Genomic DNA, 115,343 nt, shown 5'->3' with positions numbered 1-115,343 from the left:
ACGCGACCTCCACGAGCGAGCCGATCTTGAGATCATCGGAGACGTATGCGCCGATCGCCCCCTCGTTCGTGTCGCGGCCGGCCTTCTTGGCGGCTGCCGCCAGACCGTTTCTGCGCAGGATATCGATGGCGGAATCCAGATCTCCCTCAGCCTCGACGAGTGCTTTCTTGCACTCCATCATGGGGGAGTCGGTCATTTCACGAAGCTGCTTGACCAAGGCGGCACTGATGTTTGCCATGGTGGCTCCTTTCGATTGGGGTGACAGAGTCGATCCGAAAAGACTCGGCGGGATCAGGCATCCGGGGAAGCCGCATCCGCCGCCTCGGGAGCCGCAGCGGATGCGGCGGCCGCAGGCTCGGGTGCAGACGCCGGCGTTGAGGGCTCAGAGGCCGAGGGAGCCGGCTCGCCCATCATCTCGGACTCGCTGATCTCCTCTTTGCCCGAGCCCGCTTGGCAGGCATCGGCGATGAGCTCGCACATGAGCGTGATCGAGGAGATGGCGTCATCGTTGCAGGGGATTCCGTAGGTGACCTCATCTGGATCCGAATTGGTATCGATGAGGGCGACGACCGGGATGTTCAGGCGGCGCGCCTCCCTGATGGCGTTCTCCTCGCGCTTCGTGTCGATGACGAACAGAGCCTGCGGCAGACCCTTCAGATCGCGTGCGCCTCCGAGGTTCGTCTGGAGCTTGGAGAGCTGCTTGCCGAGAACCGCCTGCTCCTTTTTCGGGAGCACGGCCATCCGACCGTCCTCCACCATCGTCTCGAGCTCCTCCATGCGATCGATCCTGGAGCGGATGGTCATGAAGTTCGTGAGCATGCCGCCGAGCCAGCGCTGATTGATGTAGGGCATGCCGGCGCGCTCGGCCGCGGTCCTGACGGCCTCCTGCGCCTGCTTCTTCGTACCGACGATGAGCAGCTTGCCGCTCTTCGCGACTCGCTTGACAAACGAATAGGCCTGGTCGGCGTTGATGATGGTCTGCTTGAGATCGAGGATGTAGATGCCGTTGCGCTCGCCGAAGATATAGGGTTTCATCTTCGGGTCCCAGCGCCGGGTCTGATGACCGAAATGGCAGCCGGCCTCGAGCAGGGTATGGACGTTGATCTTGGTAGCCATGATTCCTCCAGTGGTTCGCCTCCGCACGAAGTCAGCCTCTCCGATCACCCGAACCTGTGCTACCTAAGTTCGGGCACCACGATCGTAGAGTATCCGCACGTGTGTGATAGTGACAGCTGCCACATGACAGCCCGAAACATGATAACAGGTTGCAATCGTGGTTCCAAGCCTCTGATCAAGAGCATGTGTGCGAGCTGTGAGCCAGATCGCACGACCTCGCGCAGGGCGCAGGGTCGCGCAGATCCGCGGTACGCGACAGCCGACCCGGTGCCGCTCGCTGATATCGCGCGCAGCGTCGAGAGCCACCAGCTGGCCGGCTCACATCCCGCTTCGCGGATGCGCCCGTCGCAGCGCGTCTTTCATTCTCTCCGGCGTCAGATGGGTGTAGAGCTGCGTCGTCGCGAGGCTCGCGTGACCCAGCAGCTCCTGTACCGAGCGCATGTCGGCCCCGCCGGCGAGCAAGTCGGTCGCGAACGTGTGGCGCATCGCGTGCGGCGTGATGTCTGCTGGCAGACCCGCGATGCGCGCATAGGCTCTGAACCGACATCTGAGTGAGTCCGCGCTCATGCGCCGCCCCCGCCTCGAGAGGAACAGCGCCGTCCGGTCCGAATCGCTTGCGAGCGTCCGCGAACGGATGAGCAGCGGCCTGCCCTCATCGAGGTAGGAGACGAGTCGCCTCAGAGCTCGTCGGTACAGCGGGACGATCCGCTCTTTGGAACCCTTGCCGAGCAGACGAACGCATCGCTGCTCGGCATCGAGCGAGGCGATGTCGAGCGCTGCGATCTCAGAGATGCGCGCACCGCTCGCGTAGAGGAGTTCGAGTATGGCGGCATCGCGCGAACCGGTCGGCGATGCGGTGTCGGGGAGGGCGAGGAGCTGCTCCATCTGCTGTTGCGTGAGGGTCCTCGGCAGACCTGTGGGGATTCTCGGCGTCTGCATCGTGGCAACCGCATCGGTCTTTGTGATCCCCTCGAGCAGCAGCCAGCGCGACAGGGAGCGGATCGCGGAGAGGTGCGCGGCGATCGTACGAGGTGAGCGGCGCGCATCATAGAGGTCGGCCAGATAACTTCTCACCACGGGAACTTCGAGGACGAGTCCGTCCAGGTGCGCTCGCCGCTGCCAGCTCAGATAAGCGCGAAGATGTCCCTCGTAGGCGCGTGCCGTCTCAGGCGAGCAGCCGTCCACCTGCAGGAGAAAGTCTATGAAGCCCTCGATGACGCTCTCAGGGGACATTCGGTCATGCTCCGCGCGTCCCATGATCCGGCTACCGGGGACCCGCGAACACATCGATGCGCTCTGCGATGAACGCATCGAGGCTCTCGAGCGCCCGTCGCGCATATGCCCGGTAGCGATCTCGCTTGCCGAGCCGGACGCCGGCGGGCAGCGGGGGAACCAGACCAAAGTTCACATGCATGGGCTGATAGCGCACCGTGGCCGGATCGGTGGCGTAGCCGACGAGCGATGCGAGCGCGCCTGATACGGGCAGATGCACGCGCTGCGCGCCCGCAAGGTCGCAAAACGTGTTCAAACCCGCGAGCAGGCCGCTCGCGATCGCCTCCGTATAGCCCTCCGTACCGGTGATCTGGCCGGCGAGCCTGACTTGGGTTTCGGGCACAGCGAACGAAGAGTCGAGCACGTGCGGCGCGTCCACGAATGTGTTGCGATGCATGACGCCCATGCGAAAGAACTCGGCATGGCCGAGGCCGGGCACCATGCGAAAAACCCGTTTCTGCTCGGGAAACGTCAGATTGGTCTGAAAGCCCACGAGATTGTAAGCCGAGCGGGCCGCGTTCTCGGCGCGCAGCTGGAGCACCGCCCATGGGCGAGCACCCGTGCGCGGGTCGATCAGGCCGACCGGTTTCATCGCCCCGAAGCGGATCGCGTCGCGGCCACTGCGAGCTACCTCCTCTGCGGGCTGGCATGCCTGAAACAGTTCCTTTCTCTCGAAGTCCCGGAGATTGACCCGATCCGCTCCGATCAATTCGGTGATAAACGCCTCATAGCTCCGCCTGTCGAGGGGCGCGTTCAGGTAATCGCCACCCGCCCGCTCATAGCGGGACTGCTCGAACAGGACGTCCATGTCGAGCGTGGAGGCGTCGACGATCGGTGCGGCCGCATCGAAAAACGAGAGCGACTCCGCGCCCACCAGGTCTCGCACCGCCTCGGCGAGCGCAGGCGAGCAGAGAGGTCCGGCTGCTATGACGACAGGGCCGGCGGGAATCGAGCAGACCTCCCGACGAACGACCTCGATTGCCCGATGAGAGGCGATCTCGGCCTCCACGAGTTCGGAGAAGCGCTGACGGTCGACGGCCAGAGCGCCGCCGGCCGGGATCGACGCCTGCTCCGCGCATTTCAAAAGATGGGATCCCAGACGTCGAATCTCCTCTTTGAGCAGACCGGCGGCCGAATCGCGGCGTGTCGCCTTGAACGAGTTCGAGCAGACGAGCTCGGCGAGTCGATCGGTGTGGTGCGCCGGAGACGAGCGCCGGGGCCGCATCTCGTACAGCTGCACCGCCACGCCTCTGTCTGCCAGGGTGAGCGCGCACTCGCAGCCCGCGAGCCCGGCGCCGATGACGCTCACCTTCTCATGAATCATGCTGAGCTGCCCCCTTGTCGCTGCTGTCACCCCCATTGTGCCCGAAGCGCGTCCGCGCGCCAAGATAGTTTTTCGTCGGCGCGTAACGTCCATCAAACAGCTGCTCGACGAGGCCATCGATCTGCAGGGTGCTCACGAAGCGCGTGCAGGAGAGGACATCCAGCTCGAGGAGAGCCGCCAGCTCCTCCAGGCGCAGCGGGGAGGCGACGAGAGCCCTCATGGCTCTGTCTTGAACCGCATCGTCGCATGGGCGCTCCGGGGCGCGCTGCTCGCCGCGCCGCAGGACGCCGAAGATTCTCGACAGAGCCATTTCGAGAGCCTCCTCGTCGGCGATGCAGCACGCGCCGCAGCAGATCAGGTAGTTCGCGCCCCGTGACGGCGGCGAGAAGATGGATCCGGGGGCAGCGAGCAGCTCGCGCCCCAGCTCCGAAGCTGCTTCCGCCGTCGAGAAGGTGCCCGAGGGCATGCCGGCCTCTGAGACGAACACCGCGCGGCTCAGCGCGGCTATGACGCGATTGCGTCTCGGAAACGCATATCTGCGCGGCGGCGTCCCCCACGGGTCGAGCGATACGACGGCGCCCGCGCCCTCGATCGTGTCGCGCAGCAGCCGCGCGCTTGATTTGGGGTAGACGACATCGGCTCCGCATCCGAGTACGGCGATATGACGGCCACCGGCCTCAAGGGCGGCCGCCCCCGCCGCCCTGTCGCAACCTCGGGCGGCACCGGATACGACGGTGACACCCGATTCGGCGGCGACGCGGGCGGCAAGCTCGGCGCAGGCGATTCCATAGGGGGTGGCGCGTCTGGCGCCGATGATCGCCAAGCAGGGACCGGCCAGCTCCTGTGGGTCACCGAGCACCCAGAGGCGTTTCGGCGCAGCGGGAAGCGCTGCGACGCCCTTTGGGTAGCGGGGATCATCCAAAGCGATCACATGGCGATCGTCCGTGAGGGGCGGCTCGCTCATTGCTGCCTCCTGCCTTGGTACATCGCGGCTTCCAGAACGTGTTCGGTCTGTATGCGCATCGATTCCTCCATATCGGCGATCGTGCGCGCGATGCGGCACAGTCTCGAGATGCCCCTTCCGGTGAGGTGCGTGCGGCGCGCGAGATCGAGCACCGCGCGCTCGGCGCGATCGTCGAGATCGAACGCGCGGCCGATGCTGTCTCGCGTCTGCTCTCCGCTGTTGTGCGGCCGCATCCGAGCCGGATCGCCGTGAACCCGCCACGCCCGAAACGAGCGACCTTTACTCACCCAGCGCCGCATCTCCGCTGAATCGAGTCCCTGGGCGCCCTCGATGATGAGCCTTGGATCCGGACGGGCGACATCGATCATGAGGTCGATGCGATCAGCGAGCGGTCCGCCCAGCTTCGCCCGGTAGCGCTGCACGCCATCCGGCCGACACGTGCAGGGCACGTCCCGATCGCCCAAATAGCCGCATGGGCACGGATTGCTCGCCGCGAGCAGCTGGAACGAGGCGGGAAAGGCATAGAGTCCATCCACTCTGACGATGCGCACCTGTCCCTCTTCCAAGGGCTGTCTGAGCCCTTGGAGAACGTGCGCCGGGAACTCGGCCAGCTCATCGAGGAAGAGGACGCCTCCGTGCGCGAGGCTGATCTCCCCCGGCCGAACAGGGCGGCCTCCGCCGATGAGTCCTGCAAGGGAGATGCTGTGATGAGGGCACCTGAAGGGCCTCCGACCTCGCATCAAATCCTCGATCGGCTCGCCTGCCACCGAGTGGATGCGAAGCGCATCCTGCTGATCGGATGCAGCGAGCTCGGGCAAGATAGTGGTCATGCGTCTTGCCAGCATGGACTTACCCGATCCGGGTGCACCGATCATCAGCAGCCCGAGATCGCCTGCGGCGGCGACCGCGATGCCGCGCTTGACCATCTCCTGCCCGAGCACATCGGCGTAGTCGCAGCACTCGGTCGAGACGCGCGCGAGGTCCGCATCGACGCGCCGCGCGCGATGAGCCGCCTCGACTCCGGATCGCATCTCATCGAGGCTTCTCAGGTACCCCTGCCGAATCCCATCGATGGCCACATGCTCCTCGGATCGGGCGCCGAGAAGCTCGAGATCGGCATCGCGGGCGAGAATCTGGTAGGCGACCTCGCCTTTGACCGGACAGACCGCGCCGTCCAGCGCGAGCTCGCCGACGAGGAGGCATCCATCGAGACCCGCTACGGGAATCTGCGACGAGGCGGCCAGGATCGCCACGGCTATGGGAAGATCGAAGCCCGATCCGGTCTTGCGCATGTCGCCGGGGGCAAGGTTCACGGTGATGCTTTTTCTAGGGACCTCGAATCCCGCTGCGCGCATGGCGCAGCGTATGCGCGAGCGCGCCTCGAGTACCGCGGCGTCGGCCATGCCGACGATGGATATGCCGGGCAGGCCCCCCGCCATCGCGACCTCTACCGTCACCGGGCACGCATCGACCCCGCGGATGCACGCCGCATGCAGCGCGAACGCCTGTGGGCTCACCGCCTGTCCCCTCCATCGAACGCATCGAAGATGTGCATGATATCAGCTACGTTCCCCGGTGACACCGTCACGCTCACCACGTCGAAGCGGATCGCGCGCTCCTCGGTTCGCTGTTGGACGTAGCACGCAGCGATGCGTCGATAGCGTCGCCGTTTGCGCGCATCCACGGCGTCCTCGGGACAGATGGTCGCGTCCGCGCGTCCGCGCCGTCTGGTCTTGACCTCGACGAGCACGATCTCGTCCTCGACCGCATCGCGCGCGATGAGATCCGCCTCGCCCTCCCGACATCGGTATCCCCTCTCGAGAATCTCGTAGCCGCGCTCCTCCAGATAGCTCGCGACGATCAGCTCGCCGACGCGGCCCAGCTCATGGGGAGTGAGTCCATCGAGCAGACTCGAATCGGTCTCTGCCGGGGCATGACATCGTTTTCGCGTGATCTCATCGCCCTCAGCGGACGCGGTGACGCCATTGCGATCGGTTGCATGCATGATCTGCCCCTCTCCTCGACTTCGAGGGACAGTGTGCACAGCGGATCTGACAGGGGTCTTGAAAGATGTAACGCGAAGATGCGGGTTTCTCGCCGAAAGCTGACACGAACTGGATCAGGGCCGCTCCCCGCCGCGCCGAAACGGCGCACAGCGATATGCTGTCATCAAAACAGCGGCAGGGTCTGCACGAAGTTTCCACAGAAGCTCGCGCGGTGTTCAGGCGTGAGGCCGCGCTCGCGGATGGCCTCGATGTGCTCAGGGGACGCGTAGCCCTTCGATGCTGCGAGGTGGTAGCCCGGGTAGGTGCTATCGAGCTCAATCATGAGGTCGTCACGGGTGACCTTCGCCACGATGGAGGCCGCCGCGATGGAGGCGACCAATGCGTCACCGTGCACCACGCAGCGCTCGCGCTCGACGGCGCCGAGAGGGTTGCCGTCCATGAGAACGCAGTCGGGCTCGAGACCGCAGTCCGCCACGGCGAGACGGACCGCGTGACGCAGGGCCGCGCCCATGCCGCATCGATCGATATCGCACGCCGGGATATGACATATGCCGATCGCTCGAGCGATGCGCTCTATGCGGGCGGCGAGTTTCTGGCGCTTCGCCGCAGACAGCCGTTTTGAATCGTTTACACCCCAGATGATCGGCGTCGGCGGCAGGCAGACGGCGCACACGGTGAGCGGGCCGGCCACCGAGCCGCGCCCCACCTCGTCCACCCCGATCACAACTCCTCGCCCGCCGAGACGCGTCTGCATCTCATACATCGCGCGGACGCGCTCGCGCTCGAGGCGCTCGCGCTCGAGGCGCCTGAGGGCGACAGCGCGAGCCTTCTGCACCTGAATGCGCGGGTCATCTCGGTAACGATCGGCTATCGTCTGGATATCGTCGATGTCCGCACTCGAAAGCAGAGCGGCGACATGCGCCGCAGAGGCCGAACTCGTGAGATTTGCCATGAAGATCACCTTAAAAAAAACGGGCCGCCCCTGAAGGCGACCCGAAGCGACGGCTGATCGCGGCGCGATCAGCCGTGCCGCGATGCCGATCCCTAGCGCCTCTCTGGGATGCGCGCCGCCTTGCCGATTTTGTCACGCAGGTAGTAAAGCTTGGCGCGACGCACGCGACCGTGGCGAACGACCTCGAGCTTCGCGATCTTGGGACTATGAAGCGGAAACGTGCGCTCCACACCCACGCTGAACGAGATCTTGCGTACGGTGAACGTTTCGCGAGACGAACCCCCGCTCATGCGGATGACATCGCCCTGAAATATCTGGATGCGCTCGCGGTCTCCCTCCTTGATGCGATAGTGGACCTTGACGTTGTCTCCAACGCGGACCTGGGGGAGATCCTCACGGATCTGCTGCCGCTCGATTGCGCGAATGAAATCCATCTGCATTCCCTACTCCTCTAGAGGTGCCGGCACGCGGGCACGGCACATAGTTGAACAAACGAGATCATTATACGCGGACGCGCTCCGCCCGCAAGAAGAATCTCGCATGATTCGAGCATCCGAGCACAAAGGATGAGCGATCGGCGCATCAAATGATCGTGAAGCCGACGCGAGCCGAGCGCGCAGATAGAAAGCGGAGGCGTGCGAGACGCGTCGGGGCGCCCAAGCGGCGCCCCGACGATCAGATCTCCGATTCAACCGAAACGAACCGGTCGCGAGCTCACTTGTCCTGCGTGGAGAAACCCTGCTCGGCTTCCAGCTTCGCCTGGGCGGCCGCCAGACGCGCCACCGGGACGCGATACGGAGAGCAGGACACGTAGTCGACGCCGGCGACGTTGAACAGCTTCATGATGGAAGCCGGATCCCCGCCGTGCTCGCCGCAGACACCGCACATGAGGCCGTCTTTCGTCGCGCGGCTCTTGTCAACCGCCATCTTGACGAGCTCGACGACGACATCGTCGATCGTCTCGAAGGGATTGGACTCGAGAATCTTCTTATGCAGGTAGATAGGAATGAATTTCGCTTCGGCGTCATCACGTGAGAAGCCGAACGTCGTCTGAGTGAGGTCGTTCGTACCGAAGCTGAAGAAATCGGAGTGCTCCGCGATCGCATCCGCCACCATGCAGGCGCGCGGCAGCTCGAACATCGTGCCGACCGGTATGTCGAGCCGGATGCCGAACTCCTCGGCAACCTCGGCGACGACCCGCTCGATGACGGCTCGGGTCTGGACATGCTCCTGCGCGATGGCGACCAGCGGCACGAGCACCTCCGGATGAGGATTGAGCCCCTCGTCGCGCTTGAGACGCGCCGCTGCCGTCGCGATAGCGCGAACCTGCATGAGAGGCAGATCGGGGTAGACGATCGAGAGACGGACGCCGCGCAGGCCGAGCATGGGGTTGGATTCGACCATGCCGTCGATATCGCGAAGACGCTTCCTCAGCGCCTCGAGTTCGTCGGCGGGCGCGCCCTCGACCTCTCGCTTGGCGATTGCGACCTCGAGTTCACGCGGATCGTCCAAGAACTCGTGAAGAGGCGGATCGATGAGGCGAACCACGACGTCGCGTCCGTCCATCGTGCGAAACATCTGCAGGAAGTCATCGGTCTGGACTCGAAGCAGATCTTCGAGTGCCTTCGCCTTCACCTGTTCGTCATCGGTAAGGATGAAACTCTGGATGATGTTTTTCCGGTCACCCAAAAACATGTGCTCCGTGCGGCACAGTCCTATCGCCTCCGCACCGAACTCGAGCGCGAGCTTCGCGTCCGCGGGATTATCAGCGTTGACGCGCACGCGGTTCGGAGTGCCCTTCGAGCTGTCCATGCGGATCGTGTCGGCCCAACCGAGGATCGTCTCGAGATCCCCGGTCAGCTCCGGCGAGACGAGATCGACGGCTCCGAGCACGACGATGCCCGAGGTCCCGTCGATCGAGATGATATCGCCCTCATGCAAGACGATGTCCGCTCCGTCGACGCGCACCTCCTTGTTTGCGGCATCGATCGAGAACGATTCGACACCGCAGACGCACGGCGCGCCCATGCCGCGAGCGATGACCGCTGCGTGGCTCGTCTTGCCGCCGTGGCTCGTGAGTATGCCCTCGGCGGCGACCATGCCCTTGAGATCATCCGGATTGGTCTCCCACCGCACGAGGATGACCGGGCGACCCTCGTCGGCGGCTGCCACCGCGTCCTCGGAGGAGAACACGATCGCGCCCACGGCGGCCCCGGGGCTCGCGTTCAGACCGCGCGCGAGAACCTCGATGTCGCTGCCGGTGTCGAACTGCGGATGGAGCAGCTGGTCCAACTGGGCGGGGTCGATGCGGCTCACGGCCTCCTCGCGGGAGATCAGGCCCTCCCCGACCATGTCTATGGCGATTTTGAGCGCCGCGGACGCGGTGCGCTTTCCGACGCGCGTCTGGAGCATGTAGAGCTTGCCCTGCTCGATCGTGAACTCGATGTCGCACATGTCGCGATAATGGTTCTCGAGGATACCGAAGATGCTCTCGAGCTGCTCGCCAGCCTGTGCGAACACCGGTTTGATCTTGAGATCGGAGATGGGCTCGGTGTTGCGGATGCCCGCCACGACATCCTCGCCCTGAGCGTCGATGAGGAAATCGCCGTAGAACTCGCGTGTGCCATCGGCGGGGTTGCGCGTGAACGCGACGCCGGTCGCGGACGTCTCCCCCTTGTTGCCGTAGACCATGACCTGCACGTTCACCGCAGTGCCCAGATCGTCTGAAATGCCGTTCGCCTTGCGGTAGATGCAGGCGCGCTCGTTCATCCAGCTGCCGAACACCGCTTCGATCGCGAGTTTCAGCTGCAGTTCGGGATCGGTCGGAAACACGGCTTTGCCCTCGATCACGAGCTCTGGGTGCTCATCGGCGGAGATGTGCTCCGCGGCGATCTCCCTGAACTCGCAAACGAGTTCCTTCAGCTGCTCAGCTGTAAGCTCTGAGTCGCTCTTGACACCGGCGACCATGCGCTTCTCGGTGAGAGCGTTCTCAAAGTAGTCCGAATCGATGCCGAGAACGACATTCGAGAACATCTGAATGAAGCGGCGATATGAGTCCCAAGCGAAGTGCGGGTTTTTCGTCTGCTCGATAAGGCCCTGGACGGAATCGTCGTTGAGACCGAGATTCAAAACGGTATCCATCATGCCCGGCATCGAGAACGGAGCCCCGGAACGCACGGAGACCAGAAGCGGATCATGAGGATCGCCCAGGCTCTTGCCCTGCCGGTGCTCGAGATCGCGCGTCGCCGCATCGATCTCATCGAGCGTGCCCTCGGGCCACACGTTGCCGGCACCGGAATACTCGACGCAGGTCTGACAGGTGATGGTGAAGCCCCCCGGAACGGGAAGACCGATGCGGCACATCTCAGCGAGGTTGGCACCCTTGCCTCCGAGTGCGAACTTCATGCTGGCGCCGCCCTCGGTCACATCGTTTCCCTGCGCATCGGTGCCAAACCGATAGACTCTCTTCTGTTCGCTCACAGATACTCCCCCTTTCGGTGACGGCAGATGCCGCACCATCGTGATCTGACTCGACTCCTCAGAGGAGAGAGAGGAACCGGTCCTTCTACAACCATTTAATGATACGGCTTCTACCTCTCGGTACTGCGAAAAGCTCCGCCGCCGAGACTGATTTTGCGGCGAGCGGGTCATTTCGTGTGCACACTATGGAGCCCGCCTCGATCCTGCGGCCGCGCGGATCAATCGCGAGAAGTGTTTGCGGATCGCGATGCGCGGGCCGCCTTCACGGTCTCGAGATGACGCTCTATCTCGGATGCGGATTCCTCGATGGCCTTTCCGTCGGTGCGCACGATCATGCAGCCGAGCCGGCGCATGAGAGCGCGGGCCTCGTCCATCTCACGAGTGATCTCACTTGGATCCGCATAGCTGCCAGCCACCGCGCGCGCGAAGTCGTCACCCAGACGCCGGTCTCGGATGCCTGCGATGACATCGGTGGTCGAGAGCAAGCCGAACAGGTGAATCGGGTCGAGTTCGAACAGTGAAGCGGGCGGCTCCACGCCGAGTGCGAGCGGAATGTTGGCGACCTTGTAGCCCCTGTAGGCCAGATACATCGACAGCGGTGTCTTCGAGGTGCGCGAGATGCCCAGCAAGACGATGTCAGCTTCGGCGATGTCATCGGCGTTTCGGCCGTCGTCGTGCTCGACGAAGTACTCCATGCAGGCGATGCGCTTGAAATACTGATCATCGGTCCGATGTATGGACCCGGGGACTCCGTTGGGAATGGCCTGGGCGAGAATGGAGATCGTGTCTATGGCTGGCGCCATCAGATCGACCGAGGGAATCCGAAGCGCGCTCAGCAGGTTCACGACCTCGGCATGAAGCACCGGCTCGACGATCGTGTGAAATGCCGCCATGTGCTGCCCCGCCTCGATCCTGGGGACGAGATAGGCCTGAACCTGCTCGGCTGAGCGCACCTTCGGAAGCCGGTCGATCGCGATGATCCCCTCATCGAACTGACCGGCGGCGGCGCGCACCACCTCAAAGGCCGTGTCGCCCAGAGAATCGGAGATGACATGGACGTGGGGGACGTCCGCGGTGGGGCATGCTTCCATGATTGTACCTCCCTAGGGCCTGGCTGCCTGTCGCTTTCGCGCGAGCTCGCCGATATCGGCCACATCGGAGAACACGGCAACGAACCGGTTGAGCAGTTTGAGACGGTTCTCGCGCAGCGAGCGGTCCTCGTCCATGACGAGGACCTCCTCGAAGAATCGATCGACCGGAACCCGCAGCGCAGCCAAGGCGGAAAACGACCGGGCGTAGTCACGATCCCGCAGGGCCCGTGAGACCACGGCGCGCTCATCGTCGACCGCGAGCAGAAGCTCGATCTCGGCGGTACCCATGAGCGCGCGGTCGCACTCGATGCCGAGCGAGGGATCGGCGATGTGGCTCGCGCGCGCGTAGGCGACCGCCAGATCTTCGAAGGTGTCGCGATCGTGCTCGCGCGCCTCATCGAGAGCCAGGCAGCGGTCGATGAAATCGGCGGGTGAGATCACCCCGACCGAGGCGACGGCGCGGGCGGTATCCGGTGCCGCACCCTCCTCGCGGACGACGCCGACGAGCCTGTTGGCTATAAATGATCGAATCGCGGCCTCGACCGCATCGAAATCGAATTCAACCCCCTGCTCCGCATAGCCGCGCAGCGCTTCTTCTATGAGCGGAGCCAGATCGATCGGAAGCGTGTCGCGAGCGATGGCGATGATGCCGATGGCGGCCCGTCGCAAGGCATAGGGATCCGAGGAGCCCGTCGGCGCCTCGTCGGCGGCGAAGATGCCCGCGATCGTATCGAGCTTGTCTGCGATCGCGACGGCTGCCCCGATGACGGTCTCGGGCAGCGCGTCACCGGCGAAACGAGGCCGGTAGTGATCTCGAATCGCGACGGCCACCTCCTCGGGCTCACCGGCCGCACGCGCGTAATAGCCGCCCATGACCCCCTGCTGGCTCGTGAACTCCACGACCGCTGCGGAAACGAGATCCGCCTTGGCGAAGCGCGCCGCCCGGCAGGTGTCCGCGGTGCGCTGCGCATCGAATCCGGCGCGCTGGGCGATACGAGCGGCCAGCCGTTCGATGCGATCGGACTTCTGCAGCAGACTGCCGAGCCTCTTCTGGAAGCCGACGCGCTCGAGACGCGCGCGAAGCGTCTCGAGGGGCACATCGAGATCCTCATCGTAGAAGAACTTCGCATCGAAGAGTCGGGCGCGCACGACGCGCTCGTTGCCGGCGATGATCTCGCGCTCAGCGCTCAGCGGAGTGTTCGCGACGAGGACGAAGTTCCGCGTCAGACGGCCGTGTTCATCATAGAGCGGAAAGTAGCGCTGGTTGGAGAGCATGGAATCGCAGATGATCTCATGGGGCACATCCAAGAACGCCTCATCGAAGGAGCCGCGCAGCACGCGCGGGTACTCGACCAGGTTCACGACCTCCTCGAAGACCTTTCGCGGCATGTCCGCGCGCGCGCCGAGATCGCGCTCGATCTCGTGCACTCCCCGCTCGATGATATCGCGGCGGCGGCGAGCGTCCACGATGACGCCGGCATCCTCGAGCGTCCGCTCATAGGCATCCGCGCAGGACAGCTCCGGCTCGACGCCGAGCACGCGCAGCCCGCGGGTGCGCCGTCCCGCCTCCACGCCGGCGAACGAAAACGGAACCACCGTATCGCCAAGAAGCGAAACAAGCCACCGGATCGGTCGCGCGAAGCGTTCGGGACGCCTTCCCCATCGCTGGGAGCGCGGCCAGGACACGCGCGCGATCGCGGAGGGAACCGCATCCGCAAGGATGTCGCGAGCAGATCGAGGCGGGCACCAAACATCCAGAAACACGTAATCGCGACCCCCGTCATCGCGCACGACGAGATCGGCGGTCCGCGCATTGCGACCTCGCGCAAAACCCTCTGCGGCCTTTGTGGGCGCACCGGTGGAATCAAAGGCGATGGCGGCCGCCGGACCGCGAAGGCTCTGACACACCTCCTCTGTGGCCGCAGCGACATCGGCCACGATAACAGCCATGCGCCGAGGGGCGCAAAGCGTCCGGACGGGGCCATGGGCAAGTCCGGCGTCGGCGAGCCCGCGCTCGATGAGATCACCGAACTGCGCGCATGCTCGGTACAGAGGGTGAGCGGGAAGCTCCTCGCATCCGAGCTCGATTAGATAGTCGCGACCAGTCATGGCTAATCCTCGTCTCCCGGCTCACTCGAGCCGTGCCCGTTCTTTTTGATCCATGCCTCGCAGCACGCCTTGGCGAGCGTCCGAACCCGTAAGATCGAGGCCGTGCGCTCTGTAGCGGACAGCGCGGCGCGCGCGTCCAGAATGTTGAATGCATGCGAGCACTTGAGCACGCAGTCATATCCGGGCAACGGCAGGCCCGCGGACAGACATGAGAGGCATTCGGCCTCGTAATCGTCGAACTTCGATCTCATGAGAGCGACGTCGGCTACCTCGAAGTTGTAAGCGGAGAACTCTCGCTCGTTTTCCAGAAACACATCGCCGTAGGTCACGGTCAGGCCATCCGGCGAGCGACTCCAGATGAGATCGTAGACCGAATCGACCTTTTGGATGTACATCGCCAGACGCTCGAGGCCGTAGGTGATCTCCACGGGAACCGGGTCGCACTCGATACCTCCCACTTGCTGGAAGTAGGTGTACTGCGTGACCTCCATGCCGTCGAGCCACACCTCCCAGCCGAGGCCCCAAGCGCCGAGCGTCGGACTCTCCCAGTCGTCCTCCACGAAGCGGATATCGTGCTCGGCCGCATCGATGCCGATCGCGGCAAGCGAATCCAGATACAGCTCCTGGCTGCGTTCGGGAGCCGGCTTCATGATGACCTGGAACTGGTAGTAGTGCTGCATGCGGTTGGGATTCTCGCCGTAGCGTCCGTCAGCGGGTCTGCGGCATGGCTGCGCGTAGCAGGCACGCCAGTCATCCGGACCCAGGGAGCGCAGCAGCGTCGCGGTGTGAAACGTTCCCGCACCCACCTCGCTGTCATAGGGCAGAACGATGGTGCAGCCCTGATCGGCCCAGAACCTCTGAAGGTTCGAAATGATATCCTGAAAAGAAAGCGATGAGTCTATCATAGCTGGCGAACCCCTTGGCTGTTGCGTGCGATACGGTTGAATATGGTAGCCCATCGCGCGCTCTGCCGGCACAAGAAATCTGGACAAAGGCCCGCGAGCCGCATGTGCGCCCTCGACCTCCTAGGGCATTCCAAACCTCGACAGCGGCCAGTACCGGATGAAAACCGAGCCGACCAAGTCGTCTTCGGGCACCGGGCCGAAAAACCTCGAATCGGAGGAGTTCTCGCGGTTGTCGCCCATCAGCCATACCTGTCCATCTGGAACGGTGAGGGGGAAGGAGATGCTCGTCCCCGGAGCGTGGTTCGGGAGCGGTGCTGAGACGCCCTTCGCATACGGCTCCTCGAGCTCGATGCCGTCGACGCAGACATGCCCATCTTTGAAATCAACGGTCTGACCTGCAGTCGCAATGACCCGCTTCACAAGTATCTCATGGCTCGACGCGAGATCGAGATTGCGAAAGACCACGATGTCCCCGCGCTTGACATGGATCCCGAACTCCTTGGTGAGCTTCTGCACGAAGATCTGATCGCCAGTTTTGATCGTGGGCTCCATCGAGCCCGTGGGCACGCTGAACGGCTCCGTCACAAAGGTGCGCGTGAAGACGAACAGGCAGAATGCCGCAACCAATAACGTGATCCACTCTAGTGCGCTGCGCAGAACGGAATGCCGCTTAGATGCCAATGGATGCTCCTATCTACCGTTTTCGCAGGTCACATGATAGCACGCGAGGAGCTCGTTCGCGCGAGTGCGCTCCTGATCCGTGAGATCCGCTCCATCTACGAGGTCCGGTCGGCATCGACAGGTGCGCTCGAGGGCGCTCGCGCGTCGCCAGGCGGCCACGCGCGCGTGATCGCCTGAGAGCAAAACATCCGGAACGTCCATACCGCGAAACGAAGCGGGACGGGTGTACTGGGGATACTCGAGCAATCCCCCGAGCCGGCCAGCGGAGAACGACTCCTCGCGTGCGCTCTGCTCGTCGCCGAGCGCACCGGGAAGAAGGCGCACGATCGCGTCGGTCACGACCATGGCGGCGAGCTCGCCGCCTGTGAGGACGTAATCCCCGATTGAGATGCACTCGTCGCCCCAAGCGAGCGCGCGCTCGTCGATGCCCTCGTAGCGTCCGCAGACGAACAGGATGCGCTCGCGCGCGGCGAGGCGCTCGGCACCGTGCTGCGAGAACCGCTCGCCACAGGGCGTGAAGAACACGACGTGGGGTCTCGGCCCATGCGCTCCGATCGACTCGATCGCTTCGATGAGCGGTTCGGCCTTCATCAGCATGCCCTGCCCTCCGCCGTAGGGCTCATCGTCGACGCTGCGATGCCGGTCGTGGGTCCAGTCACGCAGATCATGCGCGCGAAAATCGAAGATCCCCGCACGTCGGGCGCGGCCGACGATCGAGGTGGAAATCACGGTCTCGAACATATCGGGAAATACGCTCAAGGCCTCGATCAGCACAACGAACCTCCTCTTTCGTTCGCAGACAGCAGCCCGTCCATGAGATGGACGCGGATGGGTCCCTCATCAGGTATCCCCAAGATGACCCGTTCGATGACAGGAACGAGAACATCACCATATCCCGTTCCCGAAACCGTCCAGACATCATGCGCGGGCGTGCTCAGGATCTCACGCACCTTCCCTATCTCCCCCGCCCGATCATCCAAGACGGTGCGCCCGAGCACGTGGGCAACCGAAACCTCCAGCGGGCCCGGATGAATGTCCCTGCGGCGAGCGAGCACATAGCAGCCGCGCAGAGATTGCGCATCGGCGATCGTATGAGCGCAGGAGAAGCGCACGAGCGCCCCAGCGGATGACTCGGTGAGCCGCTCGACTCGACAGAAGCGATCGCGGTCGAGGGCGGGCGGCGTCAACGCGACCTCGAGCCCCTCATAGAGCAGCATGGAGAGACCTTGCAGCGGAACTGCAACGACCTCTCCTTTGGAACCGTGCGCGCGCATGATTCGCGCGATATTTCTATATGCGACGCTCAATGCGGCTAACCGACGACCTCGACCTCGACGGACGTCTCCAAGCGGGCGGCCAGGGCCCGTGCGAGCGTGCGGATCGCCTTGATCGTGCGGCCGCGTCGACCGATGACCTTCGCGATGTCGCCGTCGGCGACGCTCACCTCGATCGTGGACGCATCCTCGCTGTCGATGACCTCGAGGCTCACCGAATCCGGCTCGTCAACGATGCTCACAACGAGGTACTCGACCAGATCGGCGACGCGATCGGAAAGGACCGCCTCCCCTGCCAGCGCTTCGTCCTGAGAGGGATCGGTGCGGGCAACGTCCTTCTCGGCGACGTCATCTGTCAAGATGTCGGAGACGGTCTCGTGATCTTCTGCCACGACGACTACTCCTCGGAGCCCGCGGCGACGGGAGCGGCGGCATCGGCAAGCTCCGCCTCGGCCTCCTTGGCGCGCTGCTTCTTTGACTTCTTTTGCACGGGCGCGGTCTTCTCGCCCTGCTGAGCAGCTCTCACCAGCGCCGCTACGGCATCGGTGAGCTGGGCGCCCTTGCTCTGCCAAGCTTGGATCTTATCAAGGTCGAGGCTGATCACCTTCGGGGTGGTGAGCGGGTTGTACCTGCCGACCTCCTCGATGAGGCGGCCGTCGCGCGGAGAACGCGAATCGGCGACGACGACGCGGTAATACGGGCGCTTCTTTGAACCGTGACGGGAAAGACGAATCTTGACTGCCAATGAAAACTCCTCCAACCATGCAGCATGCCAGCTGCGACAACAGAAAAACGAGCTGTAATGATACGCCAACGGCCGGAGCAGGTGAAGCCTCGTCGTGAAACTTCTTCGGTATAACCGCAGACGTGCCCTATACTACACGTTTTTCCCTCAGGTGCAACGCGCGATCGCTGAGCGTCGGCATCCCGGCGCGATATGTCACGATACCGGGGGAGCGACGCGATCACGTCGGTGCGGCCTCGGCCCTGCGCGCCCCGGGGATCGGTACCGTCGCGAAAGATTGCGACCGTCCTCACAGAGTTGAAATCGCCACAAGGCGGGATTGCTGTCATCGCCGCGGGCTTGATACGGTCGCAAAAGCGCGTATCTGGTAGAGAAATTCCTGAGTGACCCCCTGTTTTATGGTAAAAATACGCGCATCTGCGCACGGTGGGTCAGTCATCCTGCTGCGCCGACGGACTGAGCGGTCGGATACGAGCGGCGGACGGCGTCGGTCTCTCCGTCCCACGGCCAGCCGACCCGGTGCGCCCGTCGTCCCCGGCGCGCGATCGCGCGCTCGCGATCCCCTCTGATGCGCTACCGGCTTCGCTCGCACTGGAAGCTATACCCTATCGCACTGGAGATTTTACCCCAAAGCATAACCGAATCCGATTGAGCGACCACGGCCGCGATGGCCCATCTTGCGTTATACTGCAACAATGAGCGAGATCGAACATACATGCGCTTTTCCCCTTGATCGGGGAGCCGGCAACAACCTTTTCGGGTGCTGGCTGGGACCGGCGATCGGCCTTCTGGACCTCGATGCGTTCTTCGCGAGCGTCGAGCAACTGGATCATCCCGAATGGCGCGGCAGGCCCCTCATCGTCGGTGGAGACCCAGAAGAGCGCGGGGTGGTCTCCACCGCCTCATATGAGGCGCGAAGGTTCGGCGTTCATTCCGCCATGTCTTCCGCGCAGGCGCGCAGGCTGTGCCCCGATGCGGTCTGGACGCATAGCCATTTCGATCGCTATCGGGAGCTGAGTGGCAAGGTCATGGACATCCTCGCGGATGAGACGCCCTTTGTCGAACGCGTCTCCATCGACGAGGCTTTCTTCGACATCACACCGGGTCGCTACTCCTGCGAGAGTCCGCTTGAGATCGCCGAGCGCATACGATCACGCGTGAGCGAGCTGGGAATCACGTGCTCGATCGGACTGAGCACGAGCAAGACCGTCTCCAAGATCGCAAGCGAACGCGACAAGCCGCGCGGCCTCACCGTCATCCTTCCTGGAACCGAGAAGGCGTTTCTGCGGCCGCTGAGCGTGCGGGCGATGAGCGGGATCGGCGCCTCGGCCGAGGCGGCGCTCAAGCGGGCGGGCATCCACACGCTCGGGCAGATAGCCGACGCCTCACCAGCTGTGCTCACCTCGGTATTCGGCTGCCACGCCGAACGCATGCGCCTGAGAGCCAAGGGAGAGGAGCGAAGCCCTGTCTCCCCTGTCGATGCCTCCGATGAGATCAAATCAGTGAGTTGCGAGCGGACATTCGCCACAGATCTCACGGAGCGCTCCGATGTCGACGCGGCGCTCGCCCTGCTCGCCGAATCGGTGGGCAGGCGCCTGCGCCGACACGGGCTTGCGGGTCGCACCGTTACCGTCAAGGTCAAGTTCTCATTCGGCCAAGGCAGAACCGTCCAGCGCAAACTGCCTCATCGCACCGACGACGAGAACATCTTTATTCCAGTGGGTCGCGCGCTCATCGACACGTTCTGGGGTCCGGGAATCCATGTGCGGCTGCTCGGAGTCGGCATCAGCGATTTCGAGCGCGCTGAGGGTATTCAGACGGATCTGTTCACCGAGGTGGATGATCGCGGTGCGGTAGCGAGTCCGCGACGTGATCTGTCCGTCGCCATCGATCAGGTGCGGGAGAAGTACGGCTCCGACGTCGTCGGCTACGGGCGCGCCGCGCGCTTCGACAATGGAGGTCAGAGAAGACACTGACCTCTTCGATGCCGTCGAATCAGAACGTCTGCGCCCTACATGAGCTCGATATCGAGAGTTGGCGCATCACTCCAGAGCCTCTCCAAACCGTAGTGCTCGCGAGCCTCGGGCGTGAAGACGTGCACGATCACCGCGCCGTAGTCCATGAGTATCCACGTGCGCTCCGCGCGCCCCTCGATCGAGAGGGGACGCTCGCCGGTCGCTTGCGCGACCCGCAGCTCGACCTCGTCGACGACCGTGTCGGCCAGACGGTTGTTCGAAGCGGTGGCGATGACGAAATAATCGGTCACATCTGAGCGCTCGCTCAGATCGAGTGCGATGACGTCTTCGGCTTTCTTGTCGAAAGCCGCCTGAGCGGCGACGCGGGCGACTTGTTCGGCAGCCACACCACTGCTGGAGAGCGAGGCTGCGCGACGCTCGACAGCAGGCTGTCCGAGCTCATCGTCCTTTCGGGGCAGTTCCTCAAGTCCTTCAACTTGCTCTGATGAGTTCTCCTCAATCATGAATCGCCTTTCTGAAATATCGTGGCGTAGCGGTTGTAGCTCTCGATCGCCAAAGGATATACGTAGCGGCCGGACTTGATCACGAAGGCGAGAGCTTCGGTCAGGCATGCGAAGAACACCTCTCTGAGACTCGCCTGGCCCACCATGGCGCGAAGTCTGTCTGCATACTCGCCGCGCCGGCCGGGCTCTATGCCATCGGCGATGAAGACCACCATGTCGAGCGCGCTCATGTCCGGTGCCGCCGTCGTATGACGCGCCACAGCTTGGAAGACCTCGTCCGGAAGCTCGGGAAAGAGCTCTTGCAACTCGACCGCCGCGACCGGGCCGTGAAGCAGCGGGGCAACCAAGAGGGGCGGGCCTGAAAGCGGAACACCGTAGCGCGCGGCTCGAGCAACCAGCTCCTCGTAGCTCAGCAGTCTGTCCCAATCGTGGATGAGGCCGGCGGCGGTCGCCGCGAATACGTCTGCGCCGTATGTCCGCGCGAGAGCTTCGGCCGTATCGGCGACGCGCAGGGAATGCTCCTCGCGACGCCGATCACTGGCCAGACGTACAGCGAGAAGTTCGCGGATCCTGCGGATCACCGCTTCTTGTTCCATGCTCATCGGTGCTTCATCAGTCTGCGGCACATAGCCCCCTTTCATATACGAGTATCCCCCTCATCGGGGCAGCCGTCGAGGTACAGCCTGTTTTTTCGTATGAAACCGATAACCGACTCGGACGTGAGGTAGCGCACGCTCTTGTTCGCCCTCACACGCGCGCGAATGTTCGTCGAGCTGATCGCGAGCGCCGGGATCTCGATATAGCGAACATCGAACGGGAACCCGGATGCCTCGATGCGCTCCTGCGCCTGAGAGATATCATAACCCGGCCGAGTGGCCGCGATGAGCGTCGCCAGACCGGCGATCTGCTCCGCATCGCGCCACGAGACGATATCCAGAATCGCGTCGGCGCCGGTTATGAAAAAGAGCTCGACATCGGAAGCGTAATAGTCGCGCAGGGCGCGCAGCGTGTCAACCGTGTAGGTGATGCCCTTCCTGTCGATCTCGAACCGGCAGGCGTAGAATGCCGGGTTTGCCGCAGTGGCCAGCACCGTCATCGCATAGCGGTCCTCCGGGGTCGAAACCGACTTCCCGCGCTTGAACGCTGGGGAGCCCGCGGGCATGAACAGAACGAGATCCAGTTCGAGCGCTTCACGCGCCTGCTCTGCCGTGACGAGATGACCGTAGTGAATGGGGTCGAACGTGCCGCCCATGATGCCCAGACGGCGCTCGCGTCCGCAGGCCGAAGGGAGCGGACCCATGCTCGGAAGGCCCTGCGGCACACGAGCGCTCAAGGCCTGCTCCTCGACGCGTTCGCTCGATCGTCCTCGGCAGATCCCATGGATTCACCCTGATCATCGGCGAGGTCTGCTCCCCTCGCCGCGCAGTCCTTTGCCTGGTCGGCGTCCTCCCATCGATCCCGCGCGTCCTCGAAGGGCTCCTCGGAGCCTTCGAACTCGAACGCGCGCGCACCGATGCGCACCTCATCGCCCGCGCCGCAACCGGCTGCCTCGAGCGCGGCGTCAACTCCAAGCTGAGAGAATCTGTGCTGCAGATAAAGCAGGGCCTCCTCGTTGTCCCATTCGGTCTGGACGACCAGACGCTCGACTAGGGTGCCGCGCACGCGAAACGCGTTGTCGCTCTCCCTCTCGACGGTGAAGTGCCGCTCGCGAGCCCGACGACGCCGCTCCCAGATGTCGTCTTGAATCTCCATCGGCTCGTGCTGCTCGCTCACGAGTTCGCGACGGAGCTTTTGGATCTCCTCGCCGCAGGCGAGCATGAGCGTGCTCAGATTCGCGCCCGTGGCCGCGGAGACGGCGAAAAAGCGCCGACCGTCCGCCAGTGCAGCCATCTTGAGTCGTTCGATGCGCTCGCTCATGCCCGATGCGTCGCACTTGTTCGCAACGACGATCTGCGGACGCCGAGCGAGCTCGGAGGCGTAGCGAGCGAGCTCCTCGTTGATGATGCGGTAATCCTCCACCGGATCTCGTCCCTCGAGACCGCCGCTGATGTCAACGACGTGCATGATAAGCGCCGTGCGCTCGATATGTCGCAGAAACTGATCGCCGAGGCCGCGCCCCTCGCTCGCACCCTCGATCAGCCCGGGAACATCGGCCACGACATAGGAGTACTCACCAGCGCGAACCATGCCGAGATTGGGCACCAGGGTCGTAAAGGGGTAGTCGGCGATCTTGGGACGCGCCGCGCTCATGTGCGCGATCAGCGAGGACTTGCCGACGCTTGGCATGCCGACGAGAGCGGCATCGGCCATGAGCTTCATCTCCAGCTCGATCCAATGGTCGTCGACCGGTTCGCCCAGCTGCGCGAAGGCCGGCGCGCGTCTGACCGAGGTCACGAAGTGCGTGTTGCCCAGCCCTCCGGTGCCGCCCGGTGCCACGACGACGCGCTCGCCGTCGCGCGTGAGATCCGCGAGATCGAGCGCGGGCTCCATGGTCTGGGGATCCAGCTCGCGCACGATCGTGCCGACGGGTACCCTGAGCACGAGGTCCTCTCCGTTTCTGCCGTGTTTGCGCGCTCCTTGGCCATGTGTTCCGCGTTCTGCGCGGAAATGGTGCTTGAAGCGGTAATCGATGAGAGAGGAGAGCTGAGCGTCTGCCTGGATGATCACGCTGCCGCCGTTCCCGCCGTCTCCGCCATCGGGTCCGCCCTTCGGCACGAACGCCTCGCGCCGAAACGACATGCAGCCGGCGCCCCCATCGCCGCCGCGCACGTTGATGCGGCTCAAATCGGTAAACTGCGACATCTCAACTCTCTTCCGATACGACGGGAGACCCCGAGTCTTCGCCCCGGGGTCTCCTGCAGATGCTCTATGAGTAAATGGACGCTAGGCGTTCTCGAGAGGGCGCACGTTGACCCGGTGCTTGACCCCGCGCGTGAAGTCCACCACACCGTCGATGAGAGCGAACAGCGTGTCATCCTTGCCTCGTCCGACGTTCACGCCGGGATGGATATGCGTACCGCGCTGTCGAACGAGTATCGTGCCGCAGCGCACCGTCTGTCCGGCGAAGCGCTTCGTACCGAGGCGCTGAGCGTTCGAATCGCGTCCGTTGCGGGAGGAACCAAGTCCCTTTTTATGTGCCATGTGATCTACCTACCCTTTCGAATTCGAGCGCGTTACTCGGCGACGGCTGCCGCGGGCTCCTCTGCGGTCTTCTTTGCGGCACGAGATGTGGCCTGGATCTTCGTGATCCTGATGCGACTCAGTTGCTGCCGATGACCCTTGAGGCGATGGTAGCGCTTGCGCTTCTTGAACTTGAAGACAAGCTGCTTGTCGCCGAGGAAATGCTCCAGGATCTCTGCGGTGACCTTGGCGCGACCGAGCTTGGCGGGATCGGTGACGATCTTCTTGCCATCGTTCAGAAACGAGACGGGCAACTCGATCTTCTCGCCCGCGGCGCCCTCGATCCTCTCGACGGTGATGATGTCATCGGTGGCGACCTTGTACTGTTTGCCGCCGGTTGAAACGATTGCGTACATTCTTTTACCCTTCATGCATGAGGTAGTGCAACAGCGGACTATGGTAACAGCTACGCAAACCCTCGTCAACGAGAAACATCCACATTTCACCTGCCTACTCAGAAGCGGTGAGGGATCCGTTGGCACGGGTGCCCGCGCTCTGCGGATCCGGGAGCGCGGGCACCAAGATCCCGTGCTCGTCCTCCCCTGTCTGCAGCGTCCGCTCGATCTCGCAGCTCTCGATGATCATGTGCGCACGCGGTCCCGCCGTCAGATGGTCCACGGGCTCATCGAGGCCTTGAGCGCGCCCGATGCTCTGATCGATGGCGGCGAGAACGATGTCGGGACGCAGCGAACCAGCGCTCCCCGCGCGCGTCTCGAGCTCGATGCGCACCGCGCCCTCCGTCTCGGAGGCGCTGACGCGCCAGCAAGCAAGCGTCCGGTCCAGATCGAGCCGCTTGCGCTTCGCACCGCGCAGATAGCAGATCTGCCCGGCGGATGCGATCTCGGTGAGGGCGCGATTCCAAGCAGCGAGGTCAACCGAGAAGCCCTCACGCGGACGCACCTCGACGCTATAGCCGATACGCGTGAGAGACACCGTGAGAGCCGCGGCCCTCACATCGATGTAGCCGGCTCGAACCGGAGCGAGCCCCTCAGGTGTCGCGTGCCTGAGCGCATCCAGGGCCCGATCCGTCCTGACCCGCTCGGAGAGCCACAGATCGTACAACTCGCACCTCGATGATGCGCCAACCGGCAGCGCCGAGCAGAAGGCGATGCGCATGTGCGGGGAGAGCCCCTGCGTGACGGCATAGGGCAGGCCCGCGCGACGCACGCTGCGCTCGATCGTGCGCAGCACCTCGGGATGACCGAGATAGCGCAGACGTCCCTGCTTGACATATCGAACGCGCAGACGGAAGGGAAGTTGATCGCTCATGAGCGCTCGCCAGCCAGCGCATTCGCGACTCCAAGAGCCCCGCAGACGCCGCAGCCGCTACAGGAGCCCCGCGTGCAGTCCGGCGTCGTCATCTCCGCCTTGGCCCGGCGGTACTCCCGCTCAAGAAAGCTGCGCGACGCGCCGGTGCTCACATGCTCCCAAGCGAGTCTGTCGCTCAGCGCGAACGGAGTGCAGGCGATCTCGACGAGATCTGAACCGAGCTCGGTGGCCGCTGCGCGCCAGCGGCTGAGATCGAACTGCTCGGTCCAAGCGTCGAAGCGCGCGCCGCGGCGCCATGCCCCCTCGATGACATCGGCCATGTCGCGGCCGGCGCGCGAAAGAGCGGCCTCCACAAGCGATGCATCCGCATCATGGCAGCTCACGCGAACGGCGCGATCCCCGACGCTGTCGAGCAGAAGGCGCTGGCGGCGCCTCACCTCGGCGTCTTCGAGCCGCGCGCACCACTGAAATGGTGTGGAGGCCTTCGGTACGAACACCGAAACAAAGACAAAGACCTGAACGGCGGCGCGCTGCGCGGGACGCACGGCGGCTCGAGCGACGTCGGCGGCGCGCTGGGCCAACCCGGCGATCGCGACGATATCCTCATCCCGCTCACCGGGCAGCCCCATCATGAAATACAGCTTCACACGGCGCCAGCCGGCTTTGAAAACACGGGTGATCGCCTCATCGAGATCGCGCTCGGTGACGTTTTTGTTGATGATGTCGCGCAGGCGCTGGCTTCCGGCCTCCGGAGCGAACGCGAGGCCGCCGCGATTCTCACCACCAACTGCAGCGAGAGCCATGTCGGCACCGAAGGCGTCCAGACGCTGAGAGGGAATGGAGACAGATATGCCGGACCCCTCGTAGCGACGGTTGAGTCGCTCGAGCACGTGCGCGCACATCGAGTGATCTGTTGTTGACAGCGAGGCGAGCGACACCTCGCCATAGCCCGTCTCGGATAGGCCGCGCGCCACAGCCGAGACGATCTGATCGGCGCTGCGCTCGCGCACCGGACGGTATGCCATGCCGGCTTGGCAGAATCGGCAGCCCCGCGCGCAGCCGCGAAGCACTTCGATTGAAAGGCGATCGCACACGGTTTCGACGTAGGGCACGACTGACTGAGCGACGGGATCGGTGGCTCCGAAATCGGCGAGGACGCGACGGACCACGGTGGTCGGAGCCTGCTCTTCGGCACGCGGGACGGCGAAGCCGTGAGGGGTGCACGGACTCCGATGGCTGATCTCATAGAGCGCGGACACGTAGCACCCTGGTATCCGGGCGAGCGCGCGCAGCGTCTGCTGCCGCGTCGCCCCCTTATCGCGCAGCCGTTCATGCGCCCGGGCGACCTCGACGATGGACTCCTCGCCCTCGCCGATGAGGACCGCGTCGAAGAACGGCGCGATCGGCTCGGGGTTGAAGACGGCGGGACCGCCGGCGATGACAAGCGGATCGTCCTCGCCTCGATCGGCTGCGCGAAGGGCTATCCCTGCGAGATCGAGAACCTCGAGGCAGTTCGTCGCCGCCATCTCATGAGGCAGATGGATCCCCACGAGATCGAAGGACGACACCGGTGCCGACCCCTCCGACGACAGCAGCGGCACACCTGCGGCGCGCATCGCGTCGGCCATGTCGATCCAAGGCAGATAGCCGCGCTCACAGCTGATGTTCTCCTGTGAGTTCAGCACGGCGTACAGGATGGAGATCCCCTGATTCGAGAGACCGACCTCGTAGATGTCCGGATGGATGAGACAGACTCTATAGCGGGCCTCACGCTGCGAGAGCGACCCCCATTCGTGGTCTATGTAGCGGCTCGGCTTCTCAACGTGCTCGAGCAGGGGCTCGAGCTCAGAGAAACGGTCTTCGTAGACGACTCGCACCTTCGCCTACGCGCCCTCCGCGGCGGAGCGGCCGCGCTTCGCTGCGATCTTGGCGAGCGAGCCGGCCCCGGGCGCGATCAGATCGCGCGCGCGGCGATACGCCGAGCGGATCACGTGGTTGAGCGGGCCATAGTCCACATCGCGCTCGTAGAGCGCCGTCAGCGCCCGTCCCATGCCATAGGTGCCCGCACCAGCGACAAGGGCTCCGGTCAAGATGTTAGCGCGGGGCATCCGAGCGCCTATCGCACGCGCCGCACCGCGCAGCCCGAGCCCTGCGACGACCACCGCGGCTATCTCGTAGCCGCGCTCCAATCTCAGACCCTTGCCGTGCACCGCCGCCAGATTGAGCGCCATCTCGATCTGAGCGAGCGTCATGATCGGATAGTTCGCCCCGGGCATGAACACCATCGCGCCGGTCAACGCATTCGTGACCGCGGTCGCCCGGGTGATGCGCTCAGATGCAACGGGCCGCATGAACGAGAAGTTGGCGGCAAGCGCCGATGCCTTATCGGATCGCTCCAGAATCCAGTGCGCGAGACCCTCGAGCAGATGCTCGCGATCGTCCGAGGCCACCAGTCCGAGCGCGGGCGTGTCCTCGCGGATAAATGGAACCTCGGAGGCGGATCGCGCAGCGACGACGACGGGGGCGCCTGTGATCACCAAGCGTCTCACGGCGTCCTCGAGCCCCTCCGAGCCACCCGAGACGACGATGATCGCATCGGTGTCCGAGCGCGGGGCGGCGTTCCGGTCGCCCAGACGCGCGACGCGGACGATCCCACCTGTCGTCTCGGGCACAAGGGCGTCACGCAGCGCCTCAACCACAGCAGGCGAGGCGGTGTCGTCCACATACACGCCGATGCGCACGGACATGCCCGCCCCCTTCTTCGCCGCCGATCCGATTCTGAGACCCTTGATCAACTTGCTCGCTGAAATGCGCATGTCGGTGCTCCTTCGCTATCTTGACACGTGATGACGCCAGATCGATTGGACGAGCCCGACGGCCATGCACTGAATGATCATGGACGACGAGCCGAAGCTGATGAACGGGAGCGGTATTCCCGTGATCGGCATGAGACCGATGCACATCCCAACGTTCTCGAACACCTGAAACGTCCACATGCCTACGATACCCACGCAGACGAGCTTCATAAAAAGATTATCCGTCTTCACGGCCACTCGAATAGCCGACAGGATGAGCCATGCGAACAGCACAAGCAAGAGAAACGCTCCGATGAAGCCGAACTCCTCGGAGAGCAGCGCGAATACGAAATCGGTCTGCGCCTCCGGGAGAAACCCCGAAACGGCCTGCGAGGCACCCCCGATGCCCTTGCCGAAGAAACCCCCGGATCCGACCGCTATGAGCGCCTGTTGCAGGTTATAGCCCGCACCGGAGGTGTCCTTCGAGGGATCCATGAACACGAGGAGGCGATTCATCTGGTAATCCTTGATGAGGGCGAAGTGGTCCCCGAACATGCTGTGCATGATGGAGTTCGTCGCCAGCACAAGCGAGATGAGGCCGGCGAGCAGGGCGATCGTAGAGAGGACCCACTCCTTTTTAGCACCGCTCATCATGATGACGATGGCACCGGCGAACAGGACGATGATCGCCGATCCCAGATCGCGCAAGGCGATGATCGCAAGCACCGGCACAGCGAGCATGCCGCATAGCTTCAGATAGTCGCGCACCGTGTCGATCTTGCCGTTGTACTGCGCACCCAAGGCGGATATGAACATGATGGTGACGATCTTGACGAGCTCGACAGGCTGAAACGTCAGACCGATGAGAGGAATCTTGATCCAGCCCGTCATGCCCTTCGCGCTATAGGAGAGCCCGGGGACGTATGGTGAGAAGATCAATATGATATCGATGACGATGAGCACCGTGGAGAGATTCGCCAGGTTCCTGAAGTCGAACCGCCATACCCCCACCATCGCGATCAGACCGATTCCGATGCCGAGAAGCTGTCGGGGAAAGGACGCCTCGGGTATGGACAGCGACGCCGTCCATATGACAAGCGCGCCGTAGCTTATCAGCGCGAGAGAGGAAACCAAGACGCTTGGGCTCACCTGACGTCGCCAGCTGTTCTTCGAGGAGCTGATACGACGGTTGACGCGCTTGAGGCTCCCTTGGGATGAGACGGCATGCGAGGGCGCATAGGCCATGAGCAAACCTCCCTTCTATCTGGTGCTGTTATCGACGGCGCTCGAGCCATCGGGAGAATCGTAGATGACACCGAGCACGTCGCGTACGGCGCGAAGCGCCGTGGCCGAGCCCCCGCCGCCCTGTTCGAGCAGGGCGACGACGACGTATTTCGGATCGGGCGCCGGAGCATAGGCGCAAAACCAGGAGTAGTCATCCTCGTTGGACTTCTCGCCTGTGCCGGATTTTCCCGCGACCTCCACGGGAAGGGATTTGAAGTGCGATGCGACATCGGAGCTCGACCCGTAGATCATGTCATGAAGTCCCTGTTTGACAAGGGCCAGATTCGACTCCGCGTGGATCTTGGCGCGCAGGCGCTCCTTTTTACCGTCATCGTTATAGCGAAAGGCATCACCTTGGCCGTCACGAGCGACCGCTGAGAGGAGCACATGCGGGGTGTACTCGACTCCGCCCATCGCAACGCCCGCATAGACCACGGCCATCTGCAGCGGCGTCACGAGAATGTCACCTTGACCGATGGCGATGTTCGTCATGTCACCGGGGTTCCAAGCGCGATCCTGATCCGACCAGCTGGTGAAATAGCTCTCCTTCCAAGCGCTGTCGGGAATGCGTCCGACGCCCTCGCTTGGAAGATCGACGCCGGTTTTGGCACCCAGCCCCCAGCGGCGAAACACCTCCTGAAGCCCCTCGGGGTTGTCCTTGTTGTCATAGAACCCCTTGCCGATGTCATAGAAAACCGGATCGCACGAGTTCGCGAGACCGCTTTCCAGATTCATCGTGCCGTGTCCCGTGCGCAACCAGCAGTGCTTCGGGTTCGCCTCGCCGTTTCCGGTCCAGGTTCCCGTGCACACGGTCGTACGACCCTGGGGATACACGCCGTACTCGAGACCCGCGAGCGATGAGAGCACCTTTATGGTGGAAGCCGACATGTACTGGCCGCCCACGGCGCGATTGAGCAGCGGCGTGCCGCTCTCCTTGCTGGACAGCTCATCCCAGACATCTGGCGAGATGCCGCCGATGAAAACCGACGGGTCGAAGCGCGGCTCGCTGGCGAGGCCCAAGATCTCGCCATTGGTGCAGTCCAGACACAGGCACGCACCGTTTCCGGCGTGACGTTGGCCCGAGCGCTTCGCGAGCTCGATCGCGTTTGCGAGCGCCTTCTCGCAAGCCTGCTGGATCTTGAGATCAAGTGTCAGCTTGATATCGGAGCCGGGTTTCGCGGGAACCGATCCCGATTGACCCGTGATGTTGCCAGCGGCGTCAACGGTCACGGTCTGCTCACCGCGAACGCCCTGCAGAAGACCCTCATATTGAATCTCGACGCCCGCTTGGCCGACGATGTCACCGGACTGATAGCTGATCTTGTCCGAAGCCGAATCGTCCTTGCTGGCTTTGAGCTGCTCCTGTGAGATGGTGCCCGTATAGCCCAGCACGTGCGCAGCCGTCTGGCCCTGGGGGTAGATCCGCTCCGTGCGCTCATCGATGAGGACACCGGGGAACTCGCCCGCATGCTCCTGAATGTAGGCGATCGTCGAGCGGCGCACATCCACCGCGATGGTGTGACGGCTCTGGGCGCCCTCCGAGTTGTTCTGAATCTTGCGAAGCGCGGCGACATAGGGCATGCCCAGCACGTTGGCGAGATGGCGAACGACGACGGCGTCCTCGGCCAGATCGCGATACGCCGCGACGGTGAGCGAAGCGCGGTTGGAAACCAGCGGCACGCCGTTGCGATCGAGAATCCTGCCGCGCGGGGCCGGGGTGGTGACGGTGCGCGTCTGATTGCTCTTCGCCTTTCGCTCGTAGTAGTCCGAGCTCACCATCTGCATGCTCCACAGCTTGGCGGCCAGTGCGCAGAACATGGCCCCCAGCCCCGCGCTCAGCAGGGTGAAACGACCCTTGAAGGTGACAGCCGGAGTGCTCCCCTCCCCTTCGGCGGCGCGCGGACGCGTGCCGCCGTGCGTATCGAAGGTGAATCTGCCCGAGTACCCGCGCAGGAACAGAAGAGATCCCACGATGGCGGCGACGAGTATCGCTGCGGCGATGATGACAACAAGCTGAGCGTCCACGTCGCGCCCCCTATCGCCTTTCCTTGAGACGAACGCTGCGCAGACGCCGCGCGCCCGCGCGCTTGGCGTTGCCGGAGCCCTTGACGAACAGGAAGGGGACCGCGATGAGAGCGGTCAGGATCGCTGAGGTCAGACCGTGCTCGACTAAGGCTACGAAGGGATCGGACTCGCGACCCATGAGCATGAGCAGAAGCGCGTAGAGGATGCTCACCGCAAATGAGAACATGACGACGGAGCGTATGGAGGCCAGCGAGGGAACCGAGGAACCCGGAGGGGACACGCGAGCGAGTGCAAAGGATGCAAGTGTGAGCATCAAAGCCATGAGGCCGATCGGGACGGGGGCGCTCAGATCATAGAGCAGACCGCAGGCGAACCCCGTCAGGACCGCGCCGCGCTCGTTTCCGTCAAGAGCGGTCACTGCGGCCAAGATCAGCATGAAGTTTATCCGGCCCCCTGCGATCGAGATCTGCGGAGCAAGTGCGAGCTGGAGCACGACCGCGGCCGCGATGAGAGCGCCTTCCAACCGCCTCTCGGCACCTGTGACTGCATACGCCATGATCCGCCCCCTATTCTTTCTTGTTCTTGCCGCCAGAACCCCCATCGCCGCTCTTGGGGTCCGCGCCCTTTGAGGAGCCGCCCGAGCTGTCCTGGCCGCGCCCCTCGCCCTGTGGGGAGGTGTCAGCGAGGGCGACGTCGTCGTCAGATGCCGCCTGCCCCTCAGCAAGCGAGGTTATGACGAGGATCTCCTCGTTGCTCTGAGTGCTCGAGGCCGGTCGAACGACTATGTCGTAGAAGACGGCGTTCGGGGCTTTCTCAGCCGAGGTCACCGTCCCGAGCGGCAGCCCCTTGGGAAAGACGCCGCCGATACCCGAGGTGACGACGATATCGCCGGCCTTCACCTCCGAGTCGACGGAGATGTATTCAAGCCGAAGCGTTCCGTCGGCCTGCCCATGCAGCATGCCCTGTGCACGCGTTGCCTGCACCATCGCCGATGTGCCCGATTTCTCGTCTGCGAGCAGCCTCACCGTCGATGAATTCAACGACGTCTCGACGATCTGCCCGATGACGCCGGCGGCATTCACAACCGGCATGTTGATGGCGAGACCGTCGGATGTGCCCTTGTCGATCGTCACGACCTGAGACCAAGCGTCGCTTGAGCCGCCGATCACATGGGCGCCCGTGGATTGGAGATTGTAGGCGGACTTGAGATTGAGCAGCGCCTCAAGCCGTGATGAGGCCGATTTCGACTCAGAGAGCTCGGACACCTTGGCTCTCAGGTCCTCATTCTCCTGTTTGAGATCGGCCAACGTCTCCTGGGGGGCCGCAAGGTTCGAAAAAACATTGCCCACCGCGCGAAACGGTCCGGTCACGGCTGAGCCCACCATTCGCATCGGCGTGGCGACGACGGTGACAACCGATCGTATCGCATGAACGGGTCCGACCTCGCCCTCGCGGATGTAGAAGGTGAGCAGTAACACGGATATGATGCAGCAGATGACGAGGGGACGCGTAGCCGTCGCCTGCCTGCTGCTGCTCGGCTTTGTCGAATAACGCTGCGGGCGCGCCAAGGTGGATCGATTCCCCTCTAAGCGTTGCTCTGCACGAAGCCACCATCGAAGGCGTTCGCCTCGAGCACCCGCGCGCACCCGTTCACCACGTTATCGAGAGCCGTCGGGCTCACGTTGACCGACACGCCAGTCTCATCGCGCAAGCGAATATCCAGTCCGCGAAGCAGAGCCCCGCCCCCGGTGAGGAGAATCCCGTAGTACATGAGATCCGAAGCGAGGTCGGGCGGAGTCGCATCGAGCGAGTCCTTCACGACCTTCGCCATGTCGTCAAGCGGCTTGTTGAGAGCGCGCCGGATCTCCTCGCTCTCGATGCGGACGGTCTTGGGAAGACCCGTTATGACGTCGCGACCGTTGACCTCGACATCAAGCTCGTCTTTGAGCGGAACCGCGGAGCCGACCTTGATCTTGATGTCCTCGGCGGTGCGCTCCCCGATCGCCAGATTGTAGGCATCTCGCACGTGCGCGAGGATCGCCTGATCGAACTCATCTCCTGCGACGCGGATGGAGCGCGACACGACGATGCCTCCCATGGCGATGACGGCGACCTCGGTGGTTCCGCCGCCGATATCGATGACCATGGAACCGGTGGGCTCCTCAACCGGCAGATCCGCGCCGATCGCCGCAGCCATCGGCTCCTCGATGAGGTAGGCGTGGCGCGCACCGGCCTGAATGGTCGCCTCGAAGACCGCCCGCTTCTCCACCGAGGTGACCCCTGAGGGGACGCAGACCACGACGCGCGGTCTCGGTGTCCACAGATAGCGCTTCTCCGAAGCCTTGTCTATGAAATAGCGAAGCATGGCTTCGGTGACATCGAAATCGGCGATGACGCCGTCTTTGAGCGGTCGCACCGCGACGATGTTGCCGGGCGTTCTGCCCAGCATGCGCTTGGCCTCGATACCGACGGCGAGAATGCGCTCATCGGTCTTGTCGATCGCGACGACCGAGGGCTCGCGGATGACGATACCCTTGCCTCGCACCGAGACGAGCGTGTTGGCGGTACCCAAGTCGATCGCGAGATCGCCTCCGTACTGACCGAAGAACATGTCCATCAAAGAAAACAAAACGACTCCAAGATGCTCGGATACCATTCGATTTCGTTTGCCGACCCCGTAGAGTGTAGTGCATGGACGCGCTATGAACCCCTCTTGTCTCGAGGCGCCCCCAAATTACACACGTCGGGGGGTGCGGCGTCGTCTGGCGAAGTCGGCGAGATGCGGTCTAGGAATTTGCACCGTCTTGCGTGGCGGGCGAGTCGGACGATGGGGAGTCGCCCTTGCTCGTATTGAATTCCAGCTTGATCGAGGACACCGCCCAACCGAGATGGTTGGCGTTGCGGACGAAATCGACGCTGTAGGTCTGGACGCCGCTCTTGGAAAGTACGACGCGGACTTTCGCGGTGGATTTCGTCATCGATTGATCCATCGACTCGATCGTGGGCTTGGACCCGGCAGGAACCTTGGAGGCGATCTCCGCCTTCGCGGTGTCGGACAGCGCGGGGTCAAGAAAGGCGCTGACGTCCCGGCCGTCGCTGACCGCGCTGAAAAGGTCGGTGAGCACGGATCCCTGCGAAGGGACACCAAGACCTCGCGTGTAGCCGAAACCGAGCCCGACCGCCGCCACGATGATAACAAAGAGCAGGGTCACGACGATCTTGCGACCGATATGGCGCTTTCGACGTCGCACCTTCATCTCCTGTCGATCCTGCTGGATCAGCTCTGACTCCGACAGCGTGAAGAAGCCCGTGTTCGATGGATCGGGCATCATCGCACCGGACTGCCCGAGCGGGTCGAGCGGGTCGACGCCAGCTGAGACGGATCCGGCGGAGGAGGTTCGATCGGACAGCGGGCCGACGGTCTCGCGCGCGCGGCCGAGAGCCTGCTGCTGCTCGAAAGTGAGCTGGTAGATTCCATCAGCGGTGGCTTGGCCGAACGCCTCGAGAGCATCGTTGAAGCGGCCCGCGGCGACATAGGCCTCACCCAGTCCGGCATTTATGGATCGCGGATCGTCACGTGGTCCGATGAAATCGAGGGCGGTCCGATAGGACTCTATGGCGTCATCGGGTCGTCCGAGCTTGATAAAGCAAGAAGCCAGCTGAGAGAGCGCCGAGGCGGGAGCCGGATTCGTCCCGTCGATGGCCGCGCTTCTGAACGCCGTTCCGGCACCGGCGATATCGTTGTTCGAGAAGAGCACCTTCCCGAGACCGAGATACGCCTTGTAGGGCGTGGCATAGGAGGAATCCTGAGTCGCGGCCGTGAAACTCTCGACGGCGCCAGCGAAGTCGCCGGCCGCTGCGAGAGCCTTTCCGCGATTGGTGAGCAACGCGCCGCGCTTGCCATAGGACACGTCAGCGAGGGCGCGATCGTAGGACTCGGCGGCATCCCTCCACAGGCCGAGCCTCATAAGGGCGTTGCCGCGCAGATGATCCACGCCACCGGAGATCTCCGTGGGGTCCTTGACCGACGCGAACATCTGAGCGGCAGCGGAGAAGTCTCCGGCGCGATAGGCCGCACGCGCTCTATCGAGTAACTGAGCGTTCACATCTACTCCTTAGCAATGGGAAGCGAGCATCCCAGTGATTGGTTACCCGCACAATTCTAGCAAGAACCCGCATGAATCGCGAGTCGGGCCGGTTGCCGACATGGGTTTCCTGTGTTCGGAGTCTCGATGCAGCGTTCAATGAGCGGTGCGAGACCCGGCCCGCCAGCACGCGCGCGAAGCGATCCCGATCGATTCGGACGTCACGACGTGGGCTGATGCGGTTTCCAGGCCGCGTAGTTCGTCTCAAACATCACGAGGCTCTGATTCTTGCCCGATTTATCGAGGGCATCGCGCAGGGGCTGCAGTATCTCGTTTTTGTGATGCAAGGGGAGATCGCCGGCCGCTACAGACAATGAGATATCCCATGAGTGGCACAGCACATCGATCCGCTCGTACATCCAAGTCGCCAGACTGCGCATGTGCTCGACATCCGGAAGAAAGGCAGAGGTCTCAGAGAGCTTGAGTCCGTTGATCTCGTCGATAGTCTGCTTGACGGAGTCGCGCATGGCGTAGGCGGGCTTCGACGCGGCCTCCCGCTTTGCGCGGTCCTTTGCGATGAAACCGCCGTTGTACTCGTTGATCGCCTCAGCGAGCCTGTCTTGATAGGCACCGAGCCTCTGGTAGATGCCCGACAGCCGCGTATACGCCTCGTTGTCGTCGAGCAGCGCGGTCTCATGGCCCGCCTGAGAGCCGCTCTTCTCGCCTTTGCTCTCTTCAGATGAGCCCTGCTCATCTCCGTCGGCTTGTCGACTCGGGAACATGTCACGCGCCGCGCTGCGAACGCTGCCATATATGCCGGGCATCACACCGAGGGGGTCGCGTACGACGAAGACCGCGGCGAGAGCCAGAAGAGCCGTCACGACCGCAGCCGCGATGAGACGCCGGGGGATCCCGCGCCGTCTCGGGCGACGAACCGGAGGCTGCGCGGTCGCATCCGCGTCCGCGTCATCAAAAACCGGTGCGGCCTCCAAAGGGTCGCGCTGCGGCTCGGCGGTCTCGGTGTCAACGACGTTGAAACGGCCGTGCTCGGACTCCGCACCCAAGGGTGAGACCCTCGGAAAGCTCGCCGTCCTGCCGGCTGCGAGATCGCTTGCGGCCGCCTTGGCTGAAAGGATGCCGGGCGCGGGCCGACCGCACTTCGGACAGGTGCGGTCATGGGGAGACAGACGCGCTCCGCAACCTTCGCAGAACACGAATTCGATATGGGACGCTTGCTCATGGGCACTGATGTAGCTGCCGCAACCGGGGCAGACGGATGCGTTGTCGTCGATCGACTTGAGGCAATGCGGGCAAATCACGAGGACCTCTTCCTGGTCTGCAGACAAGCGAAGCAGCTGCTGGGTGTTACAAATGTTGAGCACACTCGAAAGGATACCACCTGAGTCGGCAAGACGACATCTGAGGAACGGTTTTGTGAAAACCCCTCTTATTCCTGCAGCCCATAGCCCTTCATTTGATCAATGAGGACGCCTTTTTCCATCTCGACCGCGATGACCCATCTTGACTTGGATGCCCTGGGGGGACTTTACGACGCGCTTGCAACCCCCTGCAGCCCTGCGGTCGGAGCCAACCGGCTCGCCTGCCCGCGCGCGCGAGAGCGCTTTTGCGGCGCTGGCGGCGGCGCTGCGCTTGGCCGCTTTGTCGCCTCTTGATCTCAGCTTGCTGCATGCGCGCCGCGCCAGTCTTCTCGCGAGCGAACCGGTCGAGGTCACCTTGGAAGGTGCACCCCGGGCTCCGAGTCGGACGCGAACACCCCGTCCGAACCCAGTCGCCGATCGCGTGAGACGCGCAGGGCGCATATCGAGCGCGCGCGCCAGCTTGAAGTAGAGCGCGCATCCCGCAACCGCGATCAGGGCGATGACGATCTCTTCGTCGACTGCGAGATGCGCGATGGAGAACAGATCGGGAAATCCGACGATGCCGGCAAGGAGACCGGCTACGACGCTCGCGAGAAGCACGCATCGCAGGGGCGTGAAGGGACGTGAGATCCGCCAGATGAGACAGGTGCCGATCGCACTGGTGGTGACAAGGCACATCGTCGAGAACACCACGTCGCTGAAGCTGAATAACACCGCTGCGACCATGCACAGACATGCGGAGATCACGACGGATGCCGATGCGGGCAGCGCTCGACGGAGCACGTTGGACAGAAATCCTCCCTCCACGCGAGCGCGATTCGACTCGAGGCCCAAGACGAAGCCGGGAAACCCGATGCAGAAAAAGTTAATGAGCGTCATCTGAACAATGGTGAAGGGATAGGGGGGAAACGCGATGCAGATCGCAGCGAGAGCCATGGAGAACAGCGTCTTGGTCAAAAACAGCGATGCGGAGCGCTGCAGATTGTTGATGGAGCGGCGGCCCTCTGCGACGACCGCGGGCATCGAGGAGAAATCGTTATCGACGAGCACGATCTCGGCGACGTTGCGCGCCGCGTCCGATCCGGCGGCCATAGCGATCGAGCAGTCCGCCTCTTTGAGCGCAAGCACATCGTTCACACCGTCCCCGGTCATCGCCACCGTGTGCCCGCGCCGCTGAAGCGCCTGCACGAGCGCCCGTTTCTGATAGGGCGTCACCCTTCCGAACACGTGATAGCGATCAGCAGCCGCATCGAGCTTCGCTTCGGTGTCGAGCGTCGTCGCATCGACCCACGCGGCTGCGTCGGGAATGCCGACGACTCTGGCGATCGATGAGGCTGTTCGCGGATCGTCGCCTGAAATCACATTGAGCGTGACCCCTTGTTCGTTGAAATAGCCGACCGTCTCTCTTGCAGAGCTGCGGATCTCGTCGCGGATGGCCACCAGACCGATCGGACGGGCCTCTCCGATGATCTCGCCGTCATCTGAGAAGCGCGCGACCTCGGCGGCCACGAGGACCCGACTGGTGTCCGCAAGGCGGGCGACCTCATGCTCGATCTCGGCGTAGGCTTCGGAGTCGAGAACGAACTGGGCCGCGCCTATGACGAAGGATCCCTGCGGCAGCGTGGCTCCGCTCCATTTTCTCGCCGATGAGAACGGAACGACGACGAGGGGTTCCTCTATAGGGATGTCATCGCGGGCCCCGTAGTGCTCAAGCAAAGCTCTCAGCGTCTCATTGGCGTCCTCAGAGGTCGCCCACGCGATGTTGGCAACTGCGAAGTCGAGAACGGATACATCGGCTGACACATCCGGCTCGGCCGATCCCTCCCCGCCTTGAACGGGCACGGGATAGGTCCCCTCGACCTCCATGCGGCCCGAGGTGATCGTGCCGGTCTTGTCCAGACACAAGACATCGACCCGAGCGAGCGTCTCGATGCAATAGAGCTGCTGTGCGAGCACATGGCGCCGCGCGAGTCGAAACGTCGCGAAAGCGAGAACCGTCGAGGTGAGAAGAACCAGACCCTGCGGTATCATGCCGAGAAGCGCACCGGCGGTGGAAAGCAGCTCGGCTGAGGGAACGCGACCGGCTGAGATCTCTTGCACCAGCCAGCCCCACATTGTTGTGCCGAGTGCGCGCGCGTCCGAGTGCACATAGGTCCCATGCAAGCTCGAGAACAGCAGCGCCACGCCGAGCGGAATCATGACCACGCTCGCGAAGCGCACAATGGATCCGAGAGCGGACATGATCTCGGAATTGACCGGTTTCACGTACTTCGCGTCGTTGTTGATCTTCGAAACGAAGTTGTCCGCGCCGACGTGCTCGACTCGGGCGTATATGAGACCGGAATCAATGAAGCTGCCGCTCATCAACTTGGACCCCGGCTTCTTGCGAATGAGATCGCTCTCCCCCGTCAGAAGGCTCTCGTTGACCTGTGCCTCGCCGGTCACCACGACGGAGTCCGCAGGTATCTGATCGCCGCGGCCGAGCCGGACGATGTCATCGATGACGATCTGCTCGAGATCGAGGTCGACCTCAGCGCCATCGCGGACAACGACGACGCGCTTCGTGGCGAGAAGCGTGAGCCGATCGACCATGCGCTTGGATCTGATCGATTGAATGACACCGATGCTCGTATTCAAGATCACGACCGCGAGAAACGACAGATTCTTGAGCGATCCGGTAAAGAGAACGAGCACCGCGAGAACGGCGTTCATGAGATTGAACAGAGTGAAAAGGTTCTCAAAGATGAGCTGTGCGACCGATTTGGTCTCTATTTCCATGCTGACATTGACGTCGCCGTGTTCGATGCGCTCCTCGACCTCGGCAGAAGTGAGTCCGCGGAGCGATCTCTCTCTGACGTGTCTCATAGGGTCCCTTCGGCTGTCCCCCGGTTTCGAAACTTGAGACGAGGAAGACGCCATGACCCATCCAATGTCGCGATGTGCTGAAAGAAAGTGACCCCGCATGTATCGCCGCGCGATGATGTGCCGAGACGAGTCTGGCGCCAACGCGGTGGTGCCCCATGTAGGATTCGAACCTACGACCTTCTGCTCCGGAGGCAGACGCTCTGATCCCCTGAGCTAATGGGGCGTGAACACGAGATAAGATTATACAGAAACGCACGACGCGCGCCACGACTTTGCTCGAGTCGTCTGAGAATCGACAACTCGCTCAAATATCGAATGCTTTCGCATGCATCGCAAGCGAGCGCGCCGCGTCCTCGGTGCGCCCGCCTCAGACTCGCGCCGCGCATCTCATGAACGCATCGAGGGCGCGGCGATCGGGCAGTCCCTCATTGTCGCCGAGGCAGCTCACCTGCATGGCGCCTATCGCGTTGCCGCGAGCCACGGCGTCCTCGAGTTCCAAGCCCTCCAGCAGAGCGCTGATGAGGCCGACGGCGAAACCGTCGCCCGCTCCCACCGTGTCCACGACCTGCGGTGCCCTGTATCCTCGGATCCTCGATCCACCCCTTTCGCTCGCCGCGTATGCGCCGCTGGGTCCTTCCTTGATCACCACCGCTTTGCAGCCCGAAGACAGATAGAAGTTCGCGATCCCTTCAGCAGATGCGCATTCGCTCAGCAGCTGGCCCTCGGCGAGCCCCGGCAGCACGACGTCGCAGCGGGTCGCTAAAAGATTGATGACTCGGATCATCTCCTGTCTGCTTGGCCACAGCGCCGGGCGCAGGTTCGGATCGAACGTGGTCGGAATCGACAGCTCGCGCGCCCGCTCGACAAGAGCGAAGATGGCCTGACGGCAGCCAGACGACAAGGCGGCGGGTATACCTGTCACGTGGATGCGGCCGATCTCGTCAAAATCTATCGCGTCTATCTGAGCTGGCGACATGTGAGAAGCGGCGGAGCCCTTCCGATAGTAGCTGATCTCCGGATCGCCCTTCTCCGTCTTGCCCTTCAGCTGGATACCGGTCGGGTACTCCTCATCGAAGGAGACAAACGACGTATCGATTCCCTCCTCGGCAAGACGATCACCGATCGCCTGGCCGAGCGGGTCTGCGCCCAAGCGGGTCACATATGCGCAGGCCGCGCCGAGCCTGCGCAGACCGATGGCGACGTTCACCTCGGCCCCGGACAAAAGCCTCCGATATCTCCGAGCGGCTTTCAGCGGCCCGGACTCCTCGGCGGCGAACAGCGCCATTGCCTCCCCTATCAACAGGACCTTTTTCATGAAACCAGCTCCTTTCGCGTGAACCGATCCATCCCATTGTATCTGATCGGTTCGAGGTCTTCTTGACCCTGAGCCGGACATACCCAACATAAGGATATGAGCGACGAGAACCGAATGATCAAGATGAAGGAGTATCCAAGTGAGTATCGCCGCAACGGATCGCTTGCGGCAAGCCGAGTCATAAAGACAGAGTCCGATTGCGGTCCGAGTCGCTTGCCGCGGCTGATCATGCTTGCTGAGATCAAATCCGAAAAGAAGTTTGAAGGGATTCGGGCTACGCTGTCACCAACCGTCAGCATCAGCTGGCCGCTCCACCCAACATGGCGGCTCGGACCCCTATCTGATCTCGCCGTGCAGCTCGTAGCGCATCGTTTCCGTGATGCGATTCCTATCGTCGACAAATACGACGCGCGGACGATGAGTGCGCGCCTCCCTCGCGTCAACGGAGCAGTAGCTCATGATGATCACCTTGTCGCCAGGAGAGACGAGCCTGGCTGCAGCCCCGTTCAGACAGACCACCCCGCTGCCTGGCGCGCCGGCGATGACATAGGTCTCCAGTCGGCTTCCGTTCATGAGATCGACGACTTGCACGGCCTCGTACTCCAAGATGCCGGCAGCCTCGAGCAGCACCGGATCAAGCGTGATGCTGCCCACGTAATCGAGCTCGGCCTGTGTGATCGTCGCTCGATGGATTTTGCCGTTGAGCATCGTGAGACGCATCTCAGCGCTCCGGATCGAACATGAAGTTGTCGATGAGGCGGGTTCCGCCGATGCGCACCGCGATGGCACAGAGCACCTCGGCATCGATGCGCTCGACCGGCTGCACGGAATCTGTGCTCACGACCTCGACGTACTCAACTTGCGCCAGCGGCTCCTCGGCGAGCGCATCCGAAACGGCCCGTCGAACCCGCGAGGCATCGCGGCATCCCTGCTCGCATAAGGTGAGCCCGCACGCGAGCGCTCGGTGCAGGATGGGCGCCGCCGAGCGCTCATCGTCACTCAGGTAGGCATTGCGCGAGCTCTTCGCGAGCCCATCGGGCTCGCGAACGGTCGGGCAGCCGATCAGCTCGATGTTGAAGTTGAGATCGCGTACCATGCGGCGGATGACAAGCAGCTGCTGAGCATCCTTTTGACCGAAATAAGCGCGATCGGGCTCCGCGATGTTGAACAGCTTGGACACGACGAGACAGACCCCATCGAAATGACCGGGACGGCTCCTTCCGCAGAGCTCATCGGTGATGCCGGCCATATGCACGGTCGTGCTGTGATCGGCAGCGTACATCTCGGCGGACTCCGGATTGAACAGAATGTCCGCCCCGGCTCGCTCGCATACCGCGAGATCGCGCTCGATGTCGCGCGGGTAGCGCTCCAGATCCTCTCCGGGACCGAACTGACGCTCGTTCACATAGACGCTCACGATCACACGGTCGTCGGTGGCGGCGGCGGTCTCGATCAGGCTGGCGTGTCCCTCGTGCAGATATCCCATCGTCGGCACGAGGCCGACGCTGAGACCCTGCCGCCTCCACGCGGCTCTTCGCGCTCTCATCTCTGCTACGGTACGTACGATCTCGATCACCGATCTCCCCTTTCCCGCTGCCCTCAACGCAGCCGCTCGATCACGCTGTCATCGATCTTGAACTCATGTTCGGCTGCGGGAAACGAGCTGTCGCGAACCGCGGCCTGATACGCTTTGAAACCCTCGGTCATGAGAGCTCCGACCTCGGCGAATCGCCTGACGAACTTCGGTGCGAGATCAGAATACATTCCCAGCATGTCCTGGTAGACGAGAATCTGCCCATCGCAGAGCGGTCCGGAGCCGATGCCGATCGTGGGGATACTCAGCGACTTGCTCACCACCTCGGCGAGGGCCGCGGGGATGCATTCGAGAACGATGGCGAACACGCCGGCGCGCTCAAGCTCGCGGGCATCATCCAGAATCTGCTGTGCGGCGGCCTCGCTTCTGCCTTGGACCTTGAATCCCCCGAATGCGTTGACGGACTGCGGGGTGAGCCCCAGATGACCCATGACCGGGATGGAAGCCCGCACGATCGCACGGATCTCGGCGGCGAAGCGCGCGCCGCCCTCCAGCTTGATCGCCTGGGCACCGCCCTCCTTGATGAGGCGACCGGCGTTTTCCACCGCCTGCTCGACTGACAGGTGGTATGACAGATAGGGCATATCGCCGACGACGAGCGCATCGGAAACCCCGCGCGAGACCGCACGGGTGTGATGGACCATATCCTCCATGGTGACCGACAGCGTGTCACCGTAGCCGAGCATCGTCATGCCGAGCGAGTCGCCGACCAGGATCGCATCGATACCCGACGCGTCCATGAGGCGCGCCGTCGAATAATCATAGGCGGTGAGCATCGCGAGCTTGCGACCCTCATCCTTTGCTTGCTGAAATGTGGTGACCGTGGTCTTCATGAAGTCTTCTCCTCTACGATGGCTGCCAATCGCGCGTAGTCGCGATCAGGGTGCTCAACACGGGCGAGATCGATGAGCATGCGGGTCAGATGACGATACAGCGCAGCGGTCGGAGCATCGAGTGCAGCCAGGTGCTCGGCCACCGTCGCGGTGTCGCCGCGTTCGGCGGGACCGGTGAGCGCGGCGGCACCCGAGGTGCAGAATGCGTGCGCGTTGCCCTCGATGAGCGGCCCGAGCGCCGAGAGCGCATCCGGCTCGCTGATGCCGACCTCGCCCAACAGACGTACCGCGACGCTGAGCGGAGCGATGACAAGGTTGCTCGCGAACACGGCCGCAGCGTGATAGCGCACCTTGCTCGCCGCATCGATACGATGGATAGGGTTGCCAGCGAGCTCGAAGAGCCCTCGAAGCGCATCGACTGCCACCTCGTCTCCCTCGAGCGCGATATGGGCGCGCGAGATGCTCGCGAGCGAGCACAGTGGATCGCTGAATGCAAGAAGGGGGTGCGCCGAACAGACGTGAGCGCCTTCCTGGGCGGCACCCTCGAAGACCTCCGAGGTCAAGCAGCCGCTGCAGTGACAGACGATCGCGCCGTCCAGATCGGTGGTTCGACGCATCTGAAGCCATACGCGCGCGGTGGCCTCATCGGGAACTGTCAGAAAGATGATATCGGCTGCCGAGCAGAGATCGCCGATGTCCCCAAAGGCGCGCGAGGAGGTGCACTCGGCCGCGAACTCGGCTGAGCAGCGATGCAGACTCGCGTAGCCGGACACCGCGACACCGCGTGCGACAAGATAGCGCCCGAGCGCCGTGCCGACCCTGCCAGCCCCTATGAACCCTGCACTCGTTTGCATCGCCTCTTGCAACCTCGTGGCTTTCACGCGGATCTCACCGCTCGCTGATTGCTCATTATGAACGAACTGCAGATGCCTGCCAAGAACAGCAGGAGAAACAAACAGATGATACGCGGCTTTTCTCGATCCCGTCTCGCTGAAAGCCCCGCAGCTGCGGAGCAACCCATAGACATACCTCGTAACGCACGAGAGCCAACGACTCTGCGAGACCAAGAAGCCGCGTTGCGCGATCGCTGCGGATCGGATCATAGAAAAGGCGATTCGCGGTGAAGCGAATCGCCTTTCCACGCGAGCGCGACTCAGATCGGGCTCACCCGGATCATCTCAGGGCCGCTCAGCGCTCATGATGACGGCGCGGCACACCGCAACCGCGATCTCCCGGAGAGCGGCGCGGTCGATCGCGATCGCCATCATGCTCAGAGGTGCTGCGGGGGCGGCCGTGACCGTGATCCTCATGGCTGCGGACGCGTTCGTGATCACTCGAGCTGCGACGGGCTCGGTCGTCGTGACCACCGGATGATGCAGGTGCCTCAGGCTTGCCGATGCGGTCGAGCGAGATCTTTCCGCGATCGTCGACCTCGAGCACGCGGACCCTCACCTCGTCACCTATGTTCAAAACGTCCTCGACCTTGTCCACGCGACCCTGCGCCACCCGTGAGATGTGCAGCAGACCGTCCTTGCCCGGCAGCAGCGACACGAACGCGCCGAACGGCTGAACCGAGACGACCCGGCCGGTGAACTCCTCGCCCGGCTCGGGCACGTGCACGATGAGCTTGATGCGCTCGACGGCGTCCTCGACAGAGGTGCCGGTGCCGCCGACGTAGACGGTGCCATCCTCCTGAATGTCGATCGAGGCGCCCGTCTCATCTTGGATACCGCGGATGACCTTGCCGCCTGATCCGATGACCTCGCGAATCTTGTCAACAGGCACACTCACCGACACGATGCGCGGGGCGGTGGAACGGGTCTGGGAACGGGGCTCGGGCAGGACGTCGACCATCTTGCCGCGAATGAATGCCCGGCCGGCTCTTGCCTGTTCGAGCGCCTGACGAAGAATATCGAACGTGAGGCCGGTCGCCTTGTTGTCCATCTGCAGGGCGGTGATGCCGCGCTCGGTTCCGGTCACCTTGAAATCCATGTCGCCGAGAAAATCCTCGATACCTTGGATGTCGGAGAGCACGACGGTCTTTCCGTTCTCCTGGATGAGCCCCATCGCGATGCCGGAGACCGGTCGCTTGATGGGCACGCCGCCATCCATGAGGGCCAGACAGCTCGCGCACGTCGATGCCATCGAACTCGATCCGTTGGATTCGAGCACCTCGGAGACGACGCGGATCGCATAGGGAAACTCGGACTCATCGGGAAGAACCGGCAGAAGCGCCCGTTCGGCGAGATGCCCATGGCCGATCTCGCGGCGCTTCGGCGCACCCATCCGGCCGGTCTCGCCTGTGGAGAACGGTGGGAAGTTGTATTGGTGCATATAGCGCTTGCCCTCGACCGGCTCGATGGTATCCAAGCGCTGCGACTCGTTCAGCATACCGAGCGCGAGCACGGAGAGCACCTGCGTCTGGCCGCGCTGGAACAGACCGGATCCGTGAACGAGCGGCAGATAGGCGTCCTTTACCATGATGGGACGAATCTCATCGGCGCGACGGCCGTCCACGCGCTCGCCGGTTTCAACGACCATCGTGCGCATAGCCTGTTTTTCGAGCTTCTTCAGGTTGACGGGGATCTCGCGCTCCCAGGCGATGCGCTCCTCTTCCGTGAATTCGGCGGTGATACGAGCCTTGAGGTCGGCGACCTTCTCGACGCGGCTCAGCTTGTCGGCATCGGCCAGTGCTGCGGCCATCTCATCGTAGTGCGTGAAGATGCGGTCGTGCACCTCGGGGACCGGCTCGTCAAGCGGATACTCCCGACGCTGGATCGGACCGTTCTCACGCTCCCACTGATCCACGAAGGCCAGCTGCTCATCGCAGAAAGCGCCGATGGCGCGCTGACCGAACTCCATCGCGGCGAGCATGTCCTGCTCGCTGATCTCGTCGGCTCCGGCCTCGACCATCGAGATGAAATCTCGCGTGCCCGCCAAGACGAGATCGAGATCGGATGCCTCGATCTCCTCGTACGTGGGATTGACGATGAACTCGCCGCTGTCGCCGGAGCGTCCGATGCGCACACAGGCCAATGGTCCCTCGAAGGGAACGCCACCGAGCGTGAGCGACAGCGAGGCTCCCATGGTCGAGATCACGTCGATCGGATTCGTCTGGTCGGCGACCAAGGTGGTCACCACGATCTGAACCTCGTTGCGAAAGCCGTCGGGAAAACTCGGACGGATGGGACGATCGATCATGCGAGCCGTGAGCGTGCCCTTGTCCGAAGCGCGGCCCTCGCGCTTCAAAAACCCGCCTGGGATGCGTCCGACGGCGTAGAGCTTCTCGTTGAAATCAACCGTGAGCGGGAAGAAGTCGTAGTTCTTCCGCTCCTTGGAAACCACCACGGTGGTAAGCGCGGTGGTATCACCCTGTTTGACCAGGGCCGCTCCGGTCGCCTGCTTGGCAAGCTCTCCGGACTCGAGCGTGTAGGTCTTTCCGTACAACTCAAATGTGCGTGTTACCAGTGCCATATCTCTTCCTCTTTCATCTCCGCGCGCCGCGTTGCGCGCGGGCTGCCTTGTGCTCGCAGCGGATCGGCCGCATGCGAGCTGTCATGGACCCGACCAATCGGCTCCATACGAAAGGAAGCGCGATGCCGCGCTCCCTCATGACCTACGAAATGTTATCGCGGATACCGAGTTTGGCGATAAGCTCGCGATACTCGAGCACATCATGCCGCTTGATGTAGGATAGCAGGCGGCGTCGGCGGCCGACCAGCATCAGCAGACCGCGCCGGGTGTGGAAGTCCTTCTGATGAGACTTCATGTGCTCGGTCAGCTCCCGGACCCGATCGGTCAGAATCGCAACCTGAACCTTGGAATTGCCTGAATCGTGCTCGTTCGCTCCATACTCGCGAATGAGCTCTGCCTTGCGTTCCTTTGAGATCGTCATGGATCACCTTTCGTCTCGGCCGCGACATGCGGCGCTCAATCCGCCTCGAACTGGGTGGCCGCCGGTGCAGCGGACGACCAAGTAGGAGGTAGCATACGTACAATATGGTAGCACATGCTGTTCGCGCGCGAACATGCACATGGACTCACCATCCGCTCGAAGCCCTTGCGCCCTGAGTTGCAGGAGGGTTCGAATATGATGTAGGCTACGGTGCAGTCCGAGATGACGCAGGGGACGCGTCGTCCCATGGAGAAGGAGAGCGGGGAACGCGATGGATGAGGCGACCGATGAAGCCGAGGAGCGGACACGCGGGAAGCTGGACGAGATCACGCGCCTGTGCCTGGATAGCCTCGGCGAGGGAACGTGGGCGATCGTGCTGTGGCTGCTCGTATGGCAGCTGGCAAGCTTTCTGATCGGCTCCTCGCTCATTTTGGCCGGACCGTTTCAGGTGCTCGTCGCGCTGTTGCGTCTGCTGCCGACCGCCGCGTTCTGGTCCATCATCGCCTCCTCCGGTGCGCGCATCCTAACGGGGTGCCTGATCGGCTACCTTGTCGCTTTGACGCTGGCCGCGCTCGCCTATCGCGCGCACACCGTGCGCGAGCTGCTGCAGCCTGCCATGTCGGTTGCCAAGGGGACGCCGATCGTATGCGTCATCGTCGTGCTGCTCATCTGGTTCGGATCGGAGAGCGTGAGTTCTATCTCCGTATTTCTTCTGGTCCTCCCCGCTATCTACTTCTCTGTGCTCGAAGGGCTCGACCGGCTCGATCCCGCTATGCGCGAGCTGTTCTTCGTCTTTCGCATCCGTGGTCTCCAGCGCCAGCTCGCCTATGTCTGGCCCGGTGTCCTGCCGTATCTCGTCGCGACGAGCGAGACTGCGATCAGCATGAGTTGGAAAGCGGGAATCGCTGCAGAGCTGATCGGCGTACCTGCGGGGACGATTGGCGAGCGGATATATCAAAGCAAGATCCTGCTGGAAACACCCGACCTTTTTGCTTGGACCGCCGCAGTCGTTTTAATGGCTTGGGCATGCGAGCGCGCGTTCATCACGCTGCTGCGGCACAGCGCGCCGGCATCGATTCGGCTCGCAGCAAGACTGCGGCCGAACAGGGTCGCCGAGCCTCCCGGCGAGATTCAAGCGAGGGATCTGCTGATCGGTTACGGGGAGACGGCGGTGGCCTGCGCGCCCTCCTTCGAACTACCGGCACCGGAGATCCTGTGTCTGAGCGCGCCGTCGGGTTCGGGCAAGACGACCTTGTTGAAGACGATCGCCGGCATCATCGAACCACTCGACGGCAACATCGAGGCGCCGGCGTCGATGAGCATGGAGTTCCAAGATGCGCGCCTCATCGATGAGCTGTCATGCGTGGATAACGTCCTGCTCGTCTCCGCTCGCGACCTCACCCGCGATGAAGTCTGCGGCCTGATCGAGGAGATCCTGCCCGAGCAGGTGGCCGATGCGGCCGCCGGCGAGCTCTCAGGCGGCCAGCAGCGCAGACTCGAGCTGGTGCGCGCTCTGGCCGCACCATCATCTGTCGTTCTGCTCGACGAACCGTTCGCCGGCCTCGATGATGCCGCGCGCACCGCAGCGCTCGACTACATCGACCGTCACCTGGAGGGACGGACGCTCATCATAGCGACCCACGATGTGCGCGATGCCGATGAGCTGGGCGCGCTCGTCTTGAGCATCGCCGGAGCATGAGGGCGACCGTCGGCATCGCGCTCCCACTGGCGTTGTCTCAGCTCCGCCGGCGCACAAGCGGCGCGGCGAGCGCTCCGGCAGCCAACGCTACGAGCACGGCGACGCTCTCTGGGTGCCCAGCGGAGTTCACACCGGTACCCGGCAAGACCGGTGCGGGCAAAAAGTCCATCGTAAGCGCGATCACGCCGGCGGCGGGCTTATAAGGGACTCCGTCCACGGACACCGAACCATCGTCGCCCACAGTGAAAACATGAGCATCTGGGCAGACTTGGTAGCCTGTAGGAGCCGAAAGGTTCAGTAGGTGGTAGGTTCCCGGCGAGACCCCATAGAGCCGCAGATTTCCATCGGAGGCCGACATCTGCGGCCACGACTCGACACGGTGATGCATCTCGGGATCGGTGTAGACATCGTAGATCTCGTCGGCGACATCCGAGGTTGCTGACAGCGCGTAACCCGCGCCGGCAAGCGGGGAGCCACCTCCTGTACCTGCCATACGACTCGAAATCATGAGCTCGAGCGAAACGGTTGATTTCCAGATCGCCCGCAGGGTGACCGTGGCTCCTTCGAGATCGCTCAGATTTGAAACTCTTTCCTTGTCGGCGTAGGACCTCCCGCCGGCACCTGCGTCCCAGCAGACGAAAGCGTAGTGGCCTCGGGTAAAGCCGCATTGCTCGAGTGGCGCTTCTACCCCGTAGGTCATAGGTTGATCGGGCATGGCACCTGTGCCTCCAGCCGGGTCGAACGCCACCTTGTAGGCGACAGCGGAAAGACCGCAGGATTTCCCGGAGGAGGAAACCGAGTTGTAGGGGCGTGCCCTGGAACCAGCTGGAAAAATGAAGGATCCCGGTGATACGTTGCGAACACTCAGTGTTTCGGAACCCGGCGCGAGACCCGTATTGCGATCGGTATTCAGTTTCACGACTTCAGTGGGATTCGAGGGATTCTTGTTCACAGAAAAACGCTTGATCATGTGTCCTGAGGCATCGTTGATCTGACCTGTAAAAGACTGAGCGATCTGGAGTTCGACTGACGCGGCATCCGAGGTACCCGGCACACGCTTCGCGTTCATAGACAAAATCGGGGGATTCATGATGACGAGCGAGCCTTCGGCGACGCTGTAGTTCCTCCAAGTGATGGACCCCAACCACGAGGATTGAACATAGACCTTTTTTATGGCCGAAGGAGAGATGCCGTCCGGTGCGACATCAGGCCCTGAAGCTTGGCCGTTGCAAAGCAGATAAAGCGAGTTGTAGCTCGTGCCTAGAAACGCCCGAGCTTCTATAGTCATCCTCGTTCCATCACTTGGCTGATTGATCACCAGGTCACCTGTATTCGTGGCCCCGGTGACGTCGCTTGCTCTGCCCAGATTGACGCAGTTCTCAAATGCGCTGGGGCCGATGTCTGTGATGCTGTGATTATCTTCGAGACCGGTCGCGGTCAGTCCGGAACAATCCTTGAATGCATTTTCCCATACTCTGCTGATTCGATCGCTGCCCAGATCAGCGGATTTGAGACTGGTGCAGTTTCGGAAAGCATTTCCGCCGACGTACGTTATTGTGCGGTTGTCTTTCAGACCTGTGCTGAGCAGTGAAGTGCAGCCCCAAAAGGTTCCGCCAATATGGGTGAGAGTATGATTGCCCTCGAGGCCGGTTCTCGTGAGCGATGTGCATCCCATGAATACGCCCGTGTACACGCCCCCGTGATCGCCCATCATCGTCTTGATCATGTCGTTGCCATCCAGCCCGGTCGATATCAAACCGATGCAGTTTTTGAAAGCACCGCTGCCGACATACGTAATGCTTTTATTGCCGGCGAGTCCAGTGGAGGTGATGTTTGGTGATCCCTCGAATGCAAAATCTCCCACAACCGTCACCTTGTAGCTGTTCGCGCCATCAGAGATCGTCTCAGGAAGTTTGGCGATGGCGCCGCTCGCGCTCTTGTCCAGCAGCGAAGACAGCATTGCGGTGTGAGCACCCACATCTCCGATGAAAGAGCAGGCTATCTGTTTGTCGCCGATTGTTATGGGTGCCCGAAAGCTGACTGTTTCTACACCAGTTTGCGAGACTGAGGAGCTCTGCGGCTCATCACTCGATTTCGTGGGAATCTGAGAGTTGTTTTCTTTCTCGTTGCAGTCGGGCAAACCCTCTGGTGCTTGATCATCCTGCCTCGGCGCGCCTTTTTTCTCGCAAGATTGATCTTCGCGTTCTTCTTGAACAAATCGAGTCGCAGGCTGGCTTTCCTGCGCCCAGAGATTCAAAGCGGTCGTCAACATGAGGAATAGAGCCGAGCAGATTATGAAAAGATTCCTCCGGAATCTTTTGACCGTTGCGCGCCCGCTCATAGACGCACTCCAGATGCGTTGTCGACCGGAGTGCGATTTTCATCGACAAGATTAAGCGATGCGAATTCAACGCGGCTCGCACAGACTCCCGTTTCGTGCTTCTGTATTGATTTGTCTTCTGTATCGCTTATACCATCTGCTGCTGCGCCCGTGCGGGTCGACGTGAAGGCAGAGCAACGAGGTGTTCTTTGGACGCAAGACTCGGTTGCGCCATCGGCAAAAGCCGGTTCGGAGACATCCGTAATGTGCAAAGGATCCGGATAACGAAGAGTCAGAGATGCTTTTCTAGGAGCCCCCCCCCCCCGCTGTGGTACTCGGCCTAGACAGCCTTATCCCACACAGGTGTGGTCCGCAGCATACGAACCAGCCCATATACTTGTGCATGCGTTACTCCTCCCCAGAGATGATCCAAGCCTATTTCCCGCATCACAGCGAAGTGCACGAGACGCAAACTCTCCTGTCTCTTTTGATCAACACTATACCACAGCCTCCGACATGAGACGGAACCTTGCTTGGATACCTGAAAACGGGACCGCCCCGCACCGGCCAGATAGGGGGCGGTCCGAAATCGCTTGAACTCAGGGGACGTAGTAGAAATCGTCGGCCGGCAGCTTGCCGCCGACCGATGTCGGATCCTGCTCGAAGAGCACGCTCAGATAACCGCTCAGGGCGGTCTTCATATCGTTTCCCGTCAGGCAGACGAGCTGACATCCCGGAATGGCCCGTCTGGCAACATCTTCGCTGTCGATGATGCCGTGTTTGACGACGAGCTTCGCCGCCGCCGACGGATCTGCGTTGATCGCCTTGACCGATGCCTGCTGCTCCTCCAGAAACTCCTTGACGGCCTCGGGGTGCTCCTTCAAAAACTTCGTGCGCACGATCGTCACGCCGGTGAGCATCCTGCTGCCCGTGCTCGCAGCGAGACCATCCCAGACATCGCTCAAGTTGAGCGGTGCGCGCAGCGCGGTGTTCTTCGCCAAGGCGGCCGTGGTGAACGGCTGCGGCAAGATACCGACGGCGGCGGGATCCTTCGCGAGCGCCGCGATGACCTCCTCCGGCTGGCTTTTGAACTCAAGTTTGACCGTGTCGGCAATGCCCGCCTGCTTGAGCAGGTAGTTCATGGTGTACTCGGGGACCATTCCCTTGCCGGTCATCAGAATCCTATGTTGAGCGAGGTCATTGAAGTTCGCGATCGACTCATCGGAGGTGACGACGGAAAGCACGCCGAGCGTGTTCACATCCAAGACGGTGACGCCGCCGGACGTCTTCGAATACAGCACCGAAGCCGCGTTGGCCGGGATGAGCGCGATGTCCGCCTTACCCTGAATGATCTTCGGAACGATCTCGTCGGGAGTGGCATCGATCGAGAAATCGAAGGAGGACTTCGTCTCGCCGGAAGATGAGCGCTCCATGAACGATAGCAGACCGATCGATGTGGGGCCCTTGAGGGAGGCGACGCGCACCTCCGTGCGAGCGGAGCCGCCCTTATCGGAGCCCGCGGGCGCTGTCGGCTTGCCCGAGCACCCTCCCAGACAGATCGTCAGCGCAAAGACGAGCGCGAGCGCGGCGAGACCGCCGCGGCGGATTCGGCCGCGCGCTGTGTCAGGCATCATAAGCACTCCTCTCGCTCGCCTGGCATCGTCCATGCGCGCTGGTCGGTGTGGAGCAGCTCCTCCGCGCGCTCGGACAGCGGAGCGCCCAGATAGTCCGCGTAGCACATCTGGATCGCGGGATTCTCGTAGGAGCGGCGAAGATTCGAGCTGCGATCCAAGCCCCATAGGACCTCACCACGCTCGCCCGCGAGCTCCATGCCGTCATGAATGGGCTGTCCGCCGCCGCCGACGCAGCCACCCGGACAGGCCATCACCTCGACGAAGTCGTAGCCGACCTCACCGCTTTTCAGGGCATCGAGCAGGTTGCGCGCGTTGGCCAGCCCGTGGACGACCGCGACCTTGAGCGCTTTGTCGCCCATGGTGAAGGTCGCTTCCTTCCAGCCGTCCATCCCGCGCACATCGCTGAACGCATCCGCATCGCATCGCTCGCCAGTCGCAAAATAATAGGCGCTCCGCAAAGCGGCATCCATGACGCCACCGGTCGATCCAAACGCCACGCCGGCCCCCGTGTGGGTGCCGAGCGGCTGATCCAGCGGCTCGTCGTCAAGCTTGGCGACATCGATGTGGCAGGCCTTGACCATGCGGCACACCTCTCGAACCGTAAGCGCAACATCGACATCCGGCGCGCCGTCGGCTCCGGTCATCGAGGGCAGCGCCGCCTCGGCCTTCTTTGCCACGCACGGCATGATGGAGACCGAGAAGATCTTGCTCGGATCGACCCCGAGCGCCTGAGCATAGTAGGTCTTCGCGATCGCGCCGAACATCTGCTGCGGCGATTTTGAGGTGGACAGCTGGTCGACGAGCTCGGGGTAGTGGTCCTTCACGTAGCGCACCCAGCCCGGACAGCATGACGTGAACATCGGGAACGTCGGATGCTCGCCGGACTCGCCGGCGCGCTTCAGCCGCTCGAGCAGCTCTGAAGCCTCCTCCATGATAGTGAGATCGGCGGAGAAGCTCGTGTCGAAGATATAATCGAAGCCGACCATGCGCAGTGCCGCGGCCAGCCGCTCGACGGTCGCCTGACCCGGTGCGAGACCGAACGTCTCTCCCCAGGCGGTGCGCACGGCCGGGGCGATCTGAACCAGACAGATGCGCTCCGGATCGCCAAGAGCGTCAAAGACCTGCTCGGTGTCATCGCGCTCGCGCAGCGCGCCCACCGGACAGTGCGTGATGCACTGTCCGCACAGCGAGCATCCCGTCTCCTCGATCGGCTTGCCGCCGACGGTGTTCACCATCGTATGGCCGGCACGGTTCGTGATGTCCCACACGCCGGTGGCTTGGACCTTGTCGCAGACCTGGATGCAGCGCATGCACTTGATGCACTTGTCATTGTTGCGGATGAGCGGGAACGAGAGGTTCCAGTGCTCGCCGGCGAGGTGCTTGTCAAAGGGCAGCTGGGCGATGCCCAGATCGTTGGAGAGCGTCTGCAGCGAGCAGTTGCCCGAGCGCACGCAGCTCGTGCACTCGGAGTCATGCTGCGAGAGCAGAAACTCGACATTCACCTTGCGCGCGATGCGCACGCTCGGACTGTTCGTGTGCACGACCATGCCGTCGAGCACATAGTTGTTGCAAGCCGCGACGAGCTGGTCGATTCCCTCGACCTCGACAACGCACACCCGGCACGATCCGATCTCGTTCAGATTTTTCAGATAGCACAGCGTGGGGATCCGGATGCCTGCGGCAAGCGCCGCCTCCAGAATCGTCGTGTGCTCGGCGACCTCCACGTCGCGGCCGTCGATCGTGAGCTTTACCATTGAGCGACCCTCCCTCCGCGAAACGCGCCAAGTCCGAAATGATCGCATCTGAGACAGCGCGCCGCCTCCTGATGCGCCTCCTGATCCGTGAGCCCCTGCTCGACGAGCGACCAATCCGAGATGCGCTCGCGCGCGTCGCGCTCGGTCAGCTCGCAGCGGCCGCAAAGCCGTTTGCCCTTGAACTGGACGGTCGGCAGCTCGACATCGAGCACGATCTTATGGTCGTATCCGAGGTAGTGATCGATATTGGCAGCTGCGACCTTGCCGGCGTTGATGGCGCGGATGACGGTGGCGGGGCCGGTCTGGCAATCGCCCCCGGAATAGAGTCCGGCGAATCCCTCGACGGCGCCCTCGGTGTCGGTGACGATCCGATCCCACTTGCAGGGGATCCCCATCTCCGCGAACGGCTTGGAATCGATCTCCTGACCGATGGCCACCACGACACGATCGCAGGGGAGCGTGCGCTCGGGCGCGTCGGCGGGACGCGGGGCCGGGCGGCCTCGGGACGGCGCGCCGATAATCTGCTGCTGAATGACCAAGCCGACGACGCGATCGCGCTCATCGGTCTCGACGCGGACAGGCGCGTGAAGTTCGAGGACCTCGCAGCCCTCGGCCTGAGCGCCGGCGATCTCGGCATCTTGCGCCGTCATGTCGCAGATGCGGCGCCGGTAGACGATCGTGACCTTCTCGGCGCCCAGACGCAGCGAGGAGCGCGCCACATCCATCGCCACGTTGCCGCCGCCGACGACTGCTATGCGCTGGCCGGTGAAATCAGGCAGCTCGCCATCGCCGACAGCACGCAACATCTGAACGGCGGACTCGACGCCTTGCGCGTCCTCGCCATCCAGCCCGAGCTTCTTGTCGTTATGCGCGCCGATGGCAAGATAGACCGCATCGTAATCGGCTCGAAGCGCTTTGAGTCCCTCGGCGTCGACGGCGGACTCGAGTTCGACATGGATGCCGCAAGCGAGAATCCAATCGATCTCCGCCTGAAGATCCTCGCGCGGAAGCCGGTAGCTGGGAATGCCGTAGCGCAGCATGCCGCCCAGATGCCTGCGCTGCTCGAGAATCGTCACGTCATGACCCATGAGCGACAGATAGTAGGCGCACGAGATGCCAGCCGGACCGCCGCCGACGACCGCGACGCGCTTGCCGGTCGCGGGAGCCATGGTGGGACGATAGTCGCTCTCCATGTGCTCTGCGGCATAGCGCTTGAGCGCCATGATGTTCAACGGATCGTCCACGATGCCGCGACGGCAGTGCATCTCGCAGGGATGCTCGCACACCAGACCGCAGACCGAGGGCATCGGATTGTCCTTGCGTATGAGGCGGATGGCCTCGGTGTAGCGGCCCGCCTCGATGAGCGAGACGTAACCGGGTATGTCCACACCCGCAGGGCAACCCATGACGCAGGGCACGAGCTCGTTTTGGCCGAAGCCGCACGCGCCGGTGCGCAGATGATGCTCGAAATCGTCGCGAAAGCCGCGGATGGCCGTGAGCGCCATGGATCCGGCCTCATACCCGATGGCGCAGTCACTCGACCGATAGATGGTCTCGGCGGTGCGCTCGATGACCTTGAGCGTCTGATCATCGGCTCGCCCAGCGAGAACCTTTTCAAGCTGGTCGGCGAGCACCCCCAGTCCGACGCGGCAGGGCGTGCATTTGCCGCAGCTCTGCGTCGCGCACAGATTGACGAGCGCCGCGGTGAACTCGACGGGGCACGGGGCTAAAGATCGCGTCTCGAGCCTCCTGCCCAGGGCATCATGAAGATCATCCATCACGGCCTGCGCGTGGCTTCTCTCCATGACATGCAAACGTGCCATACTGAATCTCCCCTCGATATGGACGGATAGCGAACGTGGCCTGCATACAGACGACGGTAGAATACGCGACGTCGTTTCACAGAAGATATTATATGCGCTATGCGAGGTTACAGGGTGCGCACGCGATTTTTATTCATCTCCCGAGCATGAACTCGAGCGAGCGCAGCCGACTGTCGAGATGCGTCACGGCCCAGGTATGAGCGAGTGAGAGCATGACAGCGGCTGCGGGCGCATCGATCGGCGAAGTGGCCAGCTCTGAGAAGCGCAAGGCGATGAGCGCGCGCAGCCACCCGATCCGATCGGCATCGATGGGCTCGGCCGAGGTGACGCTCGCCGCACATGATGAGCACAGCAGTCCTCCGGCGGCGGCGGAAAAATAGGTGAGGTCTGTGTCGCCGCACAGCACGCATGCCGTGCAATCCGGTCGATAGCCCATATGCGACATGAGCTTGAAAACGTAGGCCGCCACGATGAGATCCAGATGCGCTGCGACGAGAGGATCCGACGCGGGCGCAACGCCACCCGAGGCGGAGCGAGCGCGCCGCCCCGCAGCCGCCGCGACGTCGAGCGCGCAGCGCGTGATGGGAAAGATGAAGGGATCTTCGGCATCCTCGAAGCAATTGAGCTTCGCGACCTCTGTCAGGGCGCTCGCCGCGGCGAGCACCGGCAGGTCGGGAGCGGCCCCGAGCGGAGACGCGATCATGCGCGCCTCGGAAACGATATCGAGGCTGCGCCCGCAGGCAAGCAGAAGATCAACGTCGCACGCCAGCTCGCAGCGAGCCGCGAGACGACCACCTGGCCTGCGCGCCCCCTTGGCGATGGCGCGAATCTGCCGGCCGTCCTCGGCAAGCAGCGTGAGGATCAGATCGGTCTCGGCGAGACGCGTCTTGTCGAGGACGATCGCACGCGTGCGATATGTGCGTCGACGCGCCACCGATCACGCCTCGGCACCGTATCCGAGCCGTCTGATCACGCGACCGTCATCGCGCCAGTCAGGTTGCACCCGAACGTCGAGCGCGAGAAACACCTTGCGGTCGAACAGGCGCTCGAGATCGCGGCGAGCGTCGGTGCCGATGCGCTTGATCATCTCTCCGCCGCTGCCGATGAGAATGCCCTTCTGGCTGTCGCGCTCCACGAGGATCGTCGCATGAGCGCGCACGAGGCTCCCGTCAAGCGCAAGGGAGTCGCATGCGACGCCGACGGCATGCGGGATCTCCTCCCGCGTGCGCCTGAGGGCCTTCTCCCGCACGAACTCGGCGACGATCTGCTCGTCGGTCGCATCCGCGCCCGCGTCATCGGGAAACCAGTGCGGCCCGACCGGCAGATGGCTCGAAACGATCTCGATGAGGGCCTCGACGTTGAATCCCTCGGTCGCTGAGACCGCGATCGTCTCATCGAAGTCGCACAGCGCCGCGACCGCGGCGATCTGGCTGGCGACCATCTCCGGCGTCGCGAGATCGGCCTTCGTGATCACGAGCACGCGGACGGCGCTCGTGCGCGCGACGCGTTCGGCGACCCAGCGATCGCCGCTGCCGACGGGCTTGGTGGCATCGACGGTGAGCGCGACGACGTCCACGTCGACCAGCTCCGCGAGCGCCCCCTTGTTGAGCTCGCGCCCGAGAGAATCCTGGGGCTTGTGCAGACCGGGGGTGTCCACGAACACGATCTGGCACCCGGGACGGTTCACCACGGCGCGCAGACGGCGTCTCGTGGTCTGCACCACATTCGAGGTGATGGCGATCTTCTTGCCGAAGATCGCATTGAGCAGCGTGGACTTGCCGGCATTCGGCCTGCCCACGAGGGCGACGAACCCGCTGTGAAACTCCTCGACGCCATCATCTGCGGTTGCGATCTGCTCCGAGCGATTCCAATCATGGCGCCGCTCGACGGCGTCGCGGATATCTTCTCTCATTTCACTCCCATCATCGGGGTTCATCTACAGGACGCCGAAAGCGTGGGCGAACACGAGAACGCCCACGACACCGGCGGTGAGCGACAAGACGAGCACGCTCGCGGCGGCGATGTCCTTGGCTCGTTTCGCGAGGGGATCCATCTCCTGTGTCGCCAAATCGACGATCGTCTCCATCGCCGTATTCGCCAGCTCCGCGAAGATCACGACTCCGATCGAGACCGCGATGAGCGCCCAGCACACATAGTCGAGACGGACGATCAGACCGAGTGCGACGGCGAGCGCGGCGGCGGCGATCTGGATCTTGATGTTGCGCTCCGTGACAACTGCTGTCACGACACCCATGAGCGCATAGCGCAGAGATTTGGCAAATGAGAGATGATCCTTGTCAGAGCCCGGTATCACAGCTGCTCCCCTCCGTCTCGGTCCTTCGTGGATGTCGGGTTGTCGGTGCGATCGCGATCGGGCGCCGCGCATCGCGCTGCCGTCCCAGCCCGCGCAGCAGCTCGTCCTCGCGCGCTTCCATCGCCTCGGCATCCTCTTCGGCGATGTGGTCCCAGCCCAGCAGATGCAGCAGACCGTGTACGAGCATGAGCCGGCACTCGTCGGCCGCTGTGTTTTTGAATCCCGTCGCCTGAGCCGCGATGATCTCAGGAGCGAGTATGACATCACCCAGCTCGAGGGGCTGCTCGCAGCCCGGTCGGCCAGCGAGCGAGTCTTTTGAGTCAGGGCGATCGCACTCGAAAGAGAGCACATCGGTGGGCTCGTCGATCCCGCGCCATGAGCGGTTGAGGTCGCGCATCTCGGAGGCGCCCACGAATGAGACGGAGAGCTCGACGGGGATCTCGATCCCCTCGCGCTCCAGCACGAACGCAGCGATGCGCATGATCTCGTCCTCGCCGATAGGCGCTTCGAGGCCCTCGTCGCTACTGATGAGCACGGTCACGGCCATCTGTTCCCACCCCGCCCTCATCAACTTGAACAGCTCCGACGCGATAGAACCCGAAGCGATCGCGTGCCTTTGCGATGCGACCGACGAGCGTGATCTCGGTGCCCTGCTGTGCGCTGCTCATGAATGACCTTCCGCCGGAATGTTCGCGATCCGCCCGTGCAGCATCCCGTTCTCATCGATATCGACGATGTCGACGTCTGCGATCGCGATCGGAGCTGCGTCCCGACGTCCGCCGAGACGCTGATCGAAGAGCGGACCATCGATGAGGATGGGGTGGTAGGAGCCGAGCCGAGCCCGACGAGCGCGCTCCACGACGGCGATCTCACGCGTGCCGATGCGCGAGCGGGCGTCGGCGTCTGTCATCTCCGCTGCGAGAGCGCGCAGCCGACGAGCGCGGCCGGCTGCAACCGCGGGTTCGATGCGACCGGATGCGGCGGCAGCCGGGGTACCCGGACGAGCGCTGTAGCGAAACACGTGCATCCGCGAGAACCCGATGCGCGCGCACAGCTCGAACGACGCCTCGAACTCCTCATCGGTCTCGCCGGGAAAGCCCGCGATGATGTCGCAGGACAGCGCGACGCCTGCGATGGATCGACGAGACCGCCTTGCAAGCTCAGCGAAATCTTGCGCCGAATAGGGACGCCCCATGCGCCGCAGGGTCGCGCTGCAACCCGATTGAAGAGGCAGATGCAGATAGGGCGCGACCCGTCGCGACGAGTGCGCCATGACGGCAAGAAGCCGCCCGGAGACATCCATCGGCTCTATCGAGGACAGCCTCACGCGAGCTATGTCCGTCTCTCCCAGCACGGCCTCGAGCAGATCGGCGATGTCCGCGGTGCCGCCGGCTCGACCCGACCCGGCCCAAGCCCCCAGATTCACACCGGTGAGCACGACCTCGGCGACGCCGGCGGCTGCGAGCTCGCGCACGCGACCAGTGACCGCGGCGACGGGAACCGAGCGCTCCGGTCCGCGCGCGCGCCATACGATGCAGTAGGAGCAGCGCCTGTTGCAGCCGTCTTGCACCTTGACGCCGACACGAGCACGCGTCCCGCGAACAGAGCCGACCGCCGAGGGCGCACAGGGCGCCGCACCGAGAACCGCGGCGGCCTGCGCCGCGCGGGCGCAGACGCGCTCCTTGACGGGCTCGACGATCACGCGGTCGGATAGCGCGGCGAGCGCCGAGGCGTTCAGATTCACCGAGCAGCCGGTCGCGATCACGCGCGCCGAGGGCGAAGCCACGAGGGCGCGCCGCACCGCCTTGCGCGTCTTGGCTTCCGCCTCGCCGGTGACCGCGCAGGTGTTGATGATGATGAGATCAGCCTCCCCCGTCTCATCGAGGGCGAACCCCGCGCGCGCAAGCTCCGCCTCGATGCGATCGGACTCGACGCGGTTCACCCGGCAGCCGATATTGACGACACGGGCGCGCGGGACACCAGATGAGGAACAACCCATCCCGGCGGGCCCTACTCGAGAACATCGTCGATCGCGTCGCGAATGCGATCGACGACAGATTTTGAGGGCTTGTCGTGCTCGGCGAGCTCCGCCTCCGACGCGGCGGCCGCATCCTGCGCGGCAGCGGAGATGGAATCGCTCTCCACGCTCTCTCCCATGAGAGCGGCGTATCGCGCGAGAAGCGCACGAGCCTCATCGGGCAGCTCGCGGGGGACCAGCACGCGCACCTGCGCAGCGCTGCGGCCGCGGCCCCCACCGGACATGCGGGGCATGCCGAGCCCCTCGACTATCACGAGCTCGCCGTGCTGCGTGCCGGCGGCGATCTCGAAGGGGATGGTCTCGTCGGGCATGATCCCGGCGACCTCGACCGTGCAACCGAGTGCGGCCTGCACCATGGAAACTTCGATCTCGCAGACCAGATCGTCCCCCGAGCGCTGAAAGCGCTCATGGTCCCGAACCCGCACGCTCACGATCAGATCGCCCGCAGGGGCACCGCGCATTCCGGCCTCACCCATACCCTGGACGCGCAGCTGGCCACCGGAGGAGATGCCGGCCGGGATCCGGACGTCGATGCGCTCGTGGTTCGGCGTGCGGCCCTGACCGTCGCACATCTCGCAGGGGCTGTCCAAGACCGTGCCCTCCCCGCCGCACTCCGGGCACGGCGACGAGGACTGCACCTGACCGAAAACCGAGCGCTGCACCGTCGTGACAAAACCGGTGCCGTGGCACCGCGGGCACTCCTGCTCGCTGGCGCCTTCCGCCATCCCCGTGCCGCCGCAGTCATCGCAGGGCGCCAAGCGGTCATACGCGATGGTCTTCTTGCAACCGCGCGCGACCTCCTCGAGCGTGACCTCCAACGAGATCGCCATATCGCGTCCCTGCCGACGCGCGGCGCGACCGCGCTGCGATGAGGCCGACCTGCCGCCGAAGAACGATGAGAATATGTCATCGACGCCCATGCCGCCGAAGATGTCGCTGAAATCGACGTATCCGGAGCCACCTGCGCCCTCGGCGGTGCCGAAGCGATCGTAGTTCGCGCGCTTCACATCATCGGACAGAACCGAGTAGGCCTCGTTGAGTTCCTTGAACTGCTCCTCGGCAGCGGGGTCATCCGAAACGTCGGGATGCACCTTGCGCGCAAGCTTCAGAAACGCTCGCTTGATCGTCTTGCGATCGGCATCGCGCTCGACGCCCAGAACCTCATAGTAATCCCTTTTTTCCACCACAGCGATTGCCTTCCCAATAAATCGTTGCCGCAGCCGGATATCCGGCGCAGACCATCATACACGGCATATATGAATTCAAGCGGGAGAGCCCCTCGCTACATCATCCGATACGAAGGCCCGGTCATGCTTTGCGAGCAACGGCTGAAACCCGCTAGAAGCACCGCGAAGAACACCCCGTTCCCGAAGCCGTTCGCAAACTGGACGGCACCGCGACGCCACCACAGCACAGAGCGGTGCAGAACATCATCGCTAACGACCATGAGAACGCCCAAGGCGAAGGGTACCGCGCACAGGGTCGTCATGGCCATCGTCATACCGGTGATGAGCAGGGACACGAGAAACGGGGCGCAGAATCCCGCGAGGTAGAAGCCGGTCCGCGCCCGTCCCTCGAGCCGCTCGGCGGCCACGTGCGCGCGACCCACGAGATCGCCGCCGGGCGCACCGTTCGTGCCGGCATGGCCCATACCCCGCATCCGGACGACATCGCCATCGTGCGTACCGGCTGCAAAGCCGATCACCGCCTCTGAGACCACGGCTCGCCTGCCGGTGCCGTCGCACCTCGGACACGGATCCGCGACGACCCTGCCGGTGCCGCCGCACTCGGGACACACCATCTGAAGCCTGCCGCCACCGAACAGAAACGACATGTCGACATCGATCGATCCGGTGCCGCCGCAGCTCGGGCAGGCATGGGCCGATTCGCTCGAGATCGAGCCCGTGCCGGAGCATTGCTCGCACGTCTCATAGCGCCGGTACCTGACACCTTTGCGCGCGCCGTCCCTTGCCTGCTGCGCATTGAGATCGATATCGATGACCACGTCCGCGCCGGTCTCTGGATTGTACGCGGCGGCTGATCGGTGAGCGGGCCCCCATGAGCCACCGAACGGGAAGCCATCGAACGGGAAGCCCCCCGGCGTCTGGGCGCCTCCGGCTGGCCCGGGCCGCGGCGCGCCCTGATAGCCGGCGAATGGCCCCCCGGAACGCATCGCATCGTAACGTGCGCGCTTCGCGTCATCGGATAGGACGGCGTAGGCCTCTGATACCTCTTTGAAGCGCTCCTCGGCGTCAGGAGCCTTGTTGATGTCCGGATGAAGCTTGCGGGCCTTCTGCTGGAAGGCCTTCTGAATCTCTTTCGCATCGGCGTCCTTGGAAACGCCTAGGATCGCGTAATAGTCCTTTTCGTTCATCATTGCCATGTGGCGGGCTCTTTCCTGCCGTCGCGTTGCCTTTGCACTCGGCGTGTCCTGTCGAGCCTGAGGACGGAATCGCAAATCGGCTCGAGGTGTCCACGCTTTCAAGTGACGCTCGTCTGCGCCTTGGGATGTATCATACTCGGTCGCGCCTGCGCTGCGGGTGCGACATCGCGTTTGAGGAGGAATTGCGAATCTCGGGCACGTGGTGCCGCCGCGACGGACGGCGAGCGACTAGCCATCAGCCGCCAGATCCCACATCAAGCCGTAGAGCTCGTTGCCGAACAGCCACCCCCGCTCGGTCGGCACGAGGCGCTCATCCCGGCCGACGCGCGACCACGACGCGAGGCCTCCCTCGAGCGCAGACTCGAGCGCTCGCGTGAGCGCGGCGTCACCCAACGTCGTTCGCGCGCGGTCCAGCAGACCTGCTCCTATGCCCGCGCTCATCCGCATCCCGAGCATGAGATCCTCGGCGACGGTCTCGCGCTCATCCAGAAATTCAGCTTCAAAGCTCCTCCCGCGAGCATCCCGCTGACGCAGGCGCACGCGCGCCGCTCGCGGCCCCGGCTCGACTCCGGGAAACGCCTCGCGATATCGGGTGAACTCATCTACCGAGAACATGGCTGCCGCCGATGGTCCGATGGCCGCATAGCTTTTTGCGGTCCAGTACGCGATATTGTGCAGGCATGCATGTCCGGATCTGGCATAGCTGGCGACCTCGTAGGGCTCAAAGCCCGCTTCGCGGAGCATCGCGCGCGCAGCGATCATGAGATCCGCCTGCAGATCCTCATCGGGAACGAGATGCGCGTCGCGCGCGCAACGGCGCTCGAAGGGCGTTCCGGGCTCAATCGAGAGCGGATACACCGAGATATGATCGGGTGCGGCCTCGATCACGTCCAGCAGCGTGCGCTCCCAGCTGTCAGCGGTCTGCCCCGGCAGACCGCACATGAGATCGCATGAGACAGACATGCCCGTCGCGCGCGCGATCTCGATGGCGCATAGCGCGCGCTCACGCGTGTGGATGCGGCCCATCACGGCCAGCTCCTCATCTATGAGGCTCTGAACGCCCAGAGAGATGCGCGTGGCGCCGGCGCGCGCTATCGCGGAGCAGAAGCTTGCCGTGCACGACTCTGGATTCGCCTCGCAGGTGATCTCGACCGGCTCGCACCAGCGGCGGATGCGCGCGACCGCACCGGCTAGAGCGGGCCCGAAAAGAGAGGGGGTCCCCCCGCCGATATAGCCGCACCGAAGATGATCGAGAACCCCGATCGAACCCAGCTCGTCGATGCGCGCGCAAACCATGTCAAGATAGGCTCCTGCCTGCGCGTCAGATCCTCGAGCACCCAGTGCGCAGGAGAAGAAGTCGCAGTACGGGCAACGGCTGCGGCAAAAGGGCATGTGCACGTACAGCGCGTGGACACCCATCTCAGCGCGGCTCCTCCCGCGCTTCGGAGACGACGTCGTTCTCGATCTCGTCGATCAGCGCGCAGAACGCATCGTAATCCCCGCAGCGCACGAGCCGGGCCCGCCATGCGGCCGCGTTCGGCATGCCCTTGAGATACCATGCGGAGAACGTCCGAGCGCGCGACATATGCGGCGCATGATCGCGCGCGAGAGCCAGATGCTCGCGAAGCGCGGCCAGACGGCTGAGACGCGAGCGGGGCCGGGGCGCGTTCCCGCGCGCGATCGAGGCGGCATCCTCGAAGATCCAGGGCTCACCATAGCTGCCCCGAGCGATCATGACCGCGCTCGCAGCGGTATCGCGCAGCATCGCGACCGCGGCCTCGGCGGTGAGGACGTCACCGGAGCCGATGACCGGGATCGTCACCCCGCAGGCGACCTCATCTATGATCGACCAGTCGGCGCGACCGCGGTAGAGCTGAGCGGCCGTCCGTCCGTGCACGGCAACAGCCGCAAGACCCTCCTGTTCCAAGCGTCGAGCGAGCTCGGGAGCCGTGCGGGTCCCCGAGCGCGTGCCGATCCTGATCTTTGCCGTCACGGGCACGCGCGCCACGGAGACGCAGGCGCGCACGATGCGCGCCGCCAGATCGGGCTTGTCCATGAGAGCAGCGCCCTCACCCTTTGAGACGACCTTGCGCACCGGACACGCCATGTTGATATCGACAAGCGAGAGACGTTCGCCCACCCGTTGCTGGATCATCTCGACGGCGGCAGCAAACTGCGCCGGCTTGGAACCGAAGAGCTGAACCGAGAGCTGGGGCTCCTCCGCATGAGGTTCGGCGAGCTCGATGGTGCGCGCGCTCGCGAAGGCGAGACCGGCGACGCTGACCATCTCGCTGTAGGCGAGTACGGCACCGTGACGGCGACACATGATGCGATAGGCGGCATCGGTCACCCCGGCCATAGGCGCGAGCAGGAAGGGAGCCTCCCCGAGCGCGGATGGGGGAAACACCGCGCGCACCTCAGTCATCGACCTTCAGAATCGCCATGAACGCCTCCTGCGGGACCTCGACCGATCCGATCGCCTTCATGCGCTTCTTCCCCTGCTTCTGCTTCTCGAGCAGCTTGCGCTTCCGGGAGATGTCGCCGCCGTAGCACTTTGCGAGCACGTCCTTGCGCCTCGCCCTGACCGTAGAGCGCGCGATGATTCGCCCGCCTGCGGCAGCTTGGATGGGCACTTCGAACAGCTGACGCGGAATGATCTCCTTCAGGCGATCGCACAGGATCCTTCCTCTTGCATAGGCCTTGTCGCGATGCACGATAAAGGACAGCGCGTCAACCGGCGTGCCGGCGAGCAGAACGTCGAGCTTCAGCAAATCGGAGGGCTCATAGCGGAAGAACTCGTAATCAAGCGAAGCGTATCCCTTTGTTCGGCTCTTGAGCTGATCGAAATAATCCATGATCAGCTCCGAGAGCGGCATCTCCCAATGCATCTCGACCGTGGTGGGAGAAAGGTAGACCATGTCCTTGAACGAGCCGCGATGGTCGATGGTGAGTTCCATGATCGCACCCACGAAGTCCGGTGGCGCGATGACCTTCACCTTGAGGCGGGGTTCCTCGATATGAGCGATGCGGCCGGCATCGGGCATGTCCTGCGGGCTGGTGATATCGAGAACCTCACCTTTCGTGGTATGCACGCGGTAATCCACCGAGGGACTCGTCGCGATCAGATCAAGATCGAACTCTCGCTCGAGGCGCTCCTTTACGACCTCGAGATGGAGCAAGCCCAAAAACCCCACGCGGAACCCGAAACCGAGCGCGGCGCTCGTCTCGGGCGCATATGCGATCGAGGGATCATTCAGACGCAGTCTGTCAAGAGCGTCACGCAAGTTCTCGTACTGATCGTTGTCGATGGGGAACAATCCTGTGAACACCATCGGCTTCACCTCGCGATACCCCGGACAAGGCACTTCGGCGGGGTTGCGATCCAGTGTCAAGGTGTCCCCGACACGCACGCGAGAGGGGTCCTTGAGACCGGTCACGATATAGCCCACCTCGCCGACGTCGAGGCGCGCGAGCGGTGTCTCCTTGGGCCGGCGAACACCGAGGTCCTCGATCTCGAACACATCGGCGCTCGCCATGAGGCGCACGCGATCGTGCACGGAGAACGCACCGTCCATGATGCGCACGAGCGTGACGACGCCGCGGTAGGAATCGAAATAGCTGTCGAAGATGAGCGCCTTCGGGGGGGCGTCCCGCTCACCGGTCGGCGCCGGCACCGCTCGCACGATCTGCTCGAGCAGATCGTGTATGCCCTCTCCGGTCTTGCCCGAGACGCTTACCGAATCCTCCGCTGGTATCGCAAGCCCCTCCTCGATCTCCGATCTCGTACGGGCGACATCGGCGGAGGGAAGATCGATCTTGTTGATGGCGGGAATAATCGAGAGTCCGGCGTTCATCGCCAGAAGAGCGTTGGAGACCGTCTGCGCTTCGACGCCTTGTGTGGCGTCCACGACGAGCACCGCGCCCTCGCAGGCGGCAAGCGAGCGGGAAACCTCATAGGCGAAGTCCACGTGCCCAGGAGTGTCAATAAGGTTGAATTGATAGGTCTGTCCGTCATCGGCGGCATACATCACGCGCACGGCGTTGCTCTTGATGGTGATGCCGCGCTCGCGCTCGATGTCCATCGAGTCGAGCACCTGCTGGGCCATGTCGCGTTCAGCGATGGTGTGCGTGCACTCCAAGATGCGGTCCGCGATGGTGGACTTGCCGTGATCGATGTGCGCGATGATGGAGAAGTTTCTGATGTATGAGCTGTCTGGCTTGTTCATGTAGGACATTCTACCAAATGAAAAGGCCCCGCCGGAGCGGAGCCTCGATATCGTGCGTTTGCCGAGATGGCGCTATCGGATGGTGTTGACAAGACGCTGAACGCCCGACTTGCGGTTGGCAGCTTGGTTCTTGTGGATGATCCCCTTGGCGGCTGCCATATCGAGGCGCTTGTAGGCAACGGTTGCAGCGGTCTTCGCAGCCTCGCTGTCCTGCTCCTCCACTGCCATGTGGACATGCTTGATGAGGGTCTTCAATTCGGAGCGCACCGAGCGGTTGCGCATGCGAGCGCGCTCGTTGGTGCGGATACGCTTCTTCTGAGACTTGATGTTCGCCACGTGCTGAGTTCCTTTCGAATTCCGTCGTGTGAACCGGCTGGCCGGTCTGCGAGATATGGTTGATGTCACAAGCGGGAAGTATACCACGCGTCTCGTTCATCGGAGACGAAAATCGCCGAAATCGTTGCAAATCGTGAATGTGCCCCCATAGGATGCGCACATGCGCGGCTCAGGCATCCTTCCCGGGCGCAAAGCTCCTAGGAAGAGGCGGCCTCCCCCGCGATCTGCGCGATCCAGCGCAGCAGCGCCGTTCGCGAATCGCGCGAGCCCTTGAGTGCGAGCTCGACGCGCACAGCCGCGCGCAAGGCGTCCAGCAGCTCGATCATCGCGAACCCTCGAGACCAGCGAATATGGTTTTTCACCTGCCAGGCCTGAACGCCGAGCTCACGCGCGAGATCGCGTGGATGCCCGCGGGCATCGAGCGCCTTGGCGCAGATGAGCTCGCGCAAGCGACCGGCTATGAGAGCATAGAGCCTGATGTCGCTGTTCGAGGGCATCAGCTGGTACAGCTCGATCGAGCGCGCGATATCGCGAGCGCTCAGCGCGTCGAGCAGATCCCATGGCTGCACCTCCGCGGTCCGCATGACGAGACGCTCGACATCAGCGACTCCGATCTCGGGAGCCTCGGTCATCCTCGCGAGCTTCTTGAGCTCGTTGTCGAGCATCCGCGTGCTCAGCCCCGAGCGCCCGACGAGTTCCTCGGCGGCCTGCCTCGTCATCGTCTTTCCGTGACGCCTCATCATGCTCTGGACCTGACCGGGAAGCTCCCAGCGCTTCTTTGTCGCGCAGTCTATGAGCGCCTGCGCGCCGAGCGCCGACACCGCCTTGTGCAGGCGCGTGCTTCTGGACAGGGAGGTGGCGATCACGAGACAGACCGTCGTGGGAGCGGGATCGCCGAAGTAGTCCACCAGCATCTCGCTCATGGGTTTCGCGAGCCTATCGCAGCCGTATAAGATCACCAAGCGAAACGGGGCGTCCATGGGAAACGTGTTGAGAGATGAGATCAGGCTGTCAACGTCTTGCTCCTTGGTCATATCGCGTTCATCGAGGTTGAAATCGGCCATGCCGTCCATCTCCAAGCGGGCCTTCAGCCGACCGACTGCGATGTCGCGCTTGACCTCATCGGCACCGATGATGAGATAACCCGGAAGCAGGCGCTTCTCAGCCATGTTTTCGCACACCACCTTCGCTGGTTCATCGCGAGTCAGAAGAATGCGCTCTATTGTACTCCGCCGGCGTGCTCGACGTTGAGACGGACGCCGTCCCGGTCCGGAAACAGCGCGACATCTCCGACGTCTATCGTGCACAGGAATCGGGCCCCGAAGTGCTTGACCGCTTCGACGCATTTCTCGGTCGGATGGCCATATCGATTGTTCTTGCCGGCGCTCGCGATCGCCACCGCCGGCGACAGCGTCCGAAGCAGATCGTCGTCGACGGAGACGGCGGAACCGTGATGCCCGAGTTTCAACACGTCCACTGAACCGACGCCGGCGGCGTAGCGTCGCTCCTGTTCCAACTCGGAATCCCCGGTGAGAAGCACGGAGAGACGGCGGCCGTCGCGCTCGTAGCGCATATCGACGACAAGCGAGTCACCGTTCTCAAGGCCCCCCACCGGCTCTCGCGGCCATACGATCTCGCCGTTGAACGCGCCGATTCTCAGCCGATCGCCTGCCGAGACCTCGACGATGGGCGGCAGATCCGCCGAAGCGAGCTCGGGGGGCACGTTGCCCGATGCTCCTCGAGCGACGAAGAGGCGATCGACGGGCATCATGGAGACGATGTAGGGCACCCCTCCGCAATGGTCCAGATCCCAATGCGTGATGAGAACGGCATCGAGCCGATAGACATTGTTGCGCACGAGCGCCGAGCAGACGGCATCATCCACGCCGGCGTCGACGAGCATCGCCGCGGACCCATCTCGAATCAGTATGGAATCTCCCTGACCGACGTCGAGCACGGTCACGCACGCGGGCGCGGCGCGAGTCCAGAAGAGCACATGGCCCGCGCACAGAACGGCGATTAGCCCGACGACCGCGAGCAGCTGCCATCGTCTCACATCTTTCCACCAGGCGAGGAGCGCGCACGCCAAAAAGCAGGATGCGGCCGCCATCAGCGGAGGCATGGTCGCATACACCGAGGAGAACGGCACGGCTGCCAGGAGCTGGGCCGCAAAGATAGAGACGCGCGCCAGCGCCTGCGGCACGAAGACCACGGGAGCGAGCACGGGGACCAGCGCCCCGAGCGGAGCCGCGACAAGGCCGCATACGAGCAGCGCGCCCATCACCGGAGCGAGCACGAGGCTGGCAAGAGGAGCGATCAGGGAGATCTGACCGAACGCGGGAACGGCGAGAGGCAGGGTCGCCCACTGCGCGCAGATCGTGATGGCGAGAGCCTCGGCTATGAGTGGGGGGAGCCCGCAGCGGCACAGGATGCATGTGATGTAGCGCCCGAATATCGAGATGAACAACACGCTTGCAACTGAAAGCTGAAACCCCAGTTCATAGACGATGCCCGGAGTCATGATGACAAGCGCCGCCGTGACCAGCATGAGCCCGGACAGCGCGTGCGCGCGACGCGAGCCGAGGCGCGCCGCCATGCCCAGAGCCGCCATGGAGCACGAGCGCACAGCTGAGGGGGAACAGCCCGTAAACAACACATAGACGCCCATCACCAGCAGCAGACAGATGGTGCGACCGCGGGGCGAGAGGGGCATCCGAAGAAGCAGCGATCCCAGAAGAGCCGAGAGAACAGCGATGTGGCTTCCGGATATCGCGATGAGATGGACCGCGCCCGTCCTGCTGAATAAATCGGCGGAGGACGTCCGGTTGAACTCGCACGATCTGCCGCACACGACCGCGGCGGTGAGCGCGGCGGCGTCATCGCGACTCGGACCGATGACGGAGAGCATGGATGCGCGAGCGGCGCCGAGCGGATCGAATGAGCTCGCTTTGCTCTGGTGTGTCACGCGAACGCTCTGAACGACAGCGATCTCGCCTCGCATGAAGCGGCTGCGCGACCAGTCGGTATCGTCGAGCCGCTTGGCGCGACCGATGAGCGCGAGGCTGCAGCCGCGCTCATATGTCTTGCCGGTGCTCAGGCGCACGCGAGCGACTTTGACTCCATCGGAGTCAAATGCGTCCGCGCTGATCTGAGCGCCCAGATCCGTGAGCGTCGGATCGCCTCGTGTGACAAAGCGATAGCCGCTCACGGGCGCTGAAAAAAACGCCTGCATCGCGGTCGCGCGCGCTTGGAGGGCCCAGCAGCTCGCCATGCACGCGAGCACGATGCCCGCAGCTGCCCACAGAAGCCAGCAACCCAGGGCGCGCGCGGCACCTCGGTGCCGACGCAGCCGCCACCCGGTGAGCGCCATACCCCCGGAAGCGAGGCCGAAGATGACGGGAACCCAAATCGGCATCAGCGAGACCGCACCCGAGAGAGCAAAACGCCAACCGATCTCGAATATGCAAGCAGCCGTCGCGATCGAAGCCGCGGCGGCAGCCGTCGCAGGTGGAATATATGGTCGAGGAGGCAGCTCCGGGTTTGCCTTGCGCCTCATGCGCAGATCTTGCTTTTCAGTTTCTCGAACTTCTTCTCGCCGATCCCGCTCACCCGCATCAGATCCTCTATGCCGGAAAACGGGCCGTTCTGAGTGCGATCGTCAATGATCGCCTGCGCCGTCGAAGGTCCCACGCCGGGAAGCGCATCGAGCTCCTCTGCGGTGGCGGTGTTGATGTTCACCAATGAGCTCGCACCCGATGCCGCCCTGCCGCCGGAATTCGATCCGGCCTTTTGGCCAGCGGGGGCAGCGGGTGCTCCCTGCTCGCCCTGCCGGGGGACATAGATCTTGTCTCCGTCTGAGACCTTGGCGGCTCGGTTGAGCGCCGAGACATCAGCGTCTGAGGAAAGGCCACCGGCTGCGGCGATGGCATCGGCGACGCGGGCACCGGAAACGAGCTGAACGACGGCGGGCGCCATGACGGCACCCGAGACGTCGACAACAAGCTGCTGTGTCTCGGTCTGCTGATCATCGCTGTCTTTGGAGCCCGCAGCGCGGCCATTTCGATCCCGTTTGCCCGATCCGCTCTCATCTCGACCGCGCGACCCCCGAGCGGTCGAGCCGGTGTCCGACCGGACATCCCGCTCGATCGAGACGGCCCGACCATTCGCCTGCATCGCGCCTACGATCACGGCGACGATGACAAGAATCGCGATCGCCGCGGCGATCAGGGGCCGACGTCCAAACCGTTTTTGTAATCGAGCCGCCTTGTCCGCAGCGCCTGCGCGCGAAAGCTGTGCCATGGTTCCACCCCCTTGGCCAGCATCATCGCATGATTGCTTCTGGAGGAGGCGACCAAAGAGAACTTATGCCGCGCGGGCTTACCGATTCCTTGTCGGTTTCTGATCGCGAGAATCACCGATGGCAAACTCGCACCACACGCGATTTCTCAGCGCGTTGGGGCCTCAAGCTGTCTATCGCATCAGGCCCGGGTCTGCGAAGCGCTCTCGGATTCAGCGGCGGCGCCGTCCGATTCGGCCGCGCTGCCGGTCTTCGGCTTCGGGATCAACGGGTTTTCGCGGCTGAGCAGGTTCATGAACTCCTCGCCGGTGATGGACTCCTTCTTGTAAAGGTAGCGCGCCAGCTCGTGAAGCTTGAACTTGTTCTCCCTCAGCAGCTGCAGCGAACGCTGATGCGCCGCCTCAAGAAGCTTCTGCACTGCTTCGTCGACGCGTTCTGCGGTGCCCGGCGCGCAGGTGAGCGACGTGTCCTGATTGAGATAGGCGTTCTGCACCGTACCCAGAGCCATCATGCCGAACTCCTTGGACATCCCGAAGCGCGTGATCATGTTGCGCGCAAGCTTCGTCGCCTGCTCGATGTCATTGGCGGCACCTGTGGTCATCTCATCGAAGATGAGCTCCTCGGCAGCCCGGCCGCCGCAGTAGACCGTCAGCTTGTCGAGCACCTCCTGACGCGTGGTCAAGAACTTCTCATCATCTTCAACCTGCATCGTATAGCCCAGAGCTCCCGACGTGCGCGGCACGATCGTGATCTTGGTGACAGGTGCTGCACCCTTCTGGCTCGCGGCGACGATCGCGTGCCCGATCTCGTGATAGGACACCACCTGTTTCTCATGGTCGGAGAGGACGGTCGATTTGCGCTCCATGCCCGCGATGACGACCTCGACCGATTCCTCGAAATCATCTTGGGTGGCGCGCTTGCGCCCCATGCGCACGGCCCGCAGGGCCCCCTCATTGATGATATTTGCCAGATCGGCCCCCGAAGCTCCAGGGGTGGCCCGCGCGACCGCATTCAGATCGATGGGCTCCTCCGTCTTGACATCCTTCGAGTGAAGCTTGAGAATCGCGTTTCTGCCCGCGAGATCGGGCAGCTCGACCGGGATCCGACGGTCGAAACGACCCGGCCGGAGCAGCGCCGGATCGAGTGTATCGGGACGATTCGTCGCCGCGATGACCACGATTCCCTTGTGGTTGTCGAATCCGTCCATCTCAGTCAGCAGCTGATTCAGAGTCTGCTCGCGCTCATCGTTGCCCGAGATGCCACCGCCGTCCCGGCGTTTGCCGATCGTATCGATCTCATCGATGAAGACGATGCACGGGGCCTTCTCGTTGGCCTGTTTGAACAGATCGCGCACCTTCGCCGCGCCGCGCCCGACGAACATCTCGACGAACTCGGAGCCCGAGATCGAGAAGAACGGCACGCCTGCCTCGCCGGCGACCGCCTTCGCCATCAGGGTCTTGCCGGTTCCCGGGGGGCCGACGAGCAGCGCGCCCCGCGGAAGCTTGGCACCTATCTCCTCATAGCGCTTGGGATTCTCAAGAAAGTCCACGACCTCTTTGAGGGCCTCCTTCGCCTCCTCCTGGCCCGCCACATCCTTGAATGTGATACCGACCTCCTTGGAGCCGATGATCCTCGCCCCGGACTTGCCCAAGCCGCCGCCCATACCGAAACCACCACCGAAGTTCATAGAGGGTCCGTCGTCGCCCATCGACTTCTTCATACGGCGGTTGAGCAGCCAACCTGCGAGTGCGAAAAATCCGATCGGGAGAATCATCGTCAGCAGCAGAGAGAATATCGCGTTGGAACTGCCGTCGTTGTAGGTCGACTTGAGCGAGGCGCCGGCTTTGAGCACCCGATCGGTGAACGCCGCATCGTTGGGAACACCCGTCGTCCGGTAGGCGATGCTGTCGTCCTCCCCTTTTTTCTTGTAGAGGATCTCATAGGAATCCGTGTGATACTCCACCGAGTCGATATTCTTCTTGTTGAGATCGTCCACGAATTGAGAGTAATCCGTATCCTTGATCTGCTGCTGCTTGACTCTGGGCAGTACGAACACGTTCACAATAAGATAAACTGCGCAGATGAGCAGGATATACATCAGCAGGGTGCGCTTGCGTTTGCGATCATCCATCTCCATGAAGAGAGCTCCGTTTCAAGAGAATCAAGATGGTATAACGATACCCGAGCGAAACGCACATAGACAGGGCCAACGAGCAAAAAGGAAGAAAAGGTGTCAAAACTCGATATCGGAAAGGTGCAGATCTGCACCGGAGACGCCAAGGCCTAGACGAGGGCGGCATCGGTCTCGCATCGCGCGCCCAGTCCCCGACGCGATGCCGTCTGCGCGGCGGGCGAACGATCATGCAAAGCGGCTGGGACGATATCTATATCTGTTGGTAGCGTGAGGGCAGAGCTGCCAGAAGACGACAGCAGAGGCGGCGGCCACGTTCAGCGAGTCCACACCGCCCGCCATCGGTATGCGAACGATCATGTCGCACGCCTCGATGACCCGATCGCTGAGACCGCGGCCCTCGGTTCCGAAGAACAGCGCCAATCGATCGATTGCTGTGAGAATCGGGTCGTCCAGAGAGATCGATTCGTCGGCCAGCGCGAGCGCGGCGCACGTGAAGCCGGCGGCGCGCAGCGTCGCCATGCCGTCTTGAGGCCAGCTCGCGCGATCTGCTCCCAATCTCGTCCAAGGCACCTGAAACACCGTGCCCATGGACACGCGAACCGCTCGACGGTACAGAGGATCGCAGCACGTGGGGCTGACGAGCACCGCATCGACGTTGAGTGCCGCCGCGCTGCGAAACGCCGCACCCACATTCGTGTGATCGACGAGGCCATCGAGAACGCAGACGCGACGGCATCCCGCGAGCATCTCGACGGGGTCCGGCAGAGGCGGACGGCGCATGGCGGCAAGCGCGCCTCGCGTGAGCGCGAAGCCGGTGAGCGATACCAAAAGTTCCTGAGCTGCGACGAATATGGGTATCGGTTCGGCTGCGTCGACAAGCGCGAGAATCGGTTCGAGCGACTCGAGACGGTCCTCGGCCACAAGAAAGCTGATCGGCTCCATGCCCGCCTCGAGCGCGCGCTCGATCACCTTGGCGCTCTCAGCGATAAACAGGCCCTTCTCGGGCTCGAGAACCGATCGCAGCTCTCGCTCGGTGAGTCGCGCATAGGCGTCGAGGCGCTCATCTGCCAGCTCGCGAATACGTACGAGCTGGCATCTCACGAGAAATGTCCCGCGATGCTGCTGATGGTGCGCTTGATGAGCGCGACCACGCCGCCACGCGGATTGGCGGCCTCGGCCGAGAGTCGACGAGCGCGCTGAGCGTATTGCTCATCGATGATGTCACCGTACTCGTCGAGGATCTTGTCGTAGAACGCGACGGCATCTGCGATCTCCTGCTCCGAGGGGTGTCCCTTGTGCAGGCCGCCGAAAAGACGAAACGGCCCCCATGTGTCATAGCCCAGGGCGCCGTAGGCGCCCAGATACGTCGCATGCTTCATTCTGCAGACACCATCCAGGTCCCTGCCATACCAATTGTTTCGGCCACCATAGGTCATGAGCCCGAACACCTTGTCGCCGGGACGCAGCGCCGCCTCGACCGCGCGCATGAGCCGCTTGTCCATGGACGAGTAGTATATGCCCGAGGCGACGCCCACAAGATGGTAGCGGTCGATGTCGGGGCGCGCGTCTTTGCTGAGTGCGCCGACGTCGATCGCATCGACCTCGGGATGGGCCGCCAAGATCGCGTCCACGAGTCGCAAGGTGTTGCCATGGTGCCTTGAGCGATACAGGATGACGGTTTTCACAGGGAACTCCTCACGTAGACGTCGAACGAGTACCCGAGACCCTCGTCCCCCTCGCCGGACGCGAGCACCGCGCGGGTCCCGGCGCACTCCAGGCTCCAGGCGGGATCGACATCCAGATCCGGGAAGTAGGCGTCGCAGGTCCGCACGCAATCGTGCTTCGTAACGAAAGCCCGACTGCAGAAGGGAAGCAGCAATCGATAGACCGCTGCGCCACCGATGAGCCATGCCTCGTCTTCCTCTGCGATGGCTCCGATCGCTGCCGCGGCCGTGCAGACGGTCGTCACGCCTTCGCGCGCGAAGGTCTCATCGTGCGTGAGCACGATGTTGCGACGATCCCTGAGGGGGGCGCCACCGGGCAGGCTTTCCAGCGTCTTGCGACCCATGATGACGGCATGGCCGCGCGTCAAGGAGACGAAGTGGCGCATATCGACGCGGTTGCGCACGACCATGTCGCCCGCGCATCCGATACCCCAATCCCGACAGACCGATACGATGGCGAACAGGTTGGGCAGGGTGGAAGACGTCGGCTGCGACGCCCGCGATCCAAGCGATCGGCCCGTACCGATCGATGTGACGCTCTCGGTTTCTCTCACATGCGCTCCTTGTACCATACGCCCTACACGGCAATCGGGATGTCTTTGATCTGCGGCCCGTGAACGTAGTCGCAAACGAGCAGATCATCGGTCGTGAATGCGTAAAAATCGGTGACGTCGGGGTTGAGCGCAACCTTGGGCGCGGGGTGGCGCGGACGCCCGATGAGCTCGCGAACGATTTCGACATGTCGATCGTAGATATGCGCATCGGCGATCACGTGCAGAAGCTCGCCGGGGATCATGCCGGACACCTGAGCTACCATCATGAGCAAAAGCGCATACTGGCACACGTTCCAGTTGTTGGCCGCGAGCACATCCTGGCTGCGCTGCATGAGAACCATGTTGAGCGTCAAAGCGTCATCGCCGGGGCACCGGGTAACGTTGTAGGTGCAGCTGTAGGCGCATGGATAGAGGTGCATGTCCGATAGATCGGCGAACGTGTAGGTGCTCGTCATGATGCGCCTGGAGTAGGGCGTGTGCGAAAGATCGTAGAGCACGCGGTCCATCTGGTCGAACTCGCCTTCCGGATAGCGACTGAGCTGGGCGATCTGGTATCCGTAGGCCTTGCCGATCGAACCGGACTCATCTGCCCACCTGTCCCAGATATGACTGTTGAGATCGTGAACGTTGTTGGATTTGCGCTGATAGATCCAGAGCACCTCGTCCATCGCGCTTTTGAGAGCGGTTCTGCGCAGCGTGAGAGCTGGGAACTCCTCACGCAGATCGTAGCGGGCGGTGACGCCGAAGCTCTTGAGGGTGTAGGCCGACGCGCCATCAGCCCATCGGGGACGGACCCGCTCACCTTGCGTGCTGGTTCCGTTCTCGAGGATGTCCTCGCACATTCTGACGAAGATCCCATCGGCTCTGCTCATGTAGTGTCCCGCCTTCCTGATCTGCCGAAAACCATTCTAGCGCTTTGTCGCGCCCCACACGTCCGCACCGACGCCCGCCTCATGTTCTCCGATATCACGATGCGAGCGCGTGCTCGATCAGGTTCAAGACGACCAAAGGGTCGTCGGTGCCGACGGATAAGATGACCCGGCGACCCCCTCCCCTTTCGCGATCAGCGCGAACAGAGGACGCGGCCGAAAAGACGCGCGCTCGCGTGATCCGAGCGGGGTCGTGCTGATCCGGAGTCGAAGGGGAAACCATCAGGGATGAGGCGGATGTCCCGGATCTATGATCAAGGGCTTTTGCAATGGATGTCGCTGACTCGATGCCGTCCAGATCGATCTCGATGATCGGACCAAAACCGTGTCTGAGCACGCGAGACGCCCGCTCATGATCCACGTGCGCCTCGAAGCCCGGATAGCGCACGGCTTCGACGCGCGGGTGGCAGCTCAGATATTCCGCTATCGCGCGGGCGTGATCGTTTCTCTTCTGAGCGCAAAGCGCCTGCGCCCGTACAGCGCGCTCGGCTGCGCAGACCAACTCGGCGGACAGCTCAACCTCATCGATATCCGCGGCAAACACCCGTCTGGCGAGTCGCATCCGAGATCCGCGCGCGCGGCCGCACGCATGTTTCCCGCCCCGCCTGCGCGCCTCGCGCCATGCGAGGGCCACAAACGACAGCGACACGGAATCTGATGGGCATTCAGGCTCGATGACGGATACAACGAGAGGCTCTGCGACCGCATCCGCGCCGAGCAGAAGGGGGGTGCAGCAAAAATGCGTCGCGATCGAGTTGTCCACGATCAGCACCGCTTTCGCCTGTGCAGCGGCATCAGCCAGCGCGCCGATGTCGGCTACGCGCGCGCCCGTCGGCGCGATCGAGGAAACGAGCCAGATGAGGCACCGCTCGGCGGCGACGCCATCGTCGGAACAGAAGAAGGGCTCCGAGGCAGCCGCGAACGATGCCGCTTCGATATCATCGGCGACCCGGAGTAGGGCACCGGCGCGCGCATCGGGTTCGATCTGCTCTGCGATATCCCGGTTGCAGATCAACATGTCTTGAGGCCGGATGATCGAGGATGACGCAAGAGCCCGGCAGACGCTGTCCGAAGCGAGCAGAAGCGCATCGTCGGCGGAGAAGGACTCAATGAATGCGGGGTCGAGCCGATCGCTGTGAGCGGACATCACACGCGAGCGGCCTCGATGATGCTCAGAAACTCGTCGATCGGCATGGATCCCCGATCGCCCTCGCTGTGTTCGCGAACCGACACCGTGCGAGCGGCCGCCTCCTTGTCCCCGACAACGAGCATATAGGGTACCTTTTTAGCCTCCGCGCGGGCGATCTTGGCACGCATCGGCTCGTTGTGCTCGGCGACCTCGGCGCGCCCGCCGGCCGCCTCGATGAGTCGCTTGATCTCGCAGGCGTAGTCGAGATGACGATCGGCGATCGGGATGATGGCGCACTGCACCGGAGCCAGCCACAGCGGAAAATTACCCGCCGTGTGCTCGATGACGATGCCCAGAAACCGATCGATCGAACCGAAGATGGCCCGATGAAGCATCCATGGGCGCAGCTCGTCGTTGTCGGCCGTGCGGTAGCTCAGATCGAAGCGCTCAGGCAGGTTGAAGTCCACCTGGATGGTCGAGCACTGCCAGGTTCGCCCGAGCGAGTCTTTGACCTTCACGTCGATCTTGGGACCGTAGAACGCACCGTCGCCGGCGTTGATCTCAAAGGGTATACCGCGTCGGTCGAGCGCCTCCGCCAAGAAGCGCTCCGCCTTCTCCCACATGTCGTCGCCACCGATGCTCTTGTCCGGCCTCGTCGAGATCTCACAGGTATAAGGCAGCTCGAAGGTGCCCATGATGAAATCGACCGTGTCCATGATCGAGTCGATCTCGTCGATCACCTGATCCTCGCGGCAGAACACGTGCGCATCATCCTGTGTGAAGCCGCGCGCCCGGAACAGCCCGTTCACAGCTCCTGACAGCTCGTGCCGGTAGACGGTGCCGAACTCGAAATAGCGGATGGGCAGCTCACGGTAGCTGTGCAGATCGTTTTTGTAGATGAGCACATGGCCGGGGCAGTTCATGGGCTTCACACCGAACTCCGAGAGGCGCGGCTCCTCCGCGGTACCCTCGTTGATGTTGAAGAAGTACATGTTGTCGCGATAGTAGCCGTAGTGACCCGAGGTCTTCCATACGTCGGACTTGTAGATATGCGGGGTGATGACCTCCTGGTAGCCGCGACGATACAGCTCGCGGGACAGCCAGGTCTCCATGAGGCGGATCACGCGCGCGCCGGCGGGCAGATACAGCGGCAGCCCCGGGCCGGCCTCGTCGAACATCGTGAAGATGCCCAGCTCTCGGCCGAGCTTCTTGTGGTCGCGCTTGGCGGCCTCCTCAAGGCGGAACAGATGCTCCTCGAGATCCCTCTTGGAGAAGAACGCGGTGCCGTACAGACGGGTGAGCATCTCGTTGTCGGCGTTCGCGCGCCAGTAGGCGCCGGCGAGCTTCGTGAGCGAGAACGCCTTGAGCATCCCAGTCGAGCTCAGATGCGGCCCGGCGCACAGATCGATGAAATCGCCCACGCGATAGATCGTGAGCGCATCGCCGTTCGCCTCGTGCTCGGCGATGAGTTCGAGCTTCAGGGGCTGATCGGCCAGAAGTCGACGCGCCTCGTCATAGCCGACCTCCTCGCGCACGAAGGGAAGATCTGCCGCGACGATCTTTTTCATCTCGGCTTCGATGGTCGAAAAATCGTCCGGGCTGATCGAGCGGGGCAGCCGCATGTCATAGTAGAAGCCGTCCTCGATCGCGGGACCCGTGCCGAACACCACGTCACCGTACAGGTGCGCCATGGCGGCGGCCAGGATGTGCGCCGCGGAGTGGCGCAGCACGGCGAGCGCGTCGGCACCGCTTCGATTCGTCAGGATCTCGACCTCGTCGCCACAGGCGAGCGGCCGGGCGAGATCGACGATCTCGCCGTTCACCTTGCCGGCGAGCGCGGCGCGGGCGAGACCGGCACCGATCGACGCCGCGAGGTCGGCGAGCGTCGATTCCGCCGGCAGCTCGCGCTGCGAGCCATCCGGGAGCCTCACCGAAATCTGATCACGCATATGCGATTCCCTTCCGGACCGTCGTGACGCGAATCACGGGATCTGTCCTATTTGATATGCGTCCTGCAGTAGGGGCAAACCTTCCAGTTCGCATCCAGCGGCCGCTTGCATGACGGGCACACATTTCTGACCTGCGTGTTGCACACGGGGCAGACGATGAAGTCCTTTTCGATCGGAGCTCCGCACTGCGGACATGACCCGTACTGGGCGAGCTGCCGCTCGCGGAGAGCGACGTCGAGCCTCTGCTCCTCGCGATCCGCGAGAAACGTGCTCGGCCGCAACACGAGATAGGCGACGATGCCGGCAAACGGGACGATGGCGATGAATCCCCACAGCCAATACATCTCGACACCGCGTCGGCGGGCGTCAATGACGACGTAGACGATCGAAAGCAGATAGATCGCGATGATGAATCCGATGAACAGGTAGATGACCGCCATGATCTGAGGCGACATGAGTTCTTTCGCGTACTGTTGCATGCAGACAACCCCTTCAGTCCGTACGGCGCGAAATCAAATCGAACCGGTTGCGGCGCTCCGACCCCCGAAGCCGTGGCCCGACGGCGAAAAGATGCGCCGGGTCAAACCACCTGAGACACCATAGCGCACCGACGCTCGCGACGCCAGCTGAGACAGGCTCTCCAAGAAACGAACGCGCATCTCGCGCGAGCCGGGGCAGCTCGACGCGAGATGCCCGGCCTCAGATGTGGTTGGCGATCTCAAAAGCATCCCAGATCGCGTACATGATGTTGGAGACGTGTCGCGCGTCGCCCAGAAGGTATATCTCGGGCGCGCTCGATGCCAGCTTTTCGTAGAGCGCATTGTTCTCGCGATAGCCGACTGACAAGATCACGCTGTCGCAGGGCAGCTTCTGTGCGCCATCAGAGGTCTCCACCGTGAGGATTCCGTCCGCGTAGCTCTTCGCCTGCGCACTCGTGATGACGCTGATCCCGTTATAGGGCACGAGCCGCTCGAGCATATCCCTGTTCGCGGAGCACAGCGGCCCGTTCAGGGCCAGAATCCTCGACATGGCCTCGACGATCGTCACATGCGTACCGTTCATGGCGAGCCACAGCGCCAGCTCGCAGCCGACGAGTCCGCCGCCGATCACGGCGGCGCGTCGGCCCGCATCGCGCTCTCCCAGAAGCACTTGGGCCGCGGTGAAGGTGCGCTCATCGTCGCCGAGCGAGAAGACCTTCGGCACGGACCCTGTCGCTACGATCACCGCATCGAAATCACCGCGTGAGGCGATCTCCGAGGTGATCTCGCTTCCCAGGTGCACGGGAACTCCGAGCTGAGCCAACATGGTCACGTACCAAGCCGCCAGGGCGTGGTCGTCCTCCTTGAAGTCGGGGACGCCACCGGGAATGAGATTGCCGCCCAGCCGCTCGGTGCGCTCGAACAGCTCCGGAGTGTGGCCGCGCAGCGCCAGGACACGCGCCGCCTCGCAACCCGCGACGCCACCGCCGATTATCATGACATGCTTCGGCGCGCCCACAAGCGGCGTCAGAGCCATGTCGCTCTCGCGTCCCGCCTGCGGGTTCACAGCGCAGCTCAATGCCGCAAAATGTTGAATGCGGCCCATGCAGCCCTCTTGGCACGAAAGACAGGGGCGCACCTGGTCGAATCTTTTCGATCGAATCTTGTTCACGATCTCGGGATCAGCCAGAAGCGGACGACCCAGTCCGATCATGTCGCAGTCGCCCTCTGAGAGCGCGGCGGCGGCCACGTCGGGATCGTCCATGCGGCCCGCGCATATGACCGGCACGCTCACAGCCTGCTTCACGACCTTGCAGAATGCACGATAAAGGCCCTTTTTCTGATACATCGGCGGATGGTTCCACCACCACGAGTCATAGGTTCCCACGTCGCAGCTGAGCGCATCGTAGCCGAAGGACTCGAGCAGTCGAGCCGCCTGAATGCCCTCCTCGGTGTCGCGTCCGCGCTCTTCGAAGGTCTCCTCCGGCAGCGCTCCGTCGCGCCAGTCCTTGATCATGCTCTTCAAGCTGAATCGCAACGAGACGGGGAAATCGGCGCCGCAGCGCGACTTTATCTCCTCGAGGATCTCGCGCGCGAAGCGCAGACGGTTCTCAAGCGAGCCGCCGTACTCGTCCGAGCGTCGGTTGAACATGGAGATCGCGAACTGATCGAGCAGATAGCCCTCGTGCACCGCATGGATCTCGACGCCGTCGAAGCCCGCCTTCTGCGCGTTTCGAGCACCCTGACCGAACGACTCGACGATCCGTCTGACCTCTGATATGCGCAGAGGCCGGCAGGTCGTGTCAAGCCAGCGATGCGGGATCGCGCTCGGAGCGACCGCCTGCGCGTCTCCCACGGTCCCGGGAATCGTCACACGTCCGAATCCGGCGGACATCTGCAAGAATATCTTTGCGTCATACGCGTGCACCCGCTCGCACATCTCGCGACTCGTACGGATGAACTGCGGAGGATTGAAGGTCGAGAGGGGGACGTTGCCCACTCCGTGAGTCTCGACGTCGGTGTCGGAGAAGGTGACCCCGGTCGTGATCAGACCCGTGCCGCCCTTTGCACGCGCGACGTAATAATCTATTCCGCGCTGACTCCAACCTCCACCCGCGTCTGAGAGTCCGAGCGGACCCATCGGCGCCATGACATAGCGGTTTTTGATCTGAACCGAGCCGATGCGTGCAGATGAAAACAAGATGCTGTGATCCATGTACCCTACTCCTCCTTGAGCCGAGCTGTCGACGTGAATGACGACATGATCATTGTATGCCCAATTTGCCTCGGCGCACACGAACCAGACGGATGCTCTGCGCTATCATGGTGATTCATTGCGTCGTGCGCGGCTGCTCGCGTGCGCGGGCAAGTATTGTGCCACCGCTCGGTCGCAGGTCGGACGCTGCTCGAGAGAGGATCATCATGCTGGCGGATTACCACGTTCACTCAGCGTTCAGCGATGACTCGAACTATGCGGTCCGAGACATCTGCCGCGATGCGCTCCGTCTCAATCTGGACGAGATCTGCTTCACCGACCATGTTGACCCGGGCGTCAAGCCCGAATTCGACCATCCCGAGTCCGCTCGCATCGAGAACGGGACGGCCATCACGAATGTCGATTACAAGAGCTACTTTCCCGAGATCCAGCGGATGCGCGAGCGATGCGCACCTGATCTGCGCGTGCGCTGCGGACTCGAGCTCGGTGTCCAAACCGGCACGGCGGCGTTCTCGGCTCAGTTGGTCGAGAGATACCGCAGCTCTCTTGACTTCGTGATCCTGTCGATTCACCAGATCGACAATCTCGAGCTGTGGACCGGGGAGTTTCAGGCGAAGCGGAGTCGTCGGGCCTGTTACGAGGCCTACTACGAGGAGATGCTGCGCGTGCAGGAGCGCTTTGACGGATACTCGGTCCTGGGCCATCTCGATCTCATCAGGCGCTACGATTCGGCCGGACCCTGGCCTTTCGAGAGAAACCGCGATATCATCGCGGCGATCCTTTCGCGCGCGATCGCCGATGGAAAGGGAATCGAGGTCAACACCTCGTCTTTCCGCTATGGACTTGACGACCTCCAACCTTCGACCGAGATCCTCGAGCTCTACCGCGATCTCGGGGGTCGCATCCTGACCATCGGAAGCGACTCGCACAAACCCGAGCATCTGGGATCCTGGCTTTCGTTGGTCGCTCGGAGGTTGGAGGCGATGGGATTCAGCGAGCTGTGCACGTTCGAGAGGATGGAGCCCGTCTTTCACCCGCTGCGCTAGCGTCGCGCGATCCCTGCGACCTCACCGGCCAGCGTGATCGTTCCAGCAGCGACCACGGATGATGCCGAATCCGAAAGCGCGCGCAACGCGTGACGAACCGTTGGGAAGACACCAATGAGATCGTGCTCGTCGCGGTTCTCGCGTTCGAGCTCGCACCGCACGATCCGGGCGAGATCCGAGGCGCGCACGGCGCGACTCGACTTCGTCTGGGTGACGGCAACGCGGGGAAACGCGGGGATGAGAGCGGCGGCGACACCTTCGACATCCTTGTCGGAGAGCGCGGCGATGAGCAATGTCGGCCGACATCGCTTATCCGCCTCGATCGCGTCGAGCGCTGAGACGAACACCTCGCAGGACTGCGGATTATGACAGGCGTCGACGAGCAGAAGCGGATGGCTTCGAATGAGATCGAAACGACCCGGAGTAGGGCATGACGCGAGACTCGACTCCAGCCGCTCGCCGTCTAGCTGCCGACCAAGATAAGCTTCGACGAGCATGATGGCCGTCGCTGCGTTTTGTGCCTGGTAGATTGGCTTGGGCATCTTCACGCGGTAGAGGAAGCGGGCCGTTCTCGTCGAGAACGCGACGGAATCCCCCAGATGCTCCGGCGCATGCAGCAGCTCATGGTTCGCGATCAGGGGCTCGACGCCGCAGGAGCGACAGCGCTCGTCCATGACGCGCTCGACGCTGGCCTCATGGGTACCCTCTCCGAGAACGCAGATCCGCCCGGGCTTCACGACGGCGGCTTTCTCTGCGGCGATCTCAGCGAGCGTGTCACCCAGGATGCCCATGTGATCGAGACCGATGCCCGTGATGGCGACAGCCACCGGATCCGTGGCGCTGGTTGCATCCCATCTGCCGCCGAGGCCGACCTCGAGCACGGCGACATCGACGGCTTCGAGAGCGAAGATGACGAGCGCGGCAACCGTGAGCAGATCAAAGGGAGTGATGACGTATTCCTGCTTGTTCGCTGCGCTGCGAGCCGCGTTGACACGTCTTCCCGCCTCGACCGCCGCCGAGACACCGTGCGCGAACATGTCGTCTGAGACCACCGATCCGCACACTTCCATTCGCTCGGGGACGCGCACGAGCTCGGGAGATGTATACAGTGCCGCGCGCTTTCCCTCGCCGGCGAGAATCGCTGCGCTGAAGCGAGCTGTCGAGGTCTTTCCGTTCGTACCGGCGATCTGCAGGCACGCCAGGTGGCGATCGGGACGCTCGAGCATCTCGAGCATATCGACGACGGTCTCGAGCAGCGGGGTGGCACCGCTCGATATGCGACCGGTATCCGCTGCTCGCGCGCGGGCCTGCTCATAGCTCAGCTTCGGGACGCGGAACGGAATCTCGTAGCGAGCCGACTCCTCATCTGGCGCGATCGATGCGCTCAATACAGTTCATCTCCTGCTCATCTCGAATCGGGCGCGCCGGATGCGCGAATCGCGCGGCTGGGCGCGCCCCTCTCGTCGGTCGGATCGATATCGGCCGGCCCCGTGTCAACGTCCCCGATGGTCTCAGCCGCATCGGGCGAAAAGGGCACCGATATCATCGATCTTTTCACAGACGGCGATGCACGCCGCGCGCGTCTGGTCATCGGCGGCTATGAGATCAGGCACGAACACCGTATCCATGCCGGCGGCCACCCCCGCTCGGACACCAAGCGGAGAATCTTCGACAACCAGACAGCGGGCCGGTGCCGTCCCCACCTGATGCGCGGCCATGAGATAGATGTCCGGACTCGGCTTTCCGCACCCGACCTCCCCGCCGCAAACCAGGGCTTCGAAGAAGCCAAGGATGCCCGCGCGCCTCAGATTCGCCTCGACTGCCGATCGCTCGGAGGAGGAGGCGACCGCGAGCCGGACCCCGCGATGAACCAGATCTCCGAGCAGCGCGGGGAGATCATCCCCTTTAAGCGGAATGGGCGCGCGCTCTCGCATGGCGCGCCAGCAGCGCGCGTGCGCATCGAACACATCTTCGGCACGCGGTTGACCGGGCCCGTCGATCGAGCCGGCGAGCCCGAGACGCAAAAGCTCCAAGATCGATGAGCGCCCCAGTCCAATGAAGGAGCGTGCGAGCTCCTCGGATACGCGTACGCCCAACACGGACTCCACGTCATTCCAGGTTACGAGCGACATCAGCTCCGTGTCGAGCAGCGTTCCATCCATATCGAACAGAACCGCGTCATATACCTCGCTCATGCCCGTCCCTCGCACCCGATCGTTTTCCTCCGAGGGGATGGTATCACAGATCTGAGCGGGCCGATCGAGCGGCCAGAATTCGGCGCTCGGTGGCCACGTATTCGACCGGCACATCATGGGTCTCCACAACGCCCATCTCCGCAAGGCTTGCAAGAAGCTGCGTCTCGCGGGCCAGCCCGACCGATACCCCGTCGAATGAAGCGAGAAACCGATCATAGCAGCCCCCGCCATAGCCCAATCTGTTGCCATGAGGATCGAACGCGAGACCGGGAACGATCGCCAAGCTGGCGTTGATTCCGCAACAGGAGCCTGCATCCTCGGGCGCATCGAAGCCGGTCCGCTCGAGGACGGCGGGTTCGGGTATGCCCAGCGCACCGATCTCAAGTTCGGCGAGGGAGCCGATCTCATGCCAGCTGAGTCTCAAGGTGCCCCGCTCGCACCTCGGCACGCGAACTCGCTTGTTCGACTGCCAGGCGCGCGCGATGATCGATCGCGTGGAGACCTCCGATGCGATGGAGACATAGCTGTAGACGATCTGGGCGCACCGCCATATCTCGTCACTGAAGAGCGTCTCTGCTATCCTGGCGTCGGTGCGCGCTCGAGCGAGGGGATCTCGCGCATCTCGGGTCCGGACGAGCCTCTTGCGAAGATCACATTTCGCGGCGCGCACCGAATCGCTGCCGCCAGGCATGGCCGACTTTCTCAATCGAGCTCGTGAGCCTGATCGACAAGACCCTGGATCGTCTCGGTGAGCTCGCGGGCCCGGTTCCGCTTGCGGCTGACGATCTCGGGCGCGGCCTTCGAGATGAAACCCTGATTTGAAAGCGTCCGCTCGACGCCGGCCAGATCCGCCCTCGCCCGCTCGATCTCGCGCGCGAGCCGGAGGCGCTCGGCTTCCAGATCCACGAGATCACCCACGATGACATGCACGTCAAAATCCGGCTCGACGACGGTGACAGAGCCCGTCGGCTTATGAAAGCCGTCGGCTGAAGAGACCTCGAGATCTCTCACCGCCGCGATGCCGCAGATGAAATCGGCTTGCTCGCGCAGGGTCTCAGCAACCGCCGGCACCTGTGTCCGAACACGCACCCCGAGTGCTGCCCGCGGAGAGAGGCGATAGCGCGCGCGTGTGGAGCGGACGGCTGCGACGACGCTGCGAGCCAGCTCGAAGGCGCGCTCCGAGCGCTCATCGATATAGGCGGACAGCGCTTCGGGTTCCGGCCATGCTGCATCCATGAGCTGCTCCGCGCGTTCATGCGACTGACCGTCCCGGCTGAAATCGAGCCAGGAGGCCGGCATGGAGCCCCAGATCGCCTCGGTGACAAACGGCATGAGCGGATGCAGGAGCCTGAGGGAGACATCGAGCACGAAGATGAGGTTTCTCTGCGTCTGCGCCCGCGAGGAGACATCTTTGAGCCTCGTCTTGGTGACCTCGATGTACCAGTCGCATACCTCGTTCCATACGAAGCCGTGGATCGTGCGAGCCGTGTCACCGAACGCGTAGCCGGCGATGCCGTCGGTCACCGCGGCTGCCGTCTTGGCGAGGCGCGACAGGATCCATGCGTCGGCGGCCGTGTCGGCGACCGGGGGCCCGGGGGTGTAGCCATCCATGTTCAGGAGTAGAAAACGACTCGCGTTCCAGATCTTGGTGACAAAGGCCCGAGCCTGCTCGGTGCGAGCGGAGCGGACGAAATCCCCGGTCTTGGGATCGAACTCAGCGTCGAAGCGCACGTCTTGATTGCCCGTGCACAGCGACAGCAGGTTGAAGCGCATCGCATCGGCGCCGTAGCGCTCGATGAGATCCATCGGGTCGACGCCGTTGCCCTTCGACTTCGACATGCGACTGCCGTCGGCGGCCAGTATCGTGGGATAGATCACGACATCGTGAAACGGGACCTCGCCGAGAAAATACAGCGAGCTCATGATCATCCGGGCGACCCACAGGGCGATGATGTCGCGCGCCGTGACGAGCGCGGTGGTCGGATGATGTCCCTCAAGTGCCTCGGGGGTCTGCGGCCAGCCCTGGGTCGCGAAGGTCCACAGCTGGCTGGAGAACCAGGTGTCGAGCACGTTCTCGTCCTGATGGACGTGCCGGCCGCCGCAGACGGGGCATATCTCGACGTCCTCGATGAGCGCATCGGTCCAGCCGCAGTCCTCGCAGTAGAACACCGGAATGCGATGGCCCCACCACAGCTGCCGGGAGATGCACCAGTCTTTGACCCCTGCCATCCATGTGAGATAGGTCTGTTCCCAGCGCTTGGGATGAAACGTGACGGCACCTGAGGTCACAGCCTCGGTGGCTGGACCCCGGAGGCGATCGACGGCCACGAACCACTGCTCGGACAGCCATGGCTCCAGAGAGGAATCGCAGCGATAGCAGTGCATGACGGAGTGCTCATGATCCTCGACGCGCTCGAGCAGGCCGTGCTCTGAGAACCAGGCGACGATCCGCTCACGTGCCTCGTCGCGATCGAGTCCGCTGAACTCGCCGTAACCCTCCACGACGCGCGCGCGCTCATCGAAGATGTTGATGCTCTCCAGCCCGTGCGCCTCGCCCATGGCGTAATCGTTCGGATCATGGGCGGGAGTCACTTTCACATAGCCGGTCCCGAAGCCGGGATCGACGTGGTAGTCCGCGAAGATCGGGATCTTGCGGCCGACGATCGGCAACACGACGGTGGCTCCGACGAACGCCGCCTTTGCAGGATCCTTCGGGCTCACCGCGATGCCGGTGTCGCCGAGCATGGTCTCCGGACGGGTGGTGGCGACCACGATATGATCCACTCCCTCAACCGGCTCGGCGAGCGGGTAGCGCAGCAACCAGAGGTGGCCCGCCTCGGCATGGTATTCGGCTTCATCATCGGAGATGGCCGTCTTGCAGGAAGGGCACCAGTTCACGATCCTGCGACCGCGGTAGATCAGACCGTCGCGGTACCAGTCGACGAAGACGCGGCGCACCGCTTGGGCGTAGTCCGCATCCATCGTGAAGCGCTCGTGCTCGAGATCGACCGAGCATCCCATGCGCTTGATCTGCTCTTGGATGATTCCGCCGTATTCCCGGGTCCAATCCCAGCAGGCCTCGATGAATTTCTCGCGCCCGAGCTCGAGACGGGAGACGCCCTCCTCCTTGAGCTTCTTGTCGACTCTGGTCTGCGTGGCGATTCCAGCGTGATCGGTCCCGAAGATCCACCGTGTGGAGCGCCCGCGCATGCGAGCCTGTCGCACGATGGCGTCTTGGATCGCGTCATCGAGGGCATGGCCCGCATGCAGGATGCCGGTGACGTTGGGCGGCGGGATAGTGATCGTGCAGTCGCCTTTGCCGGGATGTCGCAGATAGCTGTCGCTCGCAAGCCAGCGTTGGAGAATCGCTGGCTCGCTAGCGGCGGGATCATAGCTTTTTTCCATCGCTTCCATGCTCGTTCCCCTTCATGTTCACGCGAGATGCCCCCGCCCCGTCACGCCAGATAGTCGTTGCTCGAGCTTCTCGCGGCGCTCAGTGCTTCATCGCGATCGAGATCCGCCTGGGTTCCTCCTCGCCGCGCACCGCGGCCCCGGTAATGATGACCTGCGAGACGTCGTGCTCGCTCGGAAGATCGAACATCGTCTGCTGAAGCAGGTTCTCGCAGATGGATCGCAGACCGCGCGCACCGGTTTTGCGCACCAGCGCGAGCCGTGCGATCTCATGAAGAGCATCCGGATCGAATACCAGCTCGCAACCCTCCAGCTCGAACATCCGCCGGTACTGCTTGACTATGGCGTTGCGAGGCTCGGTGAGAATGGAGACGAGATCATCCTCTGTGAACGCGCTGGTCTCCGTGATGACCGGCGTACGGCCCACGAACTCGGGAATCATGCCGAATGCGTTGAGATCGGCAGGCAGCACCTGGCGAAGCAGATCGTTCTCATCTATGGAAGTGGGCCCGGCGATCTCGGAGTTGAAGCCTATGCCCTTGTTGCCTACGCGATCGGCTATGATCTTGTCGAGACCGACGAAGGCTCCCCCGCAGATGAACAGGATATTCGTCGTATCGATGTGCAAGAGCTCCTGCTGGGGGTGCTTCCGGCCCCCAGCGGGCGGGACGCTGGCGAGAGTGCCCTCGAGAATCTTGAGGAGCGCCTGCTGGACCCCTTCGCCTGAAACATCGCGCGTGATAGACAGGTTCTCCGCCTTGCGCGCCACTTTATCTATCTCATCGATATAGATGATACCGACTTGGGCGCGATCGATGTCGCCGTCGGCAGCGGTGATGAGCTTCAGAAGGATGTTCTCTACGTCCTCGCCCACATAACCCGCTTCGGTGAGAGCTGTGGCATCTGCGAGGGCGAAAGGCACCTCCAATATCCGCGCGAGGGTCTGGGCCAGCAGGGTCTTGCCTGTGCCGGTCGGCCCGAGCAGCAAGATATTGCTCTTCGCAAGCTCGACCTCGGCGAGGCCGCCTCTGGATTTTGCGACGGAGTCCTGTCCGGCGGCACCGTCGCTCTCATCATGAGCTCCCTCTGCCGCCCCGCCCTCCAGAACGCGACGATAGTGATTGTAGACCGCCACGGATAGCGCGCGCTTCGCATCGTCTTGACCCATGACGTAGGCAGAAAGACCCTCGAACAGCTCATGTGGCGTCGGCAGATGCGAGATGATCTGACGGTTGGGACGACGCTGCCCCTCATCCGCCTGCGAGGAGGCGGGCCGACCCTCCCCGTTCGGCTCGCCCGCCTCCTCCTCGCGCGATACGTCGTCGTGCTCAAGGGACTCCTCCAAGATGTCCACGCATGCGGCGACGCACTCGTCGCAGATGAAGATGTCAGTCGGTCCCTTGACGAGCTTTCTTACCTGATCGCGCTTCTTGCCGCAAAACGAGCAGCGTATGAATTCTCCCCCCGGATACTCGGGCGTCGTGACGTCCGACATTATTTGGAGCTCTTTTCGGTTTCGGAGCGCGAAGAGATGATGCGGTCAACCAAGCCGTAGCTCTGTGCTTCCTCCGCGCGCATGTAATGGTCGCGCTCCGTGTCGATCTCGACCTTCTCGATGGGCTGTCCGGTAGCGTCTGCGAGAATGCGATTGAGGTTCTGGCGGTTGCGCTTGATCTCGGCCGCCGCGATCTCGATCTCGGTCTGCTGGCCCTGCGCGCCACCACTGGGCTGGTGGATCATCATCATAGAGTTGGGCAGGCAGAACCGCTTGCCCGAAGCGCCGTTGGCGAGCAGCAGAGCAGCCATCGAGGCGGCCATCCCGACGCAGATCGTTGAGACATCGGACTTGATGAAATTCATGGTGTCCAGAATCGCCAGACCCGAGTAGACCTCGCCGCCGGGTGAGTTGATGTAGAGCGATATATCCTTCTCCGCATCCTGGCTCTCGAGGTGCAGAAGCTGGGCGATCACGAGGTTCGCGGTCACCGAGTTGATCTCCTCCCCGAGAAACACGATCCGATCGTTCAGCAGGCGCGAGTAGATGTCGTAGCTGCGCTCACCGCGCGGGGTCTGCTCGACGACATAGGGTACGAGCGCCGAGGCGATCTTGCTGATCATGACGATCTCCTTTCAAATGTGGTGCATATAGACGGGTACGGTGCCCGGTGCCTGCTTGAGCAGGACCGATGCACCGTACAGGCGTTCCGCTCACGTGGTATTGTACTCTACCCCGTTTCGGAAGTCGCTACTCGTCAGCGCCTTCACCGGCATCAGAGGCCGATGAGGGCTCGCTGGGCTCATCTGCGTCATCGTCAGCTTCCGCGCGCCTGGCTGCCTCATCGACCACGCTCACCCGCGCAGATCCGACGAGCCACTCGATCGCCTTCGAACGGCGAATCGAGTCGCGCACGGCCGGCAGGCGACCCTCGGCGATGAAGGACTCCTTGGAAGCCGCCGGATCGTCGACACCGGCGCGCTCGAACTCCGCGTCAACGTCCTCATCTGAGACCTCGATGTCGAGCTTGCGGGCCAAGGCATCGAGTGCAAGCGACTCCCGGGCGACATCATCCGCCTGATGATGCAAATCAGCGATGAACTGCTCGGAGGTTATCTGGGATGACTTGAGCCATGCATCGAGTGTCATGCCGCGCTGAGAGAGGTTCTGCAGGAAGTTCTGGCCGAGCTCGGAGAAGATGGTGGACTCGTAGTCTTTGTCCATCTCGGTGAGCTCGAGGCGCTCGGCGAGAGCGGACACCGAGCGCTGTTCCTTCAAACCGGGAAGCTTGGAGGACTTGTCCTGCTCGAGCTCGAGCTTCACGGCATCGCGCATGGCGTCTACGCCATCGAAGCCGAACGACGTCTTCGCGAACTCGTCGGTCAGCTCGGGCAGCTCGCGGTGCCTGATCCCTTTGATGGTGACCTCGACGCTCGCCTCCTCGGCATCGGTCTCCTCTGGCGTCCAGGAGATCTCTTTGGTGTCGCCGACGCCCGAACCGATCAGGCCCTCGTCAAAGGCGGAGGGGAGATTGCCCGATCCCATGGCGATCATGCGCCCCTGGCCAGCCAGGGACTCGCCGCCATGGATATCCTTGATGTCAACGGTCACGAAATCGTCATCGGCGATACCTCGGTCCTCGATCTCCTTGAACGTCGCGTGATAGCCCACGAGCATATCGATCTGCGCGTCGATCTCGGCGGCGGTGACCTCCTCGGGGGGCATCTCGATCTCGACCGGGTCATAGGAGCTGAGCTCTGCTTCGGGACGCAGCGGAAACGTGACGTTGTAGCTGAAGTCCTGGCGGTCCTTCACGATATCCAGATCGTCGTAGGAGGCCTCCTTCACCGGCACGATATCAAGCTCGTTGAGCACCTTGGGTTCCGTTGCGCCAACAAGGTCGTTGGTCGCCTGCGCGAGCACCGCTTGGGCACCGAGCATGTTGTCGATGACCGGACGCGGTGCCTTGCCGGCGCGAAAGCCGGGAAAACGGTACTTGTGCGCCGCGTCTCGATAGGCCTTCCTGATCGCCGCGTCGACATCGACTGCGGGGATGGTGACCTCGGCGGCGAGCTTGCCGTCCTTCACGTCAGAAGCTGTGATGTTCAACGTTCCTCCTCTTGCGCGCCCAGCTGATCCCGAGGCGCTGGATGCCCCTTTTCCTACAGATTCCTCAGATGCCCGATCAGGGCCGTGCATGTCAGCGCACCAGCCTGACATCGCAACAGAATCACGGCGCGATGGTGCGGGCGAAAGGACTCGAACCTTCACGGGAAGCCCACTGGAACCTAAATCCAGCGCGTCTGCCAATTCCGCCACGCCCGCATGCTCGCGCACAGCCTTTGCATGATAGCAGATTCGTGCTGAATGTGACCGTCAACCTGCGTGAGCGCGATCGGCTCACGCCATCTGCATGTCAGGGCAGGCGCGACGGGCGACAACCCCAGAGATCTGCGATGAGACCGAAGACGGCCACGCAGAGCGCGCCGGCACCCAGAAGTCCGATCAGGCTCACCGATGCGCCGAGCACCACCGGAGCGTAGGAGAGCAGGTTGACCGCCGCATGGCACACGATGTTCACCCACAGCCGTCCGGTGCGCTCATACAGCAGCCCAAGAACGATACCGATGACAAAGGCATAGGTGCCCTGCAAGATATTGAGATGCGCGATGCCGAAGCATGCGGCCTGAATCGTGTTCGCCACCCAAAACGAGGTCGAGGCGCGGCGCGCGAACATGAACACGATACCCCGGTAGATGGTCTCCTCAACAATCGGACCCACGATGACAACCGAGGCGAGCACGAGCGCGGAAAACGACTCGATGCCGGAGTTCTCCATCATCTCGGAGTAATCGCGTCCGGCAGCGGGAAACATCGACATCATCAGGCCGAGAATTCCCGAGGAGAGCAGCTGCAGCCCCAGACCCAACCCGATCGCGCCGAGAGCGGCTCGCCAGGTCGCCAGCGCGGGAGGCGTTCTCGCGCATCGGCGTGCCGGCGCGGGGACATCGACGCTACGAGATGCGAGCGTCTGCGATTCGACTGCCGAGACACATGCTGCTTTGGGGATCCGCTCCGCCGGCCCGCATCCCGAGTCTCCGGAGAGCCATCTGGAAGGCGGCCGGGAAAAGACAGCTCCCAAGAGCCCGGCGCGCTCCCTTCCTCTCAAGATGCGATACCATGCCACGCCGATCGCGAGCGAGACCGCATCGCAGAGCAGCAAGATGAGCGGCATCAGCCTGCTCGGATCGAAATCCGTCGTCACGGCTCCTCTCATGAGCACGAGCGCGGCGGCGAGCCAGAACGAGAGCAGAAGGGCGGCGATGAACGAGACGGCGTATTGAATCGCCGTGAACACCGCCACGATGCCCAAGCAGGCCGCAAGCCAGCGAAACCGTATGATCGGTCGACTCATATGCATGCGATCAGCTCCCTTCGGGTCAGCGCCACCATGATATCATGACGGCTCGCCGCTGAGATGCCCTCAGGGTCGCCGGCGGCGCACGCCCTGGACCTCTGATACCCCCCGATCGTGACCCATACACGCGATCTCGCCGGCCATATGCCCTGCGGTGCGCCCTGCGCCGGGTGCTCTTCTATACGATGCCCTGGGCCATCATGGCATCGGCGACCCGCTTGAAACCTGCGATGTTGGCACCCGCGATCAGGTTTCCGGGCACCCCCCAAGCTGCAGCGGCCTCTGCAGAGGCGCGGTAGATGCCGCGCATGATCGTCTTCAGACGGCTATCGACGTCCTCGAACGACCAGGTCAGGCGCGCCGAGTTCTGCGCCATCTCGAGCGCGGAGACCGCGACCCCGCCGGCGTTGGCAGCTTTTCCCGGGCAGACGGTGACTCCACTCGAGATGAGCAGATCGATGGCCTCGGGCGTCACGGGCATGTTCGCGCCCTCCCCCACCACCTTGCAGCCGTTGCGGAGAAGTCCCTCGGCGTCTGGGCGGCGCAGCTCGTTTTGGGTCGCACACGGCAAGGCGATATCGCACGGAGCGCTCCACACGCCGCCGCCGCTGTGGTACTCGCAGGCGGGGTGCGTCTCGGCGTACTCGCTGAGGCGACCGCGCCTGACCTCCTTGATCTGCATGATAGCGGCCAGATCGACCCCTGTTGGCTCCAGGATCCAGCCGCACGAGTCGCTCATGGTCTGAACCGTGGCCCCGAGCTGCTCGGCTTTCTTGGCGGCGTAGATCGCGACGTTGCCCGAACCGGAGATGCTCACCCGCTTGCCCTCGAAGTGCTGGCCAGAATCGGCCAGCAGCTCCTCGATGAGATAGACCAGGCCGTAACCGGTCGCCTCGGCGCGGACGGGCGAACCCCCGAAGCCGATACCCTTGCCGGTGAGAACGCCTGCGAACTCGTTGCGGATCCGCTTGTACTGCCCGAAGAGAAAACCGATCTCCCGGCCGCCGACCCCGATGTCTCCGGCGGGCACGTCGGTGTCTGCCCCGATGTGACGGTACAGCTCGGTCATGAAACTCTGGCAGAACCGCATGACCTCCGCATCGGATCTGCCCTTGGGATCGAAGTCCGCTCCGCCTTTCGCGCCGCCGATCGGCAGCGAGGTGAGCGCATTTTTGAACACCTGCTCGAAAGCGAGGAACTTCAGGATGGAGAGATTCACGCTCGGATGGAAGCGCAAACCCCCCTTGTACGGACCAAGCGCGGAGCTGAACTCGATGCGGTAGCCGCGGTTCACGCGAACGCACCCGCTATCATCGGTCCAGGGGACGCGGAACATGACGATGCGCTCGGGCTCCACGAGCCGATCGAGCAGCGAGACGCGCTCATAGGACGGCTCCGCCTCGACCGCCGATGCGATCGAGGCCAGGACCCTGCTGGTCGCCTGGATGAACTCGGGCTGATCGGCATAGCGTCCGCGCAGCTCCGCCATCACGTGCTGGGTGTAACTCATGGTATCTCCTCAAAGTGGTGATAGCTCTGTGTAAACCGACGATTATCGTACTATGCGCCGTCCGCGTCGATGCTCTCGGTCGATGATTCTCAGTTCCGCGCGAGCCTCCCAGCAGCTCAGAGGGTGACAGCGACATCGCGGCGAGCGAGCCGCTGCGAGGACGAAACACGCTCGAAGCGAAGCGGACACGTGACGCCCACGTATCGGCCCCCGAGCATACCGCGGGCTCTTTGCATTTTTTCATTGTGTGCGCGCGCGAGCTAGCCTATAATCGTAGAGCCTCAGGGGCGAACAGGATCTTTTGGCCTTCGCCGTCCCTCGGTTCCGGGACGTGGCGCAGTCTGGTAGCGCACCTGCTTTGGGAGCAGGATGTCGCAGGTTCGAATCCTGTCGTCCCGACCATGATGCGGGCGTGGTTCAATGGTAGAACCTCAGCCTTCCAAGCTGATGACGCGGGTTCGATTCCCGTCGCCCGCTCCAAGAGAGATCGCAGGCCATCGCGAACAGTTGCGGTGGCCTGTTTTTGCTTTCACGAGGCGGAGCCGCGCGCGCCGCGGAATCAGAGCGTGAACCCATGGAACGATTGAGCTGCGAAGGGCATGTTGAAATATGAGACCACCAAGTGCCTGACCACCGTTTTTCCTGTTTCTGCAACCTTCTGATCCAAACTCGAAACCACTGCCTCATCAAAATGCCGTGCGCGCTGCGGCTGCGCTCAGCTCGACTGTGGTGTCGCAGCGCGCAGCGATCTCCGGATCGTGGGTCACCACGATCACGGTCTTGCCGTGCTCATCGCGCAGAGACAGGATCTGGCCGAACACCTCGCGGGCGAGCGGGCGGTCCAGCGAGCCGGTCGGCTCGTCGGCCAGGACCAGCTCGCCGGGCTTCAGGATGCAGCGGGCTATGGCGACGCGCTGCTGCTCGCCGCCGGACAGGATGCTCACGGGTGCAGCCTCGGCGCCGACGAGCCCGACGCCTGCGAGCGCCCGGCGCGCCCGCTCCCGCTTGCGCGAGGCGCTCTCGCGCGTGTAGTGCAGCGCGAGCAGAAGGTTGTCCATCACGGTGCGGCCGGTGACCAGCGCGTTGGACTGGAACAGGTAGCTGATCGAGCGGCGGCGCAGCAGGGTCGCCGCTCGCGACGCGCAGGACGGGGCCGACCCGCCGCAGATGGTCAGCTCGCCTGCGTCGGGTGCCTCGAGCAGCCCGAGGATGTCGAGCAGGGTCGACTTCCCCGAGCCCGAGGGGCCCGTGATCGCCGTGACCGAGCCCGCCTGGCAGCGAAGATCCAGTCCGGGAAGGATGACGCGGCCGCCAAAGGATTTGGCGAGTCCTCGGGCCTCTACGACCGGTGCTCGCCGCGCCGCGCCGGCGGCGCACTCGACGCCGGTCGCCTCCATGCGGTCCATATGCGATGCGGTGCGACTGAACATATAGGCTCCTAATCCTTGAGCATGCGATTGATCTGCTGGGCTGCGGTGAGGTGGACGTAGCCGGAGAGCACGGCGAGCTGCAGCGCGAGCAGCAAGACGGCGAGCACCATGCCCAGCTGCGAGCCCATGATGACGGCGGCGGCCTCGGCGACGATAAAGACGATCCCGACGACGGAGAAGGGCAGCCGGTAGATCGCCGGGGTCGAGAACCCCAGGAGCCGCTTGGCCGCCACCTCCTCGCGGAAAGCCGCCTGATAGGCGGCGATGAGGCCGAGGACCATGGCCACCATGACGCCTGCGGCCAGCACCGCGACGCCGCCGAAGAGCTCCATGGTCTGCTGAAGAGACTTCCGCATCCCGGCGACGAGCTCCGCGGTCCCGGTGAACACCGGATCGTCGGCAACGAGGTCGAAGCGGGCCAGATAGGGCCGACTCAGATAGGTTCTGGCTGCCGTGTCGGCGAGCTTGATATAGCTGTTGGACAGGCCAGCCGCCCACAGGCTCTCGTCCTCTCTGAAGATCATGTTCTGAGGCACGCACAAACAGATCACCGCATCGCGCGTCGTCTGGGGAAGGGACGTGTCCGTCTCCCAGCAGAACAGGTCGGTTCTCGGCTCGTAGGTGGTGAAGGAGAACGACCGGCTGGCGTTGAACGCGGTCTGGATGCCGGAGGCGTCGTCGACGTCCATGGTGTCCGACCTGCGCATGTACGCCTCGATCCGGGAGCGCTCCGCAGCGGGCATCGTGTCGGGCACAAGGTAGACGCGGGTGCCGGAGCGCGCTGCGGCGACGAGCGCGGGATCCACGGCGAAGCCCTGGCTCGCGAGATAGTTTGGCGAGGCCGTGTAGGTCCTAAAAGGCTTGGTGGGAAGATCGATCGTGGCATCGGCGCCGCGCAGAACGTCCAAGTTGCTCTGCGCCATATACTGCGTATGAGCCAGGTAGACGCCTTCGGCATCGGCTATCGACGAGTACCAGCTGTAGAACTTCCTCGAGAGTCGATCGGACTGACCCGATATGCTCGCGGCATCCGCCTCCGCGCTCATGCGCTCGAGCACCCTCAGACCGGAAACGTCTCCCCAGAGGCGCGCGATCTCGGCATCGGCCCGCATCTCCTGAAGGGGCGCATCAAGGATGAATCCGCACAGATCCGCAAATGCTGCAGACCCGATATAGGCGACAAGCAGCACGGCGACGACGAGCCGACGCGAGATGCGATTGCGTATGGCGTCGGCGGCAGGGACTCTGAGCGAGATCAGCGAGGCGACGCCGACGCTAGAGGCCACGCAAAGCACGGTGAGAAGACCGGATCCGCCCATGTAGGAGAGAAACTCCCACGAAAGCAGCGTCGAGGCGGTCGCCCAAGCTCCGAAGACCCAAGAGATAGGGATGGCGATCAACGACATCACCATCCACCGCCACGTGCGTTCAAACGCGAATTCCGATCGAGACCACCCGCACGTCACGCACGCGCCGAGCTCCGGCAGGTCTCGTATGCCGGAAACGACAAAGAGCGCGACGAGCAACACGAGAGCGCCCAGCGCGACAGGCGGAATGACGCTGACGATCACCGATCTGGTCTCGTGGCCGCTCAGCGGATGCAGGATCCGCTCCGAGCTGGTCCCCGACGCCTCCGCGAGCGCGCCGGCGAGCTCTGCGACCTGTGCTGATCCCAGTCCGGTGACCCGGTAGGTGCCGTTCGCGGTCCCCGTGTCATCGACCAGGTGCGATAGCTTCTCCGCGACGATCCTGTTGCCGAGCATGAAGGACGGCAGATCCTCGATCATGTCCGTGCGCGACTGCAGCAAGCCGAGAGTCGCGGTAGGCGATGAGGAATCCATCAGCCGCTCAAGCTTGGCTGAATCGAGAACCTTCGTTCCCATGAAGTCGAGATCAGCGTCCTTGCTGTTTTTCGTCACATTTCCCGCAACGCCGAGCCTGGTGCCGACGACCGCTCCGCCCGAGAACAGCTGATCGGTCCTCACCAGCAACGATCCGTTCTCTGTCGCGTAATCTGTGAGCACGGCGAGCGACGCCGCCTGCCTGCTTTGCTCTACGTCGCTTAGGGTGAAAGAAGCTGAAACACGAGGATAGTCTTCTGCGACCTCGGTGAAATGTTCGCTGCATAGCTCGCTGAAGAGAAATGACAGCAAGATCGCGATCAGAACGATGACGGCGGCTTTCAATACTGAGATCAGTTTGGTCATGGGTCACCTGCCTAGAATTGACCAGTCTGATTGGAAATTAGAGCAGATTGTCTAGCCTCTGCAGCCTATAATTGAAATCGCTTACTCAAATATCAGAGTTCGATGCATTGATCGCTCTGACGCGCGAGCTGCGCATCATGCGTTGCAACGACTACCAGGGCCCCACGGCTGACGCAATCCCTTAGAAGAGATGCAACGTTGTCGCGGTTGGCTTTGTCTAGAGAAGCCGTCGGCTCGTCGGCGAACAGTACCGCGGCATCCTTGAACATCGCCCGGGCAATTCCCAGCCGCTGCTTTTCGCCTCCCGAGAGCGTTGAGGCCAATGCGCGCTCTGGACGATCAAGCTGAACTGCATCCAACGCATTCCTGACACGTGTATTCAGTGCAGAGCGGTTGATAAAACAGGAAAAGCGAGGTCGTCTTCTTAATGCGATATTGTAAAATATGCTTTCATCATAGATCACACCGCTATCCTGATAGATGAAAGCGGCATCTCTGCTCCAGAATCTCCTCCTGTATCGTTCCGGCCAACCGCTGGCCTCCTCCCCGTTGATAAAGACGCTGCCGGCATCAAGATGTTGCAAAAGGCTGATGCAGTTGAGCAGTGTGGTCTTGCCGCAGCCCGATGGTCCGATCAAGGCGTTGAGCGTACCCGATTTCAGAGTGCATGAAACATTCTCGAATATCGCCTCACCACCTATCCGCACAGTCGCTCCTTCGATTCTCAGTTCCATACCGAACCTCCTAGTGCGCCCTGTGGATTATTGATTTGAATACTTTTATGGCGGCCAAGCTTCTCGTGCCCAACGTCACCACACATGCCAGCATAGCCAAGATAAGACAAGCAGCCAACAGATAGAAAAGGTTATAGCCACGAGAGATGCAGAAGTGAAAACCTATAGCGCCACAGACCGCAAGAGCAATCAGGAGCGGAGCTGACTTTTCGAGAGAGATGGATAGCCAGCCTCTACCGGCAGATCTGAGAGCAAAGATACGGCGGCGGTTCTCAATGGCCCAGATACATGCCATCTGAATGCAAAGCAGTAGAAGCGATAGACAAGCCATCGCAGCGCCGAGAGCATAGGTGCGCAGCATGATCGTAAACCTCTGATATGCATACAAAGCCGCATCGGAGAGGTTGTCGACAGAATAGATATATTGGGACATGTCGCTCTCATCAGCGATTTGCGGGATCAAATCCTTTTGAGAAAAGAAAATGTTTCCCGTTGAAAGCATCGAATCTAGAAACCGCGCGTTGAGACTGTCAGTTGGGGTGTCGATCAGCAAGACAAGAGGATTCCTATAGGTGATCGTCTTACCACCTGAGGCGACATTCGGACCGAGAACGGGAAAACCGGAGCCCACAAATCTGCAAACCGTCATCGAATCATCCACCTGCCCAGACCGTGTCCAGAGATGGGCGATGCTGCGAATACGCGTGCGCGAATCCGGTTGCAGGCTATCAAGCGTGACGGGAACCAGATGAGGTCCTTCTGGAAGGCTCGCTCGCGTCGAAGAATCGTTGTTTTCACAGACGTTCACTCCAGCGTCGGACACGTAGCGGCGATCGACGATGGCAAGACCATCGAAGTGACCCAGGTCCTGCTCACGCAACTCGATTCCCTGCGAGACATCGTATGACAGTCTCAGGATCCCGTGCTTCTCCGCGCTGATCAGAAAGGGCTCCAGCGTTTTTTCTGGAATCAGCTGAGCCCCTCCATCGTATCCGGTGACGTGCAAAGACACCTTTGAGGCCTCGGGATGAGACCTGAAAAAATTTGCCTCATGAAGAGCAAGTGTCGCTTGATCGAAAGCCACAACCGAGAGAGGGATGGTGAAAACGGAAATGCATATGGAGATGAGAAAAAAGACGGAACGACAGATACGCAGCCTTTTGTTCGTAGCGGCGCGCCCTTCCAGCATATGATGAACAGATGGTCTCGCAGCAATAAGGAGGCCCGCTCCCATGATCAGAAGCATTGCCAAAGTAAAGAGAACGACCATCTTGATTTCTGGCAACACCACAAAGAATTGGACGGCATGGTCGCTTAAAGCGATACAGGCAAGAAAAGCAAGCATGCTGATCACCATAGCAGGCAGTGCCGGTACTGCGATATCCAAGATCTGCTCGGTTCTGACTGAGCGAATCGATCTTCCGTACAGTACGAGAAGAGCATGGTCTCTGCTTTTCTCCTCGAGTCGAAAGACGATAACACAGACAAAAAAGAGCACCGCGGAGAAGTACAACAATCCCGCAGAGGTTGAGGTGCAGAATCGCACAACGGCAAAGAAATTATCGTCGGGTGCACGAGTTCCGTTCCACGTAAATGTGACCCGGTGGACACCTGCCCAATCGGCGAGCGCCGATTTCGCCCCTACAGCTGTTGCAGGAATTAGATAGTCGCCGTTCGGAGACGAAGTGCCCGCCTCATCCGAGGTGACAAGACTACCCGCAAGCGTTCTATCAAGCCACAGGATTTGCTGACCATTTACAGCCGGGCTCATATTCGAGGGAGAAGATGATGCCAGCCAGATTATATCGCGGTTTTGCTCTGAGTTGGTTTTGATTCTGACGATATGGGTTCCAAAGCGATCTGCGACGTTCTTCAGCTCAGTAAAAACTCTCTCAGAAGATAGATCCGAAGCCGAACAGTCGATGGTAAAAGACATAGTTGCATCAAAAGGTGCGCCGTTCTGTCGCGCTTCTGCATACGATATCGAGAGAAAGCATATTGCACAAGCGAGTATGGCAGCGCTCAGGCGAACCAACCATTTCAGCATCACGGCCCCCCATCAAAAAACCGGCTTGCACCGCACAAACCGGCCGAAAATCAACACTGGTATCAATAATTTGCACTAGGAGAGATGATACCAGTACTTATCTAGCGTCCAAGGTAGATCAACAAGGCACCATTTAGAGGCTTGGGATGTCTGTCCGCCATCACACTCAGGACTTGTCGCATTCTGTCCATCCAACTCGCACGAGCTTCCATGGTCTTTACTTGGATGATAAAAATCGGAGTGGATATGCATATCACCATAGTTCCCATATGTCCAAGTGCCACCGGAAGCATCTTTCGATTGCTTAGGTGATGTCTGTTGAAGAGAGGACTGCTCAACATTTGCTTGTGGACCAGAGGGCTGATTCGCATATGCCACTCCAGTCATCAAAGTACATCCTATAGCCGCACCAAATAGCGCTTTACACGCAAACGATTTGTAATTAAACACAACAAGCCTCCCGCCACTTTCGTGTAAATCGAAGTGCGCGTGCGTACGTCTTAAAAGCATTATACAATTCTTTTAAAAAAAACTAGTGCGGCTGCGGACAATTTCTGGACATCGTCCAGGTTGCCTAACTTGGGCTTTTCCTATACTCCATCGGGACCATCCGGCCGAGTGATCTCTTGATAGGGGATTCTCATCTTCTCTCACAATAGCCAGAGCCCGACTGTATTGGTAACACTTACTTGGACATCTTCTTTAGGATGCGTCTCGCTTTCCGAGATTCCACGGCGACATGTGATCGAGCGGCGAATGAATACGCCTGCGGTCGCACCGATCGATCTCTTCGCCGCGGTGGTCTGCAAGAAGGCTAGATATCGAGGCTCTTCCAAGCTGATGAAGCGGGTTCGATTCCCGTCGCCCGCTCCAAGAGAGATCGCAGACCATCGCGAACAGATGCGGTGGCCTGCTTTTGTTTTCACGAGGCGGCACCGCGTGCGCCTCGAAATCAGAACGCGACAATGCACATCGACCGATCAGACCGACCGTTCACGGGACTTCTCAGCTTGAGCCTTGCGCCTCGCCGCAAATGAGAATACGTTGCTCCTATAGATCGAGCGAGCGCTCGCTCTAAACTTTGTTCCAGCTCAGATCAAGGAATACCGTTCTCGATAGATTCACACTCATCGCAAGATTCTCGATCCGACCGTCAGAAAAGCTCTCAAGGAGGCATATATGGACACCAGGTTCGCGATATCGGAATATCCGGATGCGAAGCAGATCGACCAAGCGCTCGACGCTCTGATCGCCAAACCCATCTATTCGGTGAACAAAACGGCTCTCGAAGCGTATGAGCAGCAGTATTTCGAGAAGCGGTGCGCGAGGTCCAAGGAGATGATCACCTGCGCCAAGGAGGTCATTCCCGGTGGCGTCCAGCACAACCTCGCGTTCAACCATCCCTTTCCGCTCGTATTCACCAAGGCAGAGGGAGCAAAGCTGTACGATATCGACGGAAACGAATACTATGATTTCCTTCAGGCCGGTGGTCCCACCGTGCTCGGCTCAAACCCGATCGAGGTCCGCAGCAAGGTCATCGATCTGCTCAACGAATGCGGACCGAGCACGGGGCTGTTCCACGAATACGAATACCGGCTGGCTCAGAAGATCTGCGACTCCATGAAATCGGTCGAGATGTTCCGCATGCTCGGATCCGGCACCGAGGCGTGCATGGCCGCCATCCGCGTCGCCAGACTCGCCACCAAGAAGCGCAACGTCGTGAAGATGGGCGGAGCCTATCACGGTTGGAGCGATCAGCTCGCCTTCGGCATCCGCATCCCAGGTTCAAAGTGGACGCAGGCCCACGGCGTACCGCGTCACATCTTCAAGGATACGCAGGAATTCTATCCCGATGATCTCGCGGACCTCGAACGGGTTCTCAAGCGCAACCAGCACCACGGCGGCACCGCCGCCGTCATGATCGAGCCGATCGGACCGGAGAGCGGCACGACGCCCGTCGACAAGAACTTCAACCGCGGCGTCGAATTCCTCTGCCGCAAATACGGCGCACTGCTCATCTTCGATGAAGTCGTCACAGGATTTCGGATCGGCATGGCCGGCGCGCAGGGCTACTTCGATGTCGATCCCGATCTCACGGTATTCGGCAAAGTCGTGGCCGGCGGCTACCCCGGGGCCGGCGGGCTGGGCGGCAAGCGCGCCTACATGAGCTATCTGTCGGCCGGCATCGCCGGTGGCCCGAAGGTGCACAAGGCTCTGATCGGCGGAACGCTGGCGGCGACCCCGATCAGCTGCGTGGCGGGCTATTTCACCTTGTGCGAGATCGAGAGAACCGATGCGGCGAGGCGCGCCGGAGAGATGGGAGATCGGCTCACAGCCGGTCTCAAGAGGCTCATCGAGGAACACAACCTGCCGTTCGTCGCATTCAACCAAGGGTCGGTATGCCATCTCGAGACCGTGGGGACGATGCACTTCTCGATCGACTGGTCCAAGCCCTGGAAGATCCCTGAGGTCCTGAAGCAGACGTCGCTTCGCAAGGCGGAGATGGAGCACATGGGCTGCGCCTATATGGCCGAGGGACTCGTGACGCTGGCCGGCAGCAGACTGTACACGAGCGCAGCCTACACCGAGGAGATGATCGATGACGCGCTCGAGCGCTTCGGGCGAGTCTTCGATACCGTGGAGCGCGTGGAAACAGGGACCGCGTGAATCGATAATCGAGCGCTGGTACCGAAGAAAGGTGGAAGCCATGGAGGAGCAATGCGCCCGAGAGGCGCTCGTAAAGGCTGGGATTCGCCTCATCGACGCGGGCCTCATCGCCAGGACCTGGGGCAACGTGAGCTGCCGGCTCGATGCCGACCGGTTCGTGATCACGCCAAGCGGCAGAGACTACAACTCGCTCTCACCAGATGACATGGTCCCCGTCCGCATCGACGATCTCAGCTGGGACGGGGACACGAAGCCCTCAAGCGAGAAGGGCGTCCACGCCGAGATCTACGCCGCGAGACCATGGGTCAATTTCATCATCCACACGCACCAGATAAACGCCTCTGCCGTGAGCGCAGCGGGACTGTCCTCTATCGATGCCGCACTGGATCTCACCGAACTCAGCAGCACGATCCCTTGCGCCGCATACGGTCTGCCCGGTACCAAGACGCTGCGCAAAAACGTGCTCAGCGCGCTTGAATCCACCCGCGGACACGCGATCATCATGAGCCATCACGGCGCGGTCTGCTTCGGCAGAGACGAGCAGGCGGCCTTTTCGGCCGCGCGCGATCTCGAGACCGCAGCCAGACGTTTCGCGTGCGACCGATATCTGGATGGACGCGCAGATGCGAAGCAGTGCGATGCGGGAGATCTGGACGATGAGATGCGACGGCGCGCCGTCGAGATCCTGTCGGCGAACTCACATGTCGCCCGAGCAGACCTTGAGGCGCGGTATGCGAGCTATGCAAACAGCGAGCGCGCACCCGAGGGCATGGTTCTGACCGAAGCTGGCAGCCGCGTCGAGATCGCTCCGGATGCTCCGGACTCCGCGCTCACCCGCGAGCAGAGACTGCACCGCAGCGTCTATGCGAAAAATCCCCGCATCCGATGCATCGTGCACGCAGCGGATCCCGATGTCATCGCCGTATCGCGCGCGGGCATCACGATGCGGCCCCTGCTCGACGACTTCGCGCAGATCGTCGGCACGCGGATGAGAACGATATCCGATGCGGCTGGACGAGCCGCATCGGCTCTCACGAGTTCATCTGCGGTGCTGCTCGCCGGAAACGGCGCGCTGTGCTGCGCCGCGAACGCCGATGACGCCCATGCGATACGCATGATCGTGGAGAAGAACTGTCGGGCCTATCTGTGGGGCGCGCTCCTGGGTGGCGCGGTGCCGCTCAAACATCTGGATTGCAGACTCATGCGCATCGTCTACCTCAAGAAATACTCCAAGCAGATCAAGGTCCCAGCGAGATAGGCCACCGAGCGCATCAAAGGACGGGAGGGGCGGACGTGAGCGATCTCATCATGGCCTGCGACGTGGGCACGACCGGAATCAAGACCTGTATCTACGATGTGAGCGCCTCAGGCATCGAGCTGGTCGCCTCGAAGATGGCGGGTTACGCGCTGAACATCGAGAAGGGCGGCGCAGCGGAGCAAGATCCCGATGAGCTGTGGGAAGCCATGTGCGCCACCTCTTCGGCGGTCATGGCGCAAAGCGGGCTCGCGTCCGATGAAATCCACGGCATCTCGCTGTGCTCCCAGATGCAGGCGCTCGTCCTGGTGGATCGGCAGGGCAATCCCGTGCGACCCATGATGAGCTACATGGATCAGCGCGCCACCCGCGAGATCGAGCACGGCCTCGGTCGCGGCCCCAAGATCGCGGGCATGAACGCGATCAAGCTCGCTCGCTCGCTTGCCATAACCGGCGCGGTGCCGGCAAGCGTGAAGGACCCTGTCTGGAAATATCTTTGGGTCAAAGCGCATGAGCCGCATGTGTTTGGCCAGGTCTTCAAATGGCTCGACATCAAGGAGTACCTGATTCTCAGGTGCACCGGAAGATTCGTGATGACCCGTGACAGCGCCTTCGGCACGCTGCTGCTCGATACAAGGAGCCACAAGGCGGGCTTCAGCCCGACGATGTGCACCATGTTCGGCGTCGACATACATCATCTCCCGCGTATCATCGACGGCACCGACAACGTGGGACCTCTGATCGATCGAGCCGCCCGCGCACTCGGACTCGCCGAGGGAACCCCGGTCTTCGGAGGAGGCGGCGACGCCTCTCTCATCGGCGTCGGCGCGGGGGCGGCGGCCGTGGGATCGACCCATATCTACTCAGGCACCTCAGGCTGGGTCTCAACGGTAGTCGAGAAGCGACGCGTAGACCTCAGCTCGATGATCGCATCGGTGGTGGGCGCGAGCCCGACGACCTATAACTATTTCGCAGAACTCGAGACAGCTGGCAAGTGCCTGGAATGGGTCAAGGACCACCTCGCGCTCGATGAGATCAACATCTATCTGAAAAAAACTCCGGTCAACGAATCGCTGGAAGCGATCACAACGAATCTGTATGATTTCATGCTCTCTGAGACCCGCGACGTGCCCCCCGGGAGCGGCGGGGTGATATTCACGCCGTGGCTCGAGGGCAATCGCTGCCCGTTCGAAGACCCGAGCGCAAGCGGAATGTTCTTCAACATCCGCTTGGAGACCGGTAAGCGCGATTTGATCCATGCGGTCATGGAGGGTATCTGCTACCACCTGCGTTGGCAGCTCGAGGCCCAGCGACGGCATGTCCGCACCTCCCCTGTCGTGCGCTTCGTCGGAGGCGGGGCGTTGGCACCCATCACCTGTCAGATGCTGGCGAATGTTTTGGGCGTCGATGTCGAGACCGTTAAGGATCCGCAAAACGTCGGAGCCTTCGGTGCAGCGGTGCTCGCCGGCGTCGGACTCAAGATCTTTTCTTCCGTCGAGGACGCCTGCGGGCTGATCGACGCCGTCGGCGTCTACAGAAGCGATCCGGCGGTCAAACACGTCTATGATCGGAGCTTCCGAGTCTTTCGCGAACTGTACAAAACGAATCGCCAGGCGTTTCGTATCCTGAACGGGGGCTCATAGGAGAAAGTTGACACGACGGCAACGGCTCAAGACGGAACAATACGAAGGAGCGGCATATGAAAAAGACGTACAACCCCTACGACAACATGCTTGAGGTCTTGGAGCGGGCGGCCAAGATGCTCGGGATACCCGAGAACGACTACGTCTGCCTCAAATACCCCGAGCGCGAGCTCAAGGTTTCGATCCCGGTCGGCATGGACGACGGGACCGTTCGCGTATTCGAGGGCTACCGCGTTCAGCACTCCAGCTCTCGCGGTCCATGCAAGGGCGGAATTCGCTACCACCAAGATGTGAATCTGGACGAGGTGCGCGCCCTGGCGGCGTGGATGAGCCTCAAGTGCGCGGTCGTCAACATCCCCTATGGCGGCGGCAAGGGCGCCATCAAGGTGGATCCCTCCGAGCTTTCGAGACGCGAACTCGAGGCGCTGACCCGCCGGTTCACAGCGATGATACTGCCGCTGATCGGACCCGAGCGCGACATACCAGCACCCGACGTCGGCACGAACGCTGAGGTCATGGGGTGGATCATGGACACCTATAGCATGTTCAAAGGCTATACCGTACCCGGAGTCGTGACGGGCAAGCCCATTGAGATAGGCGGCTCGCTCGGTCGCCATGACGCGACCGGACAAGGTGTCACCATGATCGCCGAAGAGATCCTGCACCGTCTGGGTCTACCGGTACAGGGAACGCGCGTCGCCATACAGGGACTCGGAAACGTCGGCGGCGTCACCGCCAGGCTGATGAGCTCAAAGGGGTTCTCCATCGTCGCGCTCAGCGATGTGAGCGGTGGCGTCCACTGCGGCAATGGTCTGGACGTCGAGGGGATCTTCGCATTTCTGGCCGAACACCCCGGCGCGCTGCTTCAGGATTACGATGCAGCCGAGGTCGTGCATATCACGAACGCGGAGCTGCTGGCGATCGACACCGATCTTCTGATCCCGGCGGCGCTCGAGAATCAGATCACCGCCGACAACGCCAACGACGTGCGAGCTAATATCGTCGTCGAGGCAGCCAACGGGCCCACGACCGTGGAGGCCGATAAGATTCTCGAAGCCAACGACGTGCTCGTCGTGCCCGACATCCTGGCCAACGCCGGCGGCGTCGTCGTGTCGTATTTCGAGTGGGTGCAAAACATCCAAGCGCTCACGTGGGACAAAGACGAGATCAATCGCAACCTCGAGAAGATCATGATCAGGGCCTTCAACGAGGTATGGGAGAGCAGATGCGACCACGGGACGACGTTGCGCATGGGCGCCTACATGACGGCGATCGACAGGATCGCCAAGGCGAAGCGCATACGCAGCGTCTTCCCCTAGAGGCCAGATTCTGCATGGAATCGATCGCGGAGTCTGATCTTCAGCGGAGACGCAGACGGCGGCAGCGCAGGACCCGACTGTCTCAGTGAGGAGAACGGAGCGACACATGGAAGCCGGAATCGCGCCGACAAGGGTGTCAAAATACAGATGGGTGATCCTGTTTTCGATCTTCCCCATGATCGTATCGACCGAGATCATGTGGCTGTCTCTGGCACCCGTCAGCAGCAGCGCGCAGGAGTTCTACGGCGTGGACGCCATGAGCGTGAACATTCTGTCCGTCAGCTACATGCTCATGTTCATCGTATTCACCGTACCTGCCAGCTGGGCCATCGACCGCATCGGCTATCGACCCTCGCTCATCGTCGGTGCGCTGCTGACATCGGTTTTCGGCGTCGTGCGCGCCGCTTTTGCCAATGACTTCGCGATCGTGCTCGCAGCTCAGTTCGCCATCGCGATCGGCCAGCCGTTTCTGCTGAATATCTCAACCAAGGTACCAGCCAACTGGTTTCCAGCCAACGAGCGCTCAACGGCCGCGGGCATTCTGACGATGGCGCAATACGTCGGTTTCGCGGTGCCGATGCTCATCTCCCCGATCCTGGTCGAGCAGCGCGGCATCGCTTACACGATGTGGGTCTTCGCCGGCATCGCGGTCGCGTCGGCGGTGGTGAGCGTCGCATGCACAAAGGAGCGGCCGCCTACGCCTCCGCCTGGCCCCGTCGCCGTCAAGGAGGATTTCAGCGTTCCCTCCATCAGAAAGCTGTTCGCGAATCGCGCATATCTGCGCGTGCTCATCGTCTGCTTCATCTCCATGGGGATCTTCAACACGGTGCTGACCGTACTCGAGACCATCTTGCTCCCGAATGGCATAACTTCGTCCGAGGCAGGTGTGATCGGCGCGCTGTTCGTCGTCGCAGGGGTGATCGGCGCCGTGGCGCTGCCGGTGCTCTCGGATCGGATGAGAGCGCGCATTCCGTTTTTCGTCTGCTCCATCATCGTGCTCATCCCGGCGTATTTCGGCTTCGCGCTCCTGCACAGCTTCGCTGCGCTCGCCGGAATCGCCGCCATGGCCGGTTTCATGATCATGGGCGTCGCACCCATTCTGTTCCAGCACGGCTCCGAAGTCGCCTACCCTGTTCAAGAGGGCACCTCGCTGGGCATTATCCTTCTGATGGGTCAGATCTCCGGCGTGCTGTTCGTCTATTTATTCGAGCAGATGAGAGAACTCTCGGGGAGCGCGCTGGTGCCCATGCTTCTCATTGTCGTCGCGACGATCGCCGAGTTGCCGATCGTCCGGGGCATGCGCGAATCAAATCTCAACGGGAGATCGTGATGTATGTCAAACGCACGCAAGGGGTCTGAGATGCATATCATTTTATACCGCGGCTACCAACTGCTGCTGCGCCTTGTCTCCTATGCGCTGCCTTGGCGGGTTCCCGAGCTGATCGAGGGGGCGGGAAGTCTCGCGGCTCTGCCGGATCGGCTATCCGATGCCGGTATCGCATCGGCGCTGATCGTCACCGATCACACGATTCGCGAGCTCGGCCTTATCGACTCGCTGACAGAGGCGCTCGGGGAACATGGTATAGCCTATGATATCTTCGACGAGACCGTCGCGAATCCTACGATCGACAACGTCGAGACCGCGCTTGAGCGCTACCGCGCAGCCGGCTGTCAGGCCCTTATAGCCGTCGGAGGCGGCTCCCCCATCGACTGCGCCAAAGGAATCGCCTGCCGCGTCGCTCGGCCTCGGCGTACCCTGCGACAGCTTCGCGGCCTGCTGAGGGTCCATCACCGCCTGCCGATGCTTATCGCCGTTCCCACGACCGCCGGTACGGGCAGCGAGACGACGCTCGCCGCCGTCTTGTCAGATCCCGATGGGCATGACAAGTTCGTCATCAACGACCCTTCGCTCATCCCGCGCCTGGCGCTGCTCGATCCGGCGCTCCTCGTCGGTCTGCCTGCCTCGATCACATCGACGACCGGCATGGACGCGCTGACGCACGCTGTCGAGGCATACATCGGTCGCAGCAACACGCGCCGGACCCGAGCGATGGCCACAAGAGCGGCGGTCTTGATCTTCGAGAACCTCGAGACGTCCTACCGAGACGGCGGAGATCTGCGGGCGCGCGCCGCCATGCAGCGGGCTTCTTACTTCGCCGGCGTCGCGTTCACCCGGGCCTATGTCGGCTATGCTCATGCCGTCGCTCACGCGCTCGGCGGCCGCTACGGCACGCCGCACGGACTCGCCTGCGCCGTGACCCTGCCCGTCGTGCTCGAAGCCTATGGTGACGCCGCGCAAAAACGTCTCGCCGAGCTGGCGCTGGCAACCGGTGTCGCAGACGCCGGGCTCTCTTTGAGTGCCTGCTCGAAGGCATTCATCGCGGCCATCCGCAATCTCAATGCGAACATGGGCATTCCGACCGGGATCGCCGAGATAGACGCCTGTGACATCGGTGAGCTCACGCGGCATGCGCTCCGGGAGGCCAATCCGCTCTATCCGGTACCTCGAATCCTAGGCGCCGCCGAACTCCAGCGTATCTTCGAGAAGATCAGCGTATGATCGGATACGAGGCAACGACAAAGGGAGCGGGCGAATACACGATGGGCGATCGCATCGAATGCGGCGCAGAGAGGTTTCACAAGGATGCGTTCGATCGAACGACCGAGAAACGGCGCAAGACGGTTCTCGACGTGGCGATCAACCTCTTCGCCGAACACGGGTACAGCGCGACGAGCATCAACGACATCGCTCGCGATGCGCACATCAGCATCGGTGCGATGTACAGCTATTTCGCCTCCAAGGAGGATCTGTACTTCACGATCGTCAACAGCGCGTATCGCCTCATGACCGGCGTGCTGTACGACATCGCCGACTCGAGCGCCGACATCTTCGACTACACGGCCAAGATGCTTGTGGCATGCCGGCGATTCGCGCTCGAATACCCGAAGCTCAACCAGCTGTATCTGGATATGACAACCCAGGCCCTTTCCTCGATGTCGGTGAGGCTGTCGGACAAGATCGAGATGATCACCCCCGATGTCGCCGGAAAGCTGATTCGCGCGGGCAAGCGCGCGGGCATCGTGCGCCCAGATGCCGATGAGAGGGTGTTCGCCCTGTGCATCGACAACATCTTCATGATGTATCAGTTCTCCCTCTCCTCCGAGTACTATCGAGAACGGCTCAGAATCTATCTCGGAGATGATCGGCTGGAAAACATCGAGGACGTGGAGCGAGCCATTCTGACATTTGTCCGAGGGGCGCTCTCCGCGTGAGATGACGGCGCACCTCATGATCTGTCTGCGCGCCGTCGAGCGCGGTGCCAGCCGCGAGCGCGGCCCTGATGCCTCAGGTGCGCAGTGGCCTGAGGACTCTGAGAGCATGTGGCAGCGACTCCAGGATCAGATGGCGAGCCACGATGCGTTCGCCATCAGCCTGAATGGGATAGTCGCGACTGTCCAAGACGAGCTCGACCCGGCGCGCGCGACGAAGATCGATCCGCTTCGAGGCGATATGACGTCCGTTCTTCGATCTCAGAAACAGCGAGATCGCCTGAGCGCGCGGTATGCCGCCTTGGGCGCAGCAGATATCGAACAGCCCGTCTGCGGGATCGGCATCTGGGCAGACGCGATATCCTGATCCGTACGTCGGCCCGATCTGAACCGCCAGCATCAATGCGGATATCTCGCGAGGCTTTTCGCGATCGTATGAGACGCTCAGCGGATACCTGCGATAGCGCCGGATGAACACATCGAGCCCGCTCACCGTGTACAGGGCATGCCCCTTGAGTCCGGTTCTCTCATGCAGCATCGCGCAACCGAGTGCGATCGCGGCATCGAGCCCGACCGAGAATGTCTCGACAAAAAACTCCTCGCAGTGCGGCTCGGATGAGAACCCCTTACCACCCGAGGCACCGGATTGTTCGGAGAGATCGTCCCAGAACCTGATGCGACCGACATCCATGCTCACGCGCTCGCAGCAAAAGAGCTTCGCGAAGTCTTCCGAAGCCCCGGGATCCATCCCGAGCGTCCGAGCGTAGTCGTTGCCCGAACCAACTGGGACCAGACCAAGGTTCGGACGCGAATGCATCGGCTGCTTCATGAGGCCGTTGACGATCTCGTGTACCACGCCGTCACCGCCGAGAGCGAGCACCGTGTCATAGCCTTGCGCATCGCAGGCGAGCTCTGCGGCATGTCCGGGACGCTCGGTGCGCACAAGCTCGAATGAGACGATGTCTTGATGATGCAGTTCGAGAAAGCGCTGCAGGTCAGCAGCGACGACATCGGCCGCTCCCGCATGGGCACGGGGATTCGCGATGATGAGCGTACGACCGAGATTCTCGCGCCTGTGCATCATCCATCCGTTCCCGTCGAGTCATAGCTTGCACCCGAGCCGCCGGCGATCCCCGAGTGCATTATACTCCCGCACGCGGCGACCGCGCTTCCGTGCGCCCCGGTCTCGCCCGAAGCACTGCGCGCATCATAACCGATCATCGGCTTCTCATGGATACGCTGTCGAGATCGCATCGCGCGTTGTACCATTCCCGGTGTCGGGGGGCCTGGCGGGGAATGATGTGAAAGAGACACGAAGGAGCAGATATGGCAAAAAAGGACGCGAAAAAAGGAATCGTACAGGAGTTTCAAGAGTTCATCAGCCGGGGCAACGTGATCGATCTCGCGGTCGGCGTCATCGTCGGCGGGGCGTTCACCTCGCTGGTGAACGCACTCGTCGAACATATCATCCGGCCGTTCATCTCATTTGTGACCGGTGGCGATATCGATGTGCCCGGCCTCGCCATCTCGCTTCGGGGCAACGTCATCAATTTCGGAGCGTTCATCTCGGCGGTTATAACGTTTCTGATCACGGCGGTTGCTGTGTTCGCCATCGTGAAGGCGATGAATTCCTTCGATGACATGAGGGAGGCTGCCGCTCGGAAAGTCGGGCTCGCAGCGCCCGACGATGAGGACAGCGCTCCCGTGCCGCGCATCTGCCCCTATTGCAAAGAGCAGATCGCCCAAGATGCCATCCGCTGCCCGCACTGCACCTCAGAGCTCGAAGGCATGTGAGCAGATGCTCAGGGAGCCTTATATCCCGCGCTCGCTCAACCAAGAGACGATGTCGCGACGGACGTCGGTCCCGATGGTCTCATTGAGGATCTCATGACGCGCATGCGGATAGATGATCTCGTCGACCCGCTTGATACCGGCTCGGCGATACTGCTCGACAGCGCGATGCACACCGCGACCGCATGCACCCACCGGATCTTCCGCCCCGGCTATGAACAGCATAGGCAGATCCCGCGGGATCCGTTCCGTGAGAGCGACCCTCTGCGAAGACGCCACCAGCGCGGCAACGGTCGCATAGCCCCCGACCGTGAACATCTGACCGCACGCGGGATCGGCGATGTAGGCTGAGACGACGTTGGGGTCACGCGAGAGCCAGTCAAGCTCTGTCGTTGCGCCTTTGATGGCCTTCGCATAGGACCCCACCCCCAGCGCATCCACGAGACGGCTGCGATGGCGCTCGCCCTCGATCGCTGCGATGACATGCGTGATAGCGGTCCCCGCGACTGTCAGAATGGGCGACTGCTGGCCTGTGCCGCATATGATGGCCGCCGCAACTCCCGTGCCGTGCTCGGCTGCGTAGACACGAGTCACGAAGCTCCCCATGGAGTGGCCGAATATGATGTAGGGCGCATCTGCGCCGAGGACCTCCGCAGCCCGGGTGCGCAGGCTGTGCACGTCCGCGATGAGGATATCCTTTCCTCGACGAAGCGGGATATGCCCCAGGTCCGCCTCGCGGGATGCGGTCTCACCGTGACCGACCTGATCATGCGCGCATACGGAGAAGCCCTCAGCGGTCAGGAACTCGGCGAACTCGATATAGCGACCGATATGCTCGGACATCCCGTGAACGATCTGAATGACGCCGCGCCGCGACAGCGCTGCATCTTCGTCGGGCTCCCAGATCAGCGCATGGACGCTCGACGCGCCATCTGCGCTCGGGTAGCTCAGCTCGGTTGTTCTCATGGCCCCTCCCCAGGATGTCTCATGCCTGCCGGTAACCCGACAGCGAAGACAATCTTACTCTCATTCGGCGAGGTCGCATATGACT

General features: G+C 62.6%; 97 protein-coding genes and 4 tRNA genes (1 of these 101 cut by a window edge). 13 read left to right on the top strand and 88 right to left on the bottom strand.

Annotated features, from left to right (window positions below; genetic code table 11):
- The 18 genes from tsf to rpsP form a co-directional block, all read right to left on the bottom strand.
- On the bottom strand, positions 1-238 hold the start of the coding sequence (tsf, locus tag CORGL_RS04505; protein WP_013708741.1) for a translation elongation factor Ts. It extends 641 nt beyond the left edge of the window; the window shows 238 of its 879 coding nt (coding positions 1-238); the start codon lies at positions 236-238; its stop codon lies beyond the left edge, outside the window.
- 53 nt (positions 239-291) lie between these two features.
- Positions 292-1,116: a 30S ribosomal protein S2 gene (gene rpsB / locus CORGL_RS04500; RefSeq protein ID WP_013708740.1), complete on the bottom strand. Its 825-nt coding sequence runs from the start codon at positions 1,114-1,116 to the stop codon at positions 292-294.
- Positions 1,117-1,434: 318 nt separating this feature from the next.
- Positions 1,435-2,349 (bottom strand): tyrosine recombinase XerC, encoded by a 915-nt coding sequence (locus CORGL_RS04495; protein WP_013708739.1) that lies wholly within the window; start codon positions 2,347-2,349, stop codon positions 1,435-1,437.
- 31 nt (positions 2,350-2,380) lie between these two features.
- Positions 2,381-3,712: a methylenetetrahydrofolate--tRNA-(uracil(54)-C(5))-methyltransferase (FADH(2)-oxidizing) TrmFO gene (gene trmFO, locus CORGL_RS04490; RefSeq protein WP_013708738.1), complete on the bottom strand. Its 1,332-nt coding sequence runs from the start codon at positions 3,710-3,712 to the stop codon at positions 2,381-2,383.
- Positions 3,702-4,676 (bottom strand): DNA-processing protein DprA, encoded by a 975-nt coding sequence (locus tag CORGL_RS04485; RefSeq protein WP_013708737.1) that lies wholly within the window; start codon positions 4,674-4,676, stop codon positions 3,702-3,704. Before CORGL_RS04485 ends, trmFO begins: the two co-directional genes overlap by 11 nt.
- Complete coding sequence (locus tag CORGL_RS04480; protein WP_013708736.1) at positions 4,673-6,193, bottom strand: YifB family Mg chelatase-like AAA ATPase; 1,521 nt, start codon at positions 6,191-6,193, stop codon at positions 4,673-4,675. Before CORGL_RS04480 ends, CORGL_RS04485 begins: the two co-directional genes overlap by 4 nt.
- Positions 6,190-6,681, bottom strand: coding sequence for a YraN family protein (locus CORGL_RS04475; RefSeq protein WP_013708735.1), 492 nt, complete (start codon positions 6,679-6,681; stop codon positions 6,190-6,192). The genes CORGL_RS04480 and CORGL_RS04475 overlap by 4 nt, the downstream gene beginning before the upstream one ends.
- A 164-nt stretch (positions 6,682-6,845) precedes the next feature.
- Positions 6,846-7,634 (bottom strand): ribonuclease HII, encoded by a 789-nt coding sequence (locus CORGL_RS04470; RefSeq protein WP_013708734.1) that lies wholly within the window; start codon positions 7,632-7,634, stop codon positions 6,846-6,848.
- A gap of 92 nt (positions 7,635-7,726) precedes the next feature.
- Positions 7,727-8,068 carry a 50S ribosomal protein L19 gene (rplS, locus tag CORGL_RS04465; RefSeq protein ID WP_041739194.1) on the bottom strand — a complete coding sequence of 114 codons (342 nt, stop codon included), beginning with the start codon at positions 8,066-8,068 and terminating at the stop codon, positions 7,727-7,729.
- 280 nt (positions 8,069-8,348) lie between these two features.
- On the bottom strand, positions 8,349-11,153 hold the full coding sequence (ppdK, locus tag CORGL_RS04460) for a pyruvate, phosphate dikinase (protein WP_172633535.1): 2,805 nt from the start codon (positions 11,151-11,153) through the stop codon (positions 8,349-8,351).
- Between the two features lie 179 nt (positions 11,154-11,332).
- Positions 11,333-12,205 carry a pyruvate, water dikinase regulatory protein gene (locus CORGL_RS04455; protein ID WP_013708731.1) on the bottom strand — a complete coding sequence of 291 codons (873 nt, stop codon included), beginning with the start codon at positions 12,203-12,205 and terminating at the stop codon, positions 11,333-11,335.
- Positions 12,206-12,217: 12 nt separating this feature from the next.
- Positions 12,218-14,314, bottom strand: a complete 2,097-nt coding sequence (gene glyS / locus CORGL_RS04450) for a glycine--tRNA ligase subunit beta (protein ID WP_013708730.1) — start codon at positions 14,312-14,314, stop codon at positions 12,218-12,220.
- A 2-nt stretch (positions 14,315-14,316) separates the two neighbouring features.
- Positions 14,317-15,219 carry a glycine--tRNA ligase subunit alpha gene (locus CORGL_RS04445; protein WP_013708729.1) on the bottom strand — a complete coding sequence of 301 codons (903 nt, stop codon included), beginning with the start codon at positions 15,217-15,219 and terminating at the stop codon, positions 14,317-14,319.
- Between the two features lie 120 nt (positions 15,220-15,339).
- Positions 15,340-15,900: a signal peptidase I gene (gene lepB / locus CORGL_RS04440; RefSeq protein ID WP_013708728.1), complete on the bottom strand. Its 561-nt coding sequence runs from the start codon at positions 15,898-15,900 to the stop codon at positions 15,340-15,342.
- A 9-nt stretch (positions 15,901-15,909) separates the two neighbouring features.
- Positions 15,910-16,674: a tRNA (guanosine(37)-N1)-methyltransferase TrmD gene (gene trmD, locus CORGL_RS04435; protein WP_013708727.1), complete on the bottom strand. Its 765-nt coding sequence runs from the start codon at positions 16,672-16,674 to the stop codon at positions 15,910-15,912.
- Positions 16,668-17,174 (bottom strand): ribosome maturation factor RimM, encoded by a 507-nt coding sequence (locus tag CORGL_RS04430; protein WP_245526952.1) that lies wholly within the window; start codon positions 17,172-17,174, stop codon positions 16,668-16,670. Before CORGL_RS04430 ends, trmD begins: the two co-directional genes overlap by 7 nt.
- Positions 17,175-17,212: 38 nt before the next feature.
- Positions 17,213-17,473 (bottom strand): KH domain-containing protein, encoded by a 261-nt coding sequence (locus CORGL_RS04425; RefSeq protein WP_041739193.1) that lies wholly within the window; start codon positions 17,471-17,473, stop codon positions 17,213-17,215.
- Positions 17,474-17,571: 98 nt separating this feature from the next.
- Positions 17,572-17,919, bottom strand: a complete 348-nt coding sequence (rpsP, locus tag CORGL_RS04420) for a 30S ribosomal protein S16 (protein ID WP_013708724.1) — start codon at positions 17,917-17,919, stop codon at positions 17,572-17,574.
- 695 nt (positions 17,920-18,614) lie between these two features.
- On the opposite strand from rpsP, the gene dinB reads away from it, so the two are divergent.
- Positions 18,615-19,895, top strand: coding sequence for a DNA polymerase IV (gene dinB, locus CORGL_RS04415; protein ID WP_013708723.1), 1,281 nt, complete (start codon positions 18,615-18,617; stop codon positions 19,893-19,895).
- A 35-nt stretch (positions 19,896-19,930) separates the two neighbouring features.
- Here dinB and rsfS read toward each other — a convergent pair whose 3' ends face one another.
- From rsfS to rpsO, 25 genes are all read right to left on the bottom strand, one after another.
- Positions 19,931-20,398 carry a ribosome silencing factor gene (rsfS, locus tag CORGL_RS04410; RefSeq protein WP_013708722.1) on the bottom strand — a complete coding sequence of 156 codons (468 nt, stop codon included), beginning with the start codon at positions 20,396-20,398 and terminating at the stop codon, positions 19,931-19,933.
- Positions 20,395-21,000 carry a bis(5'-nucleosyl)-tetraphosphatase (symmetrical) YqeK gene (yqeK, locus tag CORGL_RS04405; RefSeq protein WP_156789794.1) on the bottom strand — a complete coding sequence of 202 codons (606 nt, stop codon included), beginning with the start codon at positions 20,998-21,000 and terminating at the stop codon, positions 20,395-20,397. The genes rsfS and yqeK overlap by 4 nt, the downstream gene beginning before the upstream one ends.
- A gap of 35 nt (positions 21,001-21,035) precedes the next feature.
- Positions 21,036-21,731 carry a nicotinate-nucleotide adenylyltransferase gene (gene nadD / locus CORGL_RS04400; RefSeq protein ID WP_013708720.1) on the bottom strand — a complete coding sequence of 232 codons (696 nt, stop codon included), beginning with the start codon at positions 21,729-21,731 and terminating at the stop codon, positions 21,036-21,038.
- The gene (gene obgE / locus CORGL_RS04395; RefSeq protein WP_013708719.1) at positions 21,728-23,200 is read right to left on the bottom strand and encodes a GTPase ObgE; all 1,473 of its coding nucleotides are present in this window, start codon (positions 23,198-23,200) and stop codon (positions 21,728-21,730) included. The genes nadD and obgE overlap by 4 nt, the downstream gene beginning before the upstream one ends.
- 81 nt (positions 23,201-23,281) lie before the next feature.
- Positions 23,282-23,539 carry a 50S ribosomal protein L27 gene (gene rpmA / locus CORGL_RS04390; RefSeq protein ID WP_013708718.1) on the bottom strand — a complete coding sequence of 86 codons (258 nt, stop codon included), beginning with the start codon at positions 23,537-23,539 and terminating at the stop codon, positions 23,282-23,284.
- 32 nt (positions 23,540-23,571) lie between these two features.
- On the bottom strand, positions 23,572-23,934 hold the full coding sequence (rplU, locus tag CORGL_RS04385; RefSeq protein WP_013708717.1) for a 50S ribosomal protein L21: 363 nt from the start codon (positions 23,932-23,934) through the stop codon (positions 23,572-23,574).
- A gap of 94 nt (positions 23,935-24,028) precedes the next feature.
- Positions 24,029-24,847, bottom strand: a complete 819-nt coding sequence (locus CORGL_RS04380) for a TIGR03936 family radical SAM-associated protein (RefSeq protein ID WP_013708716.1) — start codon at positions 24,845-24,847, stop codon at positions 24,029-24,031.
- On the bottom strand, positions 24,844-26,724 hold the full coding sequence (locus tag CORGL_RS04375) for a TIGR03960 family B12-binding radical SAM protein (RefSeq protein ID WP_013708715.1): 1,881 nt from the start codon (positions 26,722-26,724) through the stop codon (positions 24,844-24,846). The genes CORGL_RS04380 and CORGL_RS04375 overlap by 4 nt, the downstream gene beginning before the upstream one ends.
- 6 nt (positions 26,725-26,730) lie before the next feature.
- A complete protein-coding gene (locus CORGL_RS04370; RefSeq protein ID WP_013708714.1) occupies positions 26,731-27,663 on the bottom strand; it encodes a hypothetical protein in 933 nt (310 codons plus the stop codon).
- Between the two features lie 15 nt (positions 27,664-27,678).
- Positions 27,679-28,887 carry an FtsW/RodA/SpoVE family cell cycle protein gene (locus CORGL_RS04365; protein ID WP_013708713.1) on the bottom strand — a complete coding sequence of 403 codons (1,209 nt, stop codon included), beginning with the start codon at positions 28,885-28,887 and terminating at the stop codon, positions 27,679-27,681.
- Positions 28,888-28,902: 15 nt separating this feature from the next.
- Positions 28,903-30,951: a penicillin-binding protein 2 gene (gene mrdA / locus CORGL_RS04360; protein ID WP_013708712.1), complete on the bottom strand. Its 2,049-nt coding sequence runs from the start codon at positions 30,949-30,951 to the stop codon at positions 28,903-28,905.
- Positions 30,952-30,961: 10 nt separating this feature from the next.
- Positions 30,962-31,507, bottom strand: coding sequence for a rod shape-determining protein MreD (gene mreD, locus CORGL_RS04355; RefSeq protein WP_013708711.1), 546 nt, complete (start codon positions 31,505-31,507; stop codon positions 30,962-30,964).
- Positions 31,508-31,517: 10 nt separating this feature from the next.
- Positions 31,518-32,519 (bottom strand): rod shape-determining protein MreC, encoded by a 1,002-nt coding sequence (gene mreC / locus CORGL_RS04350; protein ID WP_013708710.1) that lies wholly within the window; start codon positions 32,517-32,519, stop codon positions 31,518-31,520.
- Between the two features lie 17 nt (positions 32,520-32,536).
- Entirely contained in the window at positions 32,537-33,568 is a 1,032-nt protein-coding gene (gene mreB / locus CORGL_RS04345; protein WP_041739179.1) for a rod shape-determining protein, read from the bottom strand.
- Between the two features lie 169 nt (positions 33,569-33,737).
- Positions 33,738-35,057: a tetratricopeptide repeat protein gene (locus CORGL_RS04340; protein WP_013708708.1), complete on the bottom strand. Its 1,320-nt coding sequence runs from the start codon at positions 35,055-35,057 to the stop codon at positions 33,738-33,740.
- A 200-nt stretch (positions 35,058-35,257) separates the two neighbouring features.
- Positions 35,258-36,418, bottom strand: a complete 1,161-nt coding sequence (locus CORGL_RS04335) for a zinc ribbon domain-containing protein (RefSeq protein WP_172633534.1) — start codon at positions 36,416-36,418, stop codon at positions 35,258-35,260.
- A gap of 96 nt (positions 36,419-36,514) precedes the next feature.
- Positions 36,515-39,280 (bottom strand): HAD-IC family P-type ATPase, encoded by a 2,766-nt coding sequence (locus CORGL_RS04330; protein WP_013708706.1) that lies wholly within the window; start codon positions 39,278-39,280, stop codon positions 36,515-36,517.
- Positions 39,281-39,426: 146 nt separating this feature from the next.
- Positions 39,427-39,503 (bottom strand) — tRNA-Arg (locus tag CORGL_RS04325).
- A 144-nt stretch (positions 39,504-39,647) separates the two neighbouring features.
- A complete protein-coding gene (locus tag CORGL_RS04320) occupies positions 39,648-40,595 on the bottom strand; it encodes a sugar kinase (RefSeq protein WP_013708705.1) in 948 nt (315 codons plus the stop codon).
- A 336-nt stretch (positions 40,596-40,931) separates the two neighbouring features.
- On the bottom strand, positions 40,932-41,315 hold the full coding sequence (gene panD / locus CORGL_RS04315) for an aspartate 1-decarboxylase (protein ID WP_013708703.1): 384 nt from the start codon (positions 41,313-41,315) through the stop codon (positions 40,932-40,934).
- 1 nt (position 41,316) lies between these two features.
- Positions 41,317-42,171: a pantoate--beta-alanine ligase gene (gene panC / locus CORGL_RS04310; RefSeq protein ID WP_013708702.1), complete on the bottom strand. Its 855-nt coding sequence runs from the start codon at positions 42,169-42,171 to the stop codon at positions 41,317-41,319.
- A 23-nt stretch (positions 42,172-42,194) separates the two neighbouring features.
- On the bottom strand, positions 42,195-43,022 hold the full coding sequence (gene panB / locus CORGL_RS04305) for a 3-methyl-2-oxobutanoate hydroxymethyltransferase (RefSeq protein WP_013708701.1): 828 nt from the start codon (positions 43,020-43,022) through the stop codon (positions 42,195-42,197).
- Entirely contained in the window at positions 43,019-44,125 is a 1,107-nt protein-coding gene (locus CORGL_RS04300) for a Rossmann-like and DUF2520 domain-containing protein (RefSeq protein ID WP_049777682.1), read from the bottom strand. The genes panB and CORGL_RS04300 overlap by 4 nt, the downstream gene beginning before the upstream one ends.
- Before the next feature lie 85 nt (positions 44,126-44,210).
- Positions 44,211-46,496 carry a polyribonucleotide nucleotidyltransferase gene (locus tag CORGL_RS04295; RefSeq protein ID WP_013708699.1) on the bottom strand — a complete coding sequence of 762 codons (2,286 nt, stop codon included), beginning with the start codon at positions 46,494-46,496 and terminating at the stop codon, positions 44,211-44,213.
- A gap of 142 nt (positions 46,497-46,638) precedes the next feature.
- Complete coding sequence (rpsO, locus tag CORGL_RS04290) at positions 46,639-46,917, bottom strand: 30S ribosomal protein S15 (protein ID WP_013708698.1); 279 nt, start codon at positions 46,915-46,917, stop codon at positions 46,639-46,641.
- A gap of 271 nt (positions 46,918-47,188) precedes the next feature.
- On the opposite strand from rpsO, the gene CORGL_RS09375 reads away from it, so the two are divergent.
- Positions 47,189-48,616 (top strand): ATP-binding cassette domain-containing protein, encoded by a 1,428-nt coding sequence (locus tag CORGL_RS09375; protein WP_013708697.1) that lies wholly within the window; start codon positions 47,189-47,191, stop codon positions 48,614-48,616.
- Between the two features lie 37 nt (positions 48,617-48,653).
- Here the strand turns inward: CORGL_RS09375 and CORGL_RS04280 are convergent, their stop codons facing one another.
- The 28 genes from CORGL_RS04280 to CORGL_RS04150 form a co-directional block, all read right to left on the bottom strand.
- On the bottom strand, positions 48,654-50,594 hold the full coding sequence (locus CORGL_RS04280; protein WP_172633533.1) for a leucine-rich repeat protein: 1,941 nt from the start codon (positions 50,592-50,594) through the stop codon (positions 48,654-48,656).
- Positions 50,595-51,535: 941 nt separating this feature from the next.
- On the bottom strand, positions 51,536-52,570 hold the full coding sequence (locus CORGL_RS04275) for an ABC transporter substrate-binding protein (RefSeq protein WP_013708695.1): 1,035 nt from the start codon (positions 52,568-52,570) through the stop codon (positions 51,536-51,538).
- Entirely contained in the window at positions 52,567-54,324 is a 1,758-nt protein-coding gene (locus CORGL_RS04270) for an NADH-dependent [FeFe] hydrogenase, group A6 (RefSeq protein ID WP_013708694.1), read from the bottom strand. The genes CORGL_RS04275 and CORGL_RS04270 overlap by 4 nt, the downstream gene beginning before the upstream one ends.
- Entirely contained in the window at positions 54,318-56,147 is a 1,830-nt protein-coding gene (locus CORGL_RS04265; RefSeq protein WP_013708693.1) for an NAD(P)-binding protein, read from the bottom strand. Before CORGL_RS04265 ends, CORGL_RS04270 begins: the two co-directional genes overlap by 7 nt.
- A 133-nt stretch (positions 56,148-56,280) precedes the next feature.
- Positions 56,281-57,081, bottom strand: coding sequence for a DNA repair protein RecO (gene recO / locus CORGL_RS04260; RefSeq protein WP_013708692.1), 801 nt, complete (start codon positions 57,079-57,081; stop codon positions 56,281-56,283).
- A gap of 3 nt (positions 57,082-57,084) precedes the next feature.
- Positions 57,085-58,059, bottom strand: coding sequence for a GTPase Era (gene era, locus CORGL_RS04255; RefSeq protein WP_013708691.1), 975 nt, complete (start codon positions 58,057-58,059; stop codon positions 57,085-57,087).
- 24 nt (positions 58,060-58,083) lie between these two features.
- Positions 58,084-58,461: a diacylglycerol kinase family protein gene (locus tag CORGL_RS04250; RefSeq protein WP_013708690.1), complete on the bottom strand. Its 378-nt coding sequence runs from the start codon at positions 58,459-58,461 to the stop codon at positions 58,084-58,086.
- On the bottom strand, positions 58,445-58,996 hold the full coding sequence (gene ybeY / locus CORGL_RS04245; protein ID WP_245526949.1) for an rRNA maturation RNase YbeY: 552 nt from the start codon (positions 58,994-58,996) through the stop codon (positions 58,445-58,447). The genes CORGL_RS04250 and ybeY overlap by 17 nt, the downstream gene beginning before the upstream one ends.
- Positions 58,983-59,129 carry a hypothetical protein gene (locus CORGL_RS09790; protein ID WP_013708688.1) on the bottom strand — a complete coding sequence of 49 codons (147 nt, stop codon included), beginning with the start codon at positions 59,127-59,129 and terminating at the stop codon, positions 58,983-58,985. Before CORGL_RS09790 ends, ybeY begins: the two co-directional genes overlap by 14 nt.
- Positions 59,126-60,460, bottom strand: a complete 1,335-nt coding sequence (locus CORGL_RS04240) for a MiaB/RimO family radical SAM methylthiotransferase (RefSeq protein WP_013708687.1) — start codon at positions 60,458-60,460, stop codon at positions 59,126-59,128. The genes CORGL_RS09790 and CORGL_RS04240 overlap by 4 nt, the downstream gene beginning before the upstream one ends.
- 11 nt (positions 60,461-60,471) lie before the next feature.
- Complete coding sequence (gene dnaJ / locus CORGL_RS04235; protein WP_013708686.1) at positions 60,472-61,686, bottom strand: molecular chaperone DnaJ; 1,215 nt, start codon at positions 61,684-61,686, stop codon at positions 60,472-60,474.
- 95 nt (positions 61,687-61,781) lie between these two features.
- On the bottom strand, positions 61,782-62,882 hold the full coding sequence (locus tag CORGL_RS04230; RefSeq protein WP_013708685.1) for a DnaJ domain-containing protein: 1,101 nt from the start codon (positions 62,880-62,882) through the stop codon (positions 61,782-61,784).
- Between the two features lie 228 nt (positions 62,883-63,110).
- Complete coding sequence (locus CORGL_RS04225; RefSeq protein WP_013708684.1) at positions 63,111-64,301, bottom strand: coproporphyrinogen-III oxidase family protein; 1,191 nt, start codon at positions 64,299-64,301, stop codon at positions 63,111-63,113.
- A gap of 1 nt (position 64,302) precedes the next feature.
- Positions 64,303-65,307: a tRNA dihydrouridine synthase DusB gene (gene dusB / locus CORGL_RS04220; protein ID WP_049777681.1), complete on the bottom strand. Its 1,005-nt coding sequence runs from the start codon at positions 65,305-65,307 to the stop codon at positions 64,303-64,305.
- On the bottom strand, positions 65,300-67,108 hold the full coding sequence (lepA, locus tag CORGL_RS04215) for a translation elongation factor 4 (RefSeq protein WP_013708682.1): 1,809 nt from the start codon (positions 67,106-67,108) through the stop codon (positions 65,300-65,302). Before lepA ends, dusB begins: the two co-directional genes overlap by 8 nt.
- Before the next feature lie 72 nt (positions 67,109-67,180).
- Positions 67,181-67,444: a 30S ribosomal protein S20 gene (gene rpsT, locus CORGL_RS04210; RefSeq protein ID WP_013708681.1), complete on the bottom strand. Its 264-nt coding sequence runs from the start codon at positions 67,442-67,444 to the stop codon at positions 67,181-67,183.
- A gap of 197 nt (positions 67,445-67,641) precedes the next feature.
- Positions 67,642-68,613, bottom strand: a complete 972-nt coding sequence (gene holA, locus CORGL_RS04205) for a DNA polymerase III subunit delta (protein WP_013708680.1) — start codon at positions 68,611-68,613, stop codon at positions 67,642-67,644.
- 50 nt (positions 68,614-68,663) lie between these two features.
- On the bottom strand, positions 68,664-71,000 hold the full coding sequence (locus CORGL_RS09370; RefSeq protein ID WP_013708679.1) for a DNA internalization-related competence protein ComEC/Rec2: 2,337 nt from the start codon (positions 70,998-71,000) through the stop codon (positions 68,664-68,666).
- Positions 70,997-71,743 (bottom strand): ComEA family DNA-binding protein, encoded by a 747-nt coding sequence (locus tag CORGL_RS04195; RefSeq protein ID WP_013708678.1) that lies wholly within the window; start codon positions 71,741-71,743, stop codon positions 70,997-70,999. The genes CORGL_RS09370 and CORGL_RS04195 overlap by 4 nt, the downstream gene beginning before the upstream one ends.
- 179 nt (positions 71,744-71,922) lie before the next feature.
- Positions 71,923-73,878: an ATP-dependent zinc metalloprotease FtsH gene (gene ftsH, locus CORGL_RS04190; protein ID WP_013708677.1), complete on the bottom strand. Its 1,956-nt coding sequence runs from the start codon at positions 73,876-73,878 to the stop codon at positions 71,923-71,925.
- 222 nt (positions 73,879-74,100) lie between these two features.
- Positions 74,101-74,976, bottom strand: a complete 876-nt coding sequence (locus CORGL_RS04185) for a TrmH family RNA methyltransferase (protein WP_013708676.1) — start codon at positions 74,974-74,976, stop codon at positions 74,101-74,103.
- Positions 74,973-75,560, bottom strand: coding sequence for an NADPH-dependent FMN reductase family protein (locus CORGL_RS04180; RefSeq protein ID WP_013708675.1), 588 nt, complete (start codon positions 75,558-75,560; stop codon positions 74,973-74,975). The genes CORGL_RS04185 and CORGL_RS04180 overlap by 4 nt, the downstream gene beginning before the upstream one ends.
- On the bottom strand, positions 75,557-76,153 hold the full coding sequence (locus CORGL_RS04175; RefSeq protein WP_013708674.1) for a dihydrofolate reductase: 597 nt from the start codon (positions 76,151-76,153) through the stop codon (positions 75,557-75,559). The genes CORGL_RS04180 and CORGL_RS04175 overlap by 4 nt, the downstream gene beginning before the upstream one ends.
- A 23-nt stretch (positions 76,154-76,176) precedes the next feature.
- Positions 76,177-77,025 (bottom strand): thymidylate synthase, encoded by an 849-nt coding sequence (gene thyA, locus CORGL_RS04170; protein ID WP_013708673.1) that lies wholly within the window; start codon positions 77,023-77,025, stop codon positions 76,177-76,179.
- Positions 77,026-77,119: 94 nt separating this feature from the next.
- A complete protein-coding gene (locus CORGL_RS04165; RefSeq protein WP_013708672.1) occupies positions 77,120-78,229 on the bottom strand; it encodes a PLP-dependent transferase in 1,110 nt (369 codons plus the stop codon).
- Positions 78,229-80,160, bottom strand: coding sequence for a threonine--tRNA ligase (thrS, locus tag CORGL_RS04160; protein WP_013708671.1), 1,932 nt, complete (start codon positions 80,158-80,160; stop codon positions 78,229-78,231). The genes CORGL_RS04165 and thrS overlap by 1 nt, the downstream gene beginning before the upstream one ends.
- 47 nt (positions 80,161-80,207) lie before the next feature.
- The gene (locus tag CORGL_RS04155; RefSeq protein ID WP_013708670.1) at positions 80,208-80,639 is read right to left on the bottom strand and encodes a zinc ribbon domain-containing protein; all 432 of its coding nucleotides are present in this window, start codon (positions 80,637-80,639) and stop codon (positions 80,208-80,210) included.
- Positions 80,640-80,859: 220 nt separating this feature from the next.
- Complete coding sequence (locus tag CORGL_RS04150; protein WP_013708669.1) at positions 80,860-82,854, bottom strand: oxidoreductase; 1,995 nt, start codon at positions 82,852-82,854, stop codon at positions 80,860-80,862.
- A 206-nt stretch (positions 82,855-83,060) separates the two neighbouring features.
- Between CORGL_RS04150 and CORGL_RS04145 the strand changes: the two genes are divergently transcribed.
- Positions 83,061-83,900 carry a histidinol-phosphatase HisJ family protein gene (locus CORGL_RS04145; protein WP_013708668.1) on the top strand — a complete coding sequence of 280 codons (840 nt, stop codon included), beginning with the start codon at positions 83,061-83,063 and terminating at the stop codon, positions 83,898-83,900.
- Here the strand turns inward: CORGL_RS04145 and CORGL_RS04140 are convergent.
- From CORGL_RS04140 to gdhA, 10 genes are all read right to left on the bottom strand, one after another.
- Positions 83,897-85,288 carry a bifunctional folylpolyglutamate synthase/dihydrofolate synthase gene (locus CORGL_RS04140; RefSeq protein WP_013708667.1) on the bottom strand — a complete coding sequence of 464 codons (1,392 nt, stop codon included), beginning with the start codon at positions 85,286-85,288 and terminating at the stop codon, positions 83,897-83,899. The two genes, CORGL_RS04145 and CORGL_RS04140, sit on opposite strands and share 4 nt — an antisense overlap.
- Positions 85,289-85,411: 123 nt before the next feature.
- Entirely contained in the window at positions 85,412-86,095 is a 684-nt protein-coding gene (locus CORGL_RS04135; protein ID WP_013708666.1) for an HAD family hydrolase, read from the bottom strand.
- Positions 86,096-86,138: 43 nt separating this feature from the next.
- A complete protein-coding gene (locus tag CORGL_RS04130) occupies positions 86,139-86,765 on the bottom strand; it encodes a 5-formyltetrahydrofolate cyclo-ligase (RefSeq protein WP_172633531.1) in 627 nt (208 codons plus the stop codon).
- 32 nt (positions 86,766-86,797) lie between these two features.
- Entirely contained in the window at positions 86,798-89,509 is a 2,712-nt protein-coding gene (locus CORGL_RS04125) for a valine--tRNA ligase (RefSeq protein ID WP_041738588.1), read from the bottom strand.
- Positions 89,510-89,588: 79 nt separating this feature from the next.
- Positions 89,589-91,001, bottom strand: coding sequence for an ATP-dependent Clp protease ATP-binding subunit ClpX (gene clpX, locus CORGL_RS04120; protein WP_013708663.1), 1,413 nt, complete (start codon positions 90,999-91,001; stop codon positions 89,589-89,591).
- Positions 91,001-91,624, bottom strand: coding sequence for an ATP-dependent Clp protease proteolytic subunit (locus CORGL_RS04115; protein ID WP_013708662.1), 624 nt, complete (start codon positions 91,622-91,624; stop codon positions 91,001-91,003). Before CORGL_RS04115 ends, clpX begins: the two co-directional genes overlap by 1 nt.
- 127 nt (positions 91,625-91,751) lie before the next feature.
- Positions 91,752-93,110: a trigger factor gene (gene tig, locus CORGL_RS04110; RefSeq protein WP_013708661.1), complete on the bottom strand. Its 1,359-nt coding sequence runs from the start codon at positions 93,108-93,110 to the stop codon at positions 91,752-91,754.
- Positions 93,111-93,242: 132 nt separating this feature from the next.
- Positions 93,243-93,326, bottom strand: a tRNA-Leu gene (locus tag CORGL_RS04105).
- Positions 93,327-93,417: 91 nt separating this feature from the next.
- Complete coding sequence (locus CORGL_RS09365; RefSeq protein ID WP_172633530.1) at positions 93,418-94,416, bottom strand: CPBP family intramembrane glutamic endopeptidase; 999 nt, start codon at positions 94,414-94,416, stop codon at positions 93,418-93,420.
- Positions 94,417-94,597: 181 nt separating this feature from the next.
- The gene (gdhA, locus tag CORGL_RS04095) at positions 94,598-95,929 is read right to left on the bottom strand and encodes an NADP-specific glutamate dehydrogenase (protein WP_013708659.1); all 1,332 of its coding nucleotides are present in this window, start codon (positions 95,927-95,929) and stop codon (positions 94,598-94,600) included.
- A gap of 325 nt (positions 95,930-96,254) precedes the next feature.
- Here gdhA and CORGL_RS04085 point away from each other — a divergent pair.
- Together CORGL_RS04085 and CORGL_RS04080 are read left to right on the top strand one after the other, a co-directional pair.
- A tRNA-Pro gene (locus CORGL_RS04085) sits at positions 96,255-96,331 on the top strand.
- Between the two features lie 4 nt (positions 96,332-96,335).
- Positions 96,336-96,409: transfer RNA gene (locus tag CORGL_RS04080), tRNA-Gly, on the top strand.
- Positions 96,410-96,615: 206 nt separating this feature from the next.
- Here CORGL_RS04080 and CORGL_RS04075 read toward each other — a convergent pair.
- From CORGL_RS04075 to CORGL_RS10195, 5 genes are all read right to left on the bottom strand, one after another.
- Positions 96,616-97,359 carry an ABC transporter ATP-binding protein gene (locus tag CORGL_RS04075; RefSeq protein WP_013708658.1) on the bottom strand — a complete coding sequence of 248 codons (744 nt, stop codon included), beginning with the start codon at positions 97,357-97,359 and terminating at the stop codon, positions 96,616-96,618.
- An 8-nt stretch (positions 97,360-97,367) separates the two neighbouring features.
- Complete coding sequence (locus tag CORGL_RS04070; RefSeq protein ID WP_013708657.1) at positions 97,368-99,566, bottom strand: hypothetical protein; 2,199 nt, start codon at positions 99,564-99,566, stop codon at positions 97,368-97,370.
- 92 nt (positions 99,567-99,658) lie between these two features.
- The gene (locus CORGL_RS04065; protein ID WP_013708656.1) at positions 99,659-100,300 is read right to left on the bottom strand and encodes an ABC transporter ATP-binding protein; all 642 of its coding nucleotides are present in this window, start codon (positions 100,298-100,300) and stop codon (positions 99,659-99,661) included.
- A 10-nt stretch (positions 100,301-100,310) separates the two neighbouring features.
- Positions 100,311-102,347: a bacteriocin-associated integral membrane family protein gene (locus tag CORGL_RS04060; RefSeq protein ID WP_013708655.1), complete on the bottom strand. Its 2,037-nt coding sequence runs from the start codon at positions 102,345-102,347 to the stop codon at positions 100,311-100,313.
- A gap of 75 nt (positions 102,348-102,422) precedes the next feature.
- Positions 102,423-102,734 carry a lactococcin 972 family bacteriocin gene (locus CORGL_RS10195; protein ID WP_172633529.1) on the bottom strand — a complete coding sequence of 104 codons (312 nt, stop codon included), beginning with the start codon at positions 102,732-102,734 and terminating at the stop codon, positions 102,423-102,425.
- A 792-nt stretch (positions 102,735-103,526) separates the two neighbouring features.
- Between CORGL_RS10195 and CORGL_RS04045 the strand changes: the two genes are divergently transcribed.
- The 7 genes from CORGL_RS04045 to CORGL_RS04015 all read left to right on the top strand — a co-directional run bounded on the left by CORGL_RS04045 (position 103,527) and on the right by CORGL_RS04015 (position 112,504).
- Entirely contained in the window at positions 103,527-105,014 is a 1,488-nt protein-coding gene (locus tag CORGL_RS04045; RefSeq protein WP_013708653.1) for an aspartate aminotransferase family protein, read from the top strand.
- 40 nt (positions 105,015-105,054) lie between these two features.
- Positions 105,055-106,272, top strand: a complete 1,218-nt coding sequence (locus tag CORGL_RS09360; RefSeq protein ID WP_013708652.1) for a class II aldolase/adducin family protein — start codon at positions 105,055-105,057, stop codon at positions 106,270-106,272.
- A 35-nt stretch (positions 106,273-106,307) separates the two neighbouring features.
- The gene (locus CORGL_RS04035; RefSeq protein WP_013708651.1) at positions 106,308-107,912 is read left to right on the top strand and encodes a xylulokinase; all 1,605 of its coding nucleotides are present in this window, start codon (positions 106,308-106,310) and stop codon (positions 107,910-107,912) included.
- Between the two features lie 56 nt (positions 107,913-107,968).
- Entirely contained in the window at positions 107,969-109,231 is a 1,263-nt protein-coding gene (locus CORGL_RS04030; protein ID WP_013708650.1) for a Glu/Leu/Phe/Val family dehydrogenase, read from the top strand.
- A gap of 106 nt (positions 109,232-109,337) precedes the next feature.
- Positions 109,338-110,561, top strand: a complete 1,224-nt coding sequence (locus CORGL_RS04025; RefSeq protein ID WP_013708649.1) for an MFS transporter — start codon at positions 109,338-109,340, stop codon at positions 110,559-110,561.
- Between the two features lie 30 nt (positions 110,562-110,591).
- Positions 110,592-111,791, top strand: a complete 1,200-nt coding sequence (locus CORGL_RS04020; RefSeq protein WP_041738581.1) for an iron-containing alcohol dehydrogenase — start codon at positions 110,592-110,594, stop codon at positions 111,789-111,791.
- The gene (locus CORGL_RS04015) at positions 111,788-112,504 is read left to right on the top strand and encodes a TetR/AcrR family transcriptional regulator (RefSeq protein WP_013708647.1); all 717 of its coding nucleotides are present in this window, start codon (positions 111,788-111,790) and stop codon (positions 112,502-112,504) included. The genes CORGL_RS04020 and CORGL_RS04015 overlap by 4 nt, the downstream gene beginning before the upstream one ends.
- A 73-nt stretch (positions 112,505-112,577) precedes the next feature.
- Here the strand turns inward: CORGL_RS04015 and CORGL_RS04010 are convergent, their stop codons facing one another.
- A complete protein-coding gene (locus CORGL_RS04010; protein ID WP_013708646.1) occupies positions 112,578-113,585 on the bottom strand; it encodes a diacylglycerol/lipid kinase family protein in 1,008 nt (335 codons plus the stop codon).
- A 242-nt stretch (positions 113,586-113,827) separates the two neighbouring features.
- Between CORGL_RS04010 and mscL the strand changes: the two genes are divergently transcribed.
- Positions 113,828-114,295, top strand: coding sequence for a large conductance mechanosensitive channel protein MscL (gene mscL, locus CORGL_RS04005; protein ID WP_013708644.1), 468 nt, complete (start codon positions 113,828-113,830; stop codon positions 114,293-114,295).
- Positions 114,296-114,313: 18 nt separating this feature from the next.
- On the opposite strand, the gene CORGL_RS04000 is transcribed toward mscL, so the two are convergent.
- The gene (locus CORGL_RS04000) at positions 114,314-115,258 is read right to left on the bottom strand and encodes an alpha/beta fold hydrolase (protein ID WP_013708643.1); all 945 of its coding nucleotides are present in this window, start codon (positions 115,256-115,258) and stop codon (positions 114,314-114,316) included.
- Positions 115,259-115,343: the final 85 nt, after the last annotated feature.

Source organism: Coriobacterium glomerans PW2 (genome assembly GCF_000195315.1).
Taxonomy (GTDB): Bacteria; Actinomycetota; Coriobacteriia; order Coriobacteriales; family Coriobacteriaceae; genus Coriobacterium; species Coriobacterium glomerans.
The sequence above is the reverse complement of the archived record's forward strand: the minus strand, read 5'-3'. Positions and strand labels throughout refer to the sequence as shown.

Excerpts from the sequence above, each read along its gene's own strand:
- rpsB (WP_013708740.1), bottom strand. The coding sequence starts at position 1,116 with ATGGCTACCAAGATCAACGTCCATACCCTGCTCGAGGCCGGCTGCCAT.
- CORGL_RS04495 (WP_013708739.1), bottom strand. The coding sequence starts at position 2,349 with ATGTCCCCTGAGAGCGTCATCGAGGGCTTCATAGACTTTCTCCTGCAG.
- trmFO (WP_013708738.1), bottom strand. The coding sequence starts at position 3,712 with ATGATTCATGAGAAGGTGAGCGTCATCGGCGCCGGGCTCGCGGGCTGC.
- CORGL_RS04485 (WP_013708737.1), bottom strand. The coding sequence starts at position 4,676 with ATGAGCGAGCCGCCCCTCACGGACGATCGCCATGTGATCGCTTTGGAT.
- CORGL_RS04475 (WP_013708735.1), bottom strand. The coding sequence starts at position 6,681 with ATGCATGCAACCGATCGCAATGGCGTCACCGCGTCCGCTGAGGGCGAT.
- CORGL_RS04470 (WP_013708734.1), bottom strand. The coding sequence starts at position 7,634 with ATGGCAAATCTCACGAGTTCGGCCTCTGCGGCGCATGTCGCCGCTCTG.
- rplS (WP_041739194.1), bottom strand. The coding sequence starts at position 8,068 with ATGGATTTCATTCGCGCAATCGAGCGGCAGCAGATCCGTGAGGATCTC.
- ppdK (WP_172633535.1), bottom strand. The coding sequence starts at position 11,153 with ATGGTGCGGCATCTGCCGTCACCGAAAGGGGGAGTATCTGTGAGCGAA.
- CORGL_RS04455 (WP_013708731.1), bottom strand. The coding sequence starts at position 12,205 with ATGGAAGCATGCCCCACCGCGGACGTCCCCCACGTCCATGTCATCTCC.
- glyS (WP_013708730.1), bottom strand. The coding sequence starts at position 14,314 with ATGACTGGTCGCGACTATCTAATCGAGCTCGGATGCGAGGAGCTTCCC.
- CORGL_RS04445 (WP_013708729.1), bottom strand. The coding sequence starts at position 15,219 with ATGATAGACTCATCGCTTTCTTTTCAGGATATCATTTCGAACCTTCAG.
- CORGL_RS04430 (WP_245526952.1), bottom strand. The coding sequence starts at position 17,174 with ATGCGCGCGCACGGTTCCAAAGGAGAGGTCGTTGCAGTTCCGCTGCAA.
- dinB (WP_013708723.1), top strand. The coding sequence starts at position 18,615 with ATGAGCGAGATCGAACATACATGCGCTTTTCCCCTTGATCGGGGAGCC.
- rsfS (WP_013708722.1), bottom strand. The coding sequence starts at position 20,398 with ATGATTGAGGAGAACTCATCAGAGCAAGTTGAAGGACTTGAGGAACTG.
- yqeK (WP_156789794.1), bottom strand. The coding sequence starts at position 21,000 with ATGAGCATGGAACAAGAAGCGGTGATCCGCAGGATCCGCGAACTTCTC.
- obgE (WP_013708719.1), bottom strand. The coding sequence starts at position 23,200 with ATGTCGCAGTTTACCGATTTGAGCCGCATCAACGTGCGCGGCGGCGAT.
- rpmA (WP_013708718.1), bottom strand. The coding sequence starts at position 23,539 with ATGGCACATAAAAAGGGACTTGGTTCCTCCCGCAACGGACGCGATTCG.
- rplU (WP_013708717.1), bottom strand. The coding sequence starts at position 23,934 with ATGTACGCAATCGTTTCAACCGGCGGCAAACAGTACAAGGTCGCCACC.
- CORGL_RS04380 (WP_013708716.1), bottom strand. The coding sequence starts at position 24,847 with ATGAGCGATCAACTTCCCTTCCGTCTGCGCGTTCGATATGTCAAGCAG.
- CORGL_RS04370 (WP_013708714.1), bottom strand. The coding sequence starts at position 27,663 with ATGCGCATTTCAGCGAGCAAGTTGATCAAGGGTCTCAGAATCGGATCG.
- CORGL_RS04365 (WP_013708713.1), bottom strand. The coding sequence starts at position 28,887 with ATGGCCTATGCGCCCTCGCATGCCGTCTCATCCCAAGGGAGCCTCAAG.
- mreD (WP_013708711.1), bottom strand. The coding sequence starts at position 31,507 with ATGGCGTATGCAGTCACAGGTGCCGAGAGGCGGTTGGAAGGCGCTCTC.
- mreB (WP_041739179.1), bottom strand. The coding sequence starts at position 33,568 with ATGGACATGTTCTTCGGTCAGTACGGAGGCGATCTCGCGATCGACTTG.
- CORGL_RS04330 (WP_013708706.1), bottom strand. The coding sequence starts at position 39,280 with ATGAGACACGTCAGAGAGAGATCGCTCCGCGGACTCACTTCTGCCGAG.
- CORGL_RS04320 (WP_013708705.1), bottom strand. The coding sequence starts at position 40,595 with ATGAAAAAGGTCCTGTTGATAGGGGAGGCAATGGCGCTGTTCGCCGCC.
- panD (WP_013708703.1), bottom strand. The coding sequence starts at position 41,315 with ATGCGTCTCACGATGCTCAACGGCAAAATCCATCGAGCGACGATCACA.
- panB (WP_013708701.1), bottom strand. The coding sequence starts at position 43,022 with ATGAAGACCACGGTCACCACATTTCAGCAAGCAAAGGATGAGGGTCGC.
- CORGL_RS04300 (WP_049777682.1), bottom strand. The coding sequence starts at position 44,125 with ATGATCCGATCCGCAGCGATCGCGCAACGCGGCTTCTTGGTCTCGCAG.
- CORGL_RS04295 (WP_013708699.1), bottom strand. The coding sequence starts at position 46,496 with ATGGCACTGGTAACACGCACATTTGAGTTGTACGGAAAGACCTACACG.
- rpsO (WP_013708698.1), bottom strand. The coding sequence starts at position 46,917 with ATGACGATCTCAAAGGAACGCAAGGCAGAGCTCATTCGCGAGTATGGA.
- CORGL_RS09375 (WP_013708697.1), top strand. The coding sequence starts at position 47,189 with ATGGATGAGGCGACCGATGAAGCCGAGGAGCGGACACGCGGGAAGCTG.
- CORGL_RS04275 (WP_013708695.1), bottom strand. The coding sequence starts at position 52,570 with ATGATGCCTGACACAGCGCGCGGCCGAATCCGCCGCGGCGGTCTCGCC.
- CORGL_RS04270 (WP_013708694.1), bottom strand. The coding sequence starts at position 54,324 with ATGGTAAAGCTCACGATCGACGGCCGCGACGTGGAGGTCGCCGAGCAC.
- CORGL_RS04265 (WP_013708693.1), bottom strand. The coding sequence starts at position 56,147 with ATGGCACGTTTGCATGTCATGGAGAGAAGCCACGCGCAGGCCGTGATG.
- era (WP_013708691.1), bottom strand. The coding sequence starts at position 58,059 with ATGAGAGAAGATATCCGCGACGCCGTCGAGCGGCGCCATGATTGGAAT.
- CORGL_RS09790 (WP_013708688.1), bottom strand. The coding sequence starts at position 59,129 with ATGAGCAGCGCACAGCAGGGCACCGAGATCACGCTCGTCGGTCGCATC.
- CORGL_RS04240 (WP_013708687.1), bottom strand. The coding sequence starts at position 60,460 with ATGGGTTGTTCCTCATCTGGTGTCCCGCGCGCCCGTGTCGTCAATATC.
- CORGL_RS04230 (WP_013708685.1), bottom strand. The coding sequence starts at position 62,882 with ATGGCAATGATGAACGAAAAGGACTATTACGCGATCCTAGGCGTTTCC.
- CORGL_RS04225 (WP_013708684.1), bottom strand. The coding sequence starts at position 64,301 with ATGGGTGTCCACGCGCTGTACGTGCACATGCCCTTTTGCCGCAGCCGT.
- dusB (WP_049777681.1), bottom strand. The coding sequence starts at position 65,307 with ATGACTGAGGTGCGCGCGGTGTTTCCCCCATCCGCGCTCGGGGAGGCT.
- lepA (WP_013708682.1), bottom strand. The coding sequence starts at position 67,108 with ATGAACAAGCCAGACAGCTCATACATCAGAAACTTCTCCATCATCGCG.
- holA (WP_013708680.1), bottom strand. The coding sequence starts at position 68,613 with ATGGCTGAGAAGCGCCTGCTTCCGGGTTATCTCATCATCGGTGCCGAT.
- CORGL_RS09370 (WP_013708679.1), bottom strand. The coding sequence starts at position 71,000 with ATGAGGCGCAAGGCAAACCCGGAGCTGCCTCCTCGACCATATATTCCA.
- CORGL_RS04195 (WP_013708678.1), bottom strand. The coding sequence starts at position 71,743 with ATGGCACAGCTTTCGCGCGCAGGCGCTGCGGACAAGGCGGCTCGATTA.
- ftsH (WP_013708677.1), bottom strand. The coding sequence starts at position 73,878 with ATGGAGATGGATGATCGCAAACGCAAGCGCACCCTGCTGATGTATATC.
- thyA (WP_013708673.1), bottom strand. The coding sequence starts at position 77,025 with ATGAGCAGAGCCGATGGGATCTTCGTCAGAATGTGCGAGGACATCCTC.
- CORGL_RS04165 (WP_013708672.1), bottom strand. The coding sequence starts at position 78,229 with ATGTCCGCTCACAGCGATCGGCTCGACCCCGCATTCATTGAGTCCTTC.
- thrS (WP_013708671.1), bottom strand. The coding sequence starts at position 80,160 with ATGCGTGATCAGATTTCGGTGAGGCTCCCGGATGGCTCGCAGCGCGAG.
- CORGL_RS04155 (WP_013708670.1), bottom strand. The coding sequence starts at position 80,639 with ATGCAACAGTACGCGAAAGAACTCATGTCGCCTCAGATCATGGCGGTC.
- CORGL_RS04150 (WP_013708669.1), bottom strand. The coding sequence starts at position 82,854 with ATGGATCACAGCATCTTGTTTTCATCTGCACGCATCGGCTCGGTTCAG.
- CORGL_RS04145 (WP_013708668.1), top strand. The coding sequence starts at position 83,061 with ATGCTGGCGGATTACCACGTTCACTCAGCGTTCAGCGATGACTCGAAC.
- CORGL_RS04135 (WP_013708666.1), bottom strand. The coding sequence starts at position 86,095 with ATGAGCGAGGTATATGACGCGGTTCTGTTCGATATGGATGGAACGCTG.
- CORGL_RS04125 (WP_041738588.1), bottom strand. The coding sequence starts at position 89,509 with ATGGAAGCGATGGAAAAAAGCTATGATCCCGCCGCTAGCGAGCCAGCG.
- clpX (WP_013708663.1), bottom strand. The coding sequence starts at position 91,001 with ATGTCGGACGTCACGACGCCCGAGTATCCGGGGGGAGAATTCATACGC.
- CORGL_RS04115 (WP_013708662.1), bottom strand. The coding sequence starts at position 91,624 with ATGATCAGCAAGATCGCCTCGGCGCTCGTACCCTATGTCGTCGAGCAG.
- CORGL_RS09365 (WP_172633530.1), bottom strand. The coding sequence starts at position 94,416 with ATGAGTCGACCGATCATACGGTTTCGCTGGCTTGCGGCCTGCTTGGGC.
- gdhA (WP_013708659.1), bottom strand. The coding sequence starts at position 95,929 with ATGAGTTACACCCAGCACGTGATGGCGGAGCTGCGCGGACGCTATGCC.
- CORGL_RS04075 (WP_013708658.1), bottom strand. The coding sequence starts at position 97,359 with ATGTTCAGTCGCACCGCATCGCATATGGACCGCATGGAGGCGACCGGC.
- CORGL_RS04070 (WP_013708657.1), bottom strand. The coding sequence starts at position 99,566 with ATGACCAAACTGATCTCAGTATTGAAAGCCGCCGTCATCGTTCTGATC.
- CORGL_RS04065 (WP_013708656.1), bottom strand. The coding sequence starts at position 100,300 with ATGGAACTGAGAATCGAAGGAGCGACTGTGCGGATAGGTGGTGAGGCG.
- CORGL_RS04060 (WP_013708655.1), bottom strand. The coding sequence starts at position 102,347 with ATGCTGAAATGGTTGGTTCGCCTGAGCGCTGCCATACTCGCTTGTGCA.
- CORGL_RS10195 (WP_172633529.1), bottom strand. The coding sequence starts at position 102,734 with ATGACTGGAGTGGCATATGCGAATCAGCCCTCTGGTCCACAAGCAAAT.
- CORGL_RS04045 (WP_013708653.1), top strand. The coding sequence starts at position 103,527 with ATGGACACCAGGTTCGCGATATCGGAATATCCGGATGCGAAGCAGATC.
- CORGL_RS09360 (WP_013708652.1), top strand. The coding sequence starts at position 105,055 with ATGGAGGAGCAATGCGCCCGAGAGGCGCTCGTAAAGGCTGGGATTCGC.
- CORGL_RS04030 (WP_013708650.1), top strand. The coding sequence starts at position 107,969 with ATGAAAAAGACGTACAACCCCTACGACAACATGCTTGAGGTCTTGGAG.
- CORGL_RS04025 (WP_013708649.1), top strand. The coding sequence starts at position 109,338 with ATGGAAGCCGGAATCGCGCCGACAAGGGTGTCAAAATACAGATGGGTG.
- CORGL_RS04020 (WP_041738581.1), top strand. The coding sequence starts at position 110,592 with ATGCATATCATTTTATACCGCGGCTACCAACTGCTGCTGCGCCTTGTC.
- CORGL_RS04015 (WP_013708647.1), top strand. The coding sequence starts at position 111,788 with ATGATCGGATACGAGGCAACGACAAAGGGAGCGGGCGAATACACGATG.
- CORGL_RS04010 (WP_013708646.1), bottom strand. The coding sequence starts at position 113,585 with ATGATGCACAGGCGCGAGAATCTCGGTCGTACGCTCATCATCGCGAAT.
- mscL (WP_013708644.1), top strand. The coding sequence starts at position 113,828 with ATGGCAAAAAAGGACGCGAAAAAAGGAATCGTACAGGAGTTTCAAGAG.
- CORGL_RS04000 (WP_013708643.1), bottom strand. The coding sequence starts at position 115,258 with ATGAGAACAACCGAGCTGAGCTACCCGAGCGCAGATGGCGCGTCGAGC.